Origin of the sequence: Pedobacter sp. HDW13, from assembly GCF_011303555.1 — a bacterium.
GTDB lineage: Bacteria > Bacteroidota > Bacteroidia > Sphingobacteriales > Sphingobacteriaceae > Pedobacter.
On record NZ_CP049868.1, the window covers coordinates 2,768,233 to 2,883,575 of the forward strand.

The 115,343-nt window shown below is 39.3% G+C and carries 116 protein-coding genes and 2 pseudogenes (2 of these 118 only partly in view); 58 read left to right on the forward strand and 60 right to left on the reverse strand.

The window, feature by feature from the left end:
* Together G7074_RS11790 and G7074_RS11795 are read right to left on the reverse strand one after the other, a co-directional pair.
* On the reverse strand, positions 1-131 hold the 5' portion of the coding sequence (locus G7074_RS11790) for a RimK family alpha-L-glutamate ligase (RefSeq protein ID WP_124558003.1). The gene continues 934 nt to the left of window position 1, outside the view; 131 of the gene's 1,065 nt are visible here — the first part of the coding sequence; it begins with the start codon at positions 129-131; the stop codon falls past the left edge of the window.
* A gap of 79 nt (positions 132-210) precedes the next feature.
* Complete coding sequence (locus tag G7074_RS11795; protein WP_124558002.1) at positions 211-918, reverse strand: esterase family protein; 708 nt, start codon at positions 916-918, stop codon at positions 211-213.
* A 183-nt stretch (positions 919-1,101) separates the two neighbouring features.
* On the opposite strand from G7074_RS11795, the gene G7074_RS11800 reads away from it, so the two are divergent.
* The gene (locus tag G7074_RS11800) at positions 1,102-1,914 is read left to right on the forward strand and encodes an esterase family protein (protein ID WP_124558001.1); all 813 of its coding nucleotides are present in this window, start codon (positions 1,102-1,104) and stop codon (positions 1,912-1,914) included.
* 22 nt (positions 1,915-1,936) lie between these two features.
* On the opposite strand, the gene G7074_RS11805 is transcribed toward G7074_RS11800, so the two are convergent.
* From G7074_RS11805 to G7074_RS11820, 4 genes are all read right to left on the reverse strand, one after another.
* Positions 1,937-2,377, reverse strand: coding sequence for a DUF1801 domain-containing protein (locus tag G7074_RS11805; RefSeq protein WP_124558000.1), 441 nt, complete (start codon positions 2,375-2,377; stop codon positions 1,937-1,939).
* A gap of 81 nt (positions 2,378-2,458) precedes the next feature.
* Entirely contained in the window at positions 2,459-3,367 is a 909-nt protein-coding gene (locus G7074_RS11810; protein ID WP_124557999.1) for a hypothetical protein, read from the reverse strand.
* A gap of 2 nt (positions 3,368-3,369) precedes the next feature.
* A complete protein-coding gene (locus tag G7074_RS11815; protein ID WP_166208514.1) occupies positions 3,370-4,806 on the reverse strand; it encodes an MBOAT family protein in 1,437 nt (478 codons plus the stop codon).
* A 143-nt stretch (positions 4,807-4,949) separates the two neighbouring features.
* Entirely contained in the window at positions 4,950-5,627 is a 678-nt protein-coding gene (locus tag G7074_RS11820; protein ID WP_166208517.1) for a TIGR02117 family protein, read from the reverse strand.
* A 149-nt stretch (positions 5,628-5,776) separates the two neighbouring features.
* Between G7074_RS11820 and G7074_RS11825 the strand changes: the two genes are divergently transcribed.
* Positions 5,777-6,229, forward strand: coding sequence for a VOC family protein (locus G7074_RS11825; protein ID WP_166208520.1), 453 nt, complete (start codon positions 5,777-5,779; stop codon positions 6,227-6,229).
* On the opposite strand, the gene G7074_RS11830 is transcribed toward G7074_RS11825, so the two are convergent.
* Positions 6,223-7,989 (reverse strand): caspase family protein, encoded by a 1,767-nt coding sequence (locus G7074_RS11830; RefSeq protein ID WP_166208523.1) that lies wholly within the window; start codon positions 7,987-7,989, stop codon positions 6,223-6,225. The two genes, G7074_RS11825 and G7074_RS11830, sit on opposite strands and share 7 nt — an antisense overlap.
* A 42-nt stretch (positions 7,990-8,031) precedes the next feature.
* On the opposite strand from G7074_RS11830, the gene G7074_RS11835 reads away from it, so the two are divergent.
* The gene (locus G7074_RS11835; RefSeq protein ID WP_166208526.1) at positions 8,032-9,405 is read left to right on the forward strand and encodes a lipopolysaccharide assembly protein LapB; all 1,374 of its coding nucleotides are present in this window, start codon (positions 8,032-8,034) and stop codon (positions 9,403-9,405) included.
* 18 nt (positions 9,406-9,423) lie between these two features.
* Here G7074_RS11835 and G7074_RS11840 read toward each other — a convergent pair whose 3' ends face one another.
* Both G7074_RS11840 and G7074_RS27930 read right to left on the reverse strand, forming a co-directional pair.
* Positions 9,424-9,651, reverse strand: a complete 228-nt coding sequence (locus G7074_RS11840) for a hypothetical protein (protein ID WP_124557993.1) — start codon at positions 9,649-9,651, stop codon at positions 9,424-9,426.
* Between the two features lie 98 nt (positions 9,652-9,749).
* Positions 9,750-9,809, reverse strand: a complete 60-nt coding sequence (locus G7074_RS27930; protein ID WP_370526647.1) for a hypothetical protein — start codon at positions 9,807-9,809, stop codon at positions 9,750-9,752.
* Positions 9,810-9,878: 69 nt separating this feature from the next.
* On the opposite strand from G7074_RS27930, the gene G7074_RS11850 reads away from it, so the two are divergent.
* The 6 genes from G7074_RS11850 to G7074_RS11875 all read left to right on the forward strand — a co-directional run bounded on the left by G7074_RS11850 (position 9,879) and on the right by G7074_RS11875 (position 16,835).
* Entirely contained in the window at positions 9,879-10,466 is a 588-nt protein-coding gene (locus G7074_RS11850; RefSeq protein ID WP_124557992.1) for a Crp/Fnr family transcriptional regulator, read from the forward strand.
* 76 nt (positions 10,467-10,542) lie between these two features.
* On the forward strand, positions 10,543-11,322 hold the full coding sequence (locus G7074_RS11855) for an alpha/beta hydrolase (protein WP_166208529.1): 780 nt from the start codon (positions 10,543-10,545) through the stop codon (positions 11,320-11,322).
* Positions 11,323-11,541: 219 nt separating this feature from the next.
* Positions 11,542-13,344 carry a translational GTPase TypA gene (gene typA, locus G7074_RS11860; RefSeq protein WP_124557990.1) on the forward strand — a complete coding sequence of 601 codons (1,803 nt, stop codon included), beginning with the start codon at positions 11,542-11,544 and terminating at the stop codon, positions 13,342-13,344.
* A gap of 172 nt (positions 13,345-13,516) precedes the next feature.
* Positions 13,517-14,434 carry a lysophospholipid acyltransferase family protein gene (locus G7074_RS11865; RefSeq protein ID WP_124557989.1) on the forward strand — a complete coding sequence of 306 codons (918 nt, stop codon included), beginning with the start codon at positions 13,517-13,519 and terminating at the stop codon, positions 14,432-14,434.
* 58 nt (positions 14,435-14,492) lie between these two features.
* Positions 14,493-15,683 carry a serine hydrolase gene (locus G7074_RS11870; RefSeq protein ID WP_124557988.1) on the forward strand — a complete coding sequence of 397 codons (1,191 nt, stop codon included), beginning with the start codon at positions 14,493-14,495 and terminating at the stop codon, positions 15,681-15,683.
* A 108-nt stretch (positions 15,684-15,791) separates the two neighbouring features.
* A complete protein-coding gene (locus tag G7074_RS11875; protein ID WP_124557987.1) occupies positions 15,792-16,835 on the forward strand; it encodes a hypothetical protein in 1,044 nt (347 codons plus the stop codon).
* A gap of 65 nt (positions 16,836-16,900) precedes the next feature.
* Here G7074_RS11875 and G7074_RS11880 read toward each other — a convergent pair whose 3' ends face one another.
* The 4 genes from G7074_RS11880 to G7074_RS11890 all read right to left on the reverse strand — a co-directional run bounded on the left by G7074_RS11880 (position 16,901) and on the right by G7074_RS11890 (position 19,836).
* Positions 16,901-17,461 carry a type 1 glutamine amidotransferase domain-containing protein gene (locus tag G7074_RS11880; RefSeq protein ID WP_166208532.1) on the reverse strand — a complete coding sequence of 187 codons (561 nt, stop codon included), beginning with the start codon at positions 17,459-17,461 and terminating at the stop codon, positions 16,901-16,903.
* A gap of 223 nt (positions 17,462-17,684) precedes the next feature.
* A complete protein-coding gene (locus G7074_RS27935; protein WP_370526630.1) occupies positions 17,685-18,083 on the reverse strand; it encodes a hypothetical protein in 399 nt (132 codons plus the stop codon).
* Complete coding sequence (locus tag G7074_RS27940; RefSeq protein WP_370526631.1) at positions 18,056-18,430, reverse strand: glycosyltransferase; 375 nt, start codon at positions 18,428-18,430, stop codon at positions 18,056-18,058. Before G7074_RS27940 ends, G7074_RS27935 begins: the two co-directional genes overlap by 28 nt.
* Before the next feature lie 134 nt (positions 18,431-18,564).
* Positions 18,565-19,836 (reverse strand): glycosyltransferase family 4 protein, encoded by a 1,272-nt coding sequence (locus tag G7074_RS11890; RefSeq protein ID WP_240916524.1) that lies wholly within the window; start codon positions 19,834-19,836, stop codon positions 18,565-18,567.
* A gap of 139 nt (positions 19,837-19,975) precedes the next feature.
* Here G7074_RS11890 and G7074_RS11895 point away from each other — a divergent pair, with 139 nt between their 5' ends.
* From G7074_RS11895 to G7074_RS11910, 4 genes are all read left to right on the forward strand, one after another.
* On the forward strand, positions 19,976-23,170 hold the full coding sequence (locus tag G7074_RS11895) for a S41 family peptidase (RefSeq protein WP_166208535.1): 3,195 nt from the start codon (positions 19,976-19,978) through the stop codon (positions 23,168-23,170).
* Positions 23,171-23,465: 295 nt separating this feature from the next.
* Positions 23,466-24,215 carry a bifunctional 2-polyprenyl-6-hydroxyphenol methylase/3-demethylubiquinol 3-O-methyltransferase UbiG gene (locus tag G7074_RS11900; protein ID WP_124557982.1) on the forward strand — a complete coding sequence of 250 codons (750 nt, stop codon included), beginning with the start codon at positions 23,466-23,468 and terminating at the stop codon, positions 24,213-24,215.
* 6 nt (positions 24,216-24,221) lie between these two features.
* Positions 24,222-24,896, forward strand: a complete 675-nt coding sequence (locus tag G7074_RS11905; protein ID WP_166208538.1) for a hypothetical protein — start codon at positions 24,222-24,224, stop codon at positions 24,894-24,896.
* Positions 24,897-24,946: 50 nt separating this feature from the next.
* Positions 24,947-25,744 (forward strand): rhomboid family intramembrane serine protease, encoded by a 798-nt coding sequence (locus G7074_RS11910; RefSeq protein WP_240916525.1) that lies wholly within the window; start codon positions 24,947-24,949, stop codon positions 25,742-25,744.
* Here G7074_RS11910 and G7074_RS11915 read toward each other — a convergent pair.
* The gene (locus G7074_RS11915; RefSeq protein ID WP_124557980.1) at positions 25,741-27,192 is read right to left on the reverse strand and encodes an alpha-L-fucosidase; all 1,452 of its coding nucleotides are present in this window, start codon (positions 27,190-27,192) and stop codon (positions 25,741-25,743) included. The two genes, G7074_RS11910 and G7074_RS11915, sit on opposite strands and share 4 nt — an antisense overlap.
* A gap of 147 nt (positions 27,193-27,339) precedes the next feature.
* Between G7074_RS11915 and G7074_RS11920 the strand changes: the two genes are divergently transcribed.
* Together G7074_RS11920 and G7074_RS11925 are read left to right on the forward strand one after the other, a co-directional pair.
* Entirely contained in the window at positions 27,340-28,032 is a 693-nt protein-coding gene (locus G7074_RS11920; protein WP_233603751.1) for a hypothetical protein, read from the forward strand.
* 57 nt (positions 28,033-28,089) lie between these two features.
* Positions 28,090-28,497, forward strand: coding sequence for a hypothetical protein (locus G7074_RS11925; protein WP_124557979.1), 408 nt, complete (start codon positions 28,090-28,092; stop codon positions 28,495-28,497).
* A gap of 49 nt (positions 28,498-28,546) precedes the next feature.
* On the opposite strand, the gene G7074_RS11930 is transcribed toward G7074_RS11925, so the two are convergent.
* From G7074_RS11930 to fumC, 7 genes are all read right to left on the reverse strand, one after another.
* Positions 28,547-29,317, reverse strand: coding sequence for a ThuA domain-containing protein (locus G7074_RS11930; RefSeq protein ID WP_124557978.1), 771 nt, complete (start codon positions 29,315-29,317; stop codon positions 28,547-28,549).
* Positions 29,318-29,360: 43 nt separating this feature from the next.
* On the reverse strand, positions 29,361-29,795 hold the full coding sequence (locus tag G7074_RS11935; RefSeq protein WP_124557977.1) for a low molecular weight protein-tyrosine-phosphatase: 435 nt from the start codon (positions 29,793-29,795) through the stop codon (positions 29,361-29,363).
* A gap of 2 nt (positions 29,796-29,797) precedes the next feature.
* Positions 29,798-30,244, reverse strand: coding sequence for a hypothetical protein (locus G7074_RS11940; RefSeq protein WP_124557976.1), 447 nt, complete (start codon positions 30,242-30,244; stop codon positions 29,798-29,800).
* A 114-nt stretch (positions 30,245-30,358) separates the two neighbouring features.
* Positions 30,359-31,165, reverse strand: coding sequence for a S1/P1 nuclease (locus G7074_RS11945; protein WP_124557975.1), 807 nt, complete (start codon positions 31,163-31,165; stop codon positions 30,359-30,361).
* Position 31,166: 1 nt separating this feature from the next.
* Positions 31,167-31,682, reverse strand: a complete 516-nt coding sequence (locus tag G7074_RS11950; protein ID WP_233603750.1) for a fumarate hydratase — start codon at positions 31,680-31,682, stop codon at positions 31,167-31,169.
* A gap of 7 nt (positions 31,683-31,689) precedes the next feature.
* On the reverse strand, positions 31,690-32,037 hold the full coding sequence (locus G7074_RS11955) for a hypothetical protein (RefSeq protein WP_166208544.1): 348 nt from the start codon (positions 32,035-32,037) through the stop codon (positions 31,690-31,692).
* 101 nt (positions 32,038-32,138) lie between these two features.
* Positions 32,139-33,536, reverse strand: coding sequence for a class II fumarate hydratase (gene fumC / locus G7074_RS11960; RefSeq protein ID WP_166208547.1), 1,398 nt, complete (start codon positions 33,534-33,536; stop codon positions 32,139-32,141).
* 208 nt (positions 33,537-33,744) lie between these two features.
* Here fumC and rsgA point away from each other — a divergent pair, with 208 nt between their 5' ends.
* A complete protein-coding gene (rsgA, locus tag G7074_RS11965; RefSeq protein ID WP_124557972.1) occupies positions 33,745-34,665 on the forward strand; it encodes a ribosome small subunit-dependent GTPase A in 921 nt (306 codons plus the stop codon).
* Between the two features lie 136 nt (positions 34,666-34,801).
* Positions 34,802-35,755 carry a Smr/MutS family protein gene (locus G7074_RS11970; RefSeq protein ID WP_124557971.1) on the forward strand — a complete coding sequence of 318 codons (954 nt, stop codon included), beginning with the start codon at positions 34,802-34,804 and terminating at the stop codon, positions 35,753-35,755.
* Positions 35,756-35,874: 119 nt separating this feature from the next.
* Here G7074_RS11970 and G7074_RS11975 read toward each other — a convergent pair whose 3' ends face one another.
* The 3 genes from G7074_RS11975 to G7074_RS11985 form a co-directional block, all read right to left on the reverse strand.
* On the reverse strand, positions 35,875-36,567 hold the full coding sequence (locus G7074_RS11975; protein WP_166208550.1) for a hypothetical protein: 693 nt from the start codon (positions 36,565-36,567) through the stop codon (positions 35,875-35,877).
* Positions 36,568-36,569: 2 nt separating this feature from the next.
* A complete protein-coding gene (locus G7074_RS11980; protein WP_124557969.1) occupies positions 36,570-37,076 on the reverse strand; it encodes a hypothetical protein in 507 nt (168 codons plus the stop codon).
* 76 nt (positions 37,077-37,152) lie between these two features.
* Positions 37,153-37,884, reverse strand: coding sequence for an intradiol ring-cleavage dioxygenase (locus tag G7074_RS11985; protein WP_166208553.1), 732 nt, complete (start codon positions 37,882-37,884; stop codon positions 37,153-37,155).
* A 162-nt stretch (positions 37,885-38,046) separates the two neighbouring features.
* Between G7074_RS11985 and G7074_RS11990 the strand changes: the two genes are divergently transcribed.
* The 12 genes and pseudogenes from G7074_RS11990 (at position 38,047) to G7074_RS12040 (ending at position 51,220) form a co-directional block, all read left to right on the forward strand.
* Positions 38,047-38,415: a hypothetical protein gene (locus tag G7074_RS11990; RefSeq protein ID WP_166208556.1), complete on the forward strand. Its 369-nt coding sequence runs from the start codon at positions 38,047-38,049 to the stop codon at positions 38,413-38,415.
* 135 nt (positions 38,416-38,550) lie between these two features.
* Positions 38,551-41,853, forward strand: a complete 3,303-nt coding sequence (secA, locus tag G7074_RS11995; protein ID WP_124557966.1) for a preprotein translocase subunit SecA — start codon at positions 38,551-38,553, stop codon at positions 41,851-41,853.
* 224 nt (positions 41,854-42,077) lie between these two features.
* A complete protein-coding gene (locus tag G7074_RS12000; RefSeq protein WP_124557965.1) occupies positions 42,078-42,449 on the forward strand; it encodes a PEGA domain-containing protein in 372 nt (123 codons plus the stop codon).
* Between the two features lie 184 nt (positions 42,450-42,633).
* Positions 42,634-43,077, forward strand: a complete 444-nt coding sequence (locus G7074_RS12005) for an SPOR domain-containing protein (protein WP_124562195.1) — start codon at positions 42,634-42,636, stop codon at positions 43,075-43,077.
* Positions 43,064-44,247, forward strand: a pseudogene (locus G7074_RS12010) (M20 family metallopeptidase). The gene G7074_RS12005 and the pseudogene G7074_RS12010 overlap by 14 nt, the downstream one beginning before the upstream one ends.
* A gap of 90 nt (positions 44,248-44,337) precedes the next feature.
* On the forward strand, positions 44,338-45,279 hold the full coding sequence (locus G7074_RS12015; protein ID WP_124562197.1) for a hypothetical protein: 942 nt from the start codon (positions 44,338-44,340) through the stop codon (positions 45,277-45,279).
* 59 nt (positions 45,280-45,338) lie between these two features.
* Positions 45,339-46,904, forward strand: a complete 1,566-nt coding sequence (locus G7074_RS12020) for a serine hydrolase (protein ID WP_124562198.1) — start codon at positions 45,339-45,341, stop codon at positions 46,902-46,904.
* A gap of 18 nt (positions 46,905-46,922) precedes the next feature.
* Positions 46,923-47,582: an SGNH/GDSL hydrolase family protein gene (locus G7074_RS12025; protein ID WP_124562199.1), complete on the forward strand. Its 660-nt coding sequence runs from the start codon at positions 46,923-46,925 to the stop codon at positions 47,580-47,582.
* A 121-nt stretch (positions 47,583-47,703) separates the two neighbouring features.
* A complete protein-coding gene (gene dnaG, locus G7074_RS12030; RefSeq protein ID WP_124562200.1) occupies positions 47,704-49,701 on the forward strand; it encodes a DNA primase in 1,998 nt (665 codons plus the stop codon).
* Positions 49,702-49,935: 234 nt separating this feature from the next.
* Complete coding sequence (locus G7074_RS27185) at positions 49,936-50,019, forward strand: YraN family protein (protein WP_233603974.1); 84 nt, start codon at positions 49,936-49,938, stop codon at positions 50,017-50,019.
* Positions 50,020-50,160, forward strand: coding sequence for a hypothetical protein (locus G7074_RS27190; RefSeq protein WP_233603973.1), 141 nt, complete (start codon positions 50,020-50,022; stop codon positions 50,158-50,160).
* Positions 50,138-51,220 carry a glutaminyl-peptide cyclotransferase gene (locus G7074_RS12040; protein WP_166208558.1) on the forward strand — a complete coding sequence of 361 codons (1,083 nt, stop codon included), beginning with the start codon at positions 50,138-50,140 and terminating at the stop codon, positions 51,218-51,220. Before G7074_RS27190 ends, G7074_RS12040 begins: the two co-directional genes overlap by 23 nt.
* A 37-nt stretch (positions 51,221-51,257) precedes the next feature.
* On the opposite strand, the gene G7074_RS12045 is transcribed toward G7074_RS12040, so the two are convergent.
* The 3 genes from G7074_RS12045 to G7074_RS12055 form a co-directional block, all read right to left on the reverse strand.
* Entirely contained in the window at positions 51,258-51,788 is a 531-nt protein-coding gene (locus G7074_RS12045; RefSeq protein WP_166208561.1) for a DUF4251 domain-containing protein, read from the reverse strand.
* A 97-nt stretch (positions 51,789-51,885) separates the two neighbouring features.
* Positions 51,886-52,524 (reverse strand): hypothetical protein, encoded by a 639-nt coding sequence (locus G7074_RS12050; RefSeq protein ID WP_124562535.1) that lies wholly within the window; start codon positions 52,522-52,524, stop codon positions 51,886-51,888.
* Between the two features lie 87 nt (positions 52,525-52,611).
* On the reverse strand, positions 52,612-52,953 hold the full coding sequence (locus G7074_RS12055; RefSeq protein ID WP_124562536.1) for a TfoX/Sxy family protein: 342 nt from the start codon (positions 52,951-52,953) through the stop codon (positions 52,612-52,614).
* Positions 52,954-53,031: 78 nt separating this feature from the next.
* Between G7074_RS12055 and G7074_RS12060 the strand changes: the two genes are divergently transcribed.
* The 4 genes from G7074_RS12060 to G7074_RS12075 all read left to right on the forward strand — a co-directional run bounded on the left by G7074_RS12060 (position 53,032) and on the right by G7074_RS12075 (position 56,872).
* Positions 53,032-53,640: a ribonuclease HII gene (locus G7074_RS12060; RefSeq protein ID WP_124562537.1), complete on the forward strand. Its 609-nt coding sequence runs from the start codon at positions 53,032-53,034 to the stop codon at positions 53,638-53,640.
* Between the two features lie 21 nt (positions 53,641-53,661).
* Positions 53,662-54,864 carry a glycosyltransferase family 4 protein gene (locus G7074_RS12065; RefSeq protein WP_166208564.1) on the forward strand — a complete coding sequence of 401 codons (1,203 nt, stop codon included), beginning with the start codon at positions 53,662-53,664 and terminating at the stop codon, positions 54,862-54,864.
* 127 nt (positions 54,865-54,991) lie between these two features.
* A complete protein-coding gene (gene gcvT / locus G7074_RS12070; RefSeq protein ID WP_124562539.1) occupies positions 54,992-56,071 on the forward strand; it encodes a glycine cleavage system aminomethyltransferase GcvT in 1,080 nt (359 codons plus the stop codon).
* 84 nt (positions 56,072-56,155) lie between these two features.
* Positions 56,156-56,872, forward strand: coding sequence for a 2-phosphosulfolactate phosphatase (locus G7074_RS12075; RefSeq protein ID WP_124562540.1), 717 nt, complete (start codon positions 56,156-56,158; stop codon positions 56,870-56,872).
* Here the strand turns inward: G7074_RS12075 and G7074_RS12080 are convergent.
* The 4 genes from G7074_RS12080 to gldB form a co-directional block, all read right to left on the reverse strand.
* Complete coding sequence (locus tag G7074_RS12080) at positions 56,869-57,783, reverse strand: outer membrane beta-barrel protein (RefSeq protein WP_166208567.1); 915 nt, start codon at positions 57,781-57,783, stop codon at positions 56,869-56,871. The two genes, G7074_RS12075 and G7074_RS12080, sit on opposite strands and share 4 nt — an antisense overlap.
* A 73-nt stretch (positions 57,784-57,856) precedes the next feature.
* Entirely contained in the window at positions 57,857-58,651 is a 795-nt protein-coding gene (locus G7074_RS12085) for a M12 family metallopeptidase (protein WP_124562542.1), read from the reverse strand.
* Between the two features lie 309 nt (positions 58,652-58,960).
* Positions 58,961-59,731 (reverse strand): patatin-like phospholipase family protein, encoded by a 771-nt coding sequence (locus G7074_RS12090; protein ID WP_039473207.1) that lies wholly within the window; start codon positions 59,729-59,731, stop codon positions 58,961-58,963.
* Positions 59,732-59,810: 79 nt separating this feature from the next.
* On the reverse strand, positions 59,811-60,845 hold the full coding sequence (gene gldB, locus G7074_RS12095; protein WP_166208570.1) for a gliding motility lipoprotein GldB: 1,035 nt from the start codon (positions 60,843-60,845) through the stop codon (positions 59,811-59,813).
* A gap of 30 nt (positions 60,846-60,875) precedes the next feature.
* Between gldB and G7074_RS12100 the strand changes: the two genes are divergently transcribed.
* Both G7074_RS12100 and G7074_RS12105 read left to right on the forward strand, forming a co-directional pair.
* Entirely contained in the window at positions 60,876-61,550 is a 675-nt protein-coding gene (locus G7074_RS12100; protein WP_166208573.1) for a porin family protein, read from the forward strand.
* Between the two features lie 71 nt (positions 61,551-61,621).
* Positions 61,622-63,262: an NAD+ synthase gene (locus tag G7074_RS12105; RefSeq protein WP_166208576.1), complete on the forward strand. Its 1,641-nt coding sequence runs from the start codon at positions 61,622-61,624 to the stop codon at positions 63,260-63,262.
* 78 nt (positions 63,263-63,340) lie between these two features.
* On the opposite strand, the gene G7074_RS12110 is transcribed toward G7074_RS12105, so the two are convergent.
* From G7074_RS12110 to rsmI, 7 genes are all read right to left on the reverse strand, one after another.
* Positions 63,341-63,940 carry a hypothetical protein gene (locus G7074_RS12110; RefSeq protein ID WP_166208579.1) on the reverse strand — a complete coding sequence of 200 codons (600 nt, stop codon included), beginning with the start codon at positions 63,938-63,940 and terminating at the stop codon, positions 63,341-63,343.
* Between the two features lie 116 nt (positions 63,941-64,056).
* Complete coding sequence (locus G7074_RS12115; protein WP_199748427.1) at positions 64,057-64,473, reverse strand: OsmC family protein; 417 nt, start codon at positions 64,471-64,473, stop codon at positions 64,057-64,059.
* Positions 64,474-64,581: 108 nt separating this feature from the next.
* Positions 64,582-65,106 (reverse strand): signal peptidase II, encoded by a 525-nt coding sequence (gene lspA / locus G7074_RS12120; protein ID WP_166208582.1) that lies wholly within the window; start codon positions 65,104-65,106, stop codon positions 64,582-64,584.
* Positions 65,107-65,112: 6 nt separating this feature from the next.
* Positions 65,113-65,574 carry a DinB family protein gene (locus G7074_RS12125; protein WP_166208585.1) on the reverse strand — a complete coding sequence of 154 codons (462 nt, stop codon included), beginning with the start codon at positions 65,572-65,574 and terminating at the stop codon, positions 65,113-65,115.
* Entirely contained in the window at positions 65,567-67,195 is a 1,629-nt protein-coding gene (lnt, locus tag G7074_RS12130) for an apolipoprotein N-acyltransferase (protein ID WP_124562550.1), read from the reverse strand. The genes G7074_RS12125 and lnt overlap by 8 nt, the downstream gene beginning before the upstream one ends.
* 126 nt (positions 67,196-67,321) lie before the next feature.
* Positions 67,322-67,969 carry a PH domain-containing protein gene (locus tag G7074_RS12135; RefSeq protein ID WP_124562551.1) on the reverse strand — a complete coding sequence of 216 codons (648 nt, stop codon included), beginning with the start codon at positions 67,967-67,969 and terminating at the stop codon, positions 67,322-67,324.
* Positions 67,970-68,008: 39 nt separating this feature from the next.
* Positions 68,009-68,722 carry a 16S rRNA (cytidine(1402)-2'-O)-methyltransferase gene (gene rsmI / locus G7074_RS12140; protein ID WP_199748428.1) on the reverse strand — a complete coding sequence of 238 codons (714 nt, stop codon included), beginning with the start codon at positions 68,720-68,722 and terminating at the stop codon, positions 68,009-68,011.
* Between the two features lie 127 nt (positions 68,723-68,849).
* Here rsmI and serS point away from each other — a divergent pair, with 127 nt between their 5' ends.
* Positions 68,850-70,121 carry a serine--tRNA ligase gene (serS, locus tag G7074_RS12145; RefSeq protein WP_124562553.1) on the forward strand — a complete coding sequence of 424 codons (1,272 nt, stop codon included), beginning with the start codon at positions 68,850-68,852 and terminating at the stop codon, positions 70,119-70,121.
* Between the two features lie 180 nt (positions 70,122-70,301).
* Here serS and G7074_RS12150 read toward each other — a convergent pair whose 3' ends face one another.
* From G7074_RS12150 to fabV, 5 genes are all read right to left on the reverse strand, one after another.
* Positions 70,302-70,616: a hypothetical protein gene (locus G7074_RS12150; RefSeq protein WP_124562554.1), complete on the reverse strand. Its 315-nt coding sequence runs from the start codon at positions 70,614-70,616 to the stop codon at positions 70,302-70,304.
* Between the two features lie 96 nt (positions 70,617-70,712).
* Complete coding sequence (locus G7074_RS12155) at positions 70,713-71,402, reverse strand: SIMPL domain-containing protein (RefSeq protein ID WP_124562555.1); 690 nt, start codon at positions 71,400-71,402, stop codon at positions 70,713-70,715.
* A 520-nt stretch (positions 71,403-71,922) separates the two neighbouring features.
* On the reverse strand, positions 71,923-72,375 hold the full coding sequence (locus tag G7074_RS12160) for a cold-shock protein (protein WP_124562556.1): 453 nt from the start codon (positions 72,373-72,375) through the stop codon (positions 71,923-71,925).
* 223 nt (positions 72,376-72,598) lie between these two features.
* The gene (locus tag G7074_RS12165) at positions 72,599-73,054 is read right to left on the reverse strand and encodes a GNAT family N-acetyltransferase (RefSeq protein ID WP_240916526.1); all 456 of its coding nucleotides are present in this window, start codon (positions 73,052-73,054) and stop codon (positions 72,599-72,601) included.
* Positions 73,055-73,168: 114 nt separating this feature from the next.
* Positions 73,169-74,362 (reverse strand): enoyl-ACP reductase FabV, encoded by a 1,194-nt coding sequence (gene fabV, locus G7074_RS12170; RefSeq protein WP_124562558.1) that lies wholly within the window; start codon positions 74,360-74,362, stop codon positions 73,169-73,171.
* A 296-nt stretch (positions 74,363-74,658) separates the two neighbouring features.
* Between fabV and G7074_RS12175 the strand changes: the two genes are divergently transcribed.
* Positions 74,659-75,366: a DUF2490 domain-containing protein gene (locus G7074_RS12175; RefSeq protein ID WP_124562559.1), complete on the forward strand. Its 708-nt coding sequence runs from the start codon at positions 74,659-74,661 to the stop codon at positions 75,364-75,366.
* A gap of 83 nt (positions 75,367-75,449) precedes the next feature.
* Positions 75,450-76,340: a hypothetical protein gene (locus tag G7074_RS12180; protein ID WP_233603989.1), complete on the forward strand. Its 891-nt coding sequence runs from the start codon at positions 75,450-75,452 to the stop codon at positions 76,338-76,340.
* Positions 76,341-76,357: 17 nt separating this feature from the next.
* Here the strand turns inward: G7074_RS12180 and G7074_RS12185 are convergent, their stop codons facing one another.
* From G7074_RS12185 to G7074_RS12225, 9 genes are all read right to left on the reverse strand, one after another.
* Positions 76,358-76,729: a helix-turn-helix transcriptional regulator gene (locus tag G7074_RS12185; protein WP_166208588.1), complete on the reverse strand. Its 372-nt coding sequence runs from the start codon at positions 76,727-76,729 to the stop codon at positions 76,358-76,360.
* 366 nt (positions 76,730-77,095) lie between these two features.
* Complete coding sequence (locus G7074_RS12190) at positions 77,096-77,776, reverse strand: archaemetzincin (RefSeq protein WP_205944184.1); 681 nt, start codon at positions 77,774-77,776, stop codon at positions 77,096-77,098.
* Between the two features lie 3 nt (positions 77,777-77,779).
* The gene (locus G7074_RS12195; RefSeq protein ID WP_124562561.1) at positions 77,780-78,229 is read right to left on the reverse strand and encodes a DUF1572 family protein; all 450 of its coding nucleotides are present in this window, start codon (positions 78,227-78,229) and stop codon (positions 77,780-77,782) included.
* 25 nt (positions 78,230-78,254) lie between these two features.
* Positions 78,255-79,025, reverse strand: coding sequence for a DUF2185 domain-containing protein (locus G7074_RS12200; protein WP_158674139.1), 771 nt, complete (start codon positions 79,023-79,025; stop codon positions 78,255-78,257).
* 56 nt (positions 79,026-79,081) lie between these two features.
* Positions 79,082-79,954 carry a DUF4261 domain-containing protein gene (locus G7074_RS12205; protein WP_166208591.1) on the reverse strand — a complete coding sequence of 291 codons (873 nt, stop codon included), beginning with the start codon at positions 79,952-79,954 and terminating at the stop codon, positions 79,082-79,084.
* Positions 79,955-80,163: 209 nt separating this feature from the next.
* The gene (locus G7074_RS12210) at positions 80,164-80,895 is read right to left on the reverse strand and encodes a head GIN domain-containing protein (protein WP_166208594.1); all 732 of its coding nucleotides are present in this window, start codon (positions 80,893-80,895) and stop codon (positions 80,164-80,166) included.
* A gap of 267 nt (positions 80,896-81,162) precedes the next feature.
* Positions 81,163-82,815 carry a M1 family metallopeptidase gene (locus tag G7074_RS12215; RefSeq protein WP_166208597.1) on the reverse strand — a complete coding sequence of 551 codons (1,653 nt, stop codon included), beginning with the start codon at positions 82,813-82,815 and terminating at the stop codon, positions 81,163-81,165.
* A 74-nt stretch (positions 82,816-82,889) separates the two neighbouring features.
* Positions 82,890-84,755: a CocE/NonD family hydrolase gene (locus tag G7074_RS12220; RefSeq protein WP_166208600.1), complete on the reverse strand. Its 1,866-nt coding sequence runs from the start codon at positions 84,753-84,755 to the stop codon at positions 82,890-82,892.
* 184 nt (positions 84,756-84,939) lie between these two features.
* Positions 84,940-86,811 carry a CocE/NonD family hydrolase gene (locus G7074_RS12225; RefSeq protein WP_166208603.1) on the reverse strand — a complete coding sequence of 624 codons (1,872 nt, stop codon included), beginning with the start codon at positions 86,809-86,811 and terminating at the stop codon, positions 84,940-84,942.
* Between the two features lie 231 nt (positions 86,812-87,042).
* On the opposite strand from G7074_RS12225, the gene G7074_RS12230 reads away from it, so the two are divergent.
* The 5 genes from G7074_RS12230 (at position 87,043) to lpdA (ending at position 91,479) form a co-directional block, all read left to right on the forward strand.
* Positions 87,043-87,891 carry a DUF6515 family protein gene (locus tag G7074_RS12230; RefSeq protein WP_166208606.1) on the forward strand — a complete coding sequence of 283 codons (849 nt, stop codon included), beginning with the start codon at positions 87,043-87,045 and terminating at the stop codon, positions 87,889-87,891.
* 145 nt (positions 87,892-88,036) lie between these two features.
* Positions 88,037-88,870, forward strand: coding sequence for an esterase-like activity of phytase family protein (locus G7074_RS27595; RefSeq protein ID WP_166208609.1), 834 nt, complete (start codon positions 88,037-88,039; stop codon positions 88,868-88,870).
* A complete protein-coding gene (locus G7074_RS27600) occupies positions 88,861-89,247 on the forward strand; it encodes an esterase-like activity of phytase family protein (protein WP_166208612.1) in 387 nt (128 codons plus the stop codon). The genes G7074_RS27595 and G7074_RS27600 overlap by 10 nt, the downstream gene beginning before the upstream one ends.
* Before the next feature lie 12 nt (positions 89,248-89,259).
* Positions 89,260-89,934 (forward strand): HAD family phosphatase, encoded by a 675-nt coding sequence (locus G7074_RS12245; protein ID WP_124562570.1) that lies wholly within the window; start codon positions 89,260-89,262, stop codon positions 89,932-89,934.
* A gap of 138 nt (positions 89,935-90,072) precedes the next feature.
* Positions 90,073-91,479 (forward strand): dihydrolipoyl dehydrogenase, encoded by a 1,407-nt coding sequence (lpdA, locus tag G7074_RS12250; protein ID WP_166208615.1) that lies wholly within the window; start codon positions 90,073-90,075, stop codon positions 91,477-91,479.
* 134 nt (positions 91,480-91,613) lie between these two features.
* Here lpdA and G7074_RS12255 read toward each other — a convergent pair whose 3' ends face one another.
* A complete protein-coding gene (locus tag G7074_RS12255; RefSeq protein WP_166208618.1) occupies positions 91,614-91,835 on the reverse strand; it encodes a hypothetical protein in 222 nt (73 codons plus the stop codon).
* A 229-nt stretch (positions 91,836-92,064) separates the two neighbouring features.
* On the opposite strand from G7074_RS12255, the gene G7074_RS26590 reads away from it, so the two are divergent.
* From G7074_RS26590 to G7074_RS12275, 5 genes are all read left to right on the forward strand, one after another.
* A complete protein-coding gene (locus tag G7074_RS26590; RefSeq protein ID WP_205944185.1) occupies positions 92,065-92,316 on the forward strand; it encodes a hypothetical protein in 252 nt (83 codons plus the stop codon).
* Positions 92,317-92,321: 5 nt separating this feature from the next.
* Positions 92,322-93,611 (forward strand): choice-of-anchor I family protein, encoded by a 1,290-nt coding sequence (locus G7074_RS12260; protein ID WP_205944186.1) that lies wholly within the window; start codon positions 92,322-92,324, stop codon positions 93,609-93,611.
* A gap of 478 nt (positions 93,612-94,089) precedes the next feature.
* Positions 94,090-94,908 carry a bifunctional hydroxymethylpyrimidine kinase/phosphomethylpyrimidine kinase gene (gene thiD, locus G7074_RS12265; protein ID WP_166208620.1) on the forward strand — a complete coding sequence of 273 codons (819 nt, stop codon included), beginning with the start codon at positions 94,090-94,092 and terminating at the stop codon, positions 94,906-94,908.
* The gene (locus G7074_RS12270; protein ID WP_124562574.1) at positions 94,905-95,558 is read left to right on the forward strand and encodes a TenA family protein; all 654 of its coding nucleotides are present in this window, start codon (positions 94,905-94,907) and stop codon (positions 95,556-95,558) included. The genes thiD and G7074_RS12270 overlap by 4 nt, the downstream gene beginning before the upstream one ends.
* A 111-nt stretch (positions 95,559-95,669) precedes the next feature.
* Entirely contained in the window at positions 95,670-96,875 is a 1,206-nt protein-coding gene (locus G7074_RS12275; RefSeq protein WP_233603990.1) for an MFS transporter, read from the forward strand.
* A gap of 101 nt (positions 96,876-96,976) precedes the next feature.
* Here G7074_RS12275 and G7074_RS12280 read toward each other — a convergent pair whose 3' ends face one another.
* The 5 genes from G7074_RS12280 to G7074_RS12300 all read right to left on the reverse strand — a co-directional run bounded on the left by G7074_RS12280 (position 96,977) and on the right by G7074_RS12300 (position 104,349).
* Positions 96,977-97,780, reverse strand: coding sequence for a hypothetical protein (locus G7074_RS12280; RefSeq protein ID WP_124562575.1), 804 nt, complete (start codon positions 97,778-97,780; stop codon positions 96,977-96,979).
* A gap of 182 nt (positions 97,781-97,962) precedes the next feature.
* Positions 97,963-101,157 (reverse strand): efflux RND transporter permease subunit, encoded by a 3,195-nt coding sequence (locus tag G7074_RS12285; protein ID WP_166208623.1) that lies wholly within the window; start codon positions 101,155-101,157, stop codon positions 97,963-97,965.
* Between the two features lie 84 nt (positions 101,158-101,241).
* On the reverse strand, positions 101,242-102,309 hold the full coding sequence (locus tag G7074_RS12290) for an efflux RND transporter periplasmic adaptor subunit (protein WP_124562577.1): 1,068 nt from the start codon (positions 102,307-102,309) through the stop codon (positions 101,242-101,244).
* A gap of 2 nt (positions 102,310-102,311) precedes the next feature.
* Positions 102,312-103,652, reverse strand: a complete 1,341-nt coding sequence (locus tag G7074_RS12295) for a TolC family protein (RefSeq protein ID WP_124562578.1) — start codon at positions 103,650-103,652, stop codon at positions 102,312-102,314.
* A gap of 85 nt (positions 103,653-103,737) precedes the next feature.
* The gene (locus G7074_RS12300) at positions 103,738-104,349 is read right to left on the reverse strand and encodes a TetR/AcrR family transcriptional regulator (RefSeq protein ID WP_124562579.1); all 612 of its coding nucleotides are present in this window, start codon (positions 104,347-104,349) and stop codon (positions 103,738-103,740) included.
* A gap of 214 nt (positions 104,350-104,563) precedes the next feature.
* Here G7074_RS12300 and G7074_RS12305 point away from each other — a divergent pair, with 214 nt between their 5' ends.
* The 6 genes and pseudogenes from G7074_RS12305 to G7074_RS12330 all read left to right on the forward strand — a co-directional run bounded on the left by G7074_RS12305 (position 104,564) and on the right by G7074_RS12330 (position 109,179).
* Entirely contained in the window at positions 104,564-104,953 is a 390-nt protein-coding gene (locus G7074_RS12305) for a sterol desaturase family protein (protein WP_233603991.1), read from the forward strand.
* Between the two features lie 78 nt (positions 104,954-105,031).
* Entirely contained in the window at positions 105,032-105,718 is a 687-nt protein-coding gene (locus tag G7074_RS12310) for a DUF4369 domain-containing protein (protein WP_124562581.1), read from the forward strand.
* Between the two features lie 40 nt (positions 105,719-105,758).
* The gene (locus G7074_RS12315; protein ID WP_158674141.1) at positions 105,759-106,868 is read left to right on the forward strand and encodes a peroxiredoxin; all 1,110 of its coding nucleotides are present in this window, start codon (positions 105,759-105,761) and stop codon (positions 106,866-106,868) included.
* A gap of 140 nt (positions 106,869-107,008) precedes the next feature.
* Positions 107,009-107,461: a hypothetical protein gene (locus tag G7074_RS12320; protein ID WP_124562583.1), complete on the forward strand. Its 453-nt coding sequence runs from the start codon at positions 107,009-107,011 to the stop codon at positions 107,459-107,461.
* A gap of 39 nt (positions 107,462-107,500) precedes the next feature.
* Positions 107,501-108,516: pseudogene (gene murB / locus G7074_RS12325) on the forward strand (UDP-N-acetylmuramate dehydrogenase).
* A 132-nt stretch (positions 108,517-108,648) separates the two neighbouring features.
* Entirely contained in the window at positions 108,649-109,179 is a 531-nt protein-coding gene (locus tag G7074_RS12330; RefSeq protein WP_124562585.1) for an RNA polymerase sigma factor, read from the forward strand.
* Between the two features lie 724 nt (positions 109,180-109,903).
* Here the strand turns inward: G7074_RS12330 and G7074_RS12335 are convergent.
* Positions 109,904-111,385 (reverse strand): NAD(P)/FAD-dependent oxidoreductase, encoded by a 1,482-nt coding sequence (locus tag G7074_RS12335; RefSeq protein ID WP_124562586.1) that lies wholly within the window; start codon positions 111,383-111,385, stop codon positions 109,904-109,906.
* Between the two features lie 208 nt (positions 111,386-111,593).
* Here G7074_RS12335 and G7074_RS12340 point away from each other — a divergent pair, with 208 nt between their 5' ends.
* From G7074_RS12340 to G7074_RS12350, 3 genes are all read left to right on the forward strand, one after another.
* On the forward strand, positions 111,594-112,124 hold the full coding sequence (locus G7074_RS12340) for a hypothetical protein (RefSeq protein ID WP_124562587.1): 531 nt from the start codon (positions 111,594-111,596) through the stop codon (positions 112,122-112,124).
* Positions 112,125-112,838: a lycopene cyclase domain-containing protein gene (locus G7074_RS12345; RefSeq protein ID WP_124562588.1), complete on the forward strand. Its 714-nt coding sequence runs from the start codon at positions 112,125-112,127 to the stop codon at positions 112,836-112,838.
* 276 nt (positions 112,839-113,114) lie between these two features.
* Entirely contained in the window at positions 113,115-113,357 is a 243-nt protein-coding gene (locus tag G7074_RS12350; RefSeq protein ID WP_124562589.1) for a cytochrome b5 domain-containing protein, read from the forward strand.
* On the opposite strand, the gene G7074_RS12355 is transcribed toward G7074_RS12350, so the two are convergent.
* Positions 113,344-114,171 (reverse strand): AraC family transcriptional regulator, encoded by an 828-nt coding sequence (locus G7074_RS12355; protein WP_124562590.1) that lies wholly within the window; start codon positions 114,169-114,171, stop codon positions 113,344-113,346. The two genes, G7074_RS12350 and G7074_RS12355, sit on opposite strands and share 14 nt — an antisense overlap.
* An 85-nt stretch (positions 114,172-114,256) precedes the next feature.
* Here G7074_RS12355 and G7074_RS12360 point away from each other — a divergent pair, with 85 nt between their 5' ends.
* Positions 114,257-115,343, forward strand: the 5' portion of a protein-coding gene (locus tag G7074_RS12360) for a TolC family protein (protein WP_124562591.1). 251 nt of this gene lie beyond the right edge of the window; only the first 1,087 of its 1,338 coding nucleotides appear in the window; the start codon lies at positions 114,257-114,259; its stop codon lies off the right edge, out of view.

Consider the following 115,343-nt stretch of genomic DNA (forward strand, 5'->3'; position numbering starts at 1 on the left):
GCATTCTGAAATATTTTTTCGATTTTAACCGCTTCGGCTATAATACCTTTTTCGGCTTTTTGATTAATTCTTTCGATTACGGCTTCAGGAAAAGAGCGTTCCTGTCCAAATAAAATCCCTATTTTTTTCATTGGTACATTTTTAGTTTTATGATATAACCCATTAAGGTTAACTGATGAATCGGTTAATTGTTTAACTGCGAACTGAAAACTACAGTTGTGCAATGTAATCTGGAAACATTTCTCTCCATATTGGCCAATCGTGGTCGGCATTTGGCCTGATATCAAGCCAGTGGTCGATCCCCTTTTTATTGAGAATGGCCGATAAACGTTCGTTGTCGGGTTTACACATATCGCGATCTGTAGTGCCCAATACAATTTTCATGTAGTGCAATTCGGGATTACTGTTATTTAGCAGATTATCGACCGGATTGTTGAAGTACACATCGTCGTTATAAAAACCATCTAACTGACCGGTAATATCGAAAGCCCCACTCATACTAAACATGTGGCTAACCAGCCAGGGGTGCCTGAAAGCAAAATTTGCTGCGTGGTAACCACCAAAACTACAGCCTGCAGTAATAATTTTGCTGTGGCCGGTTTCGTGCCTGGCCAGTGGTGCAACTTCTTCAAGCAAATACTTGTCGTACCAGATGTGGTTTTTTACCCTATCGGCCGGATGAATGCTTTTGTTGTACCAGCTCAGCTTGTCAACTCCATCGGGACAATAGATTTTGATTTTGCCTTCGTTGATAAATCCTTCTACAGAATCTATCAGTTTGAAATCCTTGTTTTCAAAGTATCGCCCCATGCTCGTGGGGAACAACAGGATGGGGATACCACTGTGACCAAAGATGAGCATGTCGATTTCGCCGCTGAGGTTAGGGCTGTACCATTTCTTATGTTCTTCTTTAACCATAACAAAAAATTGAATGATTTAAGGTATAAATTAAAATCTATAAAAAGAATACTTTAAATGGTAATTTGGGGTAAATTAAAAGTGTAATGTAAAAATTAACCTTTGATAATTAATAGTTTATAGAGATTTGTACCTTTGCACCCTAATTCTGAGGCAGCAGCCATGTGATAGGGGATTTTGATTATGATGTACACAACAATTTTACCGGTAAAAATTAATACAAACGGTTATAAAATACAATCGACTTGTTTAAAGCACGAGGTAGAAATAGATATTTATACGCCTGAAGGTATTTTGGGGAATGAAAAAATAGAGCTTCTGTTATTGAATGATGGGCAGGATGTTGCCAAAATGGATTTTAGCCAGATTTTGGAGCATGCACACCATGGTAAAAGAAACCACAGGTTAATTGTTGTGGCTATTAAGGCATCGGCAGAGCGCTTGCTTGAATACGGTGTAGCTGGCGTTGCCGATTTTAAGGGGCGCGGAGCAAAAGCTAATCTATACACCGATTTTGTAATTAAAGAACTCCTACCTTTTGTTAAAAAGAAAATTGCTTTGCCAATTACTGGTAAGGTGGGTTTTGCGGGCTTTTCTTTAGGTGGTTTATCTGCATTTGATATCGTGTGGAATAACCCAACGGTTTTTGATGTTGTTGGTGTCTTTTCTGGTGCATTCTGGTGGCGCAAAAAAGACCTTACCGATGGTTATACCGATGCTGACCGTATTATGCATGAACAAATTGAGCATACTGCCACAAAACCTGAAATGAAATTCTGGTTAATGACCGGTACAGAAGACGAAAAGGCCGACCGGAATAAAAACATGATCATCGATTCTATTGATGACACGATTGATGTGGTTAAATTGCTCTTAAAAAAAGGATATAAACGGCCTGACAATCTTTTTTATTATGAAAAAGTTGGTGGTAAACACGATGTTCCCACCTGGGAAAGTGTAATGCCTGCATTTTTAAACTGGGCATTTGGCTATTAAGTGTGAAAAGCCGTATGCCCAACTACTTTTTCTTAATTTTCGAAATCCGCTGACCTATTATTTTTGTGGGTTTCTCCATGTCGTTTATGGCCAGGGCAATTGCTTCTTTAATCAATTGGTTTACTTGTTCATTTCTATAATCGCTTGTTTGTTTAACCGGAATATGTTTAATGAGGTTTCCGGTTCCTGCCAGTAGGTGCTGCGGATCATTTAATAAAGTGCCTTTGTTGAAACCGAGGTTTAAATGATTGGTGTAAATCGGGATCATACAGAATGAATCGCTAAGCTTATCAGAAATAGAGAATACCGTTGTTAGGGCGTGGGTATGATAGAGCAATTCGTTGGCATCGGGATAAAGCTCCAGTATAAAGGTCCTTAAATCGCAAAAGAGATTAATTAGGCTTTTCTCCTTAAAATTTAACAAATAACCAAAATCAGGGTGTATCGGTTTTGCTCCTGTCATTTTTATTCAGTTTTTGATTGTAACTGATGCTTAAAAATACCAAATTTTTGCAAATCCTGAATCGTTTTGCCACAGATTACATTAAATCTTCCCTATCAGCAGGCGCATTTTCAGGCTCAACTTTTTTGCGCCTAATTCATTCAAATGATCACCATCGTAAAAATCCTGCGCATGAAATGTGCTGTCTTCTAAAAGATTGTAGTATCTGATAGAAGTGTGCAATGTGTTTAGTTTTTTTATAGCCGAAAAAGTACCCTTCAATTGGATTTGGTTTAAATGCGAAACGTACGATTTATAGGCCGGCCCCGTAAACAGCAGTATTTTAATGTGCTTTTTTTCGGCAAAAGATACAATACTATTCAATAAGTGCAGGTTTGTTGAGTACTGCAAGTTATCTTTTGCTGTATGCCTTGCGGCGGCTATAACTCCCGATTTCATTAAATCTTTATGGTTAATGGCTTTGTAGCCCGATCCCCAGCCTAATTTAGTACAGCTGATATCATTTTCGCCCTTAAGGTAATAATTGTAGATTCTATGCAAGTTGACATCAAGTTTATTGCTGAGCATTTCAGCTGCATTGAAAATTTTATGGTCGTTATTAATATCGTAATATATGCGGTAGTTTTTTGCACGCCAGGCCTCCGGACTGTTTTCTAATCTGCCATAAAAAGAAAAATAATCGATCGGAACAACAATGTATTTTAAATGGGTCCATTGGCTGTTGTATTTTTTTAAAATCTCGAGATCATAATCGAACGATTGTGAGATATAGCTTGCATTAAAACTCGATTTGATGTACTTTGGATCAATACCATAATATACGTGGGAGCTGCCCAGAAACAAAACGTTTACCTCACCAGCATGATGATCTAGATAGCTTTTCTTATACTCATAATCATTGGGAATTCTTCTGATCAAAATTTCAGATACAAGCCCCAAAGCAATAATTGGAAAAAGGAATAAAGCGGTGTGTTTCACAAAGTTTTTCATAATCAGAATTGAAAGTAAATAAACTGTTGTTCTGCCCCGGCGAAAAAGAATATCAGTAAAACCAGGCTGTAATAAATGCCCCATCGAATTGGTTTGGGCCAGGACAATGCAAACCTGGCAATGGCATATTGTTCCATCCGGCCGTTCCATTCTATTGAAATAAACAACGCCAGCAGTAAGAAAAGTTTAACAGGCAGTATTTGTGGAAGTGTAAATAACGATCCGGAGCCAATGGCTGATATGATATGGAATGCATGCTGAACAGAATTGGCCCTGAAAAATATCCACGCAAAAACCGTTAAAGCAAAGGTTAATGCCATGGCTGCAAATTCTTTAAAGTTTGGGAACACTCTTCCCTCTGCAACGGTATCCAGATTTGAGCGGTTTGTGCTGAAAACTATTGAAGGCATAATGTACAATGCGTTTAACAATCCCCAGATAATGAAAGTCCAGTTGGCGCCATGCCAAAAACCGCTGACTAAAAAGATAATAAAAGTATTTCTTACTTTAATCCAGGTGCCACCTTTACTTCCACCCAATGGGATGTATAAATAATCCCTAAACCAGGTAGATAGCGATATGTGCCACCTGCGCCAGAACTCTGCAATATCTCTCGAGAAATAGGGGAAGGCAAAGTTTCGTAACAACTCTACACCGAACAACCTTGCTGTACCCAGGGCAATATCAGAATAACCTGAAAAATCTCCATAAATTTGGAAGGCAAACAGTATGGCGCCCAACAATAGTGTGCTTCCGTTGTATTCGGCAGAGTGGTTGAAAATAGTATTGGCGTAATTGGCGCATTGATCGGCAATTACAATTTTTTTAAATAAGCCCCATAAAATCTGCCTCAGACCATCAATGGCTTTGCTATAATCGAAATATCTTTCTTTTTTTATCTGCGGTAAAAGGTGAGTTGCACGCTCAATGGGGCCGGCAACCAATAGCGGAAAAAAGCTCACAAACAGCGAATAATCGATAAAATTCTTTTCGGCCTTTATGCGGTTTTTGTAGATGTCGATTACATAAGATAACCCATGGAAGGTATAGAACGATATGCCTACCGGTAAAATTACTTTTAAAGTCCACGGGTTTACCTGCAGCCCAAAGTTGGCAATGGCCTGCGCAAAAGAGTCGGCAAAGAAATTGTAATATTTAAATACGCCTAAAAAGCCCAGGTTGATGGAAATACTTAACCAAAACCAAAATTTTTTAGCCATTTTATTTTTGCTTACAGTCATTTTTAACCCGGTGAAATAATCAAGCAAGGTTGAGAAAATAAGCAGAAACATAAAACGCCAGTCCCAGCAGGCATAAAAAAAGTAGCTGGCACCTAAAAGGAGTATGTTTTGGGCTTTTAGCCTTTCTTTGCCTAAAAGCCAGTACAGTATAAAAATGATTGGCAGAAAAACTGCGAAACTAAAAGAATTAAAGAGCATGACGTTTGAATTAATACTTCGTTAAGGAATAAAATTAACGCTTTAAGCCTGCCCGTTTATGCTACTCTATTAGGTTGTACGCCAATTGTTTAATGTGTAAAGGAAACTGTGAATGCACTTCTAACCCCTGTCTGCTGATTAAACTACCTGTATTTGATAAAAATGCCGGTATCGAAAATGGTCCACAGGCAGCTTTTTTGCCCACAAGCTTTTAGGACAGCGTTTGCCCAGGTGTTGCAGGTTTTAAAAATACTGTAACTGCCTTTTGCCTCGTAAAAGGCGTCACCAATATCGTAATGCATAGTTGTTTTAATATAAATCAAATGCCCTGCCTTATCTTTTTCAAAACTGTTCAGTATATAATCAATCAATCGTTTGTATTGTTCACGGCTGATCATGATTTTTTTACAGTCGTTATCTTCACTTATATTTTGATAGTAAGTAGTATGCATGGCTGATGTGCTTAATCCGGAAATGGCACTGAGTGCGGTACTTAGCTTAAGATCTTCAAAACCAGGTGTTTCGATATAGAATTTTTTATCGCCCCAGCCCACGGCCAGGTATTGATAGCTGCTATCTGCTTCTAAAGTATTTTGATAGCTGATTTCTTTCGTCCAGTTTATTTGATTACTAATCGCCGGCATCACAATATCGGTATGTATACCATTAGTCATGATGTAGATGGCAACCTCGGGTTTATTTACTGGTTTAGCGTTTATGGTAATGCGTGATAAACAAAAGGCCAGCAGGAAATAAAATCCGATTAAGACAATCAGAAACAGACTAAATCGAGCTGCATGTTTAAGAAACCTTTTATTCATTTACTTAGATTCGAAAATTTATCCTTAATACAAAATTAAGCTTTAGGGTAACCCAAATGGCAAGGTTTAAACATAGATATCAATTTTATTGATGTGTTTATCGAAAAACATGATTTTTTATGCACATGCCGTATCGTTACCTTCACTTTATGATTAAAGGACTATTTGAAACACACATTTATGTAGAAAACCTGGAAAGATCTATCGATTTCTACAGCCAGACACTAGGTTTAAGCCAATGCCATTACGAAGCTGAACGACGGATTGCCTTTTTCTGGATTGGCGAGCCTAAAGGAGCCATGTTGGGAATTTGGGAAAAACCAAAGCAAGAGATCGATATCAGACATTTTGCATTTAGGTGTGAGGTAGCTGATGTGCTCAATAAATCAGTTAGCTTTTTAGAGGAGCACAACCTGAAACCGTATAATTTTTTAAAAAGTGACAATGTGGTTCCAATGGTGTTTGCATGGATGCCTGCAATAGCCATTTATTTTAACGACCCGGATGGCCATGCATTAGAGTTTATTGCCATTTTACCTGGTAAGGGACGGCCAGAGCTGGGCGTTATTACTTATGAAAACTGGTTGATGGTATATCAATAACTAATCTTTTTGGCATACATATTAATCCACCGGGTACCTTTACTCCGTATAGCATCGTAAGTAATTTGTTGTATCTCATTTGTAAGCGCAGTTAACGCCAATCTATTTAGCAATAAGCGTGGGGCTGTTGCACGGTAACCATAAAAACGAATGCGGCTAATTGCTCCCGAACTGTTATCTGGTGGCAGCGGCTCATGGTAGGTAAAAACAAAACGGGGTGTTTTATTATCGTTAGAAACAACTGCATAATTTAAATAGAGCACCAGGTTTGCCTCTTGTGGCGAATTTACTAATTGTATACTTTGTTCCTTTTCCAGCTTTGTTGTTATAGCATTCGCCAGATCTTTTGGGATAGACATTAGCACATAAAACCTACCCCGTTTGGCCATCGGAGAGATTTCTCGATGTGGATTTAGCTGGTTGGTGTATAAAAAGGTTGAGCTGCTAATGTCAAAAGTCCAGTTAAAATAATCCTGGTAGCCTTTATTTTTAGTGTAAGGCAATATTTCTCTTTTGAATATACTTGTAAATTCTGCCGAATTAAGGTTCGAAGCAGGAATAAAAATTTTAAGTAAAGGAGCTGAAATTCTGTAGGGATCTGACCGCACAAATACATCTCCTTTTTTAACTATTAAAGCCGGATTTATTGTAGCTATTGAGCTATCGGCAAACACTTTTAAAATTGTAAGGCTAATTTTATTGTCTTTTGATTTAAAAACATTCCCGAAGGCGATTTCATCATTGTAGCCAGCATTAAGTGTAATTGTACTGCTGCCGATGTTTATGCAACTTGCCATAAACGAAGGAGTAACTTTTTGCAAGGGTAAGCCAATAAAATTGGTGTACCTTCTTAAACTATCGAAATGATAAGTTGGGTCTTGTTGCAAACGTTGCTTAATGTCGACCTCGTTTGTTATCCTGGATATCACTTCTGAAAAAGACAGGTCTACCTTAGTCCTTTCGAAAACGCTGATCAACGATTTGGTAAATGCACCATGCGACCGGCCCGATTCGTCATAAATTTCCAGCGCCTTTTCTGCATTTGTACAGGCCGAAAGTGAGGCAAAACGTGAGTTTTGGGTTTCTGATGGTCGCGGAATGTTGGCTGTATCGGCAATTGTTAGCGTAGTAGTCATATCAAAGGGGATGCTTCCGCGCGGAACATCCTTATTTCCCTCAATTTCGTTGTAACGATAACCATTGTGCATAGGTGGAGCCTCTTTACCCATGGCAATATTTCCGCTATAACAGCAATCGAATAGGGTGGTAAGGATTAATTTTTTTTCTACGAAGCGGTTAAACAAGATCTTTAAGGTATTGTCTTTTACCAAACATCCGTGGTTGGGTGCATAAAGGTTGCTCATGCAAATGGCTTGACTGTACCCCAGTTTGAAAGGGTTTTTTAAGGTTGCCGGATTATCGATGTAAACCCCATGACCACAAAAAAAGAAAACTACCGCATCACCTGCTTTGCCTTTATCCAATATCTCGAGCATTGCATCCGTCATGTTTTTTTCGGTAGCTGCAGCATTTAACAGCATGGTAATATTTTCTTTTGGAAAACTGAAACGGTTTAAAAGCAGTGATTTTATACTTAATGCATCGTTTACGCAACCTTTAAGGTTATGCCTGTTACTTTTTACTCCCGGAGCATCAAAATATTCATTTATACCTATAATAACGGCATATTTATTTTGGGCTCCACTATTTAGCGGTAAAAAGAAAATGAAAAATATTATTATGATCAGGAACTTGCGCATATCATTCATTTTTGATTAAATTTAGTTTTTAAATAGCTGATAATGAAAGAAGTAACTATTTTTTGTGCAGTATTCTTTACATGTTTTACAGTTTTTGCACAAACCAGGGAAGTAGATAGTTTATATGAAAATTTATCCTATCAGAAAACAGATACCGGCAGAGTTATTGCACTTTATAACCTCAGTTATTATTACCACAAGTACAAGCCCGATTCTGCCATGTTGCTGGCAAAACAGGCTTTTGATCTATCTAAAAAGATCAAATTTTTAAGGGGCGAATCGTGGGCTTTAAACAGTATTGCAAATGCTTTTCATTCTTTGCATAATTACCCAAAGGCGATAGAATATTTTATTGCGCAGATAAAAATTGAAGAAAAAAGGGCTATACCAGAAAATATTGGGAGTGCTTACCTCAGTATTGCACTGGTTTATAACAGCGAAAAAGAAGTAAAAAAAGCTTTGTTTTATGCCTTCAGGGCCGATTCTATTGCGAAGGCCAATAAACTGCCCGAACTTGCATTATATGCCAAGCTCAATATTGGAGATATTTATGAGAAAGCAGATAGCCTCTCATCAGCCATGGTATACACGCAAAATGCCTATGAGTTATCGCTGCTTCAAAAAAACGGACTAATAACGGGAACTTCCTTAAATAATTTAGGCAACATTTACATTAAGCGGGCCGATTTTGCACAGGCCTTTACTTATTATAAACGAAGTATTCCATATTTAACGGCAGTTGAAGATTATAATACACTGGCCGAATGTAATTTAGGCTTAGCCAAAATTTACCGCGAGCAGGACAAAATAGATTCTGCTATTTATTATGCGCGCTATGTGTATCAACTGGCCAGTAAAAATGAATTTTTAGCCAGAGCTGTAGATGCAAGTGCATTTTTGGTGCAGCTTTATAAAAGCGAGGGTAAGATCGATAGCGCATTTGCTTATCAGGAAACGATGATTAACCTTTCTGATACGATTGATAGTAAAGAACGGGCAAAAGAAGTGCAAAGCATTACCATTGCCGAAGAAATGCGCCAAAAAGAAATTGTGGAAGCCCGGGAAAAAGAAGCTGAAGAAAGGAAACAGAAATTGCAGCTGCTTGCCATTGGCATTCTCATCCCCATCTTCTTTTTCATCAGTATATTTTTGAGCAGAAGAAAAGTAAACAAAAAACTGATCGAATTTTCGGGTATTGTTTCACTGCTAATGCTATTCGAATACCTTACACTGTTTATTCATCCCTTTGTTGCCGAAAAATCGCACCACTCGCCACTGATCGAAATTGTAGTTTTTGTGGTTATTGCATCCTTACTTACACCGGCTCACCATAAAGTGGAGCACTGGCTGATTAATAAGCTGAGTAAAATACGAGAATACCATCAGCAAATAAGGCAACTTAAAAACAATGACTAAATAACCAGGATTAGCTACTTATTTTTTTGGAGGTGGGGCTTGACCGTTCCTTCCGCCTGTATCGGTAGAATCTTTCATTTTTGAGGATGACATTACTTTTGTGCTATCTACAACCATTGTATCGGTTGTTTTTACGATAGTTGTGTCGGTAGTGGTTTCGATTTTCTTTTCATTGTTGCAGCTTTGCAGTGATAATGCCGATCCGAGTGAAACAACAATTGCCCCGGTTAAAATTATTTTTTTCATCTGGTTTGAGTTAAGTTTTCTGAAAGTTACAGCTTAAAATTTGCTTAGTAAATGGTTGTAAATCATTTTGTTGAAATGTGTAAACTATTTTTGCCGACTTACAAAGCAGTATTAAGCTTAAAATGGTTTATTACAGCTACTGCTATGTATAAAGCAATTTGAGCCGTATCGGCAGATTTTAGAAATTATATCGATATTAGATCCAAAGCTATTTAACCTCCTTAACCATGCAAGAAATAGATGTTGTTGCGTATGCCTTTTCTCAATTTGCTAAAATGGACAGTGCGGCCTTCGAACTATCAAAACTCAACTGGAAAATAAAACGATATAAAAAAGGCGAATTTTACAATGAGCATAGAACAGTTTGCAAATTTCTGGGCTTTATAATAGATGGTGTATTCCGTTCTTATGTGGTTGACGAAAAAAGTGGTGAAGAAAAAAATGTATTTCTCTATTCGGGCAATCAGTTTGTAGTCACTTTTAAAAGTTTTATTAATCAGCAACCCTGCGATTACCACACGCAGGCCATGACCGATGCATTGGTCGTATATATCCACATTGATGATTTACTACAGCTTTACCAGCAGTCGCACCAGTGGGAAACCTTTGGGAGGCTTTTGGCACAAGAAGCTTTTAATATTGCCATGGATAGGGCAGAGAGTTTTGTGTTTAAAACGCCCGAGCAGCGTTATCTTGATCTGATTAAGTACCACCCACAGATTTTTAACAATATTCCGCTCTATCACATTTCTTCTTATTTAGGCATTCAGGGGCCATCATTAAGCAGGATAAGAAAAAGACTTACCGGTAAATAACGATTTTAACCTGGGTTAAAATTATTGCTGTTTTTAAGGCGGAGATTTGAGGTGTCAAATTAAAACTAAAAACAACATGAAAACTTTAAAATCAAAAACAATCGTATTGGTACATGGTCTGTTTGTAAACAACAAAAGCTGGGAAAACTGGAAAACTTTCTTCGAAACCAAAGGGTACACCGTTTATGCACCTGCCAATCCATCTCATAACGGCAATCCCGAAGCGTTAAGAAAAAACATCGACCCTAATTTAACCCAGGTAAATTTTGTTGATGTGGTAAATAACCTCGTTCAGTTTATAGATGCCTTACCCGAACAACCAATTCTGATTGGCCATTCCTTAGGCGGTTTAACTGTTCAGAAATTAATGGACCTCGGTAAAGGCGAAGCAGGCGTAATGATTGATGGCGCTCCTCCACAAGGTGTTATTCCATACGAATGGAGTTTTTGGAAATCTAATTTTACAGTGGTTAACCCATTTAAAGGCAACTCCGTTTTTATGCCAACTAAAGCCTGGTTTCATTATACATTTGGTAATACCTTGCCAAGAGTAGAATCGGATAAAGTATTTGATGAATTTGTAGTTCCCGAAAGCAGGGCAATTGCCTGGGGAACATTAAAAAGCTATGCTAAAATTGATTTTAAAAAGGCCCATCAGCCACTGTTATTCATTGCCGGCGAGAAAGATCATATTATGCCAGCCAGTTTAAATAAACGAAACTATGAAGCCTATAAAAACCAGGATAGCCATAGGGTAACTGATTTTAAAATGTTTAACGGCAGGAGCCATTTTATTTGTGGTGAGGAGGGCTGGGAAGAAGTAGCAACCTATATTTACAATTGGATTAAAAACTAGTTGTCTGCTGGTTTATATTCCGAAAGCTGGGGTTGAAATGAAAATTCGAGATAGTGGCTAGAGTGCTTTGTGCTCAACCAGGTAAGGTCATGAGCAGAGCGCTTGCCTTCTGATTAAAAATGAGCCAATTACAACATTATCTTCTTATTAAATAGTGGCTTGTATAGTTGAAAATCCATTTCTAAACACTATCTTTGCGCCAAATTTGAGGCGCATTTTATGCAAAAGATTAGAAATATAGCTATTATAGCACACGTTGACCACGGTAAAACCACGTTGGTTGATAAGATTTTACACTCTTGTTCTGTTTTTAGAGATAATGAACAAAAAGGAGAGTTGATATTGGATAACAACGATTTAGAGCGTGAGCGTGGTATCACAATCGTATCTAAAAACGTTTCTGTTCAATACAAAGATGTAAAAATTAACATTATTGACACTCCTGGTCACGCGGATTTCGGCGGTGAGGTAGAGCGTGTTTTAAAAATGGCCGATGGTGTACTTTTACTTTGCGATGCTTTTGAAGGTGCAATGCCTCAAACACGTTTCGTAACGCAAAAAGCTTTGGCACTGGGTTTAAAACCAATTGTGGTTGTAAACAAAGTGGATAAAGAAAACTGTCGCCCTGAAGAGGTTTATGAGCAAATTTTCGAATTGTTCTTTAACCTTGAAGCAACTGAAGAGCAATTGGATTTCCCGGTTATTTACGGTTCATCTAAACAAGGATGGATGAGTACTGACTGGCAAAAACCAACTACAGATATTTTCGCATTATTAGATGCGGTTGTGGCCAACATTCCACCTGCACCAATAAACGAAGGTACTTTACAGATGCAAATTACTTCGTTAGATTATTCATCTTTCGTAGGTCGTATTGCAATCGGTCGTGTTCACCGTGGTTCAATTAAAGAAAACCAACCGGTTACTTTAATTAAACGCGATGGTAAAATCGTTAAATCAAGAGTAAAAGAACTTTATACTTTCGAAGGTTTAGGAAAAATCCGTACTACAGAAGTGGGTTCTGGCGATATTTGTGCAGTTGTAGGTATCGATGGTTTTGATATTGGTGATACAATCGCTGATTTCGAAGCACCAGAACAATTACCAGTAATCAGCATTGATGAGCCAACAATGAACATGTTGTTCACCATCAACAACTCACCTTTCTTTGGTAAAGAAGGTAAATTAGTTACTTCTCAACGTATCAAAGATCGTTTGATGAAGGAAATGGAGAAAAACTTGGCATTAAAAGTTGTTGAAACTCAAGGTGCAGATTCATGGTTAGTTTACGGTCGTGGTATTCTTCACTTATCTGTATTAATCGAAACGATGCGTCGTGAAGGTTATGAATTACAGGTTGGTCAGCCACAGGTTATTGTTAAAGAAATCGACGGTAAAAAACATGAGCCGGTTGAAACTTTAATTGTTGATGTACCTGCTGAAGTTTCTGGTAAAGTAATCGAATTGGTAACTCAACGTAAAGGTGAGTTATTAATTATGGAGCCAAAAGGCGATTTACAACACTTAGAATTCGAAATCCCATCTCGTGGTATTATCGGTTTACGTAACAACGTATTAACTGCTACTGCTGGTGAGGCGATTATGGCACACCGTTTCAAAGCTTACGAGCCTTGGAAAGGTGCAATTCCTGGTCGTTTAAATGGTGTACTAATCTCTATGGATAAAGGAACTACTACTGCTTATTCAATTGATAAATTACAAGATAGAGGCCGTTTCTTTGTTGATCCGGGAGTTGATATTTACGAAGGACAAATTTTGGGCGAGCACATTCGCGATAACGATTTAGTAATTAACATTGTTAAAGGAAAAGCTTTAACAAACATGCGTGCTTCTGGTACTGATGATAATACTCGTATTGCACCAGCAATTAAATTCTCGTTAGAAGAATCTATGGAGTACATCCAGGCTGATGAGTACATTGAGGTTACACCGCAAAGCATGCGTTTACGTAAAATCTTCTTAACAGAGCAACTACGTAAAGCAAACGGAAGTAAAAACTAATAACTTCTAAATCTCCAAAAAGGGATTTAAATACATACAGCCCATTTCTTAATTGAGATGGGCTTTTTTGTTTTAAGCCTTAATATTTGGCAGGGTTAAAAAATTAACAATTAAATGGCGGTTAATTTTCGTTTCGGCCCTAAATTTGTAAATTTATATCCTAATCTTTATCATGCTTAATAAAGGATTATCCTACTTGGGTATATTTTTCCTTAATATGCTCTCCCTTTTGCCATTGTTTGTTTTATACAGGTTGGCCGACTTCTTTTATGTATTGATATTTTATGTTTTCGGTTATCGCCGCAAAGTGGTTAAAGAAAATTTAATCAATGCTTTCCCCGAAAAAAGTATTGCTGAAATTAAAGGTATAGAGAAAAAGTTCTACAAATTTTTAGCCTCGCTTTTTATTGAAGTAATTAAAATGAAAAGTATTTCTAAAAAGGAACTGAATAAGAGAGTTGTTTTTAAAAATGCTGATCTGGTGGAGGCCTATCTTAAAAACAACGAAAGTGTAATTTTCTGCTCATCGCATTACGGCAATTACGAGTGGGTTTGTATGGCCATTGGCCTAAACTTTTCGGGCGAGCATTATCCCATTTATAAACCATTGAGCAGTGAAGCTTTTGATAACTGGTTTATTAAAATGCGGAGCCGGTTTGGTAATCACATGGTTTCGATGCGCCAAACGTTAAGATCCATTCAGGCAACCAAAAATGAAGCCACCATGTTTACTTTCGGTAGCGACCAGGCACCTACAAGAGAGGATTCGAGTTATTGGACTACGTTTTTAAACCAGGAAAGCGCCATTCAATTGGGAGTTGAAAAGATTGCAAAAAAAACAAATAGGCCAGTTTTTTACCTCAAAATTAATTACCTGAAAAGAGGTTATTATGAAGTAGATTGTGTGCCAATATGTTTAAACCCTGCAACAACTGTTGAGTTTGAAATTACAGAACTTCATACCCGCTTCTTGGAAGATATGATAAGGGACACCCCGCCTTATTGGTTGTGGAGTCACCGCAGGTGGAAATATAAAAGGGAAGACAGTGGACCAAGAGCGGAAGTGAAAGGTCGGAATTTAGAAGTTTAAACCATCTAAATGTTGGCTTAACATCTAATTGTATTTATGGGTGTAATGTTTGCAAGCAATGAAAACCATCAAAAAAATACTCTTAATTTTCATTTACGCCTTTTTCTTATCCCTATTTGGGTTATTTGTTTGGCGCCCCTATCTGCTTAAAGTAATAAAATACCGTACCCCAGGTGCCGAAACTTATAAAATTTTTCCGCAGGAGCTTGTACATAAAAGCGATTCGGCTTTTCATTTTATCCGGCCCACAACTCAGCGGAACGACCTGGATACGCTCCATGTTTTAGATGGAAAAAACCAATCGGTTACCTTAAAAGAATACCTGAAAAATGGATCGATCAATGCTTTTTTGGTAATTCGAAATGATAGTGTTTTGTACGAAAGATACGATAAAGGTTATAGCGATAGCACACTAACCACCATTTTTTCGGGCGCAAAAAGCATGATTTCTATTATGATTGGCCAGGCCTTAAATGAAGGAAAAATTAGGCACTTAAACGATAAGGTAACAGATTACATACCGGAGTTAAAAACTAACCGAGCCTTTAAACAAATTACACTGAAAAATCTTATAGATATGAAATCCGGGCTGGATTTTCAGGATGCTGTGGGTGGTGTTTTAAAGGCTTTCTTTTCTGACGAAGCTAAATATTATTATACCGATGATGTACAGGCTGAGCTGATGAAGGTGAAGCTGGTGAATAAACCCGGTACGGTTTGGAAATACAAAAGCATCGACCCGATTTTATTGGGCTGGGTATTAAAGAAAGCAACTGGTCAATCGGTTGCCGAATATTTCGAATCTCATGTTTGGAAGAAGATAGGGGCTGAATATAACGCAACCTGGGGTTTGGATCGGGTAAATGGAATAACCAATACGGCCAGCCGTTTTCAGGTTACCGCCATCGATTGGGCTAAAATAGGCCGTTTGTATTTAAATAAGGGTAAGTATAACAGCCAGCAGTTGGTACCGGAAGATTGGGTAAACCAATCGGTAAATATTGGTACCGAAAAACCTGCTTCAGCAAAAGGCTGGCAGCAATCTGCCCATCATTACCTTTGGTGGATTCCGCAGGCTGGCGAAAACGGAGACTATGCCGCAGAAGGTATGCTTGGCCAGCGCTTGTATATCGATCCTAAAACGAACACTATAATTGTGCAGTTTGCCGATCATGGCGCAGGTAATTACCCTTATCGAAAAATAAGCCGGTATTTAAGTGGCTTGCCATTTAGCTACCCGAAGCTTTAACCGCCAAGCACGCAAAGAAAATAGGCGCAAAGTGCGCAATTTAGTTTTGCATTGCGTAAAACTTAGCGTTCTTTGCGGTTAAATTTTTAAACTGTACATTGCCCTTGCATGGAAAACAACGACGTAAAAATTTCGAAAAAGAAACCGATTTTTCCGGTTAGCCCTGCTTTGCAGAAATATTTGCGTACTTACCAACGCGAGGCTAAACTACCTATTTCCTATCAGGATTTGATGCAGTTTAATGAGGCTTTTCCGTTAATGGATAAGTTTGGCAAGGATTCGCTTTGGGAAGGACCTATTTATGCCCAGGATTTAATTGAGCATCTGCATAATGGGTTGAAAGAAGTTTATGCCAACTTAAAAGCATCAGGCAATCTCCGTATTGTGCAGCATAAATATATCGATAAAATTGAATACTGTACCTTTGGCAATACGCATCCCTTTCGCATCAGGATTGTTAACCGGTTAAATGATGTTTACGATTATTTCTACATCAAAAAAGCTGATGCTTCGCGTATTTATGGACTGGAGATGGAAGAAATACTGTCGCCAAATCAAGTTAATTATCTGGTAGATGGTGATACGCTGGTAGAAGAGCATATTGCAGGTATCCCCGGTGATGTATTTACCAAAGGACAGTTGTATGCACCCGAATTTAACCCAACACGTATAGCAAAAGAGTTTGTAAAGTTTAACGAGCGTTGTTTAATTATGCTTTTGGGCGATATGAGGGCCTATAACTTTGTGGTTCAGATTACTCCCGATTTTGACGATATTCAATTCCGCATCAGGGCAATTGATTTTGATCAGCAGTTTTATGAAGGGAACCTTAAAGTTTATCTGCCACAGTTTTTTAAAGAAAATTTGCCCTATGTAAAAATGAGCATGGAGCAACTTACTGATAAAACGGTGCTACAGTATCAGCAGGAAGAAAGATCGTCGATTGTACATCGGGTTAGGAGCGAGCGGCACCGTTTAACCGATTTGCGGGATGTATCTAACAAAGAGGAACTAACTACACCTGAAAATATTGCTATGCTGAAACAGGGAATGAGCGATTATTTTAAAGATACCAACTACTTGAAGTGCAATACCATGACCGATATTATTGAACTGAACATTAAAAATATTATCAGGCAGGTTAAACTTTAAAAAAGAAACGGCTGGTAAAATTACCAACCGCTTTTGAGTGAATCTAGAAAGAGCGTCCAAAGTTTTTAGGCGTGCTGGCCTTCGTGAACACCCTCTGCAAATTCCTCTACAATTTTATCGTTAAATGCAGGTAAGTCTTCTGGCGTGCGGCTCGTAACCAAACCCTGGTCTACCACAACTTCCTCGTCAGACCATAAGGCACCTGCATTGATTAGATCTTGCGAAATATTTTTAACTGAAGTCATTTTGCGCCCCTGAACCACATCTGCATTAATCAGCGTTTGTGGCCCATGACAAATAGCGGCAACAGGTTTTCCACCGACAAAAAATGACTTTACAAAAGCGAGGGCATCGGCATTAACACGCAACTGATCAGGATTAATTACCCCGCCCGGTAAAAGTAAACCGTTATAATCATCCGCATTTGCTTCCGAAATAGTTTTATCTACATCAATTTCTATTGACCAATGATCGTGATTCCAGGCTTTTATTTTACCGCTTTTTGAGGAGATGATGTGAACGGTTGCGCCTTCTTCTTTTAACCTTTTTACTGGTTCTGTAAGTTCTACTTCTTCAAATCCCCTTTCTGAAAGAACAGCAATAATGCGGTTACTTAATCGTCCCATAATCTTTTCTGTTTTTAATAGGTATGTATTAAAGACAGTTGGGAAAAGTTATTGTTTTCAGAAATTTGAGATTGCGATTATTATAGTTGATTTAAATGAGTGCTTGTCATGTTGAGCCTGTCGAAACGTTTCGATACCCATTTTAGATGAAATCTTTCGATAAATCCAGTAAAATTTAGAGATGCTGAAACAAGTTCAGCATGACGATGTTGTAGTGAAATAGCTAATCATTAGTCCTTCGGTGCTTAACAAAGTACCAGGCTAAATTGCAAGCGATAATTACATGGTTGAAGATGTTTGGAAGTAAGCCATAGTATTTGCTAAAGATATTAAACCGCTCTTTTAAACTTTCGCGGTGTTTTTTCTTGCTCATGCCACCAACCAGGTATTTAGCTACATAACGGTGTACATTCACAATATTCGAGGCCTTTTTAGCTGCTTTAATAATCCAATCGATATCTGAACTGTATTTATAATTTAAATCGTAAGGCACAATAATGCTGCGGCGGATATAAATGGCCTGATGACTGATATTCATACCATATTTAAAACTGGTCCAGTCAAATTTTTCGGGAGCCTCGTGCCTTCTGCGGCCTAAACTTTCCCAGTTATCATTATACATTTCGGTTTCGCCATAATAAATATCCGCCCCGGCGAACTGGTAAAAACGTCCTCCACTGTATGCTGGTCATATAGCTCATCGCCAGAGTTCATAAATAGCACGTAATCACCCGTGGCAATTGCTAGGCCCTTGTTCATGGCATCATAAATACCCTTGTCGGGCTCAGATACGATTTTCGAAACCTGGTTCTTATACTGTTCAACCACCTGAAGTGTTCCATCAGTTGAAGCACCATCAATTACGATATATTCTATTTTTTTATAAGTCTGGTTTAAAACAGATTTTAAGGTGCGTTCAATATCACGAACGTTATTGTACACAATGGTAATGACAGTTAACTTTGGCAAGGGTTGGGTTTTTGGATTGGAGTAAATTTAATAAAGATTGTGTAATTTTTGTTTACTGTCAGCGAAAATGAAATTGACCAAACATTTTGAATGGATTCAGGTTAAAAGCTAAGCTGAAAGGTAATTTCTAGCGGTTATTTCGGCTGTAAATCAATCAAAGTTTCATACAAATGAATGTGTTCTGCAGCAATTACTTCTTCCGAAAAATCGGTAAGGATGCTTAACCGTGCAGCTTTTTGAATCTCATCTTTATTGGGGCGGTGGTAAAGCCATTCAATACCATTGGCTAGATCTTCGGCATTCTGGTATTCGGCCAGGTAACCGTTTTGCATGTGTTTAACCATATCCGGAATGCCACCTGTAGTAAAAGCCACCACCGGAGTGGCACAGGCCAGGCTTTCCATTACGGTGTTGGGCAGATTATCTTCCAGAGAGGGGGTGATAAAAGCATCGGCTGCCGAATAGCATTTGGCCAAATGGTCATCTTTATTAATAGTGCCCAAAAAAGTAGTTTTAAACGGAAATTCGGGCATTTCTGCATTCTCCTTATTGCCGAAAATAACAATTTCGATATTTTCTTTTTGAATGCCGGAGCGGCGTGCTAAAATTTCTAAAGCTTCTATTAAATAAGGCGTACCTTTATGTTTGTCGTTTTTTGAGGGCATAAAGCCACTCATCAGCACAAATTTATCCGGATTAATTTTCAGGATCTTCTTTGCTTCAGCCTTAACATAAGGCTTAAAAATTTTGGTTTCGATGGTATTCGGAATAACTGTAGTTTTTCTGGTGCCCAGCAAACTGCTGAATTTTACCGATGCAGCCATCCACTTGCTCGGCGCTACAATATGGAAATTTAATTCGGTGTAGGCTTTCTGTTTCCTCATCCAGGTTTTGTGCGAAATATCATGCTTGCCGCTGATTTTTAAAATCGGGCAATTACCACACTGTTGGTGGAAATGTTCGCAGCCATAGCGCACGTGGCAGCCGCCGGTAAAAGCATTGCTATCGTGAAAAGTCCATACAATTGGTTTTTCAAGTTCATCCAGTTGCGCTAAAAATTTAGGATTGAGAAAACCATGGTTTACCCAATGTAAATGGATAATGTCGGCATTTTTAACCTCAGGATGGTTGATAACCGAACGGCCAAACCATTGCAAACTAAAGGGTGTTTTTACCGATTTACTTAACCATTTGGAAAAATATCTTTCTGATAAGATGTTGTAAATGGCCCTGGCTTTTTGTATAGGCGATTTACTAAAGGTGTCTATTTTAGGATTTTGACCAAATTTATAGTAAACCAATACTTTTGAATCGATTCCACTCGCTTTTAAAGCATTGCTCAGGCGTAAGCAGGCACGGCCGGCTCCACCATTTCCATCATAGGTATTTAGGTGTACTACTTTCAAATCAATCAAAAATACATTTTATTGTTTACGATTATAAAATCTGTTGCGTAATTTCATCCACATATTTTATCGTTCTAAAGGTTAGGCATGCCTTTTATCAAAAAAAGGACTGTCTTTCCGGAGCCAAACTAACTTAATCATGATTAAATCCTTACTAAAATCACTTGCAACTCTGGCTTTTTTATGGCCGGCGCATTCATTTTGCCAAAACCAAACTTATTTTGCTGCATATCCAGCTTTAACGCCCGATGCACAGACAATAGTATTTAGCTATGATGGCGATATTTGGAAAGTTCCTGTAAAAGGTGGCGTGGCATCGCGCATTACAGCCATGCAGGGAGAAGAAATTAATCCGAAAATATCTCCTGATGGAAAGTGGCTGGCATTTTCATCTAACCAGTTTGGCAATTACGATGTTTACCTCATGCCTGTTGCGGGTGGAGATATTAAACAGCTAACCTTTAACGATGCGTCCGATGAGGTTGATAACTGGAGCTGGGATTCGAAAACCATTTATTTTACCTCGGGACGCTACAATTCTTTTTCGAGCTATAAAGTAAATGTAAATGGAGGCACAGCGGTGCGTTTATTCAATAACTATTTTAACACTACACACCATATCGCCGAATCGCCAGGCGGAGAGCTGTTCTTTAACGATACCTGGGAAAGTATGCGCTTTGCCAATCGTAAACATTACAAAGGAGCTTACAATCCCGATATCCAATCTTATAACCTGAAAACAAAAAACTATAAACGTTATACCGATTATATTGGTAAAGATTTCTGGACCAGCGTAGATCAGAAAGGAAACGTGTTTTTTGTATCAGATGAAGGTAATGATGAATACAATCTGTACACTTTTATTGCGGGTAAAAAAACCGGGTTGACTAATTTCGATACCTCAATTAAACGTCCGTTCGTTGCTGCAAATGGAACTACTGTAGTATTTGAAAAAGATTATCAGCTGTACACCTACGATGTTGCAACGAAAAAAACGGAAAAGGTAAACATCAGCACTTCGCGTAACCAGGTGTTAAGCAAAGAGCAGGAATATGATGTACGTGGCAATATTTCCGCATTTGATGTCTCAACCGATGGCAAAAAAATGGCCTTTATTTCACGTGGTGAAGTTTTTGTAAGTGATGCTGATGGTAAGTTTATCCGCAAAATTACCAACAGTGGCGAGCGCGCCATGGAATGCAAATGGTTGGCCGATAACAAAACGATTTTGTTTAGCCAAACGGCTAACGGCTATCAAAACTGGTTTACCATAACCGGCGATGGCAAAGGAACGATAAAGCAATTAACAAAGGACAAGGCAAACAACCGCGATATTACCCTGAATAAAACCAAAACCATGGGTGTTTATTTAAGTGGTAGAAATGAACTAAAACTGATTGACCTTAAAAATTTCGAAAGCAAAACGCTGGTAACAGATGAGTTTTGGGCTTTGCAAAGTGCGGCGCCAAGTTTTTCGCCAAACGATGAATATGTACTTTTTACTGTTTACCGCAATTTTGAGCAGGATATTGTAGTGCATAGCATTAAAGGGAATAAAACCATTAATTTAACCAATACAGGCGTTACCGAAACTGGTCCGGCATGGTCACCAGATGGGAAATACATTTTCTTCACCAGTGCCCGTACCAAGCCTTCTTACCCTACCGGAATGGCCAATGCCCATATTTACCGCATGGCTTTAGATAATTATGGAGAGCCTTTCCGTTCGGATAAATTTGATGACCTGTTTAAAGAAACCAAACCTGCTACTACAGAAGTAAAGCCTAATCCGGCAAGCCAAAATGATAAAAAGGCAAAAGCCGATACGGCCAAAAAGAGAACAGATGTTAAGCCTACGCCGAACCCTGCAAACGTAATCACCATTAACACTCAGGATATTCTGGATAGGATAGAGCTGGTTGGCCCTTCTTTTGGTGGTCAGTATGGAACGGATGCTTATGCCAAAGGTGATAAAACTTATGTGTTTTATTCGTCGAACCATGAAGGTGGTGCACCGGGCTTGTACCGTACAACTATTGAGCCTTTTGAAGCCAATAAAACCGAAAAAGTAGCTGATGGTGGCGATTATTCACTGATTCAGGCTGGTGATAAGTTTTTTGTGTTAACGCGGGGAGTAATCAACAAGTATACCTTAGAAGCCAATAAGCTGGATAGGATAGACCATGGCTACAAATTTACCAGAAACTTAAATGCCGAGTTTAACCAGATGTTTTACGAAACCTGGGTAGGACTAGATGAAAATTTCTACGACGAGAAATTCCACGGGGTAGACTGGGATAAAATGAAAACCCGTTATGCTGCGTATTTGCCGTATGTAAATAACCGCAGTGATCTACGCATCCTTTTAAATGATATGCTGGGCGAGCTCAACTCCTCACACATGGGTTTTAATAGTTTGGGAGCCGAAGAGCGTAAAAATTTAACTTATGTAACCAATGAAACCGGAATTATCTTCGACGATGAAAACCCACTAAAAGTAGCGCGTATTGTAGCTAAAAGTAATGCGGCACACATCGGGACAAATATTTTAGCTGGCGATATTTTAACAGAAGTAAACGGAGTTAAGGTAGATGAAAAAATAGATCGCGATTATTATTTCAGTAAACCTTCTTTAGACCGCGAAATGACCCTGACCTTTAGCCGGAACGGTAAGGAAGTTTTTGTCAATGTACATCCCGAAAGTACTGGAGCTTTAAGGGGCAATTTGTACGATGAATGGATTACCCAAAATCATAAAAATGTAGATAAATGGAGCAATAACCGCATTGCTTATTCGTACATGAAAAATATGGGCACCGGAGAGCTCGAAACTTTCCTGCTGGATATGGTGGCTCAGGAAGAAAATAAAGAAGCTATTATTTTAGACCTTCGTTACAATACCGGAGGTAATGTGCACGATGATGTATTGAAATTCCTTTCGCAACGCCCATACCTGCAATGGAAATACCGTGGCGGAAAATTGGCACCACAAAGTAATTTTGGCCCAGCTGCGAAACCGATAGTGCTGTTAATTAACGAGCAATCGTTAAGCGATGCTGAAATGACTGCAGCTGGCTTTAAACAATTAAAACTGGGTAAAATAATCGGTACAGAAACATACCGCTGGATTATTTTCACATCAGCCAAAGGTTTAGTAGACGGTTCTTCATATCGTTTACCATCGTGGGGTTGTTATACCATGGATGGTAAAAACATAGAAAAAGAAGGCGTTAAGCCCGATATTTTTGTGAAAAATACCTTCGAAGACCGCCTGGCTGATAAAGACCCGCAACTGGAAAAAGCAGTTGCCGAGATTTTGAAAGATCTGAAATAGGGTTAATAGGTTAACTGTTTAAATTGGTTAATTGGGCATGATACAGAAAGGTTGTTTTATTGTCGGATTGTTAGCTTGCTGGCAACCGACAATCAAGCAATAGAACGCTCCACAGTTTTAAACAGTTAACCAATTTAAAAGATTAACCAACTTGCTTCAAATTAGCAATAGCGCCAATTTAATAGTCAAGCAATAGAATGCTTTCACAGTTTAAGTAGTTAACCAATTTAAACAATTACCATTTTAGGCAGTTAACCAAATTTTTCCGTTTCTTTGGAGCTGGAATTTTTAAAATATGGCAAATTTATTAACCGACAGGGCTTTTTGGGTAAATTATTGGGAAAGTAAAAAAGGACTTGCCGTTCGGCTACCATCAAACTATTTGTTTCATCGCCAGCTGGCTGATGTGATTCAGCAAAACCAGGTTAAAACAGCTATCGAATTGGGTGGTTTCCCAGGGTATTATGCGGTGTTTTTGAAAAAGTATTTCAAACTGGATGTTACCTTACTGGATTATTTTGTACATCCGCCTGTTGTAAAAGAGCTGTTGGAAAAAAATGAATTGACTGAAAAGGATATCCACATTATTGAAACCGATTTGTTTAATTACACGCCCGAAAAACAATACGACTTGGTACTCAGCTGTGGTTTAATTGAGCACTTTAACGATACAGCCGATATTATTAATCGCCACATTGCATTTGTAAAACCTGGGGGCACTTTATTTATCACCTTACCTAATTTTAAAGCTGTAAATGGCTGGTTCCAGAAGAATTTCGATAAAGAGAACTACGATAAACACAATATCGACAGCATGAACCCTGCTTTGCTTCAGAAAATTTGCGAAGATGCAGGTTTAAAAGAAGTAAAATCGGGCTATTTTGGCCGTTTTAGCGTTTGGCTGGAAAACGAAGACCAAAAATCGGCTGGCGTGCGTGTTTTCAAGAAAGCGGTATGGTTGGCCGGAAAAATATTTACCAAGATTATTCCATTCGAGAGCAAAAATCTATCACCATATATTATATTAGAGGCGAAAAAAAACTAGCGCTCTATGGCAATCAGTTGGGGTTACTCGCCTAAAATTGAAAAATATATCCCTTTGGCCGATTTTCCGGCCGATAAATATTTAATTATTGCCCGTCAGGTAATCGAAAACCTGGGCTGGAAATTAAGTCACATTTCCAAAACAGGGATTATAGCTTATACCCCAATCTCTTTTCAGTCGTACACCGAAGAGATTTCTATCCGTATTCATGGCAATTTTGCCGTGGTAAAAAGCGAGTGCGTTGGCATTCAGATGCTTTTTAACGATTACGGGAAAAACGACCTCAATCTGGAGAAATTTTTTCACGAATTTGAATATGCTCAATTCCACTTGCAGGATATTTGGGATGAAAGTCTGGCCGCATTTCATACCTTAATTGCAACGCAGGATGATACTTATTTTGAGAAAGCTCCGCTAACAGCAAAGAATAAGATTAAGAACATTCTATTCCTTTTTTTACCTCAAAAGGGCTATCTGGTTACGCCCATTCTTGTAATTTTAAATATTATCTATTATGCAATAACCTTTTTATTTATCACAATTGTATTTAAACTTCGTAGTGAAGATGCACTTATTCCTGAGGTAATAACTAACGGGTACTTAAACCTGGGTGCAAACAGCAGGGAACTGGTTTTAGAAGGCCAGCTCTGGCGCTTAATTACGCATCAGTTTATTCATTAAATATCTGGCATGTGTTTTTTAACCTCTATGCGCTCATTTATATCGGGCTCATGGTTGAGCATAAATTGGGTTCGGTTAAATTTCTGATTACTTACTTACTGAGCGGTATTTGTGGTGGTCTGGTGAGCATCATCTTTCATAAAATCGGTTTTATGGCAGGCGCATCGGGAGCCATAATGGGTATTTTTGGTGCTTTTATGGCCTTAAGTGTGAGCAAGGCATTCGAAAAGAACGCAAGCCGAGCGCTGCTAATCAGTACCGTTGTGGTAACTGCCATAATGCTTTTAAATGGTATAGGTGGTAATGTAGATAACAGTGCACATATTGGCGGGCTTGTTTCGGGTTTTGTAATTTGTTACCTGCTTTTTAATGAAAAAGTAGGGCGCTGGAAGATCACATCCGGCTTACAATATGGATTAACAAGTATAATTGTTGTAGTGTTTGCTGCTGCGGTTTTAGCCCTCACACCAAATTATCATAACAGAAAGTTTTACAAGCTACAGTTTGCCTTTGAGCAAAATACTTTCGATTTTAATAAGGTTTATTCCATTCCCTACGATCTGTCGAAAGCCGAAAAGGTAAAGATGATTGACCAGTATGGAATACAGGTATGGCGTAAAAATAAGCAGATTGTTGCCGAAATGAAGAAGCTCAGGCTCGAAAAAAAGGAGAATTACAGAAGAGATTTTGATAGCAAGATTACGAATCTGGGCATCAAAATCTCTGAACTTTTGCACCGCGAATATCTTGAAGGAACATCAAAATACCGCGATGAAATTGAACAGCTTACCGACGAAGTGAATATACTGCGTGGTGAAGCCAGTTCAAGCGAATATAGCCGCGATTAAGCGATTTTTTTGTAAAGCCCTATTTCGCTTAAAGTAATACAAACAGGCGATTTATTGATATTGATTTTTACTTTATTCGTGGTAATAGGGGCATCGAGTTGAATTAATCTTTTGGCACCAATGCTGGTGCCATCGTAAACCTTTTTCCATGCTCCGTTTTCAAAAGCCTCAATGGTATAGGCCTCAATTCTTTGTCCTAACGGAATATATTCCTGCAGGCTAATGATGTCGAAAGTTTTTGAAGCGGGTAAATTAAGTTCAATTGTAGCTTCGTGCACCTGATCTTGTGTAGCCCAGTAGGTTGTTTTGTTGTTATCCAATAATGCTGCTGCATTATATTTGCCACCGCGGCTATTGCTCAGTTTTAGTTTTGCATTTTTAGCCAGATTATTGGCAAAGGTATGCTTAACCATATCGCCGAAGGTTTTTAGAGAGGCAACATCGTCTGCGTGGAGCTGGCCACGGGTATCGGGAGCTAAACCAAGGTCTAAACCGGCACCACGACCAACGCTTTTTAAATATAATTCGAAAAGCGTTTCAGGGCTTTTCGGCTTTTCGTTGGCATGGAAAAACCAGCCTTTTCTTAGTGGAACATCACATTCGGCCGGCATCCAGAATTTTCCGTTTCTAATGCCCTCAGGACTTTGCGGGTAATTGGCCTGGCCCGGAACGGCAACACTTTTTCCATCGGGTGCCATTGGGGTAAAAGTAGCCCAGCTTGTTTCGGCTGCATGTCCGTCTTCGTTTCCTACCCAGCGGATATCCAAACCAATATCACTAAATATGTTAGCCATAGGTTGCATTTTACGGGTAATGGCCCAGGTATTGTTCCAGTCGTAATAGGTGGTATTGTCGATCGAGCGCTTTTCTCTTGCTCCGCCATAGTAACCATCGCCGCCGTTGGCGCCATCATGCCAGCTCATAAAAAGGCCACCATAATTGCTATATAGTTCTTTTAACTGGCCCTGGTAAATGGCTAAATATTTATCAGTTCCGTAAAGGGCATTGTTCCGGTCCCATGGCGAACAGTACACGCCAAACTTTAAGCCATTTTTACGTACTGCCTGCTCAACTTCTTTAACCAGGTTACCTTTTCCGCCTCTGAAAGGGCTCTTGCTGATGTTATAACTGGTTGTTTTGGTTGGCCATAAGGCAAAACCATCATGGTGCTTGGCCACCAAAATAATGCCTTTTAAACCGCCTGCTTTTGCGGCTTTGATAATCTGATCGGCGTTAAAATCAGTTGGATTAAATGTTTTCGGATCTGCATCGCCAAATCCCCATTCTTTATTCTCAAATGTGGTTGGTGTAAAGTGGATTAAACCATATACTTCTGTATCGTGCCATGCGAGCTGGCGTTTAGAAGGTAGCGCTCCGTAAGGTTTGGGCGCGTTTTGGGCATATGTTGCTGCCGAAAGAAATAAAAATAGAATTAATAAAGGTCTCATATTGGTTGTTGCTTAGGCTGACTAAAATACATAAAATAACGGTTGAGCGATTAGAATTAACCAACATTTAACCTGTTGCTCACGTAATTACCAAATTATTTTTCCATCTTGATCGTTACATACGGGCCTCAAACATTTAATTTTATAATGCGTTTAGCTACTATGATTACCATGCTCCAGATTCCTCCCGATGGAGGTACAATATATACCGAAACAAACCTTAACCAGCTCTTTCCCGAGCCTTTTAATACCATAACCAGTGCTTTCTTTTTGGTAATAGCCCTGTATTGGACCATTAAATTGCGCCGAAATTTTAACCAGCATAAATTTTTAAGTGGCGCTTTGGTTTTGCTTTTTATTGGGGGTATTGGCGGAACAACTTATCATGGATTAAGGCGCTGGCCGGTTTTTATTGTGATGGATTGGATGCCGATCATGCTGCTTTGCCTTTCGGCCGGGGTTTACTTTTTAGCTAAACTAACCCGGTGGTATTTTGCCGTTTTAATTGTGGCTGTGTATGCCTTTTTTCAATTTTATGTACGGCAACTTTTTAGTCATGGCGATTTTCAATCATTTATTAATATTAATTACGCTTTTATGGCTGCTTTAGTATTATTTCCAGTGTTTGGCTATCTGGTAAAAACCGATTGGAAAAATGGCAAATGGGTAGGTTTTGCATTAATTGCTTTCATATTTGCCCTTACTTTTCGCATTGCCGATAAATGGGAGATATTCACTATAGGCACTCATTTCTTGTGGCATACTTTCGGGGCTATGGCCTCTTTCTGTATGCTCAACTATATTTACCTGGTGAATCTTAAAAAAACAAAACTTAATTAAAAATTCATTCTTAATAGTTGTATATATTCTATATTAGATCAATAAATAATTTTAAAAATGAAGAAACTATTGATCTTGTCAGCCCTGGTATTGGGTTTAAACTTAAGCTCGAATGCGCAAAGTATTTTAAATAAAGTTGGAACTGCTGCTGCGGCAGCAACTGGCTTCGATGCAAACAGCTTAACATCTACTATTCTGGGTAAACTTACACCTGCATTGAGTTTAACTCCTGCGCAGAAACCAACAGTTACCACGATTATTAAAGATTTTTTGGTGCAGAAAGCCACTATTATGGCTACACAGAAAACAGACCCCGCAGCTTATACGAGCAAATTCGGTAAATTGTATGCAGGTTTAAAATCTAAATTGGGTACAGCCTTAACCGTTGCCCAATTAGCGAAATTTACATCATTAAAACCTGCTGCACCAAGCGCGAGCAACGTTTTATCGCAATTGTTCTTTTAAGAAAAAATCGCCTGTTAAACTTTATTAGCAGGCGATTTTTTCTTGTGGCTTAAAGCAGTTTAGATTTTGCTTTACTGTAATCCAGTTTCTTTTGTTTGCCTATAGCGTATTCTATGCCTCCCCAAAGGTGATTTAAGAATTTTTCTTCAGCCCATGCTTCGTTAGTGTGCCCCATCGAAGTATAAAAGGCCCTTCCACCATCGAAATCGTGGTACCAGCTAAAAGGATGGAAGTCGCCATTTTTACCACCTTTGTACGATTTTTCATCCAGGGTGATTAAAACTTTGATATCAGGGTTGATATCTTTAAAGTTATAAAGCTCATCTTTATGCAGCCATACAGAATCGGTGAAAAATTTGGTCGATGGATGTTTTTTATCTTTAATTACAAATCTGGCATCCTGTATTGCCGGGTGACTGGTGAAATAAGCTCCTGCAAGTTTTCCATACCATGGCCAATCGTATTCGGTATCGGTTGCTGCATGAATACCTACATAACCACCACCTGCCTGGATATACCTTTCGAATGCCGCTTGCTGGGCATCGTTTAATACATCGCCTGTGGTGCTTAGAAAAATTACCGTAGCATATTGCTTAAGATTGGCTTCTGTAAATACATCGGCATTTTCGGTAGTATCTACTTCAAAATTGTGGCTTAAACCCAGTTTTTGGATGGTTGTTTTGCCCACCCCGATAGAACCGTGCCTAAAACCTTTGGTTTTGGAAAAAACCAGGACTTTTGCAGGCTTTTTTACTGCGGTAAATCCCTGAAATAAAATAACGGTTGCGATTAATAGGCACAGTGAAAGGAATTTTTTCATTTTCGATTTGGCTAGTGTGTGTTGTTAATAGTGAAAGCTAAAATTAAGAAAGTTGTTTGATAATTTCTAAACATCTTGCTTCAACCTGCTTACAAACCGGGGCAAATAGGGCATTATCCCAGTAGGGGTCTGTAACTTCGTCGTTATCTAGAAAAAGTTGAATCTTTTTTTCTTCTGCTTCGCTTCTGGCCAAACTTTTAACATCTTTCAAATTATTCCTGTCCATTACCAAAATCAAATCGTATTGGCTAAACATGGTTTGGTTAAATTGTTGCGCGCGTTGTTTACTTATGTCGTAACCAATTTCTTTGGCGGCCGCTATACTTCTGTGATCGGGAGCCTGGCCAATGTGCCAGTTGCCGGTACCTGCCGAGGCGATTTTCCAGTTTAGGTTTTGTTTCTCAGTTAAGTGGCGCATAATGCCTTCTGCCAGGGGCGATCGGCAAATGTTGCCTAGGCATACCATTAAAATTTTCAATGTTACTTGGATTTTGCAGTAAAAATATATGTTACTGTAAAAGTAGTTCCATTTTGCTCGAAAACATATTTATCGGTGATATTTTTCCCTTCTATTTTTACCACCCTTGCATTGCTGCTAAAACCATCGTTAAGGGTTATTTCACTTCCTTTTTTGCTCCATTTGGCATTCTGGTACGAAATCATATCGCACAGCGGGCCGGTTGATGTGATGGCAAAAGTGCCGTTCTCAGAAAAAGAAAGGGTGTAGTTATTGTTTAAGCAACCAGAAGGACCAGACATGGTCATGAAATTGGTTACGGCTTTGCCTTCAATTTGCATGGCCGGACTTACTGTAGCAGATTCTAAGGCCCAATTGTATTTTGTTATTTCAGTAGTGTTTTCAGCATCATTTTTCTTTTTGCAGCCTAATGCCATGCACAGCGTTAAAATTAAGAATAGTTTTTTCATCACGTTTTTTTAGTTTGTTTTGTCTTAAAACGAGTGGGGTAATCAATACGCTACAAAAAAAAAAGTGCCCCGGCCTTTTTCTGACCGGAGCACTTAAATTTGAAATCTATTTCATTAACCGTAAATATCGTTAAGCATTTTGGCCAAGCGTACACCACCTTTTAACAATTGATTGTTGAGCGTGTCTACCCAATCAAAGTTGTAACGATAGCTTAGTTTAGCATCGGCCTTAGTGGTATCGTAAATTTTATTGCAAATGTTGTACGATTCGAAAATGCAATCTTTTAAGCTGGTGTTTTGCCAGTTGTAAAGTTGAACTGCTGAAGCATGATTGATGGCTTTAGCATATTCGGTATAGCTTAATTGCTGATATTCAATCAACTGTTCATCCCAAACGCGGTGGATATTCGATTTTTCGTTAAACCACAGTACCGAAACGCGGTTGCCGCCCAAATCTTCTTTACGCGCTACGTGCATGGGCTGGCATAAATCACCAGCCAGGTGTACCAACATGCGCAATGCTAGTTTCTTTTCATCAGGCGTGCTACCTGCTTTCTTTAAAACGGCAATTAAATCAGGGATTTTGGTATATAAGCTTATCGATTTGTCTGTTTCCAGGAAATTATAAACCCCATCTTTATTTAACCCGGCTGGCAGATTAACAAAGTGCCAGTTGTACATGTAATTGTAGGTCGAATCTGATTTGATGAAATCGCCCCAATTGGCGCACATAGCCAGGCTTTCGTAACCCAAAATACCCTGTACAGCCTTACGGGTTTTGACTTTTAGATAACTATCGGCAATTTCGCCAACCACGCGGTGACCAATAGTGCCCCAGGCACTTACCTGTGTGGGTGCATAAGCTAAAAATCCTACGATTAAAGCTGTGGCTAGTTTTTTTCTAATGGATGTTAAGATCATTTTATAGTTCTTTTTGGATGCAGGTAACTTTTTGTTTCAACGCCAGTTTTATTTCACGTTGATCATTCATGCTTTCGAGCGTAAGGCTATCTGCTGAACGCTTATTAATCAGGAAGTTTTTTTCGTACCGGCCAATGCGGTAGCAACCCGATATTTTTTGTTTGTAATTGGCGTGCGTAAAGGTAGCGCCGATAATTAAGGTGTCGCCCCTTACAGTATAAACGCCTTTTGCGTATTCTTTCCAGATTCCTTTATTGAAGCAGGAATCCTCGTAGAAATTAACTTTACTGTGGGTAACCAGGTCAATATAAACCGAATCGCAGGTAAATTTGAAATGATGTTGAGTATAATTACTTAACCTGTTACTGAAGGCAACCGAATCTTCATTCCAAACGCCTTGCATAAATGCTTCGCCCTTACCCTGAATATTAGGCCTCGGACTACAGGCTACCTGAAAGATGGATAATGTAAAAAGGATAATGTAAAAATTCCTTAAACAGGGATGCATTTTGTTCATTGGGTTTTTAATCGTTGCTCATAGGAAACTGATCATGGAATACATTAGGCTTTTTAACCGTATTGTGAATCAGGATTAACAAACCTACAGCAAAACAAAGGCTGGCTAATGTACCAATAAGACCAATTATGGTGTAATATATTGAAATTTCAGTATAGGCGATATTTCTACTGGCTGTCCAAAGCGGGACTAAAAAATAAAGCAAGTGTGTAAATAAACCAATTCCGGAGCCAATAGTCATTAAAACAGCTTCAACTACTTTTTTTTTCGATAGAAAATAGCAGCAGCTTCCAAATACGATGCAAGGTGCAATAACAGATGTTAAGCTCAGCAGAGTAGTAAGTATTGAATTCATATTTGTCTATTGTTTAATTAGCCATGTTGATTTAAACCTGCAATTATATTTTTAACTGAGACGTCATTCCCACACAGGCGGGAATGACGATCTTCTTCAGCTTATTTCAAGCTGCCTACCATATCTTCCGGACGAACCCACTCATCAAACTGCTCGTTGGTTAACAGGCCTAGCTCTACAGCTGCTGCTTTTAAAGTTTTATTTTCTTTATGTGCTTTCTTTGCAATTTTTGCTGCGTTTTCGTAACCTACATGTGGGTTTAATGCAGTAACCAGCATTAACGAATTTTGTAAGTGTTTTTCAATTTCAGGTAAGTTTGCAGTAATTCCTTCCGCACATTTATCGGTGAAAGAAACACAGGCATCGCCAATTAAACGTGCCGATTGCAATACGTTAGCTGCAATTAATGGTTTAAAAACGTTCAGTTCGAAATGACCTGACATGCCACCAACTGAAACGGCTACATCGTTACCAATTACCTGGGCGCAAACCATAGTTAAAGCTTCAGGCTGGGTTGGGTTAACTTTACCTGGCATGATAGATGATCCTGGTTCGTTATCCGGAATAACAATTTCGCCAATACCGCAACGTGGGCCAGAGCTCAACATGCGTACATCATTGGCAACTTTCATTAAGGCAACAGCAGTACGTTTTAAAGCGCCCGAAAGTTCAACCATGGCATCGTGTGCAGCTAGAGCTTCAAATTTATTTGGTGCAGTAACAAATGGTAAGCCAGTTAAATCGGCAATTTTTTTAGCCACTAAAACATCGTATCCTTTTGGGGTATTTAAACCTGTACCTACAGCAGTACCACCCAATGCTAATTCAGCAACCATAACCAAAGCATTTTTAATGGCCCTGATGCTATTATCAATCTGCTGTACATAACCTGAAAATTCTTGCCCTAAGGTAAGCGGCGTAGCATCCATAAAGTGGGTACGTCCGGTTTTGGTAATTCCGGCAAACTCTTCTACCTTTTTAGCTAAGGCGTTTCTTAAATGGGTTAAGCCCGGAATTGTATTTTCTACAGTTAATTTATAGGCTGCAATGTGCATTGCAGTTGGGTAAGTATCGTTTGATGATTGCGATTTATTTACATCATCATTCGGGTGAAGTACTTTTTTATCATCGGCTAATGAACCGCCGTTAATTACATGTGCACGGTTTGCAATCACTTCGTTTCCGTTCATGTTGCTCTGCGTACCAGAACCGGTTTGCCAGATTACCAATGGGAACTGATCATCAAGCTGGCCGGCAATAATTTCATCACAGGCTTTTGCAATTAATTCAGCTTTATCGGCCGGTAGTACACCAAGCTCGGTATTGGCTAGTGCTGCTGCTTTTTTCAGGTATCCAAAAGCGTGGATAATTTCTTTTGGCATCGAACCTTCCGGACCGATTTTAAAGTTATTACGTGAGCGTTCGGTTTGTGCACCCCAGTATTTGTCGGCAGGTACCTGCACCTCGCCCATGGTATCGTGTTCTATTCTGAAACTCATTATATTTTTAATTTTTGTTGTGGCAAATTTAGGTTTTTTGACTTTTAAAGCGTTGTATTTATGTAAGATATTTAGTGCATGGCCAAATATGTGGAGAAAATATAGGCTGGGATTCTGATTTTGCTACTGAGATGTAGGTAATGCCAGAATTTTTATCGTTATCGGCGGCTTCTACCAATGAAATCATATTCATACCTTTACGGCAAATATGCAGGGATTAGTTATTAAATCTACAGGTAGTTGGTACAATGTGCTGGCCGATAATGGCGAACGCTACGATTGCCGCATTGTAGGCAAGTTCAGGATTAAGGGGATTAAAACAACCAACCCGATTGCGGTAGGCGACAGGGTGAAATTTGAGCTGGAACGGGATAGCAATCAGGGCCTGATCAATGAAATGCTGCCCCGCAAAAACTACATCATCCGCAAATCGATCAACCTGAGCAAGCAGGCTCAGATATTGGCTGCCAATTTAGATATGGCCATTCTGGTGGTTACTTTAGCTTCGCCGCGTACATCTTTGGGCTTTATTGATCGTTTTTTGGTTACCGCCGAAGCGTATGATGTGCCTGCTGTTTTGGTGTTCAATAAGCTCGATCTGTTTAGTGAAGAAGGATTAGAGATTCTTCAGGAGTTTAAAGATATTTACCAAAACATAGGCTATGCCTGTTACGAAGTTTCGGCTTTAAAGGGAATTAATATTCCGGTGATTCAGGAGCTGATTACCGATAAAATTACCTTGATTTCAGGCCATTCGGGCGTGGGTAAATCGAGCTTGATTAATGCATTGTTACCCGATCGCGATTTAAGAACAGGTGAGGTATCAGACTGGAGCGATAAAGGGCAGCATACCACAACATTTGCCGAAATGTTCGAATTGCCGCAGGGTGGTTTCATCGTAGATACCCCCGGTATTCGCGAGTTAGGCGTAATTGATATTGAAAAGGAAGAGCTTGGCCATTTTTTTAGGGAGATTTTCGAGACTTCGCACAATTGCCGTTTTAACAATTGCCGCCATGTTAACGAACCTGGTTGTGCGGTTATAGAAGCTGTTAATGATGGCGAAATTGCCATCTCGAGATATGAAAGTTATCTGAGCATTTACCACGGAAACGATACGAGGCATTAATCTTAAAAAAGCTTAAAGTGGCTAAAGGTCTTATGCATACTTAAAAAGATCTTGGTGTACCTTATACCTTAGTGGTTATTATAAATATAAACGATATTAAATAAATGGAGAAATCTCTTTTGGAGATTTAGGAGATATGAAATTTAAACTGGGAGATTTTGTGCGTTTTGTTGATGAGAAACGTGAGGGTTATGTAACCCGGATTATCGATGCCCAAACTTTAGGTGTTACCGATGAAGATGGTTTTGAGATTCCGGTTGCAGTAAGCAACTTAACATCTGTACATGGCCATGGCGTTGTGGCAGAGGAAATAGATGTGCCTAAGCCGATACAGGTGAATGTGCCCGGCGTTACTAAAATAGAGAATGGGATTTATGTTGCCGTAGCAACTGATGATAAAGTAGGTAATGTAGTTCATTTTCATCTGCAGAACCAATCGCCAAATACGTTGTTGGTGAGCTTGAGTACCGAAAAGAAGGGGAAGTACGCCAGTGCTTATCATGGGATTATAGCCTCTTACGGTACCTCCTTGGTATATTCGGCTGCTTTGGCTGATTTAGATCTTTGGCCTGAATTTACCTTTCAGGTTTTAGTGGTGAGTACGGCCGATGCTAAACCAATTGATCCATTGGTGATCCGCAAGAAATTCAGGGCAAAAGATTTTAGCACTGAACAAAAAGCGTTGCCTAACCTTAAAAATAAAGGCTGGTTGATTCGCCTGGATGACCTGGTGCCGGTAACAATCGATGCACAAAAGTTAAAGGAAAGCTTTTTTAAATCGGCCGACGAAAAGAAAATGGTCGAAGCCCCTGCAAAAGAGATCGATTTGCACATTGAGAAATTACGCGATGATCATCACTTTTTAGAAGCCAGCGAAATTTTACAGATTCAGCTCACACATTTTCAGAATGCCCTTGATGCAGCAATTGTGCACCATTTCGATAAGATGATTTTTATCCACGGCTCAGGCAATGGTACTTTACGGGATAAAATCCACAAACTGATTAGCAAAAATCCGCACATAAAAACGTATATGGATGCCAGGAAGGAAAAGTTTGGTTATGGCGCTACGGAGGTAGTTTTTAAGTAATTTCATACCGTCATGCTGATTTTTTTAAGAATGATTGAATTTTGAATGATTGAATGTCTGAAGCGTAATGCTGATTCATTCATTCAAAATTCACTCATTTTAGCATTCAAAAAGGAATGTTAGTACCCAAACTCCAAAACTAACACAATTGCATTGTTGCTCAATGCTTCCAGTTCAACCTGTGGCAAGTCCCAAAGCGCCAGTCCATCACGGGCATGGAGTAATCGACCTTCAATTTCAAAGGCACCATCTATAACAAAGCAATAAAATTTGCTGTTGCTATGCTGTAGAGTGTAAATGGCTTCCTCGCGACCAGCGAAAATACCGGCACTTAATTTAAAAGGCAGTTTTGGGTTGGAAATAAGTTCGATTAACTGGTTCTGGTCTTTTTCAAAGTCAAATTGATAAAGCATTTCACTCGGACGCAGTAAAAAGAAATCCGTTTTTATCCCCAGCTGCAGGTAATTGATGGTATCCTTAGGGTAGGGGTTACTAATTTCCAAAACTTCACCTTTACCTAAGTTTAACACTTGTAGTTTACCGGTATCAATCGAAAATTCTTTGTTTCCCTGCACCACATCAATGCCGCCGGTAATGGGAAAGAAAATTTGAAAGGAGTCTTCTTTGGATAGGAAAAAGGAAACTTTTCCACCTGCTAACGATTCGTCGTTGCAGAGAAAAAGGCTTTCGAAGGGTTCTCTGTGCTCACTGTAATATTTTTCGAAATTAAAGGTGCTATACCTGCGGAGTGTCGAATTTTCCGTCAGCCCGCGCTGATCGGCCAGGTATATTTTTCCGGGGCTAAGTTCCATGCTTAATCGATATTTTTTATAGAGTGGATGCTAACAAATGGCTGAATGGTAAAAAGATTGGTGAAAACCTCTTCATCAGTGGTTTCTTTATATTGCGATACTAGCAACTGATCGCCGATCGTATCATGCCAGATTAATGGCTTTGAAAAAAAATTGATGGCAATTTTATGCTTATCCAGATGGTTGATATCGGAATTGATGATTTCGAACTTAAAATGCTCAAAGGTCAAAAATCTTCTGCCCAAATTATCTAAAACATCAGGAATTATCCCGTTTAATTGGCGCAGATAACCTGTAATAGCCGCACTAACCAAAAAATGGAGTTTTTCGGCATCTGGTACATGTAATAGTATTTCTGCAAATGAAGTAAACTGCTGTTCCTGATTATAAAACTGCGATTGCATTTTGAATTCAGCAAAACTATCTTCATGTACAAACTTACTCCATGGATTATTATCCGTAGCATCGATTATTTTTCGATAGCATAAAACGATCACCTTTTTAGACATGGCATAAAATTAAAAAAGACGTTAAGAAAACCCAACGTCTTTAATGAAAATAAAACAAATAATAATAAGGATGATATTATGCTTTAACGTTCAATTTAAATGTAAGGTCGAAACCTGAGGTTAATGTTCCGGTTACTGTGGCAATTTCAATACCTGTTTTGTCGTCGCTAAAAACATTGTCGGCATTGTTGTACGTATAACCTGTCATTCCCTTGCTGTAACCATTTACCAAAGCCAGCGAGGTTCCGCTACCTTCGGGGAAAGCAATTTGTGTTACATTTAACGATGTTCCTGCTGCATTATATACATGAACATGAATATGTGTTGCCCGGCCGCTGTACCAACCTGGAAAAATAGTAGTAAAAGTTACCAGCCCGTTGGCATCGGTAGTTTGGCGGCCACGTAAAAAGTGTACCGATTGATAATTGGTACTTTGCATCCCTGTTCCACCATATTCCGAATAGTTTCCTTCTGCATCGCAATGCCAGATATCAACCAGGGCGCCAGCCAGGGCCGCACAACTGTTATTCAAATTGCCAATAGTTATTTTCACCGTCATTTTATAACCAGTACGACCATCGGTAATATCGCTACGTACATATGATGCTGGTACTTTAGTTGGGAAAGGCCCTTCGGTTTCGGTAGGGGCTACGGTACAGGTTCCATTGGTGCTGGTGGTTGTACCTGCAGTTCCCGATCCTGATGTGCTGGAACCATCTGTTATGCTGCTTTTTTTGCAGGCTTCGATAATTACCGGAGTAGAAATTGCCCCAATCATTAAGCTTCTGATGAAATTTTTTCTTTCCATAGGTTAACTGTTTTGCTTTTGTTGATATAAAGGTAAAACCCTGAACCTAAGTAACGGCGATGTGACGATGTATGCCGATTTTGTATCGTTTAATCGCAAAAAGATAGGTTGTGCTACTCGGTAATGGCATGCAATGAGAGGAAAGCTAAAAGACACCAAAATTTGAGGTACGCTTTTTGCGATAATGGAATTTCTTTTTATAAAAGATTAAAACTAGCTTTGCCGCTATTAATGAAACACCTGGTTACCATATCTCTTGTATTTTTTAGCTTAACGCATTTGGCCAAAGCCGAGCGCGTTGAAGGGCTTAGAATATTAAACGAATATTGTAATGAGTATAAAATCAGTTCAAATGCTACTGATAAAAGCATTGTTCAGTTCAACGAACAGCGTAACCCTTATTTATTATCGTACACCCGACTTGCTTTAATTGGAATCCAACCCCAGTTAAAAGTTGCAAAATATGTTAGTGTAAATCAGGTAATCACCGATTTAACCATCCGCAAAAAACCGAAGAACAATAGCCCCTAGTATCCTTCGTTAAAAGATCTTTTTAAGATTTGAGCCCCCATTTATACCAATAACTGCCAAACTGACTTAATACTGACAGTGGCTTAGTTGTTGTAACACACCATTTTTTAATAAATAAATACAATTTAAAATATAATGTTAGGATTTTTAGCGAAGATTTTCGGAAGTAAATCAGAAAGAGATATAAAGCTTATTCAACCATTGGTTGTTAAAATAAACGAACACTACAGTAAACTTTCGGCACTTAGCCACGATGAGTTACGTGGTAAAACCATAGAATTTAAAAGTAAGATTGCTGATTTCTTAACTGAAGTTGACAATAAAATTTCGGCCCTTAAGGCTGATGCAGAAAACGAAGATTTAGATCTTCACGAAAAAACGGCCATTTACGATCAGGTTGATGCATTAGGTAAAGAACGTGATGCTGAATTGGAAAAAGTATTGTTAGAAATCCTTCCTGAAGCTTTCGCGGTCGTTAAAGAAACATCGCGTCGTTTAAGTGAAAACGATTATTTGGAGGTTACTGCAACTCAGTTTGACAGAGACTATGCTGCCAGAAGAAACAATGTTAAAATTGTTGGCGATAAAGCACAATGGGCCAATAAATGGGATGCCGCCGGAAACGAGGTAGCCTGGAACATGGTACACTATGATGTACAGTTAATTGGTGGTATTGTATTGCACAGCGGTAAAATTGCCGAGATGGCTACAGGTGAGGGTAAAACCCTGGTAAGTACTTTGCCGGCTTACCTAAACGCACTTGCCGGACAAGGTGTACACATCGTAACCGTGAATGATTACCTGGCACGCAGGGATAGTGAGTGGAATGGCCCGTTATTCGAATTCCACGGTTTAAGTGTTGATTGTATTGATAAACATGAGCCAAACTCTGAAGAGAGAAGAAAGGCTTATGCAGCTGATATTACTTACGGAACCAACAATGAGTTTGGTTTCGATTACCTGCGTGACAATATGTCGCAAACACCAGATCAGTTGGTGCAGCGCAAATTGCACTTTGCAATGGTTGATGAGGTCGATTCGGTATTAATTGATGATGCCCGTACCCCATTAATTATTTCAGGCCCGATTCCACATGGCGATCAGCATGAGTTTTATGAGCTAAAACCACGCATTGAGCGTTTGGTTAATGCACAAAAAGCCTATGTTACCCAGGCTTTAAACGAGGCTAAAAAATTAATCAATGCTGGTAATACCGGTACCGAAGAAGGCGAAGGCGGTTTGGCTTTATTACGTGCTTATCGTGGTTTACCTAAAAATAAGGCTTTAATTAAGTTCTTAAGTGAGAGCGGTGTTCGTGGACTGTTGTTAAAAACAGAAAACTACTACATGGCCGATCAGTCTAAGAATATGCCTAAAGTAGATTCGGAATTGTTCTTCTACATTGATGAGAAAAACAACCAGGTAGAATTAACCGAAAAAGGTATTGAGTTAATTACCCAATCGGGTGAAGACCCTCATTTCTTTGTATTACCTGATGTAGGTACTGAAGTGGCTGAGTTAGAAAAATCTGACCTTCCTTTAGAAGAAAAAGTGGTTACCAAAGATGCCTTGATGCGCGATTATTCTGTTAAGGCAGAGCGAATCCACTCAGTAAACCAGTTATTAAAAGCCTATACCTTATTCGAAATTGATGTAGAATATATCATCGATGAGGGTAAAATTAAAATTGTTGATGAGCAGACCGGTCGTATTATGGATGGCCGCCGTTACTCTGATGGTTTACACCAGGCCATTGAAGCAAAAGAAAATGTAAAGGTTGAAGATGCAACCCAAACTTACGCAACAGTAACCTTGCAAAACTATTTCCGTATGTACCACAAGCTTTGTGGTATGACGGGTACTGCAACAACCGAAGCAGGTGAGTTCTGGTCAATCTACAAACTGGATGTGGTTGAGATTCCAACCAACAGAAATATTTCAAGACAAGATCAGCAGGATTACGTTTACCGTACAGTGCGCGAAAAATACAATGCTGTTGCCGACGAAATTGTAAAATTAACTGAAGCAGGCCGTCCGGTATTGGTAGGTACAACTTCGGTTGAGATATCTGAGTTGTTAAGTCGCATGCTTAAACTTCGTGGTATTAAACACAATGTATTAAACGCTAAAATGCACCAGAAAGAGGCTGATATCGTTGCCGAAGCTGGTCAGGCCGGAACCGTTACCATTGCTACCAACATGGCTGGTCGTGGTACCGATATTAAATTAGGCCCAGGCGTTAAAGATGCCGGTGGTTTAGCGATTGTAGGTACCGAGCGTCACGAGTCGCGTCGGGTAGACAGGCAGTTACGTGGTCGTGCTGGTCGTCAGGGTGATCCGGGTTCTTCTCAATTCTTCGTTTCATTAGAAGATAATCTGATGCGTTTATTCGGTTCAGAAAGAATTTCGAGCATTATGGTGCGTATGGGTATCGAAGATGGTGAGGTGATCCAACATTCTATGATTACCAAATCTATTGAGCGTGCCCAAAAGAAAGTAGAAGAAAACAACTTTGGTATCCGTAAACGTTTATTGGAGTATGATGATGTGATGAACTCGCAGCGTACCGTAATTTATGCTAAACGTAAAAATGCTTTGTTTGGCGAACGTTTAGATGTAGATATGAACAACATGGTGTTCGATGTTGCTGAAGATATCGTTACCGAATACAAAACAGAAGCAAACTTTGAAGGCTTTAAGCTTGAAGTAATTAAAAACTTCTCTTTAGATACAGCGATTACCGAAAAAGAATTCTCATCTACAGCTATTTCACAGTTAACCGAGCGTTTGTTTGAAGAGGCTGAAGCATTTTATGCGCGTAAATCAGAAGCCATTATTCACCAGTCGTTACCAGTATTAACGCAGGTTTACGAAGAACGTGGTCAGCACATTGAGCAGATTGTGGTTCCGTTTACTGATGGTATCCGCGGTATTCAGGTAGCTGTTGATCTTAAAAAAGCAATCGATAATAAAGGAAAAGAAGTGGTTCGCTCATTTGAGAAAACCATTGTACTGGCTTTAATTGATGATAGCTGGAAAGAGCATTTACGCGAAATGGACGATTTGAAACAATCGGTTCAGAATGCAGTTTACGAACAAAAAGATCCATTGGTAATTTATAAAATGGAAGCTTTCAACTTGTTTAAAGATATGCTTAACGCAGTAAACAAAGAGGTGGTAAGTTTCTTATATAAAGGTGGTATTCCGGTTCAGCAAGAGCCAGATCAGGTGAGAGAAGCACCAGCTCCGGTAAAACAGCCTAAGCTGCAAACCACTAAACAGGAGTTTGGCAGGGAAGAACCTGGTATTGAGTTTGGCGATACGCGCGAAGCCGTTCCACAACAACCAATCCGTAAAGAAGCAACCATTGGCCGTAACGAGCCATGCCCATGCGGAAGCGGTAAAAAATACAAAAACTGCCACGGCGCTAATTTGTAGTTAGCACAATATAATGCATTAAGCCCCGACATTTTTGTCGGGGCTTTTTTTATAACTAAGTTTTTAAGTTTCAGGATTAGTTATATCTTTATCAAACAAACAGAGTCATTGATAAACTGGTAGGCAGTTTATCTGTATGGCCATTAAAATGGAGCTGTAACCAAAAAAAACGGGGAGTAACCGAAAAGCCATAAGAGTAGGGACACATACACAAACACACACAAATGAAAAGAATCTTTAACATTGCCGCTGTTTCAGCGACACTGCTGCTATCTGGCTGCGCCACTGTTTTTACAGGGACAAAACAAACCGTTCAAATTAATTCTTCGCCACCTGCTGCCGATATTGAGGTAGATGGTGTTAAGGTGGGAGTAACCCCAATGGCAGTTCCCTTAAAAAAAGGCTTTACAGGTCAAACCCTAACGTTGAAACTAGATGGGTATGAAAGCAAAACTTTCCAGCCCCAAATTGCTTTCAATGCTGTATCTGTGGTGAACTTGTTGTTTATTCCTGGTTTTATTATAGATGCGGCAACAGGTTCGATGATGAAATACGATCCAAAGGTTTACGAGCATAAATTTGAACCTAAAAAATAAATTAATTTGATTCCATTAATGGAAATAATTCGAAAAGCCAGATTTTGAAAAGAATCTGGCTTTTTTATAGTGCAATCACCCAAATAATTACCATTTGCACAACCCATAAAGAATGCCGATTTTTGTAACAAATCCGGCATTCCTGTTTTTAAAACAATTTTCGTCTGCCTGATGTAATACCATCATGAAAATATTTTATACGTTAATCTTCAGTTTGCTACTATTTAAAACATCTTTTGCACAAAAGGGAGAGGTTATCGTAATCAAAGATCCCTTAATTGATAGTTTAATTGCAAAACGACTTGAAGTGTATAAAACTTCGGGCGAGGTAAAAACAGGTAAGCCCATTGTTTCTGCATACGGCTACCGGGTGCAGATCTTTTACGGATCAGACCGGCGGGAGGTTTTTAATGAACAGGCCAGGTTTAAAGGACTTTATCCTAAATTAAATACCTACCTCATTTATAAAGAACCTAATTATTATGTTCGTGTAGGCGATTTTAGGACCCGTCTCGAAGCCCAACGCTTAATTAACGAACTCAGACCAAGTTTCCCCACGCTGTTTATTTTCAGGGAAAAAATCAATGCCCCAAATTTAGATACCAATACAACTGATGATCAAAAATAAAGTACAAGAACTGGCCGCAAATATTTTTAACGATGTTGTAGGCTATCGTCAACATATACATGCCAACCCAGAATTATCTTTTAAAGAATTTGAAACCTCTTTATTTGTTAAGGATAAATTAAAAAAATGGGGCATCGAATATACCGATTGCGCCAATACCGGTGTAGTGGGTTTAATTAAAGGTAACCTGCCATCCGATCAGGTAATTGCATTACGTGCAGATATGGATGCCTTACCGATTCACGAAGCCAACGATAAGCCTTATGCCTCGAAAAACCCGGGGGTAATGCATGCCTGTGGACACGATGTGCATACCTCTTCACTCTTAGGGACGGCTTGTATTTTAAACCAGCTGAAAGATGAGTTTGGCGGAACAATCAAATTGATTTTTCAACCGGCAGAAGAGTTGCTACCCGGAGGTGCAAGCATTATGATTAAAGAAGGTGTGCTCGAAAATCCGAAACCACATCACATCGTTGGTCAGCATGTTATGCCGTTAATTGATGCTGGTAAAGTGGGTTTTCGTTCAGGTATCTACATGGCCTCAACCGATGAATTGTATGTTACTGTTACCGGAAAAGGTGGTCATGGTGCGCAGCCACACCAAAATATTGATCCGGTGGTAATTGCGTCACACATTATCATTGCTTTGCAGCAAATTGTTAGCCGTAATGCCGATCCGCGTATCCCTTCGGTTCTATCCTTCGGTAAAGTAACCGCAAGTGGCGCCACCAATATTATTCCCAACGAAGTAAAAATTGAGGGTACATTCAGAACGCTTGATGAAGATTGGAGAGCAGAAGCGCACAAGCGCATGAAAAAAATGGCTGAAGGAATTGCCGAAAGCATGGGGGAAGCTGCGATTTCGATATTCATAAAGGTTATCCTTTTTTAATCAATGAAGAAAAGCTAACGGCTAATGCGAGGGCTTTTGCAGAAGATTTCTTAGGCAAAGAAAACGTGATAGATTTGGATATCTGGATGGCTGCTGAAGATTTTTCTTTCTACTCGCAGGTAACAGATGCCTGTTTTTATCGTTTAGGAACAGGGAATGCTGCGAAAGATACACAGTACTCCGTGCATACACCACGATTCGATATCGACGAAGATGCACTAAAAATCTCGACTGGCTTAATGGCCTACATTGCTTTAAAGCAATTGGGCAACTAGAAGAGAGGTGAGATGGATGATGTAAGCTGAACAACTACATAATTACATCATCCATTTAAACAGGCATCGTTTTTGCCATTATGATAAAATATGAAGAGAATATTTTTAGTTCTAATACTCAGCTCGCTTTTTTATACTGGGTTTGCCCAGGAAATCCAACGGTTTAATCCTGATACCATTAAAACCATTACGCTCGATTCGACCGTAAACATCAAGGCCGAAAAGCTGAATATCGAAACTTTCATCAATAAGGTAATAAACGATACCTCATTTTATCAGTCGTTCAGGGATATGAAACGCTACAGTTTTATTGCCGAGAACCGGATTTACAGTTACGATAAAAAGAACAAGGTTGATGGTAAGATTTATCGCAAAATAAAACACAATAACAGCGGACCGTATAAAATGGAATACCTGGTAAAGCAGGATACCGGTAAAATTTATAAGAAAAACGGTAAGTATCAGTTATATACCGTAGAAATGTTCGATTACATTTTTATGAATGCCTACAATACTGATTTTGTACCTAATGCTCCTGCAGCAGATGGAAAAGGTGGTACAAATGAAAGTTATAAAGATAAATTGAAAACGCTGATCTTTAATCCCGGTCGACCAGTTAAAGTCCCTTTTATTGGCAGTAAAACAGAGATTTTTACAGCCAATATGCGCCAGTATTACGATTATGCCTTTACCAGTGGTACTTATCTCGATTCTATTCCGGTTTACCGTTTTAAGGTTTCAGTTAAACCCGATTTAAGCAGCTGGACCAAAGATGGTGTGATGATTAAAGAGCTTGTAACCATTTTCGATAAACGTAATTTCAATATTCTTGGCCGTTATGTAGACATGAAGTATAGCAATATGCTTTTCGATTTTGATGTGCAAATGAATATTGAAATGGGTTATTTCGGGGATGATAAGTTACCGACCAAAATTACCTATCAGGGCAACTGGGACTATCCTTTCAAAAAGGAAGAACGCGCCAGTTTTTTAATTGTTCATAAAGATTACAAAATCGAAAAGGGCAAATAAGGATGAATGATCGCCTGAAAGATTTATTATCTTTAAGCGGTTAATTTAAATCTCTATCCATGCAATTACTCTCGCGTGCCAAACTGGTACTGTTTTTATTTTTATTTGCTGTTAGTCAGCTCAATGCACAGGTTTTGACCTCGAAACAGATCGACAGCATTTCTGAAAAAACGTTAAGTGCTTTTAATGTTCCGGGTTTAGCCGTTGCGGTGGTTAAAGATGGGCAGGTAATCCATGTAAAAGGTTATGGTGTGCGCTCATTAAAAAACAATCAAAAGGTAGATGAAAATACGCTGTTTGGCATAGCTTCAAATTCGAAGGCATTTACAACTGCAGCATTGGCTATATTAATTGATGAAAGGAAACTCTCCTGGGATACCAAAGTAACCGATATTATCCCGGAGTTTAAAATGTACGATCCTTACGTTACTGCCGAATTTAACATCCGTGATTTACTTTCACACCGGAGCGGTTTGGGTTTAGGTGCAGGCGATTTAATGATCTGGCCCGATTCTTCAACCGTGAGCAAGAAACAGATTATCCATAATTTACGCTATTTAAAACCTGTTTCTGGTTTCCGGAGCAAGTGGGATTACGATAATTTGCTTTACATCGTGGCCGGAGAAGTAATTGAACGGGTTTCGGGTAAAACTTACGAAGACTTTGTAGAAAGCCGGATTATGCAGCCATTGGGGATGAGCAGAAGTGCTACTTCCTTTAACCGTTTAAAAGATAAATCGAACAGCATTGATGCCCATGCACCGGTGAACGGAAAAATTACTGCTATTCCGAAAGATTTTTCGGAAAACAGCAACGCCGCTGGAGGGATTAATACCAGTGTAAACGATTTGAGCAAATGGGTAATTACCCAGTTAAATGGCGGTAAGTATGGCGAAAAGCTCGATAAAACCTTGTTTAGCAAACAAGCCCAAAACCAAATGTGGACCATGCATAGTGTTATCCCGGCTGGTAAAGGATCTTACAACAGGCATTTCTTTGGTTATGGCTTGGGTTGGTTTTTAAGTGATGAAAAAGGCTACCTGGTTGCCGAGCATACTGGTGGCTTAGCCGGAATGGTGAGCGAGGTAACTTTAATTCCTGATCTTAAACTGGGAATTATCGTGCTAACCAATCAACAATCGGGCGGGGCATTTTATGCCATTACGCAAGCGATTAAAGATGGATATTTCGGTATTAGCGGAAAAGACCGGATTAAAGAACATGCTTCAAATGAGCAAGGTGAAAAGGATGAAGCTAAAAAGGTAACCGATAAAATATGGGCTGATATTGCTGCTGCCCAAAAAAATGCAGTAAATAAAGCTGACGAAAAAAAATATCTGGGTGTATATAACGATGTTTGGTTTGGTGACGTAACCATAAGCAACTTAAACGGTAAGATGCATTTTCAGGCCAAAAACTCGCCCAAATTAAATGGTGATATGGTATTTTATAAAGGCAACACTTTTATTGTGAAGTGGTACGACAGGAGCTTGGATGCAGATGCTTTTGTAAACTTTAGCCTCGATAATGAAGGCAATCCGGTTGGTATTAAAATGGAACCCATTTCGCCATTAACCGATTTTAGCTTTGATTTTCAGGACCTCGACTTAAAAAAGAAACCATAATTTAACGAATTAAAACATATGAAAACCCTGTTCAGAACCACTGTTTTACTTAGTATTTGCTTAATTGCTTTAACCTCAATGACATTTAAACCCAAACGCATCATCTTTTTTGGCGATTCTATTACCCAGCAAGGTGTATCCAAAAATGGTTATGTAACCTTAATCAAAAAATCGCTCGATTCTACCAAGTATGACATTATTGGCGCAGGGATTGGCGGCAATAAAGTGTACGATTTATACCTGCGTTTGGAAGATGATGTATTGAATAAAAAACCTGATCTGGTGGTAATTTATGTAGGTATTAACGACGTGTGGCACAAACAATCCTCTCATACTGGCACCGATTACGACAAATATTTAAAATTTTATCAGGCTTTAATTAATAAAATTCAAGGTGTAGGCAGTAAAGTTGTATTGGTTACTCCATCAGTTGTTGGCGAGAAAAAAGACGGTACCAACGAGCTAGATGCAGATTTGAATAAATATGCCGCCGGAATCAGAGCCTTAGCTGCCAAAAATAATCTGCCAGTGTGCGATTTGAGAAAAGTTTTTGCTGATTATGAAGTACAAAATAATCCTGAAGATAAAGAAAAAGGAATTTTAACCGTTGATAGGGTACACCTGAACGAAACCGGTAACAAGTTGGTTGCCGATCAGTTATTGCCTTTGGTTAAATAGATTTTTTAACCGCAGCGTTCGCAAAGTATTTCGCAAAGCACACAAAGAAATTTTCTCTGTGTGCTTTGTGTTTTTTCTCTGTTATCTTTGTGGTTAAAGAAGAGGAAAGCTCAAGGCGTATATGATAAACCGCGAAACGATAGATAAGATAATGGATACCGCCCGTATTGAGGAGGTAGTTGGGGATTTTGTGCACTTAAAAAAACGCGGAACAAGTTTAATTGGTAATTGCCCTTTTCATGGCGAAAAAACACCTTCCTTTCACGTTTCCGTAACCAAGGGTATTTATAAATGCTTTGGCTGCGGTAAAGGGGGCGATTCGGTGCGCTTCATTATGGATCATGAAAAATATTCATATCCCGAAGCGCTTAAATTCTTAGCCAATAAATATAATATAGAAGTAGAGGAAGCCGAGCTTTCGCCCGAGGCTGCCGAGGCACAGAGCGCCAAGGAAAGCCTTTATATTGTATCGCAATATGCCAGTGCATTTTTTGTGAAACAACTTTGGGATACCGAAGAGGGGCGGGGGATTGGTTTAAGCTATTTTAAAGAACGGGGCTTTAGAGAAGATATCCTTAAAAAGTTCGAAGTGGGTTACTCACCAGATGTTTGGGATGCGCTGACACAAAGTGCTACAAATGCAGGGCACAAGCTTGAGTTTTTAGAATCGACTGGTTTATCCATTAAAAACGACAACGGCAAAATTTACGACCGTTTTCGTGGCCGGGTAATGTTCCCAATCCATAACTTTACTGGCAGGATTATCGGTTTTGGTGGACGTACGTTAAAAACAGATAAGAATGTTCCGAAATATGTAAACTCGCCCGAAAGCGAAATTTACCATAAATCGAATGTGCTTTATGGTTTGTTTCATGCCAAAAAAGCCATCCGCGATTTAGATAACTGTTACCTGGCCGAGGGCTATGCCGATGTACTTTCTGTGCACCAGGCTGGCATTGAAAATGTGGTGGCTTCATCCGGTACTTCGCTTACTGTAGAACAGATTAAACTCATTGGCCGTTTTACCCAAAACATTACCATTTTATTTGATGGCGATGCCGCAGGGATTAAGGCGTCGCTGCGTGGCTTGGATATGATCCTGGAAGAAGGCTTAAACGTGAAAATTGTTTCTTTCCCCGACGGGCACGATCCTGATTCGTACATGCACCATGTTGGGGCAGGCGCTTTCAAAACCTATTTGGAGCAAAACCGTAAAGATTTTATCCTTTACAAAGCCAATGTATTACTTAAAGATGCTGGTAACGATCCGATAAAACGGGCGGGTATTATTCGCGATATTGTTGAAAGTATTGCTAAAATTCCCGATCAGATTAAGGCATCAGTATTTATCCGCGAGTGCAGCAGTCTGCTCGAAATAAGCGAACAGGTCTTATCTGGTGAGCTGACTAAAATGCGTTCGGCCAAACTGAAAAAGAACTTTGATAGTAATCAGCGAAGCAATCAATCGGCTGCTCCAAAACAGTCATTTTCTTCTTTCTCTCCTGGTCCGCCGGAGCCACTTGGCCCACCCGATGATTTGTGGGATGATAGTGCCGGCCCTATGGGTTACGAGCCACAAGAGCCGATTAAAGAAGAAGAGTATCAGGAAAATGAAATTGTACGCCTTTTACTAGCTTACGGGCACGAATTTGTAAACTGGGACAAAATAGACGATATGTATATTGGCCCGTTTATTATGCAAAACCTGGCCGATGTGGAGTTTGATGATCCGCTTTGCAAAAAAATTATTAATTATTATAAATCAGAGATCGATAACGGCCGGTTGCCTACAGCCAATCACTTTATTACGCATAAAGAACGCGAAATTGCCGATTTGGCCATTACCTTATCAAGTTCAGAACATGCGTTAAGCGAAAATTGGCTGAATAAACATCTGATTTACGTTAAAGACGAATCGATGAATCTGAAAGCAACAATTTTGGGCGGGATTTTTCACCTTAAAAAGCGTAAAGTAGAAAATATTTTGATGAGTCTTTTAAAAGAAATTAAAGAAGAGAAGGACGCTGATAACCAGATGATTTTGATGCAACGTTATGGGGTGATTAAAGGGGTAGAACGCGAGATCTCTAAATTTTTAGGTTCGGTTATTGTGAAGTAATGATTGAATTTGGAATTGAGAGAGAATGTATTTGTTAACAATATGCTTAAATTCAATCATTCAAAACTCTATCCTTCAATTCAATAATTAAAAGATGGCGCTCCATAATGATTTAGGCCGGTTAGGCGAAAGTATTGCCAGGCAATATCTGGAAAGCAAGGACTAAGAGCTATTGGATGAATACTGGACCTATGGCAAAGCAGAAGTCGATCTTATGTTTATAAAGACGGGATAATGATCTTTGTAGAAGTGAAATCGCGCAGCTCGGTTGCTTTTGGGGAGCCTGAAGATTTTGTCGACAAAGCCAAACAGATATAAATGGAACTTGCCGCTAATGCCTATATAGAAATCATGAATCATCAAAATGATATCCGTTTTGATATTATTGCAATTACATTTACCAAAAATAAAGATCATACATTAAACCATATTGAAGATGCATTTTGGCCTGAAGACTAACGCTATTAAAAAAATTATATACCTCGGTTTAACCTGTGCAGTGTTAAGTGCCTGCAAAAACGATGCTAGTACCAATTACCGCAGTTTTCTATCACCCATGATTGGTGTTAATGTGCCCTTAGGCAACGAGATCGATGTAAAGGTGCAATTTGGCGGCGGAGAACCTGTAGATTCGGTGGTTTACTTAATCGATACCATAAAAGTAATTGCCAAAACAGATACCGGAGCCGTTAAGCTTAAAACCGAAGGACTTAAACTGGGTAACCACCTGTTAACCGCAAAAATTTTCGGTGCCGGTAAATCAGAGGATGTTACGTCCAATATCAACGTGCTGGCGGCAAAGGCGCCTGTGGCATACACCTACAAAGTAATTAAAACCTTACCACACGATACCGCTTCGTATGTAGAAGGTTTGGAATATCATGATGGCTTTTTTTACGAAAGTGCTGGCGATTATGGCCATTCGAGCCTGCGTAAAGTAGAACCTTCAACGGGTAAAATACTGCAGAAAACTGATTTGGATAAACAATACTTTGGAGAAGGAATTACCGTTGTTGGAGATAAGATTATCCAGCTTACCTACCGTGAGAAAGTAGGTTTTGTGTACGATAAAAATACCTTTAAAAAACTATCGGAATTTGCCTACACCACAGGTAGAGAAGGCTGGGGGCTTGCTTTTGACGGCGAAAAAATATTGAATACGGATGGTTCCAATACTATTTTTTTCCTGAATAAAGATACCTATCAAAAAATTAGCTCTATTGATGTATTTGATGATAAAGGGGCTATCCAAAACCTGAACGAACTCGAATTGATTGATGGTAAAATATATGCCAACGTATATACCACCAATAATATCCTGATCATTAACCCCCAAACAGGCGCGGTAGAATGCAGCATAGATTTATCGGGATTATTGCCTGCCGATTACTTTAAAAGCGAAGATGCCAGGGCTAATAATGTACTTAATGGTATTGCTTACGATAAGGCAGGTAAGAGACTCTTTGTGGCAGGCAAGAAATGGCCACATATTTTTCAGATTGAACTGATTAAAAAGTAATAAAAAGGCCGGGTTTCATTAATCCGGCCTTTTGTTTTTAATCTTTTTTCTTGGGCTCGTCTAAATAGCCATTAAAAAGAATGGGTTGCTTGTTTACACTCGTTGCTGTTAAGGAGGCATAACCATTGGTAGAAATATTAATGGTAAACCGGTAATTTTCTTTGCTTACATCCTTAGTATTAATCTGGATGGTATAGGCTCCTCTTTTGTTTTTGGTTTCGGTATAACTAAAATCTTTCGAAGTAAATTTAATTCCACCCTGCGTTGGGTCCATAGGTGCTGAGAATGCTCTGCCGTAATAGGGTAGGTAAGCCACAATACTATCTTTAGTTACCCTAACATCGTATTGCGAACCCGAAAGGTTAATACTCGAACCGCCTTGTCCACCAGGCATCATCATCAGTACTTTATTGATGTCGTTATTCGCCATTGGGATAGCTGTATTGGCTACAAATATATAATTCTTATCGCCTACGATCCGGGTGGTGGTTTCTTTGTTTGTTTGGGCAAATAACTGAGTGGCAAAAGAAATAAATGCCAGGCTCAATATTAAATTTAAACGTTTCATAATGTGTGTTTTTAAATGTTTAACAATTTAAAGATGCGCCAATGCGGAATATTCCATAATGGTGCCAAGAATGAAATGCTTAGTAAATTTAACGAATTTAGTTCTTATATAGTGGGTTTACGCCCACAGAATTGTTCGATTTATAAAGTGGGTTATTCTTTTCACCCTCTGATGCACCAAGCGCAGTGAATTTATAGCTTCCAGGCGCCAGGTTGTTTAATTCAATTGTTCCGTTTTCATCCGTAATCAGTGTAATTAAGCTACCGCCTGGGTTTTTGCCACCTTTAACAATAATGCCACCAATAGGCGAACCAGCTACCCTCGATTTTGGATTACTTGCAGGTACGGAAATAACAAATTTATAATCGCCGGTAGTGGTATTATTGAATTGGATTTCTCCTTTTTCGTTCGTGGTGAGGTTAATGGTATTATCGCCCGATTTTTTACCTCCTTTTACCACAATACCGCCAATGGGCTGACCTGCAACAAAACTAACTTCACCTGTGGTAACATTAAGTTTGCCTTTGATCGATTTCATGATGCATGGGAAATGTGACTCTGGGTAGTTGAGTTTGCAATAATCGCAGTAGTGCCCTTCGGGAGCAGCAGTTTTTAATTGCTGCGGCACAGCTTCTTTTATAGCAGATGAGGTTTGAGTGGCAGTTCTTTGTACTTGTGCAAAAACGGCAAATGAAATGGATAGCAGAAATACCGCTATTGCAGCACATTTTTTCATAATATTTGATTAGAAGCATAAAATTAATCAAAAAATATGGCTCTTGCTACTTTTTGCCTTGCGGTAAAACATAAGGGGCTTTTCGGCCTATTTCTTCTTCGATGCTTTAGCAAATGGATTAAAATCCAGTGCGAGGTTAATCCAGTAATCGAGTTCATCATTCCGGTTTAAAACATCGGCCGATACCAGGATGTAACCCTTCATGGGACGGCCACCCATTGCCATTTGCTCCCAGCCATCTTTATCGGCCAGGCTATCAAAAGTATTTGGATCAAGGCGTACCATCATGTTGCTTTTGGAAATCCCCAGACACATTTTGCCATTAACCATAAAAACTAAACCGCTAAACATCTCTTTCTCTTCTACATCGGTTAAGTGTTGCAAGCGCTCGGCTATACGCAGGGCTAAGGTTTCGTCGTAAGTTCTCATTAATTACTCATATTATTTACCATAACAATTTAATCTTTTAGCATTCCTTTGGCAAAGGATATTTATTATTTTTACAAAATGTTATTAAACTGCTACCAAGAAGAATTATTAGAAGCTGGATGTGATGAAGCTGGAAGAGGTTGTTTGGCTGGGCCTGTATTTGCTGCCGCAGTTATTTTGCCCAAGGGTTTTGTTTTGGAAGGTTTAAACGATTCGAAGCAGTTATCGCACGGGCAGCGCGATTTGCTAAGGCCAATTATCGAAAAAGAAGCTTTGGCCTGGGCAGTAGCCTCATGCGACCATGAAGAAATAGACCGGATTAATATCCTCAATGCTTCTTTTTTGGCCATGCACCGTGCTATCGAAAAGCTAAAAGCACAGCCAGGTTACCTGGTTATTGATGGAAACAGGTTTAAAACATACCCAAACATTCCACACAGCTGTATTGTAAAAGGCGACGGAAAATATTTAAATATTGCTGCGGCCTCTATTCTGGCTAAAACACACCGCGATGAATATATGACCAACCTGCATGTCGATTATCCGCATTACAACTGGCAGAAAAATAAAGGCTACCCAACCATTGCACACCGAAAAGCGGTTTTGGAAATAGGATTGTCGCCCTTTCACCGCAAAACTTTTAATGTAAGTGAGCCTCAGCTCGAGCTGTTTTCAAAAAACGCCTAAAATTTCGTATTTTCACAGCACGTGAAGATTCTGTTAATTACTAAGCGGGTTCCCTTTCCGCCAAATAGTGGTTATCCAATTGTGGTTTACAATACCATAAAAGGCCTGCTGCAACTTGGTGCAGATATTACTTTGTTTAGTCTTAACCCCAGTAAAGCCCGCGTTGATATTGAAGATATTTACGACCCGGTTTTTGAGCAGATTAAATACCACACCTGCGATCTGGATACCGAAGTAAACATTTGGTCGGCCTTTTTTAATATTTTCACCAACGAATCTTACAACGTTTCCAGATATTATAATGAAGATGCAGCCCGACAGCTGGAAAGCCTGCTGCGGGAAAATGCATTTGACATTATCCAGTTTGAAGGTCTTTTCGTTGTACCTTATTTAGATGTGGTTAAGGCCAACAGCAACGCCAAGCTGATTTACCGTGCCCATAATATCGAATTTACGATGTGGGAACGTCTTTCACACTCCGAAAAGTTCCTCATCCGACGTAAATACCTTGCTTTTCTGGCTCAGCGGTTAAAAGCTTATGAAACTGATCAGATTAACCGTTTCCACCAGATTTTTGCCATTAGCGAGCCCGACAGGCAAAGCATCTTGCGGTTTGGCTGCGAAGTGCCCATGTCTGTTTTTCCGGTGGCCATCGATCTGGAAAAATATAAGGTAGATAAAAGTAAAACCAGTTTTCCTACACTTTTCCATTTAGGGGCTATGGACTGGCGGCCAAACCAGGAAGGTTTAGAATGGTTTTTAGACGATATTTGGCCGGATATTGAAAAACTCAATAAAGACCTGCGCTTTTACATTGCGGGCAAAAACATGCAGAAACATTTTTTTGAATATGATTCTGAAAACCTGATTGTTGAAGGCGAAGTTTTCGATGCAATAGAATTTATGAATTCGAAGGCGATTATGATTGTGCCTTTAATTTCGGGCACCGGTATGCGGGTAAAAATTATTGAGGGCATGGCCATGAAAAAATGCATTATTGCCACCGCTACTGCTGCCGAAGGCATAAACTGCCGTCATGGTCACGATATTTTAATTGCAGATTCGGCCGATGAGTTTTACCGTTCTATACTACAATGCATTATTAACCCAAAACGCTGGATGGAAATCGGTGAAAATGCCAGGAAAACGGTAGAGAACGACCACGGCGTGCATTTAATATCTTCAAAAATGTTAAAGATTTACGAAGAACTGATTGGTATTTAGCAGAAAACCAGACAGCAGTAGCAGCTAAATGCGTTCATAAATCTTCAAAAAACAGCTAAATTCTCCTCAATTTTAGCCTTAAACATTGTCATTTTCTTAGTACTTTTGCCGCAACTAAAAAATTAGCATGAAAAATACCGCATTAACAGAAAAACACATCGCTTTAGGCGCTAAAATGGTTCCATTTGCTGGCTATAATATGCCAGTTACTTACGAAGGTATAAACGCAGAACATGCAACTGTTCGTAATGGAGTTGGTGTTTTCGATGTTAGCCACATGGGTGAGTTTATTTTAAAAGGTGAAAATGCATTAGACCTTATTCAACGTGTAACCAGTAACGACGCTTCGAAATTACACGATGGTAAAGTACAGTACTCTTGCCTGCCTAATAAAGATGGTGGTATTGTTGATGATTTATTGGTGTACCGCATAGATGAGAAAACCTACATGCTGGTTGTAAATGCATCGAATATTGAGAAAGACTGGAACTGGATTGAGCAGTTTAATACCAATGGTGTAGAAATGCACAATATATCTGACCAGACTTCTCTTTTAGCCATTCAGGGACCTAAAGCTGCTGATGCTTTACAAAGCTTAACGGATGTAGATTTGGCCTCGATGGAATATTACACCTTTGTTAAAGGTACTTTTGCCGGTATTGAAAATGTAGTAATTTCGGCAACAGGTTACACTGGTGCGGGTGGTTTTGAGATTTATTTCGAAAATCAATATGCCGACCAGATTTGGGATGCTATTTTTGAAGCTGGAAAAACACAGAATATTAAACCAATTGGCTTGGGTGCACGTGATACACTGCGTTTAGAAATGGGTTTCTGTTTATACGGAAATGATATCGACGATACTACTTCGCCAATTGAAGCTGGTTTAGGCTGGATTACCAAATTTTCGAAACCATTTACCAATTCTGAAGCTTTACAAGCCCAGAAAGAAGCCGGAATCCAGAAAAAACTGGTAGGTTTTGAAATGATCGACCGTGGTATTCCGCGTCACGATTATGAAATTGCTGATGCTGAAGGAAATGTAATTGGCAGGGTAACTTCGGGTACACAGGCACCTTCGTTGCAAAAAGCAATCGGAATGGGCTACGTAGCCAAAGATTTTGCTAAAGAAGGAACTGAGGTTTTCATCAACATCCGCAATACACCTATTAAAGCAAAAGTGGTTAAATTCCCTTTTTATAAATAAGATTTGAGATTATGGATATGAGATTTTAGATGGTTTGACCATCAAGATCTCATATCTCCAATCTTGATACCCCAATTTCGTCAAATGTCAAAAAAAATAGAAGTTTGCTTAACACCCGCTTTGATCGATTTATACGATATTGAGCAAAGTATTGTGGTAGTTATTGATATTTTAAGGGCTACATCATCTATTACTTATGGGATAGATAACGGCGCAGAAGCTATTATTCCGGTAGCTCATGTAGAAGATTGCTTAAAATACAGCGATAGTGGATTTTTATTGGCTGCCGAAAGAAACGGTGAAGTTGTGGCAGGTTACGATTTCGGGAATTCACCTTTTTCTTATACACCCGAAAAAGTGGGCGGAAAAACGGTTGTTTTAACCACAACCAATGGTACAAAAGCTTTACACCTGGCTCAAAAAAGAGCTTTCCAAGTGGTTATTGGCTCATTTCTTAATTTAAATACACTTTGTGCTTATTTAAAAAGCCAGGATAAAAATGTATTGTTGTTGTGCGCAGGTTGGAAAGATCAGTTTAACCTGGAGGACACCTTATTTGCCGGTGCTGTTGTAAATCAGCTTCGTAAGAGTTTTGAGCATTTCGATGATTCGAGCGTTGCGGCAGAAGATTTGTACCTGCTGGCTAAAGATGATTTACGAACTTACTTACATAAATCATCGCACAGCCATCGTTTGGCCCAACTTAATATAGAAGAAGATGTGGTGTTTTGTCTGCAATTAAATATTTGTAAGGCCATCCCCGTTTTGCAAGGTGAAAGTTTGGTAGCTTTAAAATACTAAAAGCTAAAATTTAACCCCAGGGCAATTGTATTTGCTCTGAAATTGGCTCCGTTAAATTGTGTTTCTTCTGCTTGCTTGTTATTAAAATAAGCTCTGTCTACTCCGCTATAAGTATTGATGTTGTTAATTTTATAATCAAGTTCAATCTGCAGCGTTTTGTTTAGCGGAACGGCTAGATTAATATTTCCATTAAGAGCAAAAGAATTTGCGGCATGCGTAAAACTAACTGGTTTTTGAAAATCGGGAATTAAGTTCCAGTTCGCCTTTGCCGAATACGTATAAAAACCACCCAAAATACCCGCAGTTACACGGAATGATTTGGCCTTAAAAGTTCCCTCAAGTCCAAAATCGAAACCCTTGTACCTGGTTTGATAAGTAGAATTTAATCCTGCGCTATTGATGTTGCTGGCACTTTCTAATAAATGGAATTTTTGTTGATTGTAAGATAATCCGATGATGGGATTAATTGCAAACCGATCTAAATTTAACAGTTGATAACTTAGCTGTAAACTGGTATTAAACAAATAACCCTTATTGGCGTCGAGCAGATCGAAGTAAAAAGCATTTTGCCGATTGTCATCTGCATAATCGGTATCTTCTACTTCCCCTTTGGTGATATTGCTATACTGGCTACCAGTTTTAATGCTTAACCGGTTGGTAATATGGTATTTAGCGTCAAGTCCAAAGTTTGGTCCTTTTAGATTTTTCCACACCAGTTCTGATAAAATGTTGGGACTTGTGCCCGAAGCATTTCCGGCAATAGACCAATCTGATTTAGCTTGCTGAATACCGATGGAAGGTTTAATTTCCCATTTGTTTGGTGTATTTTGTGCTAATGCAGTTTTACAAAAGAGTAGTAAGGTTAAACAAGCTAATAATCGGTTAATGTTACGCGGGAAAATAAGCTGCATATTCTGATTTCGGTTTTAAGCAACAAAATACACATAGTGGTTTACTAAACCACCATGTGTAAATTTATTTATTTTAAAAAGGATATACTGAAGCAATAAATGATTTATCGGTAGCAGATAGTACGGTATTCCATCCCACTTCAAAATCGCCAATGGTTAACTCATTCGGAACCGAATAGTGCATGATTGAATATTTATCATACGCACTGTAATTGGTTTGTGTGGTGCTGTATTTGGCAAACAGGTTGTTGTCTACGTCAGCCTGACTCCAATAATTCGGTGCAGCGGCATAATAGGCATAAACAGCTGGTTTATCCCACGGAATAGATACCAATGGATGCTGGTGTTCGTGTATCATACCTAAAGCATGGCCAAACTCATGAATTACCACACGGCTATATTCAGAATCGGCTGTTGATGCAGTAAGCCAACCAAAATTCATGGTTGCGCCAGTACTTGGAGTCGATTTTCCGATGTAAGACCATGAGCCATCACCACTTACAAAACTTACCCTGATTTTAGCAGTGTTATCGTTGGTTACAAAGTTGAATTTAATGTTGGCGTATTTTTCCCATTCTCTGGCGTACTGTATTACTTTAGCTCTAATGGCTGCAGTGCTTCCGTTTAAACTCACTTTAATTGTAGTGCCCGCAGTCCATTTTGTCGATTTTAATACGGCGCCTCTTGGAGTCGTGCCATCCAACGATCTTTCAGTACAGATTTTGATATCGCCAAGTGGGTTTACGCTTAAGGTTTCGGGCTGATCTAGGTTTGCGTTTTCGGTAGGTTTTTCTTTTTTACAAGAATATAAAGATACAGTTAGTCCTAAGGCAATTAGGAGTGCCTTATTTAATTTTAGAAATTTCATGTTTTAGGTTTTTTTAGGTAAAAGTTAATGATCTGTGTTTATGACTGGAAAATCAAGTTAGAAAATTGTAAACACAGGAATCCTACGCTTCTGCTGAAGCATAATTAAGGTGAAAAACATAGGTAGACGTTTAGGTTAAATACCCTGCATTTTGCAAAGTATAATCCTAAAGTAAAATAATATTATATAACCACCAAAATAAATGTAATATTTTTATTTCATATGTGTAGTTGTTACACTATATAAAAATTTACTTAAAATATTCTTTATTGTAGTTTTAATATTACTTTATTGAAGCGTCGCTCTCGTTTATTTTGTGATGAGCTCAGAAATAGTAGGACTGTTTTTAATGGTAATCAAAGCTTCTTCGTGTGCCAGCCAGTAAATATCTTCGGCTCGTTTCATGTCGAAGGTACTAATGGCACCCAAACCTTTAGGTTCGATAAGTACATTACAGAACTTTGCTTTTCTTTCCATGTCGTGGTTAATAGACATGATGCCCGCACGCCCCATTAAGTTGGTAATGCCCGTAATTTTATCAACAGGTTTTAGGTGGTTGCAAGACGATCCAATAATAAAATCGCAGTCTTCCATTAAAGGCTCGACCGGGAAATTGTTTAAAATTCCGCCATCTACATACATCTGTCCATCAATCATAATTGGCTTAAAAATACCGGGTATGCAGCTCGATGCATGGATGGCCCTGATTAATGGCCCTTTGGTAAAATACACCAGCCGGCCTTCGCTAAAGTTTACGGCAGCTATCGTTAACGGAATTTTTAGCTTCTCAATAGTATCTTCAGGGAAGTATTCTTTTAAAATTAGTGAGGTATTTTCGATATTAATTAGGCCGAGCGAACCTACAGCGGGGCGTACAAAACGCCATAATTTTGTTTTTAGGAAAATATTAAGTCCCTCTTCAGGATCTATTCCAGCGGCAAAAAATGCTCCGGCTATTGCTCCGGCACTCGTTCCGCTAATGTGACTAAAGGTAATGCCTAAATTGCTGAAAGCTTTTAAAACGCCTAAATGTGCTATTCCTCTAATGCCTCCACCCGATAATACAATGCCAACTTTCATAGGTTTAATTTAGGATAATTACTTTAATGCTTAATTGTTTTTGGGCGGCTTACTGTAAATTGATAATTGAAAACTGCAACTAATTCTGTTGTTTTGGTTTGTATTTCGACTTATTTAAAATTTTCTGTGCATCCTGTTCGGCCATGAGCTGTTGTAGGGTTACATCAGGATTTTCTTTCATATATTTTTTTACCATCTGCCATCCAATCCATACTCCCAATTTTGGTGCCGAATCTCTATTTTCGCCTAAACCCGGTGTAAAAGGGCCTTCTGATAAAAAGACCTGTATTTTTTGGTAATCAGTTTCGAACAGAAAGTTGCGTTCTAAAAAGTAGGCCCAAATATCGCCTTCAAAATGCTGTGCCCAATCTAATTGTTGTGTTGTATAGCCAATTTTAACCGAGTCTGGCAGCTGTTCGGGCAATACCTGATCAAGAAAATAAAGTATTTTCCCCTGAAAAACCATTTTTGATAACAGTGATTTATTTCCATCAGGTTCTGCAAAAAGTTCTTCGTGGGCATAGGTTTCGGCTGCGCGTGGCACAATATAGGCTGGTGTAAACCTGCGTGAAAGATATAGGGGAACACTTTGAACAATGGCTTTGTAAAATTTGCTATCCTTGCCCAAAAACATATCAAGGCCAATACCCAGATAGTTATCGCCAACCGGCATTTGGTAAGCAAAGCCCGAGGAAAAAGCAATAAATTTGGGGATTTTGGCTTTAGGGTAATAGTATTTGATGTATTTAAAAGTTTCGTTTAAACCAGCTTCCTGTGCTTTTAAATTTGGAAAAACACTATCTACTTCTTTGGTTAAATCGGTATAGGCCTGATCGTGGTAAAGTGTAGACAATGATTCTGTATTTGCAAATTTAGTATCAAGGATCTTATGCAGAAAATCGTCATAAAATATACCATACTTTGTACTTAGCGCCTGGTTTACCTCAACAGCGTTTTTGCTTTTTCCTGCAAATAGCTCTTTATCAAATCGTTCTATTTTAATATTTACGGCAATATTGCTAACATCGGGCCTGTTGCTTTGCTTACAGGAAATAAATGCAATGGCAAAAAGAAAAATTAGATAAATTTGCCTATGTTTTACGTTATACATCATGTAGAACAAATATATATAAACACCTATAGCATGAAAAGAATATCGACCATTTTAATTTTATCACTTTTAAGTTTCGGCGCCTGGGCGCAAAATTCTACCTTAACCAGTTACGGTTTCAGGTTGGGGCTAACTGCTACGCCAACCGTTGGATGGATTAAACCAGAACAGGGAAAAACGAATGGGGTGGCTTTAGGGTTCTCTTACGGTTTAATAGGAGATTTTAATTTCGCTCCGAATTACAGTTTTTCTACGGCTTTAACCATTACCAGCATAAACGGTAAAAGTACCGAAGTAAATGTAATGCCCTATAATGGAACCAGTAGTTCATCTAATCCCGTGGCCTACGACTTAAAATATAAATTTCAATACATTGAAGTACCACTTACAGTAAAACTTAAAACCCTTAAAACCGATGGTAAGCGTTGGTTTGGCCAGTTTGGTTTATCAAATGGATTTAATATCAGTGCAAAGCAAGATGCTGTAAGGAACGGAACCCAGGTTGGTGATAACCAGAATATTTCTGACTGGAGAAAATTTTATAGAGCCGGTTTAATTATTGGTGGTGGAGGCGAATTTGATGTTTCGGGTAACACCAGCATTTTAGCCGGTTTAACTTTTAACAATGGTTTTACCAATATCGCAACAGATGGCAGCCGAAATGTTAAAAACCATTATCTGGCGCTTAATTTCGGTGTATTCTTCTAATCCTTAATACTTCAATCTTAATACTTGCTACTAAATCTCGCTACAAACCACGCTTTAACCCCGATCCCTTTATGAAAATCGCTTTAGCCCAACTCAATTACCACATCGGAAACTTTGAGGCCAACACCCAAAAAATAACCGAACATATCCAACTGGCCAAAGATAAAGGTGCCGATCTGGTTGTTTTTGCTGAATTGGCGATTTGTGGTTATCCGCCAAGGGATTTTTTAGAGTTTGACGAGTTTATTATGCTTTGCGAAAATGCAGTGCAGGAAATAGCGAAGCATTGTACTGATATTGCCTGTATTGTTGGCTTGCCGATAAAAAATGAAGTACTTCAGGGTAAGGATTTGTTTAATGCAGCTTATTTTATAGAAGGTGGGCAAGTAAATGGTGTAGTAAGAAAAGCCCTTTTACCTACTTATGATGTATTTGATGAGTACCGATATTTTGAGCCTGCTACGCAATTTGGCTGTATTGATTTTAAAGGTAAAAAAATTGCGCTCACCATTTGCGAAGATCTGTGGAACATCAACGATAACCCGTTATATGTTTCTAACCCAATGGATGAACTGATTAAAGAAAAGCCTGATTTAATGATCAACATTGCGGCTTCTCCTTTTTCGTACACTCACGACGACGAACGTATAAAAGTACTATCTGATAATGCAAAAAAATACCACTTACCTGTGTTTTATGTGAACCAGGTTGGTGCCCAAACTGAAATTATTTTTGATGGAGGTTCGCTGGTTTTTGATGCCGATGGAACCATGAAAGCCGAGATGAAGTATTTTGAAGAAGATCTGCAGGTTTTTGATCTCGATGAGGTTGAGCATGTGCGCAATAAATATCCTCAGGCCGAAAGATTAAGCGATATTGAGCAGATTCATGATGCGATAATTTTAGGAATTAAGGATTATTTCCGGAAATCGGGTTTTAGTAAGGCTGTGCTTGGCTTATCAGGCGGGATCGATTCAGCAGTAGTATGTGCTCTGGCTTGCCGGGCGCTAGGTGCCGAAAATGTAATGGCTGTTTTAATGCCTTCCAAATTCTCTTCTGATCATTCGGTACAGGATGCATTAGACCTGGTAAATAACATTGGGTGCATGCACGAAATTATCCCGATTAAGGAAGTTGCAGAAGCTTTTGATCAGATAATGGCATCGGCATTTAATGGCTTGCCATTTAACCTGGCAGAGGAAAATATCCAGGCACGTATCCGTGGGATTATTAATATGGCCATGAGCAATAAGTTTGGCTATATATTACTCAATACCTCTAATAAAAGCGAGTGTGCTGTAGGTTATGGTACTTTGTACGGCGATATGTGTGGTGCAATAGGGGTGATAGGCGATGTATATAAAATGCAGGTTTTTGAGCTGGCCAGATACATCAATAAGGAAAGCGAAATTATTCCGTTGAATACGATAGTTAAGCCACCTTCAGCAGAACTAAGGCCCGATCAAAAAGATTCTGATTCGCTACCTGAATACGAAATCCTGGATAAAATCCTTTATCAGCACATCGAAAAGAAACAGGGGTCGAAAGCCATTGTTGCACAGGGATTTGATGCTGCACTGGTACAACGGATATTAAAAATGGTTAACATTGCCGAATTTAAACGCTACCAAACACCACCGATTTTAAGGGTATCGCCTAAGGCTTTTGGTATGGGCAGAAGGATGCCTATTGTAGGGAAATATATGGCTTAGGCTGTAAGGCGTTGGAAGGTTTGAATTTGTTAAATTGTTGGAATGTTCAATTGTTCGATTGCTGAATAAATAACCTGTTTAATTGTGCTGAAGTTGATTTAACGCCAGCTCCCTGATTTCATTATCTTTTTCAAAGGCAATGATGTGGTTTAGGCGCTGCTTATCATTTATTTTGCTCACAGCCAGTTTTCTGCTTGCAGTATCCTTGTCAAACGACGCAATATGGAACAGGTTGGCTTGATCATTTAATTTATTAATGGCTATTTTTCTGGTTGCAACATCCTCATCGAACGAAGCGATGTGGAAAAGCTTACTTTGGTTGCTCATTTTGCTTACTGCTAATTTCCTTACAGCGGCATCTTCATCAAATGAAGCAATATGAAAAAGGTTCGATTCGTCGCTCAACCTATCTACTGCAATTTTTCTTATTGTTGCCTCATCGTTAAAGCACGCAACATGAAATAGGTTAGCTTGGTTAGTTATTTTTACTACAGCGGTCTTTACAAGGGCAGTATCTTTATTAAAACAGGCAATATGAAAAAGTTCTGCTTCCGAAGCAGTATTAAGGCTTAAGTCAGAGGAGCTGACAGTAGGGGCGCTAATTACCAATTCTTTTTTTCTGCTGATGCAGCTGCTTAAGAATAATATGATGCCAAGAAATAAGAATGGTCTGTTCATTGAGTTTGCGTTTATACTAAGTTATATATTTTTAGCTAAGGACTAAGATTAAACGCAAAAAAACGTCATCTGATTGGCGAATGCTTCCAGATGACGTTTTATATGTTAACGGTTTTTTATGCTAAAGTAGCATCAATCGTAATGGTGGTGTTTAACAATTTAGAGATCGGGCAATTTTTTTCTGCATCAGCCACCAATTCGTCAAATTTATCTTGCGATAAGCCCGGTACCGAAGCTGTTAATGTTAAATGCGATTCTACAATCTCTCCTTTTGAAGGATCGAGGTTAATCTCACATTTGGTTTCCAGTTTATCTGCAGTAAAACCTGCTTCGGTTAAGTTAGCAGATAATTTCATGGTGAAACATCCGGCATGTGCCGCTGCAATTAATTCTTCAGGGTTGGTACCCACACCTTCCGCAAAGCGCGAATTAAAAGAATATTGTGTATTGTTTAAAGTTGTGCTTTGCGTGGTAATATTGCCAGCACCCTCTTTAATAGAACCTTGCCAAACGGCCGTTGCATTTCTTTTCATGATCAAATTTATTTTTGGTTGATTTTAGATTGTTTAACAGCTAAAGATAAATATATGTTTGTACAAGGAATGAAAATCTTTGTTAAGAAATAGATCTGTTTTGGCAGATTATTCAATTTCAGAAATGGTTTCTTCTTCAGGCCTAGTGATTTTACTCCTAAACGATTGTACCAGTAAAATGCCCACACCGATCATGATGGAAATATCGGCAAAATTGAATACCCCCGTTTGAAAAATGTAAAAGTCAATGTGCATAAAATCGGTAACCGAGCCGTGCACAATCCTATCGCATAAATTACCAATACCACCGCCAATTAAAAAACACAGTGCAATTTGAACGCTTATAGGAAGATTGCGTTTGGCAAATAGAAAATACAGTCCATAACCTAAAAATAATAGAGGTAGACCTGTTAAAATGATCAGTCTGAAAATATAGGGCATCTCATCTCCCAGGCTTAAAAAGGCACCGCTGTTTTCTACACGCGTTAAGGTGAAACGGTCTTTAATGATGCTGATATGTTCGTAATTGCTGATTTTTACGCGAACAATTTTTTTGGATATCTGATCGCAACCAAAATTTAAGGTTAATAATAAGAGCAATACCGACCAGCGTAGGTTTTTTATTTTTTGCATAATTTTTTATCTGATAATATCGGCATCAACCGGCGTATAGCCTAAATGCCTGCTAAGCGACATAATTTGCCCTTTATGATGAAACTCATGGGTAATAACATGGGTAAATAATTTCAAGGGGTTTACAATTAAAGATTCCTGATTTCTTTTTAGCTCAATTTCCTGTTGTTCATTTCCTTTAAATTTTTCTATAAATAAGCCGATGTATTCATCTACCTGGTTAAAATAGCTTCGACAATCGCTTAAGGTGTGATAATTGTCGAAAGGTAAAAACTCCTGTTCAATGCCTAATGCTCTTTCGCCTATCCATGCACTATAGGTTTGGCAGATATGTAACAGTAAATTTCGGATTGAACCTCTGCCGAACGAGCTGTTTTCGGTTAAGAAATCCTGCTCGGATATAGTCCCAATGTAAGTTAATAGGGTATTTCTTGAGGATAAAACGAAATCATATTGTTGTTTAAGCATGGCCCGATTTTCTGATCCATTTTCTATATGGAATAATCAAAGCTAAAAGAATAGCAGCAAGGCTCAGGAATTTTGCAATAATATCTCCGCTTTTTACGTAAAAGGTTATTTCGTCATTCAGGTTAATATTTGCTTTTATGGCTGTTCTTGTCCACCATTTAGTACTTTGGGTTACATCGCCACGCTGGTTAATGAAGCACGAAATACCCGTATTGGCCGAGCGTGCTACGTCGCGGTGTGTTTCTATAGCCCTAAGTTTAGCATACATTTCATGCTGATCTTTGCCTGAGGTATTTCCCCACCAGGCATCATTGGTAATAACAGCAATAAACTGGGCACCATCTTTAACCGATTGACCAACCCATTCGCCCCAAAGACTTTCATAACAGATTACCGGTGCAACACCAATACCGCTTTGTGCATAAAGTACTTCTGGCTTATCCTGCCAGCCCCAGCCACCAACGGTTCCACCAAGTTGAGCGAATACACCATCCATGAAAGAAAATACTTTTGGGAAAGGCATTTTTTCTACACCAGGCACCAGCTTCGATTTATGATAAAACTGTACGTTAGCAGAATTCTCTACCTGCATGGCTGTGTTAAAATTATCCCAATACAGGTTGTTTTGCGGGTCGTACTTTGCCGAAACTGTTTTTTTTGTCTGGTAAACCTTTATACTTTCTATCCCGGTAATGAGCGTTCCGTTTTTGTATTTACTTAAGAAGTTTTGCAGTGCAAAGAAATCAGGATTTGATCTGATCCGATCCTCCTCGGCACGGTTAGGGATAGCCGTTTCCGGCCAGATAAAATATTCGGTATTGGTTTGGCCAATTGAGTCGGAAAGATGCGTCAAAATTCTGACCTGCTCGGCAGTAGGTATACTCTCCAGTTTTTGATAAGGATCGATATTGGGCTGAACCACCACTACATTGCTGGGTGTTCCTTTTTGCTCTGCGTTAAAGTATTTTGTTAATGAAACGGCAATTGGAATAATAACGACCAATGCCCAGATACCTAAAGTCCTGAGCTTTAAATAGCCACTTTGTGTTTTTAATTTTTTGTAAGCTTCGAAAGCAAGAATATTGCTGGTTAAAATCCACAGTGAGCCACCATAAACCCCGGTATAATCGTACCATTGTGCCAGTTGGTGCATGCCTGCCAGTCCGTTACCTAAAGTCATCCAGGGGAAAGCCAGGTCCCAGGTTTGTTGCAGATACTCTAATGCAATGTAAAAGGAGATTAAGCCAATATAAGCTACGGTTTTATTAACGTACCTACCCAAACGGTAATAAAGCCAAACCGAAAAAGTCATTAAAAGTGCGCCCAAACCATAGGGGATTAACGATACCGGTATAGCTACGATGGGATTGTTGTAGGCACTAATGGCGTTGTAAACCCAGTAAATAGCTGCTGTGTTCCAAGTTAAGAACGTTAAGCCTGCAGTAAGGAAAATCTGCTTGCCGGTTTTTTTGATACCACTGTTTGCAATGCTGTCGATTGCAATTAGCAGGGGCACCAATCCAATTAACAATAATGGTGTGGTAAATGGCATAGGCGGCCAGGCCAGCCACAGTAAAAATGCACTTAAGAGGGCCAGGAGGTAGGTTTGCTTGGATTTCATATAAAATTACTTGTCATTCTGACGTAGGAAGAATCTCTACGCAGCAGAAAACTGATGCTGTTCTTGTTAATATAAGGCAGTATTACTATGTCAGAGATGCTTCGTGCCTCAGCATGACAGTATTGTTTATAAACTATCTAAAATATTTGCTTTTTTGGCTTCGTACTCTTCTTGTGTAATCAGGTGTTTATCGTACAAAGTTTTAAGCTTGCGTAGCTTTAATGTTGTTTCATCTTCAGCTTCTTCTACCACTTCGGCAATTTGGATAACCGGTTGCTCAGGTTCTGGCGCCGGGGCAGGAATTTCGGCAAATGGCTGTGCATTTAAATTAATGGGAGAGGCTGTTGCACGGTTTTCTTCCAATTTTTGCTGACGCAACATTTCTTTATACTCTTCTAACTGCTGATTAGCCGCCTGGTGTAATTTGCGTGCCTGTACTTTAGGAATAAATTCGGTTACAATATTTTCGCCGTGTTGTGGCACACAGATAAATTTAGAACCGAAAAACTCTTCTTTAAACGAAACTTCTTTAATGCTTTTCCATGAAATATCTTTAAAATTCATGGTTAAACCCAGGTTGCCCGGTTCGCAGTAAAAAATCCTTTTGTTCGAAATGGCAATGCTATCGGGTAACAAGTTTACAGCTGGCTTTTTCTGCACAGCTAAATATAAAAGCTCTTCGCCTGTAGTTAAAAGATCGTTTAATTTTCCAATCACCTTTTCAACCGCTTTTGGGTCTTGTTCGTCGCTTAGAAATCTATCTATACTAATCATAATATTTTTTAAAATTGATGTGTTGTTTATGTTCAGATGCTAATCTTCGGCATCATCATATTTGTTCTTGTTCTTTGTTACGGTTTTACCCGCTATGCAAATTACAAATTCTCCTTTTAAAGTATTGTTTTCAAAGTGTGATTTTATTTCAGTTAAAGTGCCTCTTACAGTTTCTTCGAACATTTTGGTCAGCTCTCTGCTTACTGATGCCTGCCGTTCTGCTCCCAAATATTGCGCAAACTCTTCTAAAGTTTTTAATAAACGGTGCGGACTTTCATAAAGTATAATGGTGCGCTCTTCTTCGGCCAGTTTTTTAAATTTAGTTTGCCTACCTTTTTTAACGGGTAAAAAACCTTCAAAACAAAAGGCATCGGCGGGGAGACCCGAATTAACCAAAGCTGGAACAAAAGCAGTTGCGCCGGGCAGGCACTCTACGGCAATATCGTTTTTAATGGCCTCGCGCACGAGAAAGAAACCGGGATCGGAAATGGCAGGAGTACCGGCATCCGAGATCAGGGCAATTTTCTGCCCCTCATTTAAAAACCTGATAATTTCTGAAGTGGCCTTATGTTCGTTATGCTGGTGGTGCGCGAAAACCCTTTTGTCAATGCCGAAATGCTTGAGCATGGGTGCGCTGGTGCGGGTATCTTCGGCCAAAATTAAATCACATTCTTTTAGAATCCGGATTGCCCTAAAGGTCATGTCCTCCAGGTTGCCTATTGGCGTGGGTACGAGAAATAGTTTGCCATCCATTGTATCAGGTATTTGTATCGGGTATTAAGTATTAGGTATCAAGTATCAAGTTATTGAGCTGCGGATGGTTGAAAACTGCAAACTAAAAACTGAAAACTCTTTCTATCTTTGTGAAAAAAATAAAATAATGCTGCAAGTTAACTATATCCGCGAAAATAGAGAGAAAGTTTTAGAACGTTTAAGTGTACGTAATTTTAAACAACCAGAACTGGTAGACGAAATCATTAAAATTGATGAAGAACGCCGTTCCACTCAAACTTCGTTAGATAGTATTTCTGCAGAGGCCAATGCAGCCGCTAAACAAATTGGCGATCTAATGCGAGCAGGCAAAAAAGAAGAAGCTGAGGCAATTAAAGCGCAAACTGCTTCTCATAAAGAAAATATTAAAAACCTAGGCGATAAATTAAATGAACTGGAAACGGCGCAGCATAATCTGATTGTTCAGTTGCCAAACCTGCCTTATCATTTGGTAAAACAAGGCTCAACTGCCGATGATAACGAAATTGTGCTTACACATGGCGAACCAGCAAAATTACCAACTAAGGCCTTGCCACATTGGGAGCTTGCTGCTAAATATGATATTATTGATTTCGAACTGGGCGTTAAAATAACCGGTGCAGGTTTTCCTGTTTATAAAGGAAAAGGTGCCAGGTTGCAACGTGCACTTATCAATTTCTTTTTGGATCACGCTACTGCTGCGGGGTATAAAGAAATGCAGGTACCACATTTGGTAAATGCAGCTTCGGGTTTTGGAACCGGACAGTTGCCAGATAAGGAAGGACAAATGTATCACTCAACGGTTGATGATCTATATTTAATTCCAACGGCCGAAGTTCCGGTAACTAATTTATACCGCGATGTTATTGTTAAGGAAGAAGATTTACCGGTTAAAAATACGGCTTACACTCCTTGTTTCCGCAGGGAAGCAGGTTCTTATGGTGCACACGTACGCGGTTTAAATCGATTACACCAGTTTGATAAGGTAGAGGTTGTACAAATTACCCATCCAGATAAATCGTACGAAACATTGGAAGATATGAGCCAGTATGTTCAATCGCTTTTACAAGAGCTTGGTTTACACTACCGTGTTTTACGTTTATGTGGTGGCGATATGGGCTTCACATCGGCTATGACATACGATATGGAAGTGTGGAGTGCTGCTCAGGAACGTTGGTTAGAGGTTTCTTCTGTTTCTAACTTCGAAACTTATCAAACCAACCGTTTAAAACTACGTTTTAAAGGGAAAGAAGGCAAAGCACAACTGGCACACTCGTTAAACGGAAGTGCACTGGCATTACCACGTATTGTAGCTTCTATTTTAGAGAACTACCAAACCGAGAACGGCATTAAAATCCCTGAAGCTTTGGTGAAGTACACAGGGTTTGATATGATTGATTAGGGGTAACTAACGAAGTTTTGAGGGCAAGGTGCATGAGGAACTTCGATAGTTTAGCAAGAAGGGCTAAGACTTACGAAGTTTTCACCGCATAATCCTTAGCTAACTTCGTAAGAAGTGCATAAAAAAAGCTTTGCATCACTGCAAAGCTTTTTGTTTTTATATAGATAGATGTAATTTCGATTATAGGATCAGGATCAACAATAAGATGATGATGATAATGGCACCAACTGAAAGGTAAACACCACCAGAGATTGCGCGTGCTTGTCCTTTTAACTCTCTTAATTCGCTGCGTAATGCCTTACGTTCTGCTTTAGTTAGGTTTGATTTGTCCATGTCTCTGATTTCTTCAACACGGGTTTTAATTCTTTCTAATTTTACAGCCTGTTCTGCAGTTAATTCAGTTGGATTCTTAGCAGGTTTATCAGCTGCCTGAGCCGAATTAAAACTAATGCCTAAAGCGAAAACCAAGGCTAGCGTGTAGATGAATTTTTTCATAATATTAATTTTTTTAGTGTTCGACCTCTAACTAACAAAAAACCTACCAAAATGTTCTGGTAGGTTTTAAAAACAGCTAATTAAATGTTAAATATGTTATTTGATTTCGAAAACTACATTAACACTGAAGTTTAACTTAATTTTTTTGAAGTCGATTTCCGGTGCAGCATCTGCAGATTCGGCCATTGCCGACTTCATCATGTAGTTTCTGTAAACAGGTTGTACAACATTGTCGCCACCATCCTGTATCTCAATTACGCTACCTAATTTATCGCCCAAAGCTTCTACCATGTAAGCCGCTTTTTCTTTTGCAGCTAATAAGGCTTTAATTTTCAGCTCTTTTTTCAGGCTTTCGATTTTGCTGTAATCATAGCTTTCGATGTTGGTGTTTGCAATACCTTTGGCATCAATGGCCTCAATGATGGTGTTAAACTTGTTTAAATCGCTAACTTTTAAGCGGTATTGTTTGCTGGCTAAAAAATCAGGATTTTTCTTTTTCTCTGTAGCATAGTTCCAGCTGCTTAAATTGCTGATGGTTAAATTTTCTTTTGCAATACCAGCTTTTTGAACCGCTGCATAGAGTTGTTTTTCTAATTCAGTAATTTCTACTTTTTTCTTACCGTTTAAGTATTCTTTTAGCGAAATGCCAATGTAAATAATATCGGGTGTAACTTCTGTTTCGGAGGTACCGCTAACATTAATTTTTCTGCGTAAATCTACTTGTTGAGCCATCGCTGTCGATAATCCTAAAAATGCAACTAATGCAAGTGCTATTAACTTTTTCATAATTCAAATTTTTCTTTGTGTGTACTGTAAAGATGTAAGTGCTGCACAAATTCCACACCGTGATTAAAATATTTTTTGTTTTCCCTGATAACGGGCTTCACTTTCAAATAGCTACAATCAGGCCATTATTTATTGAAGTATAGGGTGATTTTTCAGTCTATCTTGTTTATTTCCAGTTGGATGTATTTTTGTGAAATAAAGACCGAAACGAGTTTTTTTAGGCCGAAAAGGCTAAAAATAAATTATAAAATATTTTTTAAATTTTAGTGGTGATGACCTTCGTTGAGTTAAAATTGTAGCCAAAGTATAGCTTATGCCTGTACTCAAAAAGGTTAATTTGGATTGAAAAATGTAAAACGGGTAGAGCGTGTTTTCTCAATCGAGAAAAATTATGCGCAAGGTTTTATGCTTAAATAGACGGAATTATATAGGATTATAAAACCGAGCGCAGCAGAATATTTCTGCAGAATTTTAATCTTATTGTATCCTTAAACTGATACAAATGGAGCGTATTTAGCGGTTAAACTTTTGAAACTTTAACGGCAGTTGGTCCTTTTTGGCCCATTTCAACTTCGAAAGTAACTTTATCACCTTCTTTAATCTGTGTGATTAAACCATTGGCGTGAACAAAGATGCTATCCTGAGTTTCGGTATTTTTAATGAATCCGTAACCTTTACTATCGTTAAAGAAAGTAACTGTTCCTTTTTTAACCGGGCTTTCGTCAATAATATCCTCTTGTCTTGAAATACCAATCTGAATGTCTTCAGTATTGATTACTTTCTTTTTGCTTGGATCGGGTGGAGTAGAAGAGATGTTTCCGTTTTCGTCAACGTAAGCCATCATATCTTCAAGCGATAAGCCTTTTTTAGCATTAGCCTGACGTTCTTCTTTTTTCTCTTGTTTCTCTTTTTGTTTCTTTAATCGTTTTTTTTCGTTCTCTTTTTTACTGTATGTTGCCTGAGATTTAGCCATATTTTATTTAATTGTTTTGTTTTAGAAGGGTGAGTGGAATGGAGAATTATGCAAAGATAACAATACTTAAGCATAAACACGATTTTATTCGGGAATGCCCTTAATAAATTATCTAAGTTTTATTCGCCAAATTCGCATAAAATCAGTTACATAGCTGCCCAACTGGCTTTATCTACCTGGTAAACAAAATTCAATTTTACCGGTTCGCCGTAATAGGCTACTTCTAATTCGCCAACTTTGCTTGCCCTAATTTTTCTGTAGCTTTTTGCGAACGATAGTTGCTTGCGCCAATATGCAAAATTACTTTATCTACAAATTGAAATGCATAATCAAGCATCAGTGTTTTTAGCGCGCGGTTGTGCCCTTTTCCCCAAAATTCGCGACCGATAAAGGTGTAACCAACAGCAACCGAACTGTTTTCTTCATCCAGTTCGTAATATCTTGAGCTCCCTACAATTTTGCCCGTTTCTTTTTCATAAACAATAAATGCCCCTTTCGATTCGATTGCGCCCTTAAAGAAATTCTGAAAAACTGTTCTCTGGTAACGGTCTTTGTTTGGATGCTGCTCCCAGATCAGCGGATCGGATGCTACCGCATACAAGGCTTCAAAGTCAGTTTCTTTTAACGGAACTATTTGAATTAAATCGTTTTCTAAGGTTGGTTGTAAATCGAAATACATATGGGTTGGTTATAAAAACGGCCAGCTAAAAAGCCAGCCGTTTGTTGAGTATTTTATAGTAGGGACCCTGAAACAAATCCGATAGGTATTGGATCAGGGTGTCGGACTCGTAGTCTAGTCTACCAGACCTTCAATGGCAACCACTTCGTTTGCTTCTTTCTGATAATCTACTTTATCAATTTCGAAACCGAACAGGCTTAAGAAATCAGATCTGTAACCTGGTAAATCGCCAATGGCTGGCAAAGTTTCGGTTGTAGCTTGCTCCCAAAGTTCGGCCACTTTTGCCTGTACATCTTCGCGCATTTCCCAATCGTCAATCCTGATTCTGCCTTTTTCATCAACAGGAACCGGGTTGCCTGTAAATAACCTGTCGGCATATAACCTTTGGATTTGCTCAATGGTACCTTCGTGAATGCCTTCGGCTTTCATTACCTTGTACAATAAAGAGATATACAACGGAATAACCGGAATAGCTGAACTGGCTTGTGTAACCAATGCTTTGTTTACCGATACATAGGCTTTACCGTTAATATCTTTTAATTTATCGCCAATGGTAAAGGCTGTAGCTTCTAAATCGTCTTTTGCACGGCCTATGGTACCTTTGCGGTAAACCGGTTCGGTTAAAGCAGGGCCAATGTAAGAGTAAGCCACTGTGGTAGCACCATCAGCCAAAAGGTTATCGGCTTTTAGGGCGTCAATCCACATTGACCAATCTTCGCCACCCATTACTGCCACGGTGTTGGCAATATCTTCTTCTGTTGCAGGCTCGATCGAAACTTCGCTTACATTGCCTGTATGGAAATCGACAGTTTTATTGGTGTAAGTTTCGCCGATTGGTTTTAAGGTAGAACGGTGTAAAACTTCTGTATCAGGGTGTTTTCTAACCGGAGAGGCTAAACTGTAAATCACTAAATCTACCTGACCTAAATCAGCTTTGATCAGTTCGAGCGTTTTTGCTTTGATTTCTTTTGAGAAGGCATCGCCATTGATGCTTTTAGCGTATAAGCCAGCTGCATGTGCTTCTTTTTCAAATGCGGCACTGTTGTACCAGCCCGGTGAAGCAGTTTTACCTTCTGAAGGTGCTTTTTCGAAAAATACGCCAATGGTAGAAGCGTCAGAGCCAAAAGCAGCAGCAATTCTTGAAGCTAAACCGAAACCGGTTGAAGCACCAATTACCAATACTTTTTTAGGGCCGTTGATAGCTCCTTTTGATTTTACATATTCAATTTGATTCTTTACGTTTTGAGCGCAACCGTCAGGGTGTGCTGTTAAACAGATAAAGCCCCTCATTCTAGGTTCGATAATCATTTTTGTTCTTTTTTACGTTTTGTAATGTTAAAATAAGGACGCTTTAAAGGACTCTTGAAAAGCTTTAGTGCCCAAATCTTTAACGAAGATAAATTTTTAATTGCTTAACATTAAATGAATTTTAAATATTGAAGGTTTTTAAGTGGAAGCGTGTTTCTATTTTTAACCGCAAAGGGGGCAAAGAAACGCAAAGCTATAGTTATTGGCAATTAGACTCCGGACTTCTAACTCCCGACTTCCGACTCTCACATATTTCTTTTATTTTAGCGGCACACAGATAAAACCGGTAACCATTAATGAAAAAGCTATTACTGCCCATCTTATTTATTTTGATGGCATTTGGAAAACTATCAGCACAGACTCAAAATCAGAACTCTGGCTGGTTTATGTTTTTAAACAATACTAAATTTAACGATAAATGGGGATTGCAATTTGATCTTCAAGTTCGTTCGGCCGACGACTGGGGTTACGTACGTAACATTCTGGTGCGCCCGGCAGTGCAATATTTCATCAACAATAAAAGTAATGTGGCCCTGGGTTATTTATGGCAGAACACCGAATTAAGGTTATTGGGTTCTTCTAATAATTCTTTAACCGAACACCGTATTTTTGAGCAATACATTTATAACCATAAAATCAGTTCAGTATTTACGAGTCACAGGTTTAGGTTAGAACAACGTTTTATTGAGCGTTTAAACAACGAAGACTTGTTTTCGCAACGGTTTCGCTATTTTGTAAGGTTTATTAAGCCTTTGCAAAAAGCACAGCCAACTTTTACCAAGGGTGCTTTTGTAGCTTTACAGAATGAAATTTTCTTAAACCTGCAGAACAAAAGCCAGATTAATAATAGTGTTTTTGATCAAAACCGCGCATACCTGGCTTTGGGCTACCGTTTTTCGAAGCAGTTTGATGTTGAGGCAGGTTATATGAACCAGGCGCAACATGGGGCAACGGCTAATACAGTTAATAATATTATCCAGTTAGCACTGTACACCAGGTTTTAATTTTAAAGTCATTTTTTGTACAACAACTCTTACAAAGTGTTAAAGCTGTTGTAATTGACCTTGCTTTTTGCTCAATTTGCCGCGTGAAAAAATTTACCATTCTATTTTTAGCACTTTTATTCGGCAAGCGGATGCACGCACAAGAAATTAAAAGTTCTTCTGCCAACCAAACGCCGACCTCGAAAAGTTTATTTAACCCTGAACACAAGCGGAATTTTTCGCGTAAAGGCGATTTTTATTTTCATTGGGGATACAATAGTTCCTGGTATGGCAAAAGCGATATCCGTTTTCAGGGGCCGAACTACGATTTTATGCTAAAGGATGTTGTGGCGCACGACAGGCAATCAAAATTAAGTTGGGAATATTTAAATCCCGGTTTAATTACGGTACCTCAGTATAATATTCGGGTAGGTTATTTTATAAAAGATAATTACAGTATTTCTATTGGCTGGGACCACATGAAATATGTGATGGATATTCCGCAGACTGTTGCCATTACCGGACATATTGGTCCAAATATTTCGCATGAAAATACACCTACTGGTACATTGGCAGGTGATTATAATGGCCAAAGTATTAATGTTAAAGAAAGCATGCTTACTTACGAGCATACAGATGGCTTTAATTATGCCAATATAGAAGTAGAGCGTTATGATGATATTTGGGTTGCACCAGGTGGCAAAACCTCATTAACTTTAGAAACCGGTTTAGGCGGTGGGCTAATGGTACCACGTTCTGATGTACGTTTGTTTGGCCAGGGCCGCAATAACCACTTCAGCATTTCTGGCTACGGTGTTTCGGCAAAAGTTGGTTTGAAGTTTTACATCTGGAAAAACTTTTATGTACAAAATACAACCAAATTTGGGGCGACCAATTTAACCAATGTACACACCACAGGCTGGGACGAGTTTGATAAAGCCAGTCAGAAAATTAACTATATCGAAAACATCTGGTTAATTGGGGTTCAGTTTTAAAAGAGATTAAAGGAGGCTTAAGCCTCCTTTTTTGTTTCCTGATCATCTTTCTGCTCTTTAATTGCCGCCGCAATCTTTGCAATATCTTTAAACGGAACATCGGCAATGAGGTTGTGGATGTTCGTTTCTTCCTCGCGCCTTATTAATTTCTTTAATGGATGCTTGTCGCTAAGTATTTCGTTTTTATTGAGGTACCAAACAAATAGATCGGCAGGTTCGCAAATTAAAAGTTTGCATAATTTCTCGATATGATCTAACCTGATCGACCGTGTTTTACCATATAGAATGTAGTGCGCCGGGTGTGGCGTGAAACCTGCTATAGTGAGGTAGGTATGGGGACGTTCAATGCCCCGGGCAATAAAAATTGGAATTACATTTAAAAATAACATATTGTTAATCGGTTAAGTGATAAAAAACGGTATTCAGTTTATCAGGCATGATTAAACAATAGCTATAGCGGATGTAAAAAGCTGATGGACGATTTAAAAACATAAAATAACGATGTTAAAAGGTCAAAATTTTATGTAATAAATAAAATTAAGTTGCTAATCTCTATCACTGTTGTTCAGTAGTTTTTAAATCTGTACTAACTTGCTGAAGCTCCTTGCCGAGTTTGTTTTGGTTAAAGAAGGCCGCTAGCGCTTTCAGTCTTTTTCTATTGTCGTATTTCAGGTTTGAATTTAGCTTTTGCTGGCATTTTGAACATAGTCTGGCTATGCTTCTATCAGTTTCGCCTAAACTATTAGTGCCATTCATTAGGCAATTGGCTTCAACACATGGGTTAATCCAAACATGTGGCCAATTTCATGTGAAGCGGTTTTTAGAAGTCTTTCGAGGCTTAAATTAAATTGCTCATTTGCAAGGGGCTTTTTATGGAACCGGTAAATCGAGTTTACAGCCAATCCTTTCTCATAAGATGCCAGCCCGAACACAAAATTCCATTTATCATTCGGGAACAAATCCATTTCGGTTATGCCAAGGATGGCGATTGCATCTTTTGGCCTCCCAACGGCTACAACGGTATCACGTATATAGGTGGCTAATAGTTGTTCGTGTTGCTGGCTTATCCTCCGGGCATGTGGTGGCACAATATTGTTGTTTACTTTGGGCAGCAATACTGTATTAAGCTGGAAAAACTTTTCTAAATACTCACGGGTAAGTTGAATTTGTTTCCACTCGTGTACCGAAAATTCTCCAATTGGTTTTAGATAAATGGTTTTTAATATTTTGTTGGGCGTAAGTGGGTGACTATTATGGTAATTGGCCAAGGTTTGAATTCGTTCCTGATGATTAAAAAGCCAGTCGCCTTTTTGTGTTTTTTTTAGCGGAATATCATTTTTAGCCACTGCACTAAAATAGCTGGAATTGTTGTTGCAAGATGCCAGCGCTACTATGATAAACAGGTAAACCAAAAGAGAATAGATCGCCCGCTTCATATTCTAATTTGCATCTAGCAATCTTCTGTGGTAATTAATTTGCCCCAGGTGATAGGCGAGATGGGTAGCAAGGTGTGTAAGAAAATATCCGGTAGAAGTTTTTCCTTCAAGCACCAGTAGGGGATATTCGGCCTCCAGCTCTTCTATTGTTATTTTATCGAGTGTTCGGTTTACAATGTCGATGGTTTCATCTATTTTAATAAGCAGTTCTTTGCTGGGCACATCTTTTAATGAAAACTCGAGGTCACGGTTTCTGATGTACCCCCTGTTTCCAAGTGTAGCACCAATGTAAGTATTTAAATTGCCGATTAGGTGCAGACAGAGGTTACCAGCCGAATTGGCTATGCCTTGATCGATGATCCATAAATTGGCCTCGTTTTGATATGATTCAATTTCCGTTTTCAGTTTATGCAGATCGCGGTCGAATAGTTTTTTAAGGATTTGGTTTAGCATGGTTACGAAGTTTGGTTTGGAAATCTTATTCAGCTACTTTTATGCTTTTCCAGGTTTCTATGGCCCATTCTATATCCTTCTTATCATCGAAATATATGGCCAGCATTAAATATTGCTGATCTACTATCGAATCAGCATAAATTACCTGATAGGCTTTTAAATTATCGCGTTCGTTAATCATATAGCCCACTTTTAAAATCTGATCATCTGAAAAGTCGAATGTATCTAATGTTTTGGCTACCGATTGATCGCGATCTTTTATAAACTGTATGCGTTCCTGGTATATTTCGGCCCTGGTTTTATCTTGTTCGTTGCAGATAAACAGTCTGACTGATTTATCACCTGTGGTGTACAATACATCTCCATCTGTTTCTGCTATCCGCTCAAAGAGATTGTTAATATCTATAGTCCACTTGTCGCTTAGCTGGTGGGTTACGATGTAATCATCTTCCAGTTCAAAATCTGTAATTTTTTTCCAGCTGGCATGTTCATCCGCTCTCTCATAAGCCGAACCCACTCCTTTGAGCAGGATCTTTTCTATTGAGGAATCAATTTTAAGAATGGTAGACGGATTGTAGATTTTAATGTTTTGCGGATCGTCTACATATCCTTCAGATTCGTGGCCGCTAAAAATTCTCCAGCCACTGTCTTCAGCGCATATTCCTTTTTCGCGGTACATAAAACGCGGTTTCATATTTTCTTCTGCAATCATTTTCGAAACCATCAATCCTCCAATGCGGGGAAAATGATCGAAATTCTCTTCTCTTTGCTTTTTTTTCTTTTTAGATAGATGCATTTGTTTTAACTGTAAGATGTTGGAAAAAGCCGGATAACTGGCAATTAAATGTGCGCTTATGCTGGAATTACATTTACCACCACTCTTTCGGGGGCAACCAGTGAAAGCTGTTTTACACATTTCCATTTCGAGCCCGCTAATCCTTCCATGGTGTCTACTTCTTCAATAATGTCGCCATATTCGTAAACGTGATAGGCGTAACTCCACAGTAAATTGGCCATTTCATTTTCATTAAATGCTGTAAACCTAATCTGGAAATCGGGAAGGCCTAGCGCATGCATGCCGATGGTGTCCATCAGTAATTCGCGGTTTTGAGGATCGTTACTTACATTGAAAAGCCTAACGTTGCAGAAGGCATACAGTGCCTGTAATTTATCGGTTTCCCAAAGGTTGGTAATGGCGATGGGGTTTAATATTTTGTCGCCATGAAAGGTATATACTGCATTAGGTTCTGTAACCCTGATTACGGTCGTCAGGAAATCCATAAACAGGTTTACACGTGCTTTATAGGGCAAGCTTCGCGACATTAAATCGGTAATCAGTATTTCGTATTGACAGCTTTGCGCTATCTCATTGGCTTCCTGCCAGTGCCAGTTTTGGGTAAATGCGGTATCGGGAAGGCCAACTCCAGCCTCATTCCTGTCGGGGATCAGGATGTTGAGCTGTGCAGGGAGGGTAGCGTCGGTCAGCTGAACAGGATAATCGGGAAAGGAAAAAATAAGGCTGCTTGTAGAAAATGAATGATCTATATTGGTGATCTGTTTTTTGAGTTCCGCTAAAATCTGATCGGCATTGAGGTTGGGTTTGCCAGAAAATAAAAGCTTGGTCATCAGCATTTCGGGGAAATTCTGAGGTTGATTATCTTCAGCGATCGGTTCAATATCTGCTGTTATTGTGTTTTTCTTTTTAAATGGGTTGAATAAATTCATGCCTAAATGTAGCATGTTTTGGATATAGTGGGAGATTCTTTTTCATTTTTACGAATGATTTTAAGTTACGATTTGTTATAGCCTATCTTATCAAAAATGGCATTTAATATTTTACACAGTTGGCTCGTTAAAAGGATAGTATATGCAAGTCATAAAAAAAAAGTCCCGAATTGCTCCGGGACGTTTCTTAAATAAGGTTTTATCAGGTTTTAAACTTTTCTCACTTTTCCTGAGCCGATTACAGTTTTATCAACTGTTGGATTGCCAGAATAGTTTACACTGCCTGAACCGCTGATTACGGCCCTGATACTTTCGTCAACAGCGATGTTAACAGTACCTGAACCACTGATGGTGGTAGATAGCGTTTTTACAGCAAAAGATTTACCGGCAAAAGCGCCTGAGCTGCTGATTACCACTTTGGCATGATCGGCACCGCCAGTAATGTTGATAGAACCCGATCCGCTAATAACACCGCTATAATTATCTACATCAGCCGTGGCTTTGATACTTCCAGAGCCACTAATTGTAGTGGTTAAGCTACCTGTACTGATTTTTCCGCTAACAGTTATACCGCCATCGCCGCTAACGGTTAAGCTGGCCAGTTCTTTTGCGGTTACATAAGCTGTAATTTTTTTACCGTCATATTTATTAGACCAGCTTCTGATGCTGGTTTGTGGGCGGATTACCAAAACGCCGCTTTTTACTTCGGTAACGATGGTAGCAAGGGCGTCGGCATCGCCTTCTAAACGACAGCTTTCGGTGTTACCCAGGGTTACAATTACGTTAATTGGCCCTGCCGAGGCTATACCATTGAAGTTTTTAACGTCGCGGTCGTCTTTTAGGGATTTAACAGCATTGATGTGCGGACGTGCTGTTGCAGTTATGCTAATACCAGAAGTTAGTGTAAATGAAGCTAGTAATAGGGCAAATAATTTTTTCATGGTTATAGATTTTATAGGTCTTTTATAATGATGAATAATCGGTTTTGAATATAAGACGGCAGTTCGGACAAAAAGTTGCACCCGGTGAAAAATTTCGTGCTAATTTGGTGTCAGATTTATGGTCAGATGGGAACCTCTGACCTCAACTAAAATTATTATCCCTTTTTAATTCCCACATAAAACAGCAGGTGGTTTTTCAAATTGTTGGTCGGTTTAAGTAACCTGAGAGAAGTCAAGTTTTTAAAACTTGACTTCTCTGTAAACGCGCTAACCCTGCTTAATGTTAATATAAAACAGCAGGTCGTGTTTGAAGTTTTCCACAGTTACGCCTGCATCCACCGCAATGGTTTTCCAATCGTTGGTGGGTTTAATTAATGTGTAAGTACCGGCCTTCAAAGTAACACGTACCGGCATATCGAAACCCTTAACATCGGTTACCCAGCGGTAAGAAAGCTTATTGTTGTTGATTTTATATTCAAGCACCGGAATTTTGGTGTAACGCAAATACTGGTCGAATATCTTATCTAATTTTAAACCGCTTTGCCTGGCTATGTATTGCTCAATTTGAGCTGTAGTAACTGTTTGGTGATAAAAGGTTTTGCCTAAACCACGTAAAATCTGCCTGAATTTCTCATCGTTATTAATTAACTGGCGAATGGTGCTAATGAGGTTCGCTCCTTTAGGGTACATATCGCCAGAGCCTTCTTTATTTACACCGTAAGGACCGATCACCGGAACGTCGTTACGGATGCTTTTTTGGAGCCCGATTACATATTCATCTGCAGCAGCTTTATTCTCGGTACACTCGGTAAATAATACTTCAGAGTAATTGGTAAAACCTTCGTGAATCCACATATCGGCAATATCTTTTGAAGTGATATTATTGCCAAACCACTCATGACCACTTTCGTGGATGGTGATGAAATCCCATTTTAAACCATGCCCAGTGCCACTTAGATCGCGGCCCAGATAGCCTTGCTTAAATTGGTTACCGTAGGCCACAGCACTTTGGTGCTCCATACCCAGGTGTGGTGCCTGTACCAGTTTATAACCATCTTTATACCAAGGGTAAGGGCCAAACCAATATTCAAAACATTTTAGCATGGGGTTTACATCAGCATCCCAATGTGGGCGTGCTTTGGCACTATCGGTTTGTAAAGCCCAGTAATCGATGGTTAGTTTTCCATTTTCACCATTGTAGCTATCTTCCCAGTGAGCGTATTTGCCAATGTAAAAGCTTACATCGTAATTGTTGATTGGATTGCCCACAATCCAGTTGTATTGCCTGTAACCATCTGGTTTATCAACCGTGTTTCTTAGTCTGCCATTTGATATTTCTTGTAAGGTATTGGGTACGCTGATACTGATAAGCATACTGTCTACCTCATCGCTCTGGTGATCTTTATTTGGCCACCAGCAGCTGGCGCCCAAGCCCTGGCAAGCTACCGAAACAAACGGATTGCCTGCGCTGTCTTTCTTGAAAATGAAACCGCCATCCCAGGGTGGTGTTTTCGCGACAACCGGGTTGCCTGAATAATAAACAGTGAATTTATCTTTGCTTCCTTTTTTTACGGCCTTAGGGAAGGCTACAAAAACAGCATTGTATTCTCTTTTAAAAGCTAGTTCAGCACCTTTGTAAACTACCTTTTCTACTTTAAGGTTATCGAAAAGATCGAACTGTAGTTTGGTGAAATCTTGTGTAGCGGTGAAGGCAAATTCGTTACTGCCGCTAACCGATTTTTGATCGATATCTATTTTCACATCTAAGTGATAGTAGTTGATATCGTAACAAGTACGTAGCGGCGTAAGGGTTCCGCGCAGGCTATCGGCACGCGAATTTACCTGGTTTTTGCCCAGCATTTGCGCTTGCAGGCCTGAAATACTGAATGCGAGCGCTAAAATGGTGAATAGTTTTTTCATTTGTTTTTTATTAATCGTTTAAAACGATTGGTTATTACGCACACGTTAGAAACGCGCGCGGGCATATTGGCTTGTTATTTAATTACATCAACTTCGACAAAGCTATCGTTAAAAACAGTTTGTGTAGCTTTAATATAGTCGGCTTCGGTGGCTTTATAAGGATTGTCTACAAATTTTTGAGGATTGCGGGCAAACAACGGAAACGCAGTGCTCTGTACCTGAATCATGATGCGGTGTCCTTTTTTAAAGGTGTGCAATACATCCTGTAACTGGAAATTCACCTCGGTTTTTTGGTTAGCCACCAATGCCTCGGGTTTTTCGAAACTGTTACGGAAACGTGCCGGCATTACTTCTGAACGTACCATTTGCCAGTAATTACTCAAAATGATGTTTTTGTTAGGCATGTAGGTGTTGTTAGGTTCATCGGCCGGGTACACATCAATTAACTTCACAATAAAATCAGCATCGGTACCTGTTGTGGCAATTTTAAGGTGCGACATAATTTCGCCACCTAAAGTAATATCGTTATCCAAAACATCAGTTTGATAAACCAAAACATCGGGACGGCGGCCAGCGAAACGCTGATCTTCGCTCATGTAATTGTGTGGGGTAAAACCTAGTGTGGTGGTTAAATCTTCAGTGTATGGAACAGGCTTTAACGGATCGCTGATGTAATTAACTGAGCCTGTTGTGGCCGGAGCCGTCATACTCAGTTTACCATCGGCACCTAAATACAGTTTTTGTTTGCTTGCTTTTTCGGTAGGCCATTTGCTAAAGGTTTCCCATTCTTTTTTGCCGGTATCGAACATGTACGCTTCTGGTAAACCAGAGTTTTTATCGCCATTTCCTTTTAAAAAGTGGTTGAAGAATTTAGCTTCGATGTTTTTTTGATAGAAAGTGGCAATGCTATCGCCAAAATACACATTGCTGTGCATGGTATGGCCGGTTTCGCGACTCCATCTTCCGTGGCCAAAAGGTCCCATTACGATGGTGTTGTAAGCATTCGGATTTTTCTTCTCGATGGTTTTGTATATGTTTAACGGACCTGATAAATCTTCGGCATCGTACCAGCCGCCTACCACCATTACTGCCGGTTTAATAGTGCTATAGTGCTTTAGCAGACCACGTTTTTGCCAGAAATCATCGTAGTTGGGGTGGTTTACCGTTTCCTGCCAGAAAAAATTGTTTTTATAATATTTGTCAGCATTGGTTAAAGGCCCCAGATCTAATGCAAATTGATAACCGTCTTTGGTTTTAGGATTAATCATCTGGTTGTTGTACCAGGCTCTAGAAGTAGTATCGGTTTTCTGTACGCCAAACACAGGGAAGGTAAAAAAGTAACTCTGTAAAAATGAGCCATTGTGGTGGAAATCATCAAAAAAGAAATCCGAAATGGGTGCTTGTGGCGAAGAAGCCTTTAAAGCAGGGTGGTTACTTAAAATACCTGCTGCGGTATAAAAACCGGGGTAAGAAATTCCCCATTGTCCAACCTTACCGTTATTATTGGCTACATTTTTAACCAGCCAATCGATGGTGTCGTAGGTATCAGATCCTTCATCAACATCTTTTTTGGTTTTTTTATTGTCGATTACAGGTGTCATATTGGTCCAGGTTCCTTCGCTTTTCCAACGGCCGCGAACATCCTGATAAACCACAATGTAGCCTTCTTTCATCATCAGCTCTGATGGCCCTAAACGGGCAGGGAATTTATCTTCGCCATAAGGGGCCACGCTGTAGCAGGTACGCTGCATCACCATCGGATATTTTTTATCCTTAGCCGCATCTTTAGGCGTGTAAATGGCAGTGAAAAGTTTTGTCCCATCGCGCATGGGGATGTAAACTTCTTTTTTGGTGTAGTTGGCCTTTGGGTAATTGGTATCTCCCTGTGCAAAGGCAGATGATGCCGAAAGCAGGATGATAAAGAGTTTAAAGTATTTCATTTTTTAAGAATAAGTAAGTTGGTCTGCATTTGGTTGATGGATAAAAGAACCAATGCGGTAGCAATGTTTATTTATTGAGATTAAAGTTAGTATTTAAATTTCTTTATTTGAATTCGATCCTTCGACAAGCCTAGGATGATAGTTTGCCCTTCCGGTTCGTGCGTACACGAACCGGGGAGCGGAATTATTTCAACACCGAAACTGTAATAAACGAACTGTTAAAGGTATCGTGGTAAATTTTATGGGTTGCTTTTTGGAAATCGCCGGGCTCTGCCTGATAAATATCCATAAACTTTTGTGGGTTGCGATCAGCCAATGGGAACCATGAGTTTTGAATCTGGATCATGATTTTGTGCCCTTTTTTAAAGGTATGTGCTACATCAGGCAATGGATAATTTACTTCGGTAATAGCACCAGGTACAAAAGGCTCGGGTTTTTCAAAGCTGTTGCGGTATTTGCCACGCATAATTTCGCCGCGTACAAGCATTTCGTAACCGCCCATAATCAGGTTTTTAGGGTTAGGCACCGGGTTTGGTGCATCTTCCGGGTAAACATCAATCAGTTTAACCACATAATCGGCATCTGTTCCGGTTGTAGAAACTACCAGGTTAGCCAATACAGGACCGGTTAAAGTAATATCTTCTGTCAAAACATCGGTTTGGTAAGTTTTTACGTCGGGCCGGCGGGCTGCAAAGCGCTGGTCATCGATCATGTACTCGCGGGTACGTTTGGCCTGAACGCCATCCTGATAAGGTACCGGATTATTCGGATCGCTTACATATTCATCCCAGCTATCGGTACGGCCCACTTTTTCGAAAGCCAGTTTTCCGTTAGGGTGTAAATACAGGTTTTTCGTTTCTACATCCTGTGGTGGCCAGTTACTGAATTTTTTCCATTCGTTGCTTCCGGTTACAAAAATATTGGCTTCGGCAGGGTTAAAATCACCTTCGCCTTTTAAATAATGTTTAAAGAAAGGTAATTCGTATTGTTGCTGATAATCGATACTGGTGGTTTTGCCAAAATTAATATCGCCGAGGTAAGAGCCATCACTGCGCACCCAACCACCGTGGTACCACGGCCCTGCTACCAGGATATTATTTGCATCGGGGTTTTGTTTCTCGATAGCTTTATAAGTGGCAAATGTACCGTACGCATCTTCGGCATCGAAGAAACCGCCAACCACCATCACAGCAGGTTTAACATTGGTTAAATGCGGGGTAATTAAGCGCGCTTTCCAGAAGGTATCGAGATTGGGGTGTTTAAATAAATCGTTCCAGAATTTAATGCTGTCGGCAAAATAACGGTCTTTTAAATTTTTAACCGATCCGGCTTCGAGGTAAAAGCGGTAATTATCCTGTATCGGGAACTGAAAACCTTTCGGTCCCTTATCTGGTGTAATCGGTTTTGGACGGGGAACACCAAAGCTGCCCATAAAACTAAAGGCATCCATTAAAAACAAGGTGCCACGGTGGTGAAAATCATCACCTAAAAACCAATCGGTAACGGGTGCCTGTGGCGAAACTGCTTTCAGTGCCGGGTGGGCATTGGGCAGCGAAGTGGTAGAATAAAAACCAGGGTAAGAAATGCCGTAAATACCGGCACTGCCATTATTGCCTTTTACATTTTTAACCAGCCAGTCAATAGTATCGTAGGTATCGGTACTTTCATCAATTGCTGTTTTGGTTTTTTTACCGCTTACTTGTGGACGGATATCGGCAAAAGTGCCTTCACTCATCCAACGGCCACGCACATCCTGGTAAACAAAGATGAAACCTTCGCGCATCATGGCCGGAAAATTACCTAAACTCAATTTGTACTGGTCTGCGCCATAAGGTGCAACGGTATATGGCGTGCGGTTAATTAGAAATGGATATTTTTTGGATTGATTTTTGGGTATATAAATTGACGTGAATAGTTTAACCCCATCCCGCATGGGAATCTGGCGTTCTATTTTGGTGTAATTCTCTCTAACATACGCCGAATCGCTCTGCTGGGCCAGCAATTCATGTGAAATAAACAAACAGATTAGGAGACTGAAAATTCTGGGAAAGTTCATTTAAGTTTAGTTTTTAGGAATAAAATTTAAAGATAGCAGATTCGTGTACGATTCTAAAAAAAACATCCCGTAAAAGGTTTGTTAGTAAAGATGTAAAAGGGAAGATGGAAGTAGATTTTACTATTACAGCGTCTTCGTCATCACGGTATCAAAATTTAGTTAAATATTGTTAAGGGATAATCTTTTAAGAATTTTCATCGTCATATAGATAATCGAATTAAACACAAAATAATGAACAGGTTATTGAATAAAGGATTGGTTGTTTTCGCTGCAGCAGCGATGATTGCAACTTTAAGCGTAGAAAGTGTTTCTGCCCAACGGCCAAGCAGAAGTGGCGGCTCTGGTGGTGGTAGCAGATCGGGGTCAATCGGACCTTCGAGAGGTGGTGGTTCTATTTCCAGACAGCCATCTATGCAAGCACCAAACCGGGGTAGTTTTTCTCCGGGCAGGGTAGGTGTTAGGCCAGAGCGTCCGGGTTATAGTTACAACAGGCCGGGGTATCGTCCGGGGTCTGGCTATCGCCCAGGTTACAGGCCAGGTTATGGTTACCGTCCGGGTTTTGGCAGACCTTATTACAGACCATACTACAGCTATTATAATTTCTACCGTCCATTTTTAGGTTTTAGGATCGGTGTGCTGCCTTATGGTTATTATCCGTTTTGGTTTGGTGCCAATCAGTTTTACTATTCAGGCGGATTGTTCTATCAACAAAATAACAGTCAATACGAAGTGGTAACCCCACCAGTTGGTGCCGAAGTTCCGAACTTACCATCGGATGCGAATCTTGTTACCATTAACGGGGTAGATTATTACGAGTATAAAGGTGTGTACTACACCCAGAAAGAAAATGCTGATGGTAAAACCGTATATGTGGTAGCAGGTAAAGACGGTATTTTGAATACGACTGATGGTCCGGTTGATACGCACCAGATTGGCGATATCATTAACCAATTGCCTGAAGGTTGCCGCGAAGTAACCATTAAAAACGAAAAGTATTTTGTTTCGCCCGATGATGTTTACTACGAAGAAATTGTAGATGGCAATAACATTACTTACCGCGTAATTGGTAAGTTGTTTTAAGCACATCCCCAATAGTGATCAAGAGTTGTCAACTTTTTAGCAAATTGGCTAGTAAAGTTGACAACTCTTTTGTACAAATAGATAGCCGAAACAGATAAACGATCAGAAATGCGCTCAGAAGCGACCCTGAAATAAATTCAGTGTGATGCGTATTACAGACGCTCAAAAATCGATACTTTTACAGCCTAAATACTCCGATTTGAAACCTGTATCTCATCTGCTTATTATTTATGCTTTTTTTGCCCTTGTGTTCTCTTCTTGTTCTGCAACAAGGCAGGCTGCGAAGCAAAAAGAAACCAGCATTTCGTCGGTTAAGTTTTTAGATGAATACGTAATGCCGTTAAACCAAACCTTTCAAAATACCGTAGTTGGAGGTTTATCGGGTATTGATTACGACGCGGCCAGCAATCAATATTATCTCATTAGCGATGATCCTTCGCAGTTAAGCCCGGCGAGGATTTACACTGCGCAAATTGCTATTAAAGCCAATAAAATTGATACTGTGCAGGTAACAGGGGTAACTTTTATGCTGCAGCAAAATGGAAAGGAATACCCGAAATACCGCTCAGATAAAACATTAAAGGCAGATGGTGAGTCAGTTCGTTATAATCCTAAATTAAAAAGTTTTATCTGGAGTAATGAAGGGGAGCGTTTATTGAAAAACGGAGATACCATTATTGTTCAGCCAGCATTAACCTTTATTGCTAAGGATGGCCGGTTTTTAGATACCATACCTTTGCCTGCAGGCTTTCATTTTACAAAAGGAGAAAACGGACCACGCAAAAATGCCTTATTTGAAGGCGTAACTTATGCTGATCATTACAAAACCATTTATGCCAGTTTAGAAGAACCACTTTACCAGGATGGACCGCAGGCCGCTTTCGAATTTGATAAAGCGCTTACCCGAATCTTAAAGTTTGATGCCATAACAAAGAAAAATACAGCACAGTATGCCTATAATCTGGGGCGATGCCGGTAAAACCAACTGTAGAAAACGACTGGAATGTAAATGGCATATCTGAAATTTTAGCGGTAAACGATCATAGCTTACTGGTAATGGAACGTGCCTGGGCTAAAGGACACGACGACCATACTTTTATTAAACTGTACCTGGTTGATTTGAACGGGGCAGAAAATGAAATCGATAATACTGGTTTTATTCAAAATCCACCTAAACCCTTAAAAAAGAAATTGCTTTTTGATTTCGATTCCCTTAACAAGCATATCGATAATTTTGAAGGGATCACTTTTGGCCCAAAATTACCAAACGGTCACCAGTCGCTGATTTTTTGCGTCGATAATAATTTCAGTAAATCGCAAACCCAACAGTTTTTCCTGTTCGAGGTTATTCCTTAGTTACAATTTATAATGAGTAAAATAAAAGCGCTGCTCTTCGATTTAGACGGTACGTTGATTGATTCGGAGAAATTTCATTTCGATTGCTGGAATACATTTTTATGCCCCTACAATGTTCAAATTGATTTTAAGGACTGGTTAAGCAATTATGCGGGAATCCCGCTGCCAAAAAATGCAAAAACCATAATAGGCCGCTACAAAATTGATGAAGATTTAGATGGCTTTATTAACCGAAGGGAGAAAGTAACGTTTGAGGGGTTTAGGACAACCGATATCCGGTTAATGCCGCATGCCCTGGAGTTTGTACAGTTTGCTTACGAAAAAGGGCTTACGCTTGCAGTAGTTACAGCAAGTCCGAAACTGGATGTCGAAGCTGTTTTTGAACGCAATGGTCTGGCAAAATATTTCCGTTTGTTTATTACACGGAGCGATGTAAGTAAATCAAAACCTGATCCTGAAAGTTATAACCTATGTGTGGAGCGCCTGGGTTTGCAAAAAGACGAATGCCTGGTTTTTGAAGATACCATCAACGGGGTGAAATCGGCTATGGCTGCAGGTATCACCTGTTTTGCTGTTCAGGCCAATGTACGGGCACATCAGAAATTAAGGGTGGCCGATCAATTGTTTCTGAATATGGCTTATGCCCAAAAATATATCATTGAAAATGAGCTTGTCGCTATCCATTAGCCTTAGCCGGCTCATTTAACTGTCAAATCTCTTAGCAGTGTGGTAAACTAAGGGGATATTGGTTATTGCAATACGGCTACGTTTGCAGCTTTTAACCTTTTTTCCCTACATTTGGCTAATCAAAATTCTCAAGAAATTATGCAATACGATGTCGTTGTTATCGGTTCAGGACCGGGCGGTTATGTAGGCGCAATCCGTTGTGCTCAGTTAGGTTTAAAAACTGCAGTGGTAGAAAAATATAAAACTTTTGGCGGTACCTGCTTAAACGTAGGTTGTATCCCATCAAAGGCTTTATTAGATTCTTCAGAGCATTACCACAATGCTGCCCATACTTTCACTACCCATGGTATCAACTTAAAAGATTTAAAAGTTGATATGAAACAAATGATCGCCCGTAAAGACGATGTTGTTGCTCAAAATACAGCCGGTATTACCTATTTATTCAAGAAAAACAAAATCGATTCTTTCGAAGGTGTAGGTTCTTTTGTAGATAAAAATACCATTCTGGTAACCAAAGCTGATGGTACTACCGAAACTTTATCGGCAAAAAACGTAATTATTGCAACGGGTTCTAAACCTACTGCTTTGCCGTTTTTACCAATCGATAAAAAACGCATCATTACCTCAACCGAGGCTTTAAACATTAAAGAAGTGCCAAAAACAATGGTTGTAATTGGTGGTGGTGTTATCGGTTTAGAGTTAGGTTCTGTGTACGCACGTTTAGGTACCAAAGTTTCTGTAGTTGAGTTCTTACCTTCAATTATTGGCACTATGGATGCTGGTTTAGGTAAAGAACTTCAACGTGTGTTAAAGAAAACTTTAGGTATGGAGTTTTACATGGGGCACAAAGTTACAGGTGCTACCACCAAAGGTAAAACCGTTACAGTTACAGCCGATACGCCAAAAGGCGAATCTATTTCTTTAGAAGCCGATTACTGCATTGTTGCTGTGGGGCGTACTGCTTATACCGAAGGTTTAGGCTTAGATAAAATCGGTATCACGGTTGAGGAAAGAGGTAAAAAAATTCCGGTAAACGAACACTTAGAAACTTCGGTTAAAGGTGTTTATGCTATTGGTGATGTAATTACAGGCGCAATGTTGGCGCACAAAGCCGAAGATGAAGGTACTTATGTTGCTGAATCTATCGCCGGACAAAAACCACATATCAATTATAACTTAATCCCTGGTGTGGTGTACACCTGGCCGGAAGTTGCTTCTGTTGGTTTAACCGAAGAGCAATTGAAAGAAAAAGGAACAAAATATAAAGCAGGTTCATTCCCGTTCAAAGCGAGTGGCCGTGCTAAAGCAAGTATGGATACCGATGGTTTCATTAAAGTATTGGCTGATGCCGCTACTGATGAAGTTTTAGGTGTACACATGATTGGTCCGCGTGCAGCTGATATGATTGCCGAGGCTGTTATAGCAATGGAATTCCGTGCATCAGCAGAAGATATTGCACGTACCTGCCATGCGCATCCAACTTATACCGAAGCGTTAAAAGAAGCAGCTTTAGCCGCAACTGATAACAGAGCAATACATATTTAATCAACCAGTTATGCTGAACTTCTTTCGGTAGCTGTTTGATAAGTTATACTTATAAAATCCCGGTATTTATATCGGGATTTTTTGTTTAAATTTTTATCCGTCCTCTCAAGCGGAGTGCAACGTAGTCGAGAGATCTATCTCGAGTTAGATCTCTCCCTGCCCGAAGCAGGCGGGCGCTCCACTACGTTCCGGTCGAGATGACGACGCTTTGTAATGAAGTTGGTGAATGATAATGGTGTGTATTGCAGCCAGGATGATTGGAGGTTGCCTTTTTGGCCTTTCTGCTTTCCACTTTCGGCTTTTTGCTTTCTTTGGGTATGCCCCAAGCTGCGCAAAGGTCGGGCTATCCGTTTCAATTTTTTGTTTTGCTTTCGACTGCGCTCCAGCTAACAACAAAAGGATTTACACTGTTATCCCTCATGCAAAAAAAAACAGAATGGATAGGAAATTGTCTCCCCTCTGCTTTCTGCTTTGGTCTTTCTGCTTTAGTCTTTCTTTATATTTTCTTAATAAAATGATAACGTACATTGCTTGAAAAACAGCGTTATACGAATTTATTTTTGCGGTTCAGATAATAAACAAACGATGAACTGTAAAAAACTATTTGGTGCAATCCTGATTGCATCACTGGCATTTGCTGCCTGTAAGAAAAACCCAACCGATGAACCGATTATAGATCCGCCAACCGAAGCGGTAGTTCCCGAAAAAATAGACAGTTTTAAGGAAATTGCTTCAATTGATTTGGGCGGCGAATTTGCCTCAGAAATTTCTGCTTACGATCCCTTAACCAAACAATTATTTGTAGTGAGTAACGATGGGGAACCAAGGTTGATGTAGTGGATATGAGTAAATACCCAACGGTTACCAAATTAAAAACATTAATTTATCCAAACAACGCAGGCATTAACAGTGTGGCGGTGAGCAACGGTTTACTGGCAATCGCTTTAGATGGTGCCGATAAGCAGGGAAATGGCGATGTTTTAGTGTTAAAGACCTCCGATTTATCAGAAGTTAAAAAAATTACCGTGGGTGCTATGCCCGATATGGTTACTTTTAGCCCGGATGGTAATTACATTTTATCGGCTAACGAAGGTGAACCGAACCTGGCTTATACCGTTGATCCTAAAGGAACCATTTCAATCATTAATATCAAAGATAATTATTCAGTAAAAACAGTAGATTTCTCGGCTTTCGAATCGCAGAAAGCAACTTTATTGGCAGGGGGTTTCAGGATTTATGGTTACAACGCCAGTTTTACCCAGGATATTGAACCTGAATATATTGCCGTTAGCACTGATTCTAAAAAGGCATACGTTACCTTACAAGAAAACAACGGTGTTGCCGAAGTTGATATTGTTGCAGGAACCATTACCAAAATTACGCCTTTGGGTACCAGAGATATCAGTTTAGCTGAAAATGCCTTTGATGTAAGCGATAAAGACAGTAAAAAAGTATTAGGTACATGGCCTATCAAGGCTTACTATTTGCCAGATGCAATTTCATATTTCAGCACTGGGGGTACTGCTTATCTGGCTTTAGCAAATGAGGGAGATACCAGACAGGATTATACTCCAAAAGATTCAAAAGAAGAGGTACGCGTAAAAGATCTTATTTTAGACCCGGTTAAGTTTCCAAACGCTGCAACCTTGCAGTTAGATGCCAATCTGGGCAGGCTTACCGTAACCAATACTGCCGGTTATACAGTGGTTGGTACCAATAAAGTATATCAGGAATTGTTTTCAACTGGCGGAAGATGTGTGAGCATCCTGAATGCAAATACCGGAGCTTTGGTCGCCAATATTGGAAAAGACCTTGAGCAACAGGTGATTGATGCCGGTAAATATGATGATGACCGCTCGGATAATAAAGGGGTAGAGGTAGAGAGTGTAACCGTTGCCCAGGTAAATGGAAAAACTTTAGCTTTTATTGGTATGGAGCGCGCAGATGCGATTGCCATTTATGATGTTACTACTCCTGCTGCGCCGAAATTTGTTCAGCTATTCTCTACTGGCGATGCACCTGAAGGTTTGTTGTTTGTTAAACCAAAAGATAGCCCGAATGGCAGAAGTTTATTAATTGTTTCGAACGAAGCAGATGGAACAGTAAGGTTTTATCAGCCTGATAAAATATAGTCGACTCTCTTATTAATTATTATGTTTTAGGCCCCGGTATGCTATCGGGGCTTTTTTGTTTTATTGCTGTTCCGCTCCTAGACCGTCATTGCCACGAAGGCGGAAATCCTAATACATTGGTATTTGTGCTGTAAGCATGGTTTGTTCCGTACAACACAGTAATGATCTGGTTGTAATAATAACCACGCACTGGTCTTTAAGCTTCCAACTTTTAACCCTATATTGCAGCACAAAATAAAACTTTAGGGGTGCCTTCAAATTAGTTGGCTGAGAATATACCCATTGACATTAAATTACCAAATCAAAATATTCAATTTTCAAAAGTTTGAACATTGGAATTTGATTATTGGAATTTTAAAGTCATGAACCTGATCCGGATAATGCCGGCGTAGGAAATTAGTTTGTCTGCTGCGTAAATTGCATTTCTGCATTTTGAAGACTCCTGAAGTGCTATAAACAAAGATGAAGTCTTAGAACCATGAATTATATTAATGTTTTAACCATAGCCGGCTCCGATAGTGGTGGTGGCGCGGGTATTCAGGCCGATTTAAAGACCTTTTCGGCGCTGGGCTGTTTCGGTACTTCGGTAATTACAGCGGTAACAGCACAAAATACGATGGGCGTAAGGTCTGTTCATGGTATTCCACCCGAACTGATTAAAGACCAGCTGCAAGCCGTGCTTGAAGATATACAGCCTGTTGCCATTAAAATCGGGATGATTAACCGGGTAGAAGTGGTCGATGTAATCGAAGCTGAACTTAAAGCTTATGGCAACAAAGTTCCTGTTATTTTAGATCCGGTGATGGTGGCTACCAGTGGTCATAAGCTTATTGAGCCCGATACTGTTACGCAGTTAATCGATAAATTATTTCCGCTCGTAAGCCTGGTTACCCCGAATATAGATGAAGCCATTATCCTTGCCGAAAAACCCATTTTTAACCTCGATGATATGGTTGCCGCAGGGCGAAAAATTATCGGAAAAGGAGCAAAGGCGGTATTGGTTAAAGGCGGTCATTTATCTGGTCCGGTTATTTACGATGTGTATATCGCCGGCAATGAGGAACCTGTGATTTTGGAAAGTGCTTTTATTGCTTCTAAAAATCTGCATGGAACAGGTTGTACCTTGTCTTCGGCTATTGCTGCTGAAATGGGTAAAGGCAACAATCTGCTTGCCGCGGTTAAAAACGCGAAACAATATATTGCCGCTGCATTACAGGCAGGTAGCGAGATTACTACAGGTGCCGGAAACGGCCCTCTGAATCATTTTTTTAACCCTTCAAAATTAATTGTACAATGAAATGGAGTGAGCAGGCCTGGGAGTTAGTGAAGCCCATCTATGATAAGATTTTAGCCATGCCTTTTAATCAGGAGTTAAGTGAGGGCACTTTACCTAAGGAAAAGTTTATTTTTTATCTGGCGCAGGATGCCTATTATCTATTGGAATTTGGCCGGACATTAAGCACCATTAGTGGTCGCGTTGATGATGCAGAACTGGTTATGGCCTATGCCGGATTTTCTACCGGAGCTATTTTTGCTGAGCGTAGTTTGCACGAAAGTTATTTTGTAGAATTTGGTCTGGAAAGCAAAGTAACACCATCGCCGGCAACACTTTTGTACACCAATTATCTTTTAAACCAAGCCGCTTATGCCAGTGTAGAAGTAGCTGCTGCGGCAGTTTTACCTTGCTTCTGGATTTATAAGGCAGTTGGCGATCATATCTTTGCGCAGCAAAAGGGAAACCAAAATGTTTATAAAAGGTGGATTGATATGTATTCAGGAATTGAATTTGCCCAGGCCGTAACACAGGCCATCAATATAACCGACGATTTGGCCAGGCATGCAAGCCCTGCTACACGACAAAAAATGTTTGATGCTTTTGAAATGGCCACACGGCTTGAATGGATGTTTTGGGATAGTGCCTACCAACTTGAACAGTGGAAGATTTAACCAGGTTATAGCGTTTTTTGCAAATATTTTGATATAAACTTAAAAAAATGTCGGTATTTCCAATAGATTTAAGGAACTTTGTAGCTTAATCTTATTACTCATACATCAATTTTGGAAGAAAACCCGCAAGATCAGGCCCTATTAAGTACACCAGAAAGTAAACCTGTATTAGCGCATAGTTCTCCAAAACAAGTACGTTTTGCCATCTCAGCCTTTTACTTTATGCAAGGGGTTTGCTTTGCAAGCTGGGCTAGCCGGATTCCGACATTTAAAGCCTTAATGAACTTAAATGATGCAGAATTAGGTTCCATTCTCTTTGCATTGCCCGCTGGTCAGATCATGACGATGTTTTTTTCGGCAAAACTAACCACGCATTTTGGTAGCAAGAAAATGCTTCAGGCCACAGCACCCATGTATGCCATCGCGTTAACCTTTTTGGCGTTGGCGACTACAGGCTGGCAACTGGCTGCTTTTTTGGTGCTGTTTGGCATTACAGGTAATCTTTGCAACATTGCCTTAAATACGCAGGGCGTTGCCGGCGAAAATTATTACGGCAAGCCGATTATGAGTTCTTTCCACGGTGCTTGGAGTATTGGGAATTTAACCGGGGCATTAATTGCACTGGGCCTGGTTAACTTAAAATTAGGAATGTATACGCATTTCTGGATTATCGCCGCCATATCCTTAACTAATGTGGCGTTTAACGCTAAAAAATTACTCAACTACAATAAACCTGATACACTGGCCGAAAAAACAAAGTTTTTTACCATGCCGCAGGGGATCCTGGTTTTATTGGGTCTTATCGCTTTTTGTAGTATGGCTACCGAAGGAACCATGTTCGATTGGAGTGCCATTTATTTCGAAGATGTAGTGAAGTTGCCGCATAACCGTGCCATTATTGGCTATGCCTCTTTTATGTTTATGATGGCCAGCGGTAGATTTTTGGGGGTATATCTGATCGGTAAATTTGGTCGGAAAAACCTTTTGCAAATCAGTGGTGCCATTATATCAATAGGTATGGCACTTGCGGTAATATTCCCGAATATTTTTGTGGCCATTATTGGCTTTATGCTAATTGGTTTGGGTGTTTCGAGTATTGTACCCATGGTTTACAGCATTGCAGGTAACAACAAAAAAGTACCTGCGGGTAAGGCCATAACCATGGTTTCGAGCATTGGTTATTTCGCATTCCTGTTTGGTCCACCACTAATTGGATACATTTCGCAACTATCGAGCCTGCGCTATTCTTTCGGAATTATATCTGTTTTTGGGTTGTTAATCACCTTTGTAATTACCAAAATTAAGGAAATAAACTAGTCTGAGGTTAATTGTTTGAAGCGGTTAACTTAAAACATTTCGTTATACGCTTTCATGCTAAAGAGATCCTGAAATAAATTCAGGGTGACGCGCTAGTAAATTTACTCCTTCTTCACCAATCCATGCTCTTTTAACGCTGCAATGGCCAATTCTATCAATCGTAGGTTTTCATCCTGATGACCGTGTTGTACCTCAACATTGATGTAAGGAATGTGGTTCTGCATAGCGTAAACGGAGAGCGAACCATCGTTGGAAACAAACTTGGATTGAAGAATAACATTTACATTCGCTTTTTTTAAGGTCGAGAATAATTTAGGTTCGGTTACGTACAATAGGTCGTCGTTATCCATCTGGAAATTGATATAAACCGAATCGGCCGTACTGGCTAAATCGTATCCGGGCAGGTATGAGGAAATTCCAAAGCCCCCATTTGCATTGTTATGTAGAGTTAAGAAGTAACCCGTTGATTTGGGATCGTAAAAATCTACAATTTGCTTACCTGCATTTAATATCGCTTTCTCTACTTCGTTCGAGCTATAAGCATCTTTCTTCAACCGTGTGTTTACCCCAACTTCAGTATAAATGGCATTTGGGTCAATCCGGTAGCGGTCGTCCATATAGGTGAAATTATAGTCTCTTACGCCACCATACTGGCAGTCTATGAGTTCGCCACCGCTCCAGCGGATATAATCGAAACCAGCCTTTACGCCTGTATCTTCATTGTCGTGAACCACCAAAAAGCGGATCCCATTAGGTTTATAGCTGTATTTTACCAGGGTAATATTGAGGTTTGCTACTTTAACGAATACCGAATCGGATTTCATTGCCGGGAAAACTGGCGGATGCTGGGCTTTTACAATGAGGGCAGTACAGATGAGAAATAGGCTAATGACGGTTTTAAACATAATCACTAATATACAATGTTGATTAACAATTTGTTTGGATACAGTATTGTAGGATTATCTCCGCGTAAAATTTAGCGCAATTTTTAATGGTTCGTGGCGATACGAACCACGGCGAGGGCGAGCAGCCATAAAAAAAGCCCCGATGCAAATCGGGGCTAATTGATTGTTAATTTGGAGAGATATTAATGTCCGTGATCTAAATCGTATTCATTTACATCTTTATGGTCGTATGGTTCAACCATTAACTCATCGATGGTTTTTCCTTTTTTATTGAAACCTAAGCGGTCTAACATTCTATCGAATATTAAGTACACTACTGGAACAAAAATCAGGGTTAAGAACAATGAGCTGGTTAATCCACCTACGATAACCCATGCCAAACCATTTTTCCACTCGGCACCTGCACCGCTTGCAAGGGCAATAGGAAGCATACCAAAAATCATGGCGATGGTTGTCATTAAAATGGGTCTTAATCGTGCATGGTTCGCTAATACTAAAGCTTCAATTGTCGATTTACCTTCAGCCTTCAAGTGATTGGTGAAATCGACCAGGATAATCGCATTTTTAGCTACCAGACCCATTAACATAATTAAACCTAAAATGGTAAAGATACCAATTGAGTTGTTGGTTAATGCAAGCGCCAGGAATGCTCCAATTAATGCCAGTGGGAGCGAGAACATTACCACCAAAGGATAAATGAAACTATCATATAGTGCTACCATGATCAGGTAAACTAGAATTACTGCAGCTAATAAAGCGATACCTAAAGTACCAAATCCTTCTGCCTGGTTTTCCTGATCACCCGCCCAGCTATAGCTAACACCTACCGGCGCTTTTAATTTACCATTTTCCTGATATTCTTTTAGTTTAGCCATGAAATCAGCAACCACAGTACCTGTAGGGCGGCCAATTGACTGCGCTTTAACCGATACCGAAGTAGATTTGTTTAAACGCTCCAGCTGACTTGGTCCTGAACCTTCTGTAATCGTTGCGAACTGCGATAATTTAATTTGCTTACCATCATTGTTTACAAAAATGAGGTTACGTACATCTTCCACATTCTGGCGGTTGAAGTTTTGATACTGGATATTGATATCGTACTCGTATTCGCCTTTTCTGTATTTACCATCGGTGTTACCTGCAAATGCGGTTTGCATGGTCGAACCCACAGTTTGTAAGGTTAAGCCCACTGCCGACATTTTATCGCGGTCTACCTGAACATTAATCTCAGGTGTTCCTTTTTCTACCGATAGTTTAATCTCTGTAGCACCCGGAATTGCGGCAAGTACTTTTTGTGCACCTTCGGCATATTTCAATGCGCTATCTAAATCAGAACCCATTACCACCAATTGTATCGGCGCATTTTCTGCAATACCCAAAATACTAATCGGCACAGTTTTTACTTTTGCACCTACAAGTTCTTTGGCGAGTGCACGGCTCATTTTGGTTGCAAAAATATCTGAAGATACACCTTCACGCTGATCGCGCTCAACCAATTTAACATTGATTTCAGATTTGTAAGCAGTTGCCTGTGTACCACCAAAATCGCCAGTCGATTGACCAACAGTCGTAATTAATTGTGTAATTTCAGGTTGTTTATCTAAGAAAGCCTCAGCTTTTTGAGTCAGGAAGTTGGTTTGCTCTAAAGAAGCATCTTTAGGTAACTCTAACTGCACCAAAAACTCACCTTTATCTGATTTAGGGAAAAACTCTGAACCGATAAAACCAGCTCCAGCTAAATACATCGCACCAACAAACATTGAAAAAACGACTAAAATAGTCCATCTTTTGTGACCAAGCGACCAGGTTAAGATGTTGGTAATCCACAAAGTGAATTTCTTCAATTGCTTTTCGAACCAAAGGATAAAGCGACCAAAAAGGTTTTTGCCCTCAATACGTTCTAACTTACCAAAACGCGAGAAAATAAGCGGTACAATGGTAAACGAAGCCAATAACGAAAGTAAAGTTGCAATAATTACTACCACACAGAACTGGCGCAGGATGTTCGAAACCAAACCTGTACTTACCGCAATAGGGAAGAATACCACCACAATTACGAAAGTGATCGATACTACGGTAAAACCAATCTCACGTGTTGCATCAGATGCTGCACGTACCTTATTTTTACCCATTTCCATGTGCCGCTGGATATTTTCCAGTACCACAATCGCATCATCCACCAGGATACCTACCACGAGTGATAGCCCTAGTAATGACATTAAGTTTAAGGTAAAGCCGAACAGGCTGATCCCGATAAAAGTTGCAATTAAGGATACCGGGATCGATACCATTACAATGATCGCATTACGCAAGCTATGCAGGAAGAAAAGCATTACGAAGGCTACCAAAATTACCGCTAAAATTAAATCGTGAATTACTGCATCAGCAGATTCTAAGGTGAAAATAGAACTGTCGTTAACAATTTTAATGTCTAATTTATTGGTTGCGTATTCGTTTTTAAGTTTAGCAATAATGGCATGTACGCCTTTACTCACTTCTACAGCATTCGCATCACTTTGTTTAATAATCTGAATAGCGATAGAAGCCTTGCGATCGATACGGGCTAATTTTTCGGTTTCCTTTTGCGAATCCTGAACATCGGCCACATCGCCTAAACGGATTTGTGCACCATCTTTACCGGTGGTTAAAACCAGGTTTCTTAACTCTTCAATACTTCTGTATTTACCCGATAAACGGATTAAAACGTCTTGATTTTGTGTTTTAACACTTCCGGTAGGGAAATCAAGATTCGACGAAAGAATCATTTGTTGCACCTGTGGAACCGAAAGACTGTAGCCTTGTAGTTTATTGGCATCAAGCGAAACCTGGATTTCACGCTCAGAACCACCCACTAAGTTTACCTGAGCAATACCACTAACCCTCGAAATTACAGGGGCAATACGTTTGTCAATTAAATCGTAAAAACTAACGTCGTCCATGTTAGCAGAGGCCGACATGGTAATTACCGGTAAATCATCAAGTGAGAATTTACTTAACGAAGGCGTTTTTACATCTTCAGGCAACTCGGCCAGGATGGCATTTACTTTACGTTGCGCATCATTTAAAGAGATGTCGATATTCGCCGCATCTGTTAAAGTAATGGTTACGGTTGATAAACTCTCGAAAGATACCGAGTTAATTTTTTTGATGTTCTCCATCGATGATACCGCATCCTCGATTTTTTTGGTTACGGTATTTTCAACCTCATTTGGCGATGCACCAGGGTAAATGGTCGAAATAGATACTACGTTGTTCGAGAATTTTGGAAGTAACTCATAACCCAACGAAAAGTAACTGAGTAGCCCAAGTAAAGTTAGTGCGGTAAACACCACAATAACCAGCGAAGGCCTTTTTATAGATATATCTGTTATCTTCATTTTAAATTTTTATTGCAATTGAAATAATATCGTCCTTTGACAGGCTCAGGATGACAAACTGTAAACTGATAACTGCCAATTGAACTATTTTACGATACTCACAGCAGTTCCATCAGCCAGGTTAATCTGTCCGCTGGTAATTACTGTTTCGCCTTCTTTTAAGCCATCCAAAATCTCAACATTATCTCCTAAAATACGGCCTGAAACCACATTGCGGATTTTTGAAGTATTGCTGGCTTTATCCAACAAGAAAACCTGGTTGCTGCTTACGCTACCCACAAATGAGGTACGTGGAATAAGGATGCCTGGAGCCTGTTTAGGGAATTTAAATACAGCGGTTCCGTACATACCAGCTTTTAAGCTGTTTTTGTGACTGTTTTCTACTTCAATCTCGATTGGGAAGTTTAAGGTAGCATCGGCTTTAGCGGCAATAAAAGTTACCTTACCCGAAAAATTATCAGTTGGGAAAACAGAAGATTTGATCGTAATCTGATCGCCAATTTTAAGGTTAGCCACCTGCGATTCGTTTACATTAACCTTCAGTTTCAATTTAGAAACATCAACCAGCTCGAACATTTGCGTACCCTGGGTATTTACAAAAGCACCAACTTCAATGTATCTTTTGTTTACGATACCGTTAATTGGTGATTTGATATTGGCATCGCTCAATTTGCGTTGCGAGGCCTGTAAACGCAATTTCGCATTTCTGGTAGCCAGTTTAGCCTGGTCTAACTGTTGTTGCGTAACGCCGCCGGTTTGAAATGAGCTCTGGTATCTGGCTTCATCGCGTACCGCATTCTGGTAGTTAGCCTCAGCCGTTTCCCTGTCGGTATTGATAATTTCTGCATCAACACGTGCCAAAACCTGACCCTTGCTTACGCGATCGCCTTCATCCACATAAATGGCGGTAACACGACCTGCGTTTTCTGATAAGAAGTTTAATTCTTGTTTAGGGATAAAATTTCCGTTTGCGCTGAAATCTAAATCCACAACTTTTTTCTGTACGTCTGCAACCCGAACGGCAACTGCGCCACCACCTTTAGCAATGAAAGCAGTTTTTTCTTCGTTCTTCTTTTTGTTGTTTTTTAAGACATAAGCTATTGCACCAAGGGCAACAACAACTACGATGATTATGGTAATTACTCTTTTCATTTCTATTGTACTAGCGATTTAATATTTCCGTTTGATTTGATTAATTGTATTTCGGCTATTTTATAATTTAATAAAGCCTGTGTATAGCTGTTTTGTGCTGAGGTTAATGCGTTTTCCGTATCCAAAAGATCGGTTAACGAAGCTAAGCCATTGTTATAATTGTTTTGAGTACTCTTGTAAATCTCTTGCGCTAAATCAGCATTTTTACGTTGCGATTTAATGGTGTTTAAGTTATTGCGCAACTGTATTTTGGCATTTTCGTAAGCCAGGTTTAAAGAGTTTGTAGTTTCTTTTCTGCTTTCCTGTGCCTTTTTAATGTTTACATCAGCCTGGCGGATTTTAGAACGGGTTAGGAAGCCGTTAAAAATTGGCACTTTTAAAGTCAGGCCTACTGCCGAAGCTCCATATCCGATTGCTGCTGCATTGGATTTTAAGAAATCGAAACCATCGCTTTGGCTCGAGTAAGTATAGTTACCCGTTAAAGCCAATGAAGGATAATATTCAGCCACATAAGCTTTTCTTTGTAGCGATAATAGTTTATCCTGGTTATTTAAAAGTTTAACCTCTGTTCTGTTGGCCAGATCGATAGAATCTGTAAATACAGGTAGGGTAGTCACTTCCGTTAATTCGGTTGCAGGTAGGTTAATCGGTGTTGCAACAGGCATTCCCATCGAAAATTTCAATTGGTTTTCCAATTGGGTAATTGCATTGATGGTTTGCTCGCGCTGTGTATTCAGGTTAGTTAAGTTTACACTGATCCTGTCTACATCGATTTTTCTGGCCAAACCATTTTTATACTGGTTGCTTACAATTTTTTCAACCACCTTAACATTTTTAATGTTGGTATCGATTACGTTAAGCTGTTGCCTGTTTACCAAAACCTGGTAATAATTGTTGGCTACCAGTTCGATAATCTGCTCTTCTGTTAACTGCGAAGTAAGGTTATAATATTCTTCGCTCGATCGTGCAGCCTGTAAACCGGTAAAAACCTGCTGGTTAAATAATTGCTGCGAAAGCTGGACGCCGGCAGTCGAATTCCAGTTCTGACCCAGTTTGATCGCCTGTGTTTGTCCGCCGAAATTAGCTACCAACTGGCCGATAATCGGGTTGTAGGTTAAGCCTACGTTTCCGGTAATTTGTGGTAAGGCTTGTGCCCTTACTTCTTCTACCTTGTATCTTCCACCTTCAATATCCAATTTGGCATTTCGCACTTTTGTATTGTTTTGGAGCGCAAAAGTGAGCGCATCTTTTAAGGTAACCTGCTGCTGTGCAATTGTCAGCTGCGGTAAAACCGAGCCGATAATAACGATGAGCATTAATCTTACCATTTTTATTCTAAGCATAATGTATTGATTTTTTGTTTTTGGGTTCTTCTCTGTTTTTTTCAGCCATTAACCTGAGGCTGTTTATTTGGGCTAACGTTAAGCTTTAATCTATGCACCTTAAACCCCTTACAAATATGGTGGTCAGGTTTTTTTGCTTCATCGTCATTTTATTTAATGCTTTTTTATCAGGGAAAAGGTCTTTGCCGGTCTCCATAATACACATGGTACAGAGGCCCATTAAGCTTTCCAGGTATAGTTCGGCAACATGGGCAGTGTCATCGTGCTCAATTTCTCCTTTTGCTTTAGCCTGACTAAAAATCTCGGCGAAAAAAGCTTTTTCCGATTCTTTTAGTGCATGTAGCTTGCCTTTAATCACCTCATCGTTCAGTAAATCCGGAATTCCTTCCGTAATGCGGAGCATGTAATATTTTTGGAAAAAAGTGTTCCTTACATCAATGGTGTTAAAAAGAATTTCCTGTACTGGCAGCTCAGGGTTGTATTTCTTTTTAATCAGTTCGAAGAAATCGTTAAACACTCTTTCAATCACCCCCACAATCAAATGTTTTTTATCCGGGAAATAATAATAAAGAGATGGTTTGGATACAGACAGATCTTCGGCAATATCGTTCATTGTGGTTTTACCAATACCAAAATGGATAAAGCGTTTTATAGCGCCATCAATAATTTGCTCTCTCTTTTTATCGGCTACAATCATTTTACTTTTCTACTTTCTGACTTTTTTAATATTTTAGTCAAAAATAGTGCTAAAAAATGATTTGTCATGAAATGTTTGGCTAAACCAGAGGTAAGCTTACAATCTCATGACATAAATATACAGTTTTTGCTGTTATATATCTTTACAAACCAGTTGTTTATATATTTTGTTCGTCTTAATTAACATATTAACTGTACTATTTACCATCATTGCAATGGAGTGCTTGTCGTGGTTTATACACAAGTATTTATTTCATGGGCCCTTGTGGTTTTTGCATAAAAGTCACCATCAAAAGGCTAAATCATTTTTCGAATGGAACGATTTGTTTGCACTGTTATTTGCCGGGCTTTCGTTACTGTTAATGTATATTGGCAGGAAGAACTTCGATTACCGCTTTTTTGTTGGACTGGGTATTACCCTGTACGGCCTGATTTATTTCATGGTGCACGATTGGTTTGTGCACCGGCGTTTTAAAACCTTCAAAAGCACTAATACCTATTTGTTGGCTGTGCGTAAAGCCCATAAAATGCACCATAAAAATAGGGGAAGGGAAAAAGGAAAGGCTTTTGGGCTGTTGTTTGTGCGGAAAGATCTAATCTCGTAAGCCTGAAATAGAAATAATCACTAAAAGTAATTTGATAAACTAATTAATTAGTTTATATTTATTTTATAAGATATAAATATGAAACGATACCTGGTCATTCTGGCAATTTTCTTTGCTTCGTCTGCAATTGCGCAAAACATTAATTTTACTATCAAAGGTGAAATTTCAAATACTGATAGCATCAAATATGCTTATTTAACCACGCTTTCCCAGCAAATTCCTATATCAAGCGATAAAATATTTATGGTAATGCCAGTTATTAACGGCAAATTTGAGTTTAAGGGGGCTTTTGATCTTGAGGGTAAAGATTATCAATACGCCAGTGTTTTTTTTGAAGAGAGAGGAAATATTTCTAAGGAAGAAGCATTGTCTAAATTTAGAAATCTGATTTGGCTAACAGGAGCCAGGAGGAATGCAAAGCTTATCGTACTAGAGGATTTAACCCTGTCGATTGATAATTATGGGAATACTAAAGCTGCTAAAATTACTGATAAAGGTATTTTAACAAGGCAAAGTGATGAGGTTACTGAGGCCATAAAAGCCAGAGATAGAAAAATGATAGCCTTTGTAAAGAAGTATGCTGATTCACCTGTAGCTTTCTATCAGGTAGAACAAATCACCTCGATGTTTGATGTGTCTCGTAAGGATAGGATGCAAAGTATGTACGGCTTGCCACTAGAGTTGTTTAATGAACTTTCTCCTAGATTAAAAAATAGTAAAAAAGGGCTCGAATTAAAGAAAAATATCGATGATAAGGTTAAGTAGTAAACCTTTGGTTCTGTTGTTTGCGGCATTGTTTAATTTTATGGATTCTGTTAACGCTCAACAAACTTTTAAGGGGAAGCTTATCCTAAAATCGGATTTTAGCACACTCATTCAGCAGCCATTTAAAGTTGTACTGAAAAGATACGATTTGGCCAGTTTAGGCGGCGTAACCGACACGATTATAATTAAAGATAAAGTGCTGAGCTATGAAACTGAGCTTTTGGAACCAGTAAACTTATTGATGGATTTTTACTGGAACAATAAAAAAGTTACTTCAAAGAAATTTTGGACAATGCCCGGTAATTATGAAATTGCGATAGACAGCAATTTAGTTCCTGAAATTGTGGGCGTTAAACCTGCAATTGTAGCCGGCATAACAGAGCTTGATCGGTTTTCGGCTGTTTTTTCTAAAAAGGCGGAAACAATGGTTGGTAATGTTAATTATGAAAATCAGAAAATTGCTGATGTTGAAGCCAGGATTTGGCAAATAAGAGATTCGATAGATATTGCGCTTGATAAAAATGTGTACCTCCCGGCCATAAAATTGAACGCAAATTCGCCGGTTGGCTTATATGCACTTTGGCAGTACGCAGATAGGCCACATGGTAAGCCACGAACTATAAATCACCCAAAAGAAATTAATTCATTATTAAATACGCTAGGGCCGGATATTAGAATACTTCCATCTGCGCTAAAATTAATCGGTACCATATCGCTCGAGAGACAACTTAGGGTTGGTAATGTAATGAAGCGTTTTTCGCTACCTGATGCTAAGGGTAAAATGTACAACCTTGATGATTTTAAGGGGAAGTATTTGTTGGTGGATTTTTGGGCAAGCTGGTGTGTGCCTTGCAGAGATGAGAACCCGACCCTGGTTAAAGCCTTTAATAAGTATAAAAAATCTGGATTCCAGATCGTAAGCATAACAAGAGACCGATTATCGGGAAGGACAGATTGGCTTGAAGCGATACAGAAAGATAAGGTAAATATATGGCCTCAGTTAAGCGACTTTAAAGATGTAGCGCAGAAAATTTATAACATTGAAACTATTCCGGTAAACTACCTTGTGGATCCTAAAGGCATAATTGTTGGCAGAAATTTAAGAGGGGATGATTTGGAAAAAGCACTTAAAAAGATTTTTAAGTATTAAAAGTGATTGCTAGATTTCTCTGCAAATGCCTCAAGAGGTCGAAAAAGGTAGTGAAATCTACCATAAAACAATGGCAAAGAAAACGAAAAGGCTTTTGGACTGTTGTTTGTGAGGAAAAGCTTATTAAGAATTAAAGCTATATGATAAATAAATATTTCGCCATCTTTCTTCTCGGTTTTATTTCTATAATCCTATACGCCTGTGGCAAAAAAACAGATAAAGAACGCGCCATTGCCCTTGTAGAAAAGCAATACGAAAATAGTAGCCAAAAGCTGAACTTTGAGCAGGCTACGCTTGATAGTCTTTATCATATTTCGCCCAAAGCTTACGCCGATAGCATTGCAAAAGGACATGAGCTCGATTCGACTCTGGCGGTACTCGAAACAGAAATTGAACATTTTAGTCAGGCAGAATCAGATAGTGTAGGCTTGATTAGTGCAAAGCTGACCAAAGAAAGATACAGTTTACTGGAGCTGGCTAAAACCAAACCAAAGTTTATTGGATGGAAGTTATCAGGAGTGACTAAAGCTGGAGATATAGCAGCGTCTTTGAGTTTTAATTTTGATCAGGGGATTAGCAAAATCGTTCCTTAATTAATTTTTCTTTTACTTTTGCAGCATAACAAAATCAACATGCTTCAAATTCAGGAAAATATTTCGTTAAAACCTTACAATTCTTTTGGTATCGATGTTAAAGCAAAGTTCTTTGCCGAAATATTTTCGGAAGCTGAGTTGAAGGCATTGTTTCAGCATGAACTGGTAAAAAATCAAAAACTACTTGTTATTGGTGGGGGGAGTAATGTGCTGTTTACACAAGATTATCAAGGTCTTGTAATCAAAATTAGTATTAAGGGCATCGAATCTAAAGTTGCCGGAGATGAGGTTACGATAATAGCGGGAGCAGGCGAAATATGGAACGATTTTGTAAACTATTGCGTAAAACATGGTTTTGCAGGGGTTGAGAATTTAAGTTTAATTCCTGGTACCGTGGGGCATCGCCTATACAAAACATTGGTGCTTACGGAGTAGAACTGAAAGATGTTTTTGAAAGCTGTACCGCATTCGAGATTAAAACCGGTAAAATTAAGATCTTTAATTATGACGATTGCCATTTTGGTTACCGTGAAAGTGTTTTTAAAAGCGAGCTAAAAGGGCAGTACATTATTACCTCAGTTGCTTTTCGTTTATCGGCTGTGCCAAATATCAATACTTCTTACGGTGCTATTGAAACTGAACTGCAGAACAGGGGAATAGAAAAACCAACCATTGCTGATGTTTCTGCAGCGGTATCGCATATTCGCGTAAGCAAATTACCAGATCCATCAACCATTGGTAATGCTGGTAGTTTCTTTAAAAATCCTGTAATTGAAAAGCATGAGTTTGCTGATATTGTAGCAAAACACCCCGATGTGGTGCATTATGCTACAGCCGATGATAAAATTAAACTTGCCGCTGGCTGGCTAATTGAACAGTGCGGTTGGAAGGGTAAAGTGGTAGGGCAAACTGGTACCTGGAAAAATCAGGCTTTGGTGTTGGTTAATCACGGCTATGCCACTGGTACAGAAGTGTATAGTTTTTCTGAACAAATAATAGACAGTGTAAAGGCCACGTTTGGAGTCGCTTTAGAACGTGAGGTAAATATTCTGTGACGAAACAACGCATAGGCATAAACCAGTACTTTTAGGGGCGTGCCAGAAATTTTTGGTACTAAGTTTGTTTGGATTATAGTGAATGGACATTAATTCATTTGTTTTTTTTAATCTACCTAAAGCTTAAATATCATGACAAAATTCGAATTCAATCACCTCGTTAATCATCACTCCGTATCGCTTAGATCTTACGCTTTAAATTTTACAAAAGACGCTGAAGATGCAAATGATCTGGTTCAGGATACCATGCTGAAGGCCATTACTTATTATAATAAGTTTAAAGAAGGTACGAATTTGAAAGGTTGGTTGTTTACCATCATGAAAAATACTTTCATTAACAACTATCGCCGTTTAGTAAAAACGAATACTTTAATTACGCAGAGCGAGGATATTTCTTCGGCTAACCTTTCATACAGTGCAACTAAGAACCAGGCAGAAAGTAAATTTGTGCTGGGCGATATTGATAAAGCCCTTGCTCAATTACCTGAAGAGTATTATGTGCCTTTCATCCGTTATTTTGAAGGTTATAAATACCACGAAATTGCTGATATGTTAGAAATTCCTATCGGAACAGTTAAAACACGTATCCACGTAGCACGCGGTATTCTTAAAAAATACCTTAAAACTTATTCAAAAGAAATTGCCAGTACTGAAATGGCTTAAGATACATCAATTGGAAAAACCAGGGGCTCAGATTTTATCTGGGCCTTTTTTGTTATCACTTCCAAAGCGAAAAGTCATCTCGACCGTAGTGGAGAGATTTACCTAACAGATCTTTATCGCATCCCATATCTGTCATGCTGAGGGTTAATTTATTGGATAAAATCAATATTAGTGATATCCCCTCTTAGGGCTCCTCATTTCGAGCGAAGTGCAACGTAGTTCAGAAATCCATTTAAAGATCTCTCCATTTCGCTGCGCTTCAGTCGAGATGACGGTTCTTCTATGGGGCTGTCAATGGTAGAGTAATCGAAGGATCTTTTATTTGTTCAAGGTTGCTAGTCGAAGTCGCCGTCATTTCGGGCGCAGTTGAGAACCACGTTAGTGCTCAGCGAAGCTAAATCTGTCTCGAGATAGATTTCTCTCCGCCTGTACGGGCAGGCGTTCCTTTATGCTGCAGTCGAAATGACGACCCTTTTATTTAATTATCGGTTGTAGCCAACTCATATAAGGTATTCCCAAAATCTCCTAAAAAGCAAAAGGCCTGGAAAATCCAGGCCTTTTTGCTTATCATATATTTGGTTAGTTGATTCTTATTTTTTCTTTCAACAATTCGCCTTCTCTCTAATTTCGAAACAAATGCAAACCTCGAACAATAATGCGTTTTAAAGGTTTTTTGCAGTGTTTTTGTTTTGTGGTTATAAAGATAAGGGAAATTTTAAATTTGTCAAGCTTTTTTTAACTTTTTTATTATTTCTTTTGCTACCACTTGTCCCGAGATGATTGCAGGGGGCACACCGGGGCCGGGAACGGTTAATTGTCCGGTATATAAAAAATTTGTTACATTGCTTTTCATTTTCGGTTTAAGGAAAGCGGTCTGTTTCAAAGTGTTTGCTAATCCATACGCATTTCCTTTAAAGGCATTATAGTCTGCAACAAAATCATCCATGGCATAACTGCGTTTAAACAAAATGTTATCGCTAATGTCGTTTCCGGTTAAATCTTTAAAGCGTTTAATCAATAAATTAAAGTATGCTTCCCTTTTGCTTTCGTTATCTTTTAAACCAGGGGCTATCGGAATTAAAAAGAAAAGGTTTTCGCAGCCCTCGGGTGCCACACCCGGATCGGTAACCGAAGGGCAGCAGGCATAAAACAAGGGTTTTGATGGCCATTGAGGGGTAGTGTAAATTTCTTCAGCATGTTCATCAAAAGGTTCATCAAAAAATAAGTTGTGATGGAGGATATGATCCAGTTTTTTATTTAGCCCAATGTAAAACAGCAGGCATGATGGAGCCATGGTTCGTTCATTCCAGTATTTTTCATCGTACCTTCGATAGGTTTTCTCAAGCAGTTTCTGTTCTATATGATGGTAATCGGCATTACCCACCACAAAATCGCAATTAAAGCTGCCTTTGTTTGTAATTACCTGCTCTGCATGGTTATTCTTAATTTCAATTTTGCTTACTGTGGTATCGAAGCTAAATTTTACACCTGCATCGGTAGCTATTTTCTGCATGGCGGCAACAATCTGGTGCATACCGCCCATGGGATACCAGGTGCCTAAAACCAGATCGGCATAGTTCATTAGACTGTATAATGCAGGGGTATTTTGTGGAGTGGCACCCAAAAACAAAACAGGGAATTCTAACAGTTTCCTTAGCTTATCGTTTTTAAAGAGCCGGTGAACATGTTTGCGCATATCGCCTAATAGCTGCAGTTTAATTCCACTAATGGCTAAGCGTGGATCGAAATACTCCATTACGCTATGCGATGGTTTAAAAACGTACTCGTTCATGCCTACCTCATATTTATATTTAGCCTGATTTAAAAACGATTGGAGGTTTTTGCTGCTGCCGGTTTCCAGTTGTTCAAATAGCTGATATAAATCATCCAATGTTGCGGGTACATCAATGGTGTCGTTTTGGCCAAAATAAATGCGGTAGGAGGGACTTAACCTTTTAAGTTCATAGAAATCGGCGGTTGTTTTGTTAAAGAGCTGATAGAAATTTTCGAAAACATCGGGCATCCAATACCAGCTGGGCCCCATATCGAAAAGAAAACCATCTTTTGCCCAGGTGCGTGCCCTGCCACCTGCCATTTCATTTTTTTCGAGAACGGTAACTTCGCAGCCTGCTTTTGCCAAAAGGGCGGCGGCAGCTAAGCCTGCAAAGCCGGCACCAATTACAGTAACCCTGGTTTTTTTGTCCATGCTGTAAATAAAAGCAATTTTGGCGATTTTGTTTTGGGATTTTGGTAATTAGCAGGTTTTGCAATTCAACATCGAGTTTAATTCATTACCGTTAAGGAATTAAGAAAATTAAGTAAGATTGGAGACTTAATGCCGTTATTTCTTAATGATGGAAAGATAAATACATGCCAGACAAACTCTTGATAGATTTCTTACCTTTGCCCAGCTCATGGTTAAACTACGCATTTCATTATTCATTCTGTTTTCGGGTATAGGTTTGGCACAGGCCCAGTTGTCGCCCAAAGAAATTGCCGTGTTAAAGGCCAATATGGTTAAGGCTATTGAAAGTTCGAAACTGACTGATTCTTTATTTAAGCGACTGAATAAATTGCCCAACAAAACTGCACTTGTTACTGGTTACACGGGTACTTTGGAAGCATTAAAGGCAAAACATTCGTGGAACCCTTACAATAAGATCAAATTTGTAAGCCGTTCACTTAAAACCATGAAAAAAGCCATCGATATGGATAAGGAAGATATGGAAATCAGGTTTATGCGGTTTTCAATTGAGTTTTACACACCTTCTTTTCTGGGTTTTAGTAAAGATCTGGCTGAAGACAAGAAGGAAATCGTTAAACATTATCAGAATGGAAACTTTGGATTGGCTGATGAGGAACTGGTGCGTAATGTAGCCAAATTTATGATCGACAGTAAAAGATGTACCGATACGGAAATTAAAATTTTTAAGAAACACCTCTAAATGAACTACACCTACCTGCTCATTAACATCGCTGTAATTTTTTTTCCACTCGTTTTATCGTTCGATAAAAAGGTGCATTTTTTTAGTAAATGGAGGTTTGTATTTCCGGCGATCCTGCTCACAGGGCTCTTGTTTCTGATCTGGGATATGCTTTTTACCAAACTCAATGTCTGGTCGTTTAACCCCGACTATGTTATCGGTATCAATCTTTACGGGCTGCCATTAGAAGAAATACTTTTCTTTTTAACCGTTCCTTATGCCTGTATTTTTATTTACGAGTGTTTGAACGTTTACTTCCCTAAAAACGAATTGCAGAAATACAGCCTGGCCTTAAGTAATTTAATTCTTGGGCTTTGCATTGCCATTTTGTTTTTTAGTTATTCGAGGTGGTACACCCTCATTAATTTCGGCTTCCTGCTGGTGGTGCTCGGTTACGTAGAATATGTAAATGTAAGGCTCAGGTTTATGTATCGGTTTTTCAGGGCTTATCTGGTTTCGCTTATCCCTTTTTATATCGTTAACGGATTTTTAACAGCCATTCCGGTGGTGATGTACAACGATAAACAAAACCTTGGCTTCAGGGTTGGTACCATTCCTTTCGAAGATCACTTTTATTTAATGGGCCTGCTGCTGCTGAATATTTATTTTTACGAAAAATATAAGGATAGGGCTGAAAGTAAAAGCTTATTAATTGAAAATTCAAAACAGGTATAGCCCTGTTTTAAATTTCAGGTTATGTTTTGCCGTACTGGCGGAGGGTATTAACAAGGGTTTCTGCACCATGCTAACCCTAAAAATGAAATACTTACTGTGCCACTTAGCCCCGGTTGGAGCGGTACCCTGCAACAACGAGGTACGAGGCAGCGAAGCGTACAGGCGGAAAACGGGAAGTAAACAGCTGTTTTGCACAGGTTTTGCGTTTCAAAAAAATGTCATTACCTCATTTAACCATAAAGCACTTTTTAATTACCTTCATTGCAAATTAATTTAATGAATTTACCAGTTTATACCAAACAACAGTTGGCTTTACGGAACGGAGAAGATAAACCGCAGATTTGGGTAGCCTACAAGGGGTTTATTTACGATATGACTGAGAGTAAGCTTTGGCGTAACGGTAAACATTATGAGCACTGGGCTGGTCAGGATTTAACCGATGAGCTGGCCGACGCACCACACACTGAAGCAGTTTTTGAAAAATTTACGCCTGTGGCGGTACTGGCTAAACCAAATTAATTTTAGTTAAAGTAGCCTGCTTTAACTCTTTAAATTCGGATGGTCTTTTCCCTACCATTTTATAAAAAGTATTGCTAAACGATGAGATGCTGTTATAGCCAACTTCGTAAGCAATTTCGCTAATGGTTAAGTCGGTTTCGAGCAGTTTCTCCATTGCTTTTATCATTCTGGCCAATTTAAGGTATTGGAAAAAAGAGGTATCCATGGCTGCCTGGAACAAGCGCGAAAGCGTACGCTCACTAAAGCCCATGGCTTTGCCTACACTTTCTAAGCTCAGTTGATCGCTTGAAAGGTTATCGATAATAAATTTCAGTACAGGTCTTAAACGCTGGTTTTCGGTGGTTGGCAGCGCAATAGGCAAAGGATGCTCGCTCACCACCGGCAAAATATTTTTTAAGGTATTCAGAAAATCATACTCTTTACTATTGGGAGTGATATTGCCATTCCAACGTTCGGAAAATAAAAACATTTCGAGCAAAAGATTATTTACAGGGTAAATTCCAATTTGTTTATAAAAAGGGTTTTCGTGGTCGGTAGTGATATCAAAATAGATATTCCTTACTACCGCGGCCTGGTAACGATGTTGTAAATGGTGTTCTACGCCTGCCGGAATCCACACGTAATGCCGTGCCGGAAGGAAATAAGATTTCTCTTTGGTGTATAAGAATATAATGCCACCTTCTACATAGGTTAACTGCCCCTTTAAATGTGCGTGGTCTTGAAATCGGTCTTCAAACCTGCTGTGCCAAACATACATGGTTTCTGGTTTTTGGTCGATTGCAAATAAAAGGTCTTCGTTGCTAACTTTTATCATTTGGCTGGTTTAAACAAATATCTGTCGGTTTAGATAAAACAAAGTAACAAATCTGTATCGAAATTTGCATCATTAATTAACGGATATGAGTTTTACAAAATATAAAAGCCGGTTTGGATGGTGTGTATACGTTCTTTTGCTGCCTGTTTTTGTTCGTGCGCAAGAAGCTGCCACACAAAATAATTTAAACATTACCCAGGTTTGGGCGCTTGCCGATAGCAACAGTAAAAAAATACAGGTAAAGCATTTAAGTGCCGAGGCAGCCGATGCCCATGTTAAAGTAAGCCAGGCCGAGCGTTTACCCGAAATAGCAGCCGAAGGGATTTACGCCCACGTTTTTCCGCTGCCCATTTACGAAAACGGCCTGTTCCATACTCCGGCGCAGTTTCCGGTAGCGCCTACTTACTATAAAGCCAGCGCCGATGCGTATTTTAATATTTATAATGGAGGTAAAACCAATACCGAAATTAATGCATCGAAAGTAGAAAGTGAGCTCAGCCATATTCAAAGCAGCCAGAATAAACAGGAAATCCATTACATCGCCGCAGTATATTTTTACGATGTTTTTCGCAATATTTCTTATCGCGTTTTATTGGAACAGGATATCAGGGATCGCGAAAAGCAACTAGCAGAAATTAGCCAGTTGTATAAAAACGGTACCGTATTAAAAAGTGATGTGCTGCGGGCCGAGCTGCGTTTATCTAAACAACGTATGTTGCTAACCGAGATCGAAAACAGCATTAAAATTGCGAAACAGAAACTCAATATCCTGATTGGTCGACCTGATGATGCTCCTTTAAACCCACAAATAGCAGCTAGCGAAACAGATGCTATTGCCCTGAAACAGGTAGACGAATATTTTAACGATGCCAAAACCTCGGCTTACAAAATCCGGATTTCGGAAAAAGAGCAGGCTTTGGCGCAGTTAAAGCTGAAAAATATCAGGTCTAATGTAATGCCATCGCTGGGTTTCTTTGGCGAATACGCTTTTGCTTATCCGCAGATCCAGTTTTATCCTTATGCGCTTTCGCTTTACAGTACCGGCATGGTGGGCTTAAAGCTGAAAGTCCCGATTTCATCGTGGTATACCAATCAGCATAAAGTTAAAGAAGCGCAGATTAAACTGCACCAGCAGGAAGTGGAAGACGAGGATGTAAAAGATAACATCCGCC

What these genes read in the sequence shown, in the direction of transcription:
- G7074_RS11795 (WP_124558002.1), bottom strand. Translation starts at nt 918, where the DNA reads ATGGTTAAAGAAGAACATAAGAAATGGTACAGCCCTAACCTCAGCGGC.
- G7074_RS11800 (WP_124558001.1), top strand. Translation starts at nt 1,102, where the DNA reads ATGATGTACACAACAATTTTACCGGTAAAAATTAATACAAACGGTTAT.
- G7074_RS11805 (WP_124558000.1), bottom strand. Translation starts at nt 2,377, where the DNA reads ATGACAGGAGCAAAACCGATACACCCTGATTTTGGTTATTTGTTAAAT.
- G7074_RS11810 (WP_124557999.1), bottom strand. Translation starts at nt 3,367, where the DNA reads ATGAAAAACTTTGTGAAACACACCGCTTTATTCCTTTTTCCAATTATT.
- G7074_RS11815 (WP_166208514.1), bottom strand. Translation starts at nt 4,806, where the DNA reads ATGCTCTTTAATTCTTTTAGTTTCGCAGTTTTTCTGCCAATCATTTTT.
- G7074_RS11820 (WP_166208517.1), bottom strand. Translation starts at nt 5,627, where the DNA reads ATGAATAAAAGGTTTCTTAAACATGCAGCTCGATTTAGTCTGTTTCTG.
- G7074_RS11825 (WP_166208520.1), top strand. Translation starts at nt 5,777, where the DNA reads ATGATTAAAGGACTATTTGAAACACACATTTATGTAGAAAACCTGGAA.
- G7074_RS11830 (WP_166208523.1), bottom strand. Translation starts at nt 7,989, where the DNA reads ATGCGCAAGTTCCTGATCATAATAATATTTTTCATTTTCTTTTTACCG.
- G7074_RS11835 (WP_166208526.1), top strand. Translation starts at nt 8,032, where the DNA reads ATGAAAGAAGTAACTATTTTTTGTGCAGTATTCTTTACATGTTTTACA.
- G7074_RS11840 (WP_124557993.1), bottom strand. Translation starts at nt 9,651, where the DNA reads ATGAAAAAAATAATTTTAACCGGGGCAATTGTTGTTTCACTCGGATCG.
- G7074_RS11850 (WP_124557992.1), top strand. Translation starts at nt 9,879, where the DNA reads ATGCAAGAAATAGATGTTGTTGCGTATGCCTTTTCTCAATTTGCTAAA.
- G7074_RS11855 (WP_166208529.1), top strand. Translation starts at nt 10,543, where the DNA reads ATGAAAACTTTAAAATCAAAAACAATCGTATTGGTACATGGTCTGTTT.
- typA (WP_124557990.1), top strand. Translation starts at nt 11,542, where the DNA reads ATGCAAAAGATTAGAAATATAGCTATTATAGCACACGTTGACCACGGT.
- G7074_RS11865 (WP_124557989.1), top strand. Translation starts at nt 13,517, where the DNA reads ATGCTTAATAAAGGATTATCCTACTTGGGTATATTTTTCCTTAATATG.
- G7074_RS11870 (WP_124557988.1), top strand. Translation starts at nt 14,493, where the DNA reads ATGAAAACCATCAAAAAAATACTCTTAATTTTCATTTACGCCTTTTTC.
- G7074_RS11875 (WP_124557987.1), top strand. Translation starts at nt 15,792, where the DNA reads ATGGAAAACAACGACGTAAAAATTTCGAAAAAGAAACCGATTTTTCCG.
- G7074_RS11880 (WP_166208532.1), bottom strand. Translation starts at nt 17,461, where the DNA reads ATGGGACGATTAAGTAACCGCATTATTGCTGTTCTTTCAGAAAGGGGA.
- G7074_RS27935 (WP_370526630.1), bottom strand. Translation starts at nt 18,083, where the DNA reads ATGTATAATGATAACTGGGAAAGTTTAGGCCGCAGAAGGCACGAGGCT.
- G7074_RS11895 (WP_166208535.1), top strand. Translation starts at nt 19,976, where the DNA reads ATGATTAAATCCTTACTAAAATCACTTGCAACTCTGGCTTTTTTATGG.
- G7074_RS11900 (WP_124557982.1), top strand. Translation starts at nt 23,466, where the DNA reads ATGGCAAATTTATTAACCGACAGGGCTTTTTGGGTAAATTATTGGGAA.
- G7074_RS11905 (WP_166208538.1), top strand. Translation starts at nt 24,222, where the DNA reads ATGGCAATCAGTTGGGGTTACTCGCCTAAAATTGAAAAATATATCCCT.
- G7074_RS11910 (WP_240916525.1), top strand. Translation starts at nt 24,947, where the DNA reads ATGGTTGAGCATAAATTGGGTTCGGTTAAATTTCTGATTACTTACTTA.
- G7074_RS11915 (WP_124557980.1), bottom strand. Translation starts at nt 27,192, where the DNA reads ATGAGACCTTTATTAATTCTATTTTTATTTCTTTCGGCAGCAACATAT.
- G7074_RS11920 (WP_233603751.1), top strand. Translation starts at nt 27,340, where the DNA reads ATGCGTTTAGCTACTATGATTACCATGCTCCAGATTCCTCCCGATGGA.
- G7074_RS11925 (WP_124557979.1), top strand. Translation starts at nt 28,090, where the DNA reads ATGAAGAAACTATTGATCTTGTCAGCCCTGGTATTGGGTTTAAACTTA.
- G7074_RS11930 (WP_124557978.1), bottom strand. Translation starts at nt 29,317, where the DNA reads ATGAAAAAATTCCTTTCACTGTGCCTATTAATCGCAACCGTTATTTTA.
- G7074_RS11940 (WP_124557976.1), bottom strand. Translation starts at nt 30,244, where the DNA reads ATGAAAAAACTATTCTTAATTTTAACGCTGTGCATGGCATTAGGCTGC.
- G7074_RS11945 (WP_124557975.1), bottom strand. Translation starts at nt 31,165, where the DNA reads ATGATCTTAACATCCATTAGAAAAAAACTAGCCACAGCTTTAATCGTA.
- G7074_RS11950 (WP_233603750.1), bottom strand. Translation starts at nt 31,682, where the DNA reads ATGAACAAAATGCATCCCTGTTTAAGGAATTTTTACATTATCCTTTTT.
- G7074_RS11955 (WP_166208544.1), bottom strand. Translation starts at nt 32,037, where the DNA reads ATGAATTCAATACTTACTACTCTGCTGAGCTTAACATCTGTTATTGCA.
- fumC (WP_166208547.1), bottom strand. Translation starts at nt 33,536, where the DNA reads ATGAGTTTCAGAATAGAACACGATACCATGGGCGAGGTGCAGGTACCT.
- rsgA (WP_124557972.1), top strand. Translation starts at nt 33,745, where the DNA reads ATGCAGGGATTAGTTATTAAATCTACAGGTAGTTGGTACAATGTGCTG.
- G7074_RS11970 (WP_124557971.1), top strand. Translation starts at nt 34,802, where the DNA reads ATGAAATTTAAACTGGGAGATTTTGTGCGTTTTGTTGATGAGAAACGT.
- G7074_RS11975 (WP_166208550.1), bottom strand. Translation starts at nt 36,567, where the DNA reads ATGGAACTTAGCCCCGGAAAAATATACCTGGCCGATCAGCGCGGGCTG.
- G7074_RS11980 (WP_124557969.1), bottom strand. Translation starts at nt 37,076, where the DNA reads ATGTCTAAAAAGGTGATCGTTTTATGCTATCGAAAAATAATCGATGCT.
- G7074_RS11985 (WP_166208553.1), bottom strand. Translation starts at nt 37,884, where the DNA reads ATGGAAAGAAAAAATTTCATCAGAAGCTTAATGATTGGGGCAATTTCT.
- secA (WP_124557966.1), top strand. Translation starts at nt 38,551, where the DNA reads ATGTTAGGATTTTTAGCGAAGATTTTCGGAAGTAAATCAGAAAGAGAT.
- G7074_RS12000 (WP_124557965.1), top strand. Translation starts at nt 42,078, where the DNA reads ATGAAAAGAATCTTTAACATTGCCGCTGTTTCAGCGACACTGCTGCTA.
- G7074_RS12005 (WP_124562195.1), top strand. Translation starts at nt 42,634, where the DNA reads ATGAAAATATTTTATACGTTAATCTTCAGTTTGCTACTATTTAAAACA.
- G7074_RS12015 (WP_124562197.1), top strand. Translation starts at nt 44,338, where the DNA reads ATGAAGAGAATATTTTTAGTTCTAATACTCAGCTCGCTTTTTTATACT.
- G7074_RS12020 (WP_124562198.1), top strand. Translation starts at nt 45,339, where the DNA reads ATGCAATTACTCTCGCGTGCCAAACTGGTACTGTTTTTATTTTTATTT.
- G7074_RS12025 (WP_124562199.1), top strand. Translation starts at nt 46,923, where the DNA reads ATGAAAACCCTGTTCAGAACCACTGTTTTACTTAGTATTTGCTTAATT.
- dnaG (WP_124562200.1), top strand. Translation starts at nt 47,704, where the DNA reads ATGATAAACCGCGAAACGATAGATAAGATAATGGATACCGCCCGTATT.
- G7074_RS27185 (WP_233603974.1), top strand. Translation starts at nt 49,936, where the DNA reads ATGATCTTTGTAGAAGTGAAATCGCGCAGCTCGGTTGCTTTTGGGGAG.
- G7074_RS27190 (WP_233603973.1), top strand. Translation starts at nt 50,020, where the DNA reads ATGGAACTTGCCGCTAATGCCTATATAGAAATCATGAATCATCAAAAT.
- G7074_RS12040 (WP_166208558.1), top strand. Translation starts at nt 50,138, where the DNA reads ATGCATTTTGGCCTGAAGACTAACGCTATTAAAAAAATTATATACCTC.
- G7074_RS12045 (WP_166208561.1), bottom strand. Translation starts at nt 51,788, where the DNA reads ATGAAACGTTTAAATTTAATATTGAGCCTGGCATTTATTTCTTTTGCC.
- G7074_RS12050 (WP_124562535.1), bottom strand. Translation starts at nt 52,524, where the DNA reads ATGAAAAAATGTGCTGCAATAGCGGTATTTCTGCTATCCATTTCATTT.
- G7074_RS12055 (WP_124562536.1), bottom strand. Translation starts at nt 52,953, where the DNA reads ATGAGAACTTACGACGAAACCTTAGCCCTGCGTATAGCCGAGCGCTTG.
- G7074_RS12060 (WP_124562537.1), top strand. Translation starts at nt 53,032, where the DNA reads ATGTTATTAAACTGCTACCAAGAAGAATTATTAGAAGCTGGATGTGAT.
- gcvT (WP_124562539.1), top strand. Translation starts at nt 54,992, where the DNA reads ATGAAAAATACCGCATTAACAGAAAAACACATCGCTTTAGGCGCTAAA.
- G7074_RS12075 (WP_124562540.1), top strand. Translation starts at nt 56,156, where the DNA reads ATGTCAAAAAAAATAGAAGTTTGCTTAACACCCGCTTTGATCGATTTA.
- G7074_RS12080 (WP_166208567.1), bottom strand. Translation starts at nt 57,783, where the DNA reads ATGCAGCTTATTTTCCCGCGTAACATTAACCGATTATTAGCTTGTTTA.
- G7074_RS12085 (WP_124562542.1), bottom strand. Translation starts at nt 58,651, where the DNA reads ATGAAATTTCTAAAATTAAATAAGGCACTCCTAATTGCCTTAGGACTA.
- G7074_RS12090 (WP_039473207.1), bottom strand. Translation starts at nt 59,731, where the DNA reads ATGAAAGTTGGCATTGTATTATCGGGTGGAGGCATTAGAGGAATAGCA.
- gldB (WP_166208570.1), bottom strand. Translation starts at nt 60,845, where the DNA reads ATGATGTATAACGTAAAACATAGGCAAATTTATCTAATTTTTCTTTTT.
- G7074_RS12100 (WP_166208573.1), top strand. Translation starts at nt 60,876, where the DNA reads ATGAAAAGAATATCGACCATTTTAATTTTATCACTTTTAAGTTTCGGC.
- G7074_RS12105 (WP_166208576.1), top strand. Translation starts at nt 61,622, where the DNA reads ATGAAAATCGCTTTAGCCCAACTCAATTACCACATCGGAAACTTTGAG.
- G7074_RS12110 (WP_166208579.1), bottom strand. Translation starts at nt 63,940, where the DNA reads ATGAACAGACCATTCTTATTTCTTGGCATCATATTATTCTTAAGCAGC.
- G7074_RS12115 (WP_199748427.1), bottom strand. Translation starts at nt 64,473, where the DNA reads ATGAAAAGAAATGCAACGGCCGTTTGGCAAGGTTCTATTAAAGAGGGT.
- lspA (WP_166208582.1), bottom strand. Translation starts at nt 65,106, where the DNA reads ATGCAAAAAATAAAAAACCTACGCTGGTCGGTATTGCTCTTATTATTA.
- G7074_RS12125 (WP_166208585.1), bottom strand. Translation starts at nt 65,574, where the DNA reads ATGCTTAAACAACAATATGATTTCGTTTTATCCTCAAGAAATACCCTA.
- lnt (WP_124562550.1), bottom strand. Translation starts at nt 67,195, where the DNA reads ATGAAATCCAAGCAAACCTACCTCCTGGCCCTCTTAAGTGCATTTTTA.
- G7074_RS12135 (WP_124562551.1), bottom strand. Translation starts at nt 67,969, where the DNA reads ATGATTAGTATAGATAGATTTCTAAGCGACGAACAAGACCCAAAAGCG.
- rsmI (WP_199748428.1), bottom strand. Translation starts at nt 68,722, where the DNA reads ATGGATGGCAAACTATTTCTCGTACCCACGCCAATAGGCAACCTGGAG.
- serS (WP_124562553.1), top strand. Translation starts at nt 68,850, where the DNA reads ATGCTGCAAGTTAACTATATCCGCGAAAATAGAGAGAAAGTTTTAGAA.
- G7074_RS12150 (WP_124562554.1), bottom strand. Translation starts at nt 70,616, where the DNA reads ATGAAAAAATTCATCTACACGCTAGCCTTGGTTTTCGCTTTAGGCATT.
- G7074_RS12155 (WP_124562555.1), bottom strand. Translation starts at nt 71,402, where the DNA reads ATGAAAAAGTTAATAGCACTTGCATTAGTTGCATTTTTAGGATTATCG.
- G7074_RS12160 (WP_124562556.1), bottom strand. Translation starts at nt 72,375, where the DNA reads ATGGCTAAATCTCAGGCAACATACAGTAAAAAAGAGAACGAAAAAAAA.
- G7074_RS12165 (WP_240916526.1), bottom strand. Translation starts at nt 73,054, where the DNA reads ATGTATTTCGATTTACAACCAACCTTAGAAAACGATTTAATTCAAATA.
- fabV (WP_124562558.1), bottom strand. Translation starts at nt 74,362, where the DNA reads ATGATTATCGAACCTAGAATGAGGGGCTTTATCTGTTTAACAGCACAC.
- G7074_RS12175 (WP_124562559.1), top strand. Translation starts at nt 74,659, where the DNA reads ATGAAAAAGCTATTACTGCCCATCTTATTTATTTTGATGGCATTTGGA.
- G7074_RS12185 (WP_166208588.1), bottom strand. Translation starts at nt 76,729, where the DNA reads ATGTTATTTTTAAATGTAATTCCAATTTTTATTGCCCGGGGCATTGAA.
- G7074_RS12190 (WP_205944184.1), bottom strand. Translation starts at nt 77,776, where the DNA reads ATGAAGCGGGCGATCTATTCTCTTTTGGTTTACCTGTTTATCATAGTA.
- G7074_RS12195 (WP_124562561.1), bottom strand. Translation starts at nt 78,229, where the DNA reads ATGCTAAACCAAATCCTTAAAAAACTATTCGACCGCGATCTGCATAAA.
- G7074_RS12200 (WP_158674139.1), bottom strand. Translation starts at nt 79,025, where the DNA reads ATGCATCTATCTAAAAAGAAAAAAAAGCAAAGAGAAGAGAATTTCGAT.
- G7074_RS12205 (WP_166208591.1), bottom strand. Translation starts at nt 79,954, where the DNA reads ATGAATTTATTCAACCCATTTAAAAAGAAAAACACAATAACAGCAGAT.
- G7074_RS12210 (WP_166208594.1), bottom strand. Translation starts at nt 80,895, where the DNA reads ATGAAAAAATTATTTGCCCTATTACTAGCTTCATTTACACTAACTTCT.
- G7074_RS12215 (WP_166208597.1), bottom strand. Translation starts at nt 82,815, where the DNA reads ATGAAAAAACTATTCACCATTTTAGCGCTCGCATTCAGTATTTCAGGC.
- G7074_RS12220 (WP_166208600.1), bottom strand. Translation starts at nt 84,755, where the DNA reads ATGAAATACTTTAAACTCTTTATCATCCTGCTTTCGGCATCATCTGCC.
- G7074_RS12225 (WP_166208603.1), bottom strand. Translation starts at nt 86,811, where the DNA reads ATGAACTTTCCCAGAATTTTCAGTCTCCTAATCTGTTTGTTTATTTCA.
- G7074_RS12230 (WP_166208606.1), top strand. Translation starts at nt 87,043, where the DNA reads ATGAACAGGTTATTGAATAAAGGATTGGTTGTTTTCGCTGCAGCAGCG.
- G7074_RS27595 (WP_166208609.1), top strand. Translation starts at nt 88,037, where the DNA reads ATGCGTATTACAGACGCTCAAAAATCGATACTTTTACAGCCTAAATAC.
- G7074_RS27600 (WP_166208612.1), top strand. Translation starts at nt 88,861, where the DNA reads ATGCCGGTAAAACCAACTGTAGAAAACGACTGGAATGTAAATGGCATA.
- G7074_RS12245 (WP_124562570.1), top strand. Translation starts at nt 89,260, where the DNA reads ATGAGTAAAATAAAAGCGCTGCTCTTCGATTTAGACGGTACGTTGATT.
- lpdA (WP_166208615.1), top strand. Translation starts at nt 90,073, where the DNA reads ATGCAATACGATGTCGTTGTTATCGGTTCAGGACCGGGCGGTTATGTA.
- G7074_RS26590 (WP_205944185.1), top strand. Translation starts at nt 92,065, where the DNA reads ATGAACTGTAAAAAACTATTTGGTGCAATCCTGATTGCATCACTGGCA.
- G7074_RS12260 (WP_205944186.1), top strand. Translation starts at nt 92,322, where the DNA reads ATGAGTAAATACCCAACGGTTACCAAATTAAAAACATTAATTTATCCA.
- thiD (WP_166208620.1), top strand. Translation starts at nt 94,090, where the DNA reads ATGAATTATATTAATGTTTTAACCATAGCCGGCTCCGATAGTGGTGGT.
- G7074_RS12270 (WP_124562574.1), top strand. Translation starts at nt 94,905, where the DNA reads ATGAAATGGAGTGAGCAGGCCTGGGAGTTAGTGAAGCCCATCTATGAT.
- G7074_RS12280 (WP_124562575.1), bottom strand. Translation starts at nt 97,780, where the DNA reads ATGTTTAAAACCGTCATTAGCCTATTTCTCATCTGTACTGCCCTCATT.
- G7074_RS12285 (WP_166208623.1), bottom strand. Translation starts at nt 101,157, where the DNA reads ATGAAGATAACAGATATATCTATAAAAAGGCCTTCGCTGGTTATTGTG.
- G7074_RS12290 (WP_124562577.1), bottom strand. Translation starts at nt 102,309, where the DNA reads ATGAAAAGAGTAATTACCATAATCATCGTAGTTGTTGTTGCCCTTGGT.
- G7074_RS12295 (WP_124562578.1), bottom strand. Translation starts at nt 103,652, where the DNA reads ATGCTTAGAATAAAAATGGTAAGATTAATGCTCATCGTTATTATCGGC.
- G7074_RS12300 (WP_124562579.1), bottom strand. Translation starts at nt 104,349, where the DNA reads ATGATTGTAGCCGATAAAAAGAGAGAGCAAATTATTGATGGCGCTATA.
- G7074_RS12305 (WP_233603991.1), top strand. Translation starts at nt 104,564, where the DNA reads ATGGAGTGCTTGTCGTGGTTTATACACAAGTATTTATTTCATGGGCCC.
- G7074_RS12310 (WP_124562581.1), top strand. Translation starts at nt 105,032, where the DNA reads ATGAAACGATACCTGGTCATTCTGGCAATTTTCTTTGCTTCGTCTGCA.
- G7074_RS12315 (WP_158674141.1), top strand. Translation starts at nt 105,759, where the DNA reads ATGGATTCTGTTAACGCTCAACAAACTTTTAAGGGGAAGCTTATCCTA.
- G7074_RS12320 (WP_124562583.1), top strand. Translation starts at nt 107,009, where the DNA reads ATGATAAATAAATATTTCGCCATCTTTCTTCTCGGTTTTATTTCTATA.
- G7074_RS12330 (WP_124562585.1), top strand. Translation starts at nt 108,649, where the DNA reads ATGACAAAATTCGAATTCAATCACCTCGTTAATCATCACTCCGTATCG.
- G7074_RS12335 (WP_124562586.1), bottom strand. Translation starts at nt 111,385, where the DNA reads ATGGACAAAAAAACCAGGGTTACTGTAATTGGTGCCGGCTTTGCAGGC.
- G7074_RS12340 (WP_124562587.1), top strand. Translation starts at nt 111,594, where the DNA reads ATGGTTAAACTACGCATTTCATTATTCATTCTGTTTTCGGGTATAGGT.
- G7074_RS12345 (WP_124562588.1), top strand. Translation starts at nt 112,125, where the DNA reads ATGAACTACACCTACCTGCTCATTAACATCGCTGTAATTTTTTTTCCA.
- G7074_RS12350 (WP_124562589.1), top strand. Translation starts at nt 113,115, where the DNA reads ATGAATTTACCAGTTTATACCAAACAACAGTTGGCTTTACGGAACGGA.
- G7074_RS12355 (WP_124562590.1), bottom strand. Translation starts at nt 114,171, where the DNA reads ATGATAAAAGTTAGCAACGAAGACCTTTTATTTGCAATCGACCAAAAA.